120 protein-coding genes (1 of these 120 cut by a window edge) are annotated in these 114,021 nt (G+C 44.2%); 61 read left to right on the forward strand and 59 right to left on the reverse strand.

Going from position 1 to position 114,021, the window contains the following annotated elements; all coding sequences use genetic code 11:
• Both E0E36_RS08400 and E0E36_RS08405 read right to left on the reverse strand, forming a co-directional pair.
• Positions 1–1,378, reverse strand: partial view of a RagB/SusD family nutrient uptake outer membrane protein gene (locus tag E0E36_RS08400; protein WP_130855576.1) — the 5' portion only. The gene continues 164 nt to the left of window position 1, outside the view; 1,378 of the gene's 1,542 nt are visible here — the first part of the coding sequence; it begins with the start codon at positions 1,376–1,378; the stop codon falls past the left edge of the window.
• A 29-nt stretch (positions 1,379–1,407) separates the two neighbouring features.
• Positions 1,408–4,629, reverse strand: coding sequence for a SusC/RagA family TonB-linked outer membrane protein (locus E0E36_RS08405; RefSeq protein WP_165446945.1), 3,222 nt, complete (start codon positions 4,627–4,629; stop codon positions 1,408–1,410).
• Between the two features lie 798 nt (positions 4,630–5,427).
• Here E0E36_RS08405 and E0E36_RS08410 point away from each other — a divergent pair.
• From E0E36_RS08410 to E0E36_RS08460, 11 genes are all read left to right on the forward strand, one after another.
• Positions 5,428–5,976, forward strand: a complete 549-nt coding sequence (locus E0E36_RS08410; RefSeq protein WP_165446946.1) for an RNA polymerase sigma factor — start codon at positions 5,428–5,430, stop codon at positions 5,974–5,976.
• A gap of 35 nt (positions 5,977–6,011) precedes the next feature.
• The gene (locus tag E0E36_RS08415) at positions 6,012–7,187 is read left to right on the forward strand and encodes a FecR family protein (protein WP_130855579.1); all 1,176 of its coding nucleotides are present in this window, start codon (positions 6,012–6,014) and stop codon (positions 7,185–7,187) included.
• 365 nt (positions 7,188–7,552) lie between these two features.
• Positions 7,553–8,119: a DUF4974 domain-containing protein gene (locus E0E36_RS08420; protein WP_130855580.1), complete on the forward strand. Its 567-nt coding sequence runs from the start codon at positions 7,553–7,555 to the stop codon at positions 8,117–8,119.
• A 174-nt stretch (positions 8,120–8,293) separates the two neighbouring features.
• Entirely contained in the window at positions 8,294–8,839 is a 546-nt protein-coding gene (locus E0E36_RS08425) for an RNA polymerase sigma factor (protein WP_130855581.1), read from the forward strand.
• 29 nt (positions 8,840–8,868) lie between these two features.
• Positions 8,869–9,993 (forward strand): FecR family protein, encoded by a 1,125-nt coding sequence (locus E0E36_RS08430; RefSeq protein WP_130855582.1) that lies wholly within the window; start codon positions 8,869–8,871, stop codon positions 9,991–9,993.
• Positions 9,994–10,471: 478 nt separating this feature from the next.
• Entirely contained in the window at positions 10,472–10,849 is a 378-nt protein-coding gene (locus E0E36_RS08435) for a response regulator (RefSeq protein WP_130855583.1), read from the forward strand.
• Positions 10,850–10,860: 11 nt separating this feature from the next.
• On the forward strand, positions 10,861–11,205 hold the full coding sequence (locus E0E36_RS08440) for a helix-turn-helix domain-containing protein (protein ID WP_130855584.1): 345 nt from the start codon (positions 10,861–10,863) through the stop codon (positions 11,203–11,205).
• Between the two features lie 364 nt (positions 11,206–11,569).
• Positions 11,570–15,052: a SusC/RagA family TonB-linked outer membrane protein gene (locus E0E36_RS08445; protein ID WP_130855585.1), complete on the forward strand. Its 3,483-nt coding sequence runs from the start codon at positions 11,570–11,572 to the stop codon at positions 15,050–15,052.
• A gap of 190 nt (positions 15,053–15,242) precedes the next feature.
• Positions 15,243–15,509, forward strand: a complete 267-nt coding sequence (locus E0E36_RS08450) for a hypothetical protein (protein ID WP_130855586.1) — start codon at positions 15,243–15,245, stop codon at positions 15,507–15,509.
• Between the two features lie 245 nt (positions 15,510–15,754).
• Positions 15,755–16,921, forward strand: coding sequence for a DNA polymerase IV (dinB, locus tag E0E36_RS08455; protein ID WP_130855587.1), 1,167 nt, complete (start codon positions 15,755–15,757; stop codon positions 16,919–16,921).
• Between the two features lies 1 nt (position 16,922).
• Complete coding sequence (locus E0E36_RS08460; protein WP_130855588.1) at positions 16,923–19,859, forward strand: DNA polymerase III subunit alpha; 2,937 nt, start codon at positions 16,923–16,925, stop codon at positions 19,857–19,859.
• A gap of 172 nt (positions 19,860–20,031) precedes the next feature.
• Here E0E36_RS08460 and E0E36_RS08465 read toward each other — a convergent pair whose 3' ends face one another.
• The 3 genes from E0E36_RS08465 to E0E36_RS27700 form a co-directional block, all read right to left on the reverse strand.
• Entirely contained in the window at positions 20,032–20,859 is an 828-nt protein-coding gene (locus tag E0E36_RS08465) for an SOS response-associated peptidase (RefSeq protein WP_130855589.1), read from the reverse strand.
• 4 nt (positions 20,860–20,863) lie between these two features.
• Positions 20,864–21,109: a hypothetical protein gene (locus E0E36_RS08470; RefSeq protein WP_130855590.1), complete on the reverse strand. Its 246-nt coding sequence runs from the start codon at positions 21,107–21,109 to the stop codon at positions 20,864–20,866.
• A 334-nt stretch (positions 21,110–21,443) separates the two neighbouring features.
• Positions 21,444–21,614 carry a hypothetical protein gene (locus E0E36_RS27700; protein WP_165446947.1) on the reverse strand — a complete coding sequence of 57 codons (171 nt, stop codon included), beginning with the start codon at positions 21,612–21,614 and terminating at the stop codon, positions 21,444–21,446.
• A 796-nt stretch (positions 21,615–22,410) separates the two neighbouring features.
• Here E0E36_RS27700 and E0E36_RS08475 point away from each other — a divergent pair.
• From E0E36_RS08475 to E0E36_RS08490, 4 genes are all read left to right on the forward strand, one after another.
• Complete coding sequence (locus tag E0E36_RS08475; RefSeq protein ID WP_130855591.1) at positions 22,411–23,553, forward strand: DUF262 domain-containing protein; 1,143 nt, start codon at positions 22,411–22,413, stop codon at positions 23,551–23,553.
• A 1-nt stretch (position 23,554) separates the two neighbouring features.
• A complete protein-coding gene (locus tag E0E36_RS08480) occupies positions 23,555–24,697 on the forward strand; it encodes an AAA family ATPase (protein ID WP_130855592.1) in 1,143 nt (380 codons plus the stop codon).
• A 2-nt stretch (positions 24,698–24,699) separates the two neighbouring features.
• On the forward strand, positions 24,700–25,497 hold the full coding sequence (locus E0E36_RS08485; protein ID WP_130855593.1) for a hypothetical protein: 798 nt from the start codon (positions 24,700–24,702) through the stop codon (positions 25,495–25,497).
• Positions 25,498–25,591: 94 nt separating this feature from the next.
• Positions 25,592–27,322 carry a hypothetical protein gene (locus E0E36_RS08490; protein WP_130855594.1) on the forward strand — a complete coding sequence of 577 codons (1,731 nt, stop codon included), beginning with the start codon at positions 25,592–25,594 and terminating at the stop codon, positions 27,320–27,322.
• An 11-nt stretch (positions 27,323–27,333) separates the two neighbouring features.
• Here the strand turns inward: E0E36_RS08490 and E0E36_RS08495 are convergent, their stop codons facing one another.
• Complete coding sequence (locus E0E36_RS08495; protein WP_130855595.1) at positions 27,334–28,608, reverse strand: AlbA family DNA-binding domain-containing protein; 1,275 nt, start codon at positions 28,606–28,608, stop codon at positions 27,334–27,336.
• Positions 28,609–28,833: 225 nt separating this feature from the next.
• Here E0E36_RS08495 and E0E36_RS08500 point away from each other — a divergent pair, with 225 nt between their 5' ends.
• Positions 28,834–32,652, forward strand: coding sequence for a hypothetical protein (locus tag E0E36_RS08500; RefSeq protein WP_130855596.1), 3,819 nt, complete (start codon positions 28,834–28,836; stop codon positions 32,650–32,652).
• 137 nt (positions 32,653–32,789) lie between these two features.
• On the opposite strand, the gene E0E36_RS08505 is transcribed toward E0E36_RS08500, so the two are convergent.
• Genes E0E36_RS08505 through E0E36_RS08515 form a run of 3 tightly spaced genes read right to left on the reverse strand, consistent with a single transcriptional unit; the run spans position 32,790 to position 35,862 of the window.
• Positions 32,790–34,526 carry a hypothetical protein gene (locus E0E36_RS08505; RefSeq protein ID WP_130855597.1) on the reverse strand — a complete coding sequence of 579 codons (1,737 nt, stop codon included), beginning with the start codon at positions 34,524–34,526 and terminating at the stop codon, positions 32,790–32,792.
• The gene (locus E0E36_RS08510) at positions 34,523–35,206 is read right to left on the reverse strand and encodes a hypothetical protein (RefSeq protein WP_130855598.1); all 684 of its coding nucleotides are present in this window, start codon (positions 35,204–35,206) and stop codon (positions 34,523–34,525) included. The genes E0E36_RS08505 and E0E36_RS08510 overlap by 4 nt, the downstream gene beginning before the upstream one ends.
• The gene (locus tag E0E36_RS08515; RefSeq protein WP_130855599.1) at positions 35,203–35,862 is read right to left on the reverse strand and encodes a hypothetical protein; all 660 of its coding nucleotides are present in this window, start codon (positions 35,860–35,862) and stop codon (positions 35,203–35,205) included. The genes E0E36_RS08510 and E0E36_RS08515 overlap by 4 nt, the downstream gene beginning before the upstream one ends.
• A 385-nt stretch (positions 35,863–36,247) precedes the next feature.
• Here E0E36_RS08515 and E0E36_RS08520 point away from each other — a divergent pair, with 385 nt between their 5' ends.
• Complete coding sequence (locus E0E36_RS08520) at positions 36,248–36,508, forward strand: hypothetical protein (RefSeq protein WP_130855600.1); 261 nt, start codon at positions 36,248–36,250, stop codon at positions 36,506–36,508.
• Positions 36,509–36,596: 88 nt separating this feature from the next.
• Here E0E36_RS08520 and E0E36_RS08525 read toward each other — a convergent pair whose 3' ends face one another.
• The 12 genes from E0E36_RS08525 to E0E36_RS08580 form a co-directional block, all read right to left on the reverse strand.
• The gene (locus E0E36_RS08525) at positions 36,597–37,418 is read right to left on the reverse strand and encodes a hypothetical protein (protein ID WP_130855601.1); all 822 of its coding nucleotides are present in this window, start codon (positions 37,416–37,418) and stop codon (positions 36,597–36,599) included.
• A gap of 100 nt (positions 37,419–37,518) precedes the next feature.
• Complete coding sequence (locus E0E36_RS08530; RefSeq protein ID WP_130855602.1) at positions 37,519–38,007, reverse strand: hypothetical protein; 489 nt, start codon at positions 38,005–38,007, stop codon at positions 37,519–37,521.
• 68 nt (positions 38,008–38,075) lie between these two features.
• A complete protein-coding gene (gene mobC / locus E0E36_RS08535; RefSeq protein WP_130855603.1) occupies positions 38,076–40,058 on the reverse strand; it encodes a conjugal transfer protein MobC in 1,983 nt (660 codons plus the stop codon).
• Between the two features lie 18 nt (positions 40,059–40,076).
• The gene (locus E0E36_RS08540; protein ID WP_165446948.1) at positions 40,077–41,417 is read right to left on the reverse strand and encodes a relaxase/mobilization nuclease domain-containing protein; all 1,341 of its coding nucleotides are present in this window, start codon (positions 41,415–41,417) and stop codon (positions 40,077–40,079) included.
• Entirely contained in the window at positions 41,405–41,803 is a 399-nt protein-coding gene (locus E0E36_RS08545; RefSeq protein ID WP_341273584.1) for a plasmid mobilization protein, read from the reverse strand. The genes E0E36_RS08540 and E0E36_RS08545 overlap by 13 nt, the downstream gene beginning before the upstream one ends.
• 196 nt (positions 41,804–41,999) lie before the next feature.
• On the reverse strand, positions 42,000–42,899 hold the full coding sequence (locus tag E0E36_RS08550; RefSeq protein ID WP_130855606.1) for a CHC2 zinc finger domain-containing protein: 900 nt from the start codon (positions 42,897–42,899) through the stop codon (positions 42,000–42,002).
• Positions 42,900–42,997: 98 nt separating this feature from the next.
• Positions 42,998–43,612 carry a hypothetical protein gene (locus E0E36_RS08555; protein WP_130855607.1) on the reverse strand — a complete coding sequence of 205 codons (615 nt, stop codon included), beginning with the start codon at positions 43,610–43,612 and terminating at the stop codon, positions 42,998–43,000.
• A gap of 12 nt (positions 43,613–43,624) precedes the next feature.
• The gene (locus tag E0E36_RS08560) at positions 43,625–44,248 is read right to left on the reverse strand and encodes a hypothetical protein (RefSeq protein WP_130855608.1); all 624 of its coding nucleotides are present in this window, start codon (positions 44,246–44,248) and stop codon (positions 43,625–43,627) included.
• A 79-nt stretch (positions 44,249–44,327) separates the two neighbouring features.
• The gene (locus E0E36_RS08565) at positions 44,328–44,945 is read right to left on the reverse strand and encodes a hypothetical protein (protein WP_130855609.1); all 618 of its coding nucleotides are present in this window, start codon (positions 44,943–44,945) and stop codon (positions 44,328–44,330) included.
• Between the two features lie 61 nt (positions 44,946–45,006).
• Entirely contained in the window at positions 45,007–45,654 is a 648-nt protein-coding gene (locus tag E0E36_RS08570) for a hypothetical protein (RefSeq protein ID WP_130855610.1), read from the reverse strand.
• Between the two features lie 36 nt (positions 45,655–45,690).
• Positions 45,691–46,308 (reverse strand): hypothetical protein, encoded by a 618-nt coding sequence (locus E0E36_RS08575; protein ID WP_130855611.1) that lies wholly within the window; start codon positions 46,306–46,308, stop codon positions 45,691–45,693.
• A gap of 29 nt (positions 46,309–46,337) precedes the next feature.
• On the reverse strand, positions 46,338–46,979 hold the full coding sequence (locus tag E0E36_RS08580) for a hypothetical protein (protein ID WP_130855612.1): 642 nt from the start codon (positions 46,977–46,979) through the stop codon (positions 46,338–46,340).
• A 162-nt stretch (positions 46,980–47,141) separates the two neighbouring features.
• On the opposite strand from E0E36_RS08580, the gene E0E36_RS08585 reads away from it, so the two are divergent.
• Positions 47,142–47,423 carry a hypothetical protein gene (locus E0E36_RS08585; RefSeq protein WP_242627165.1) on the forward strand — a complete coding sequence of 94 codons (282 nt, stop codon included), beginning with the start codon at positions 47,142–47,144 and terminating at the stop codon, positions 47,421–47,423.
• A gap of 202 nt (positions 47,424–47,625) precedes the next feature.
• On the opposite strand, the gene E0E36_RS08590 is transcribed toward E0E36_RS08585, so the two are convergent.
• From E0E36_RS08590 to E0E36_RS08690, 22 genes are all read right to left on the reverse strand, one after another.
• The gene (locus E0E36_RS08590) at positions 47,626–48,069 is read right to left on the reverse strand and encodes a hypothetical protein (RefSeq protein ID WP_130855613.1); all 444 of its coding nucleotides are present in this window, start codon (positions 48,067–48,069) and stop codon (positions 47,626–47,628) included.
• A gap of 155 nt (positions 48,070–48,224) precedes the next feature.
• Positions 48,225–48,683, reverse strand: coding sequence for a hypothetical protein (locus tag E0E36_RS08595; protein ID WP_130855614.1), 459 nt, complete (start codon positions 48,681–48,683; stop codon positions 48,225–48,227).
• A 248-nt stretch (positions 48,684–48,931) separates the two neighbouring features.
• The gene (locus E0E36_RS08600; RefSeq protein ID WP_130855615.1) at positions 48,932–49,792 is read right to left on the reverse strand and encodes a PRTRC system ThiF family protein; all 861 of its coding nucleotides are present in this window, start codon (positions 49,790–49,792) and stop codon (positions 48,932–48,934) included.
• Positions 49,789–50,514, reverse strand: coding sequence for a PRTRC system protein B (locus E0E36_RS08605; RefSeq protein ID WP_130855616.1), 726 nt, complete (start codon positions 50,512–50,514; stop codon positions 49,789–49,791). The genes E0E36_RS08600 and E0E36_RS08605 overlap by 4 nt, the downstream gene beginning before the upstream one ends.
• A complete protein-coding gene (locus E0E36_RS08610; protein ID WP_130855617.1) occupies positions 50,511–51,659 on the reverse strand; it encodes a hypothetical protein in 1,149 nt (382 codons plus the stop codon). Before E0E36_RS08610 ends, E0E36_RS08605 begins: the two co-directional genes overlap by 4 nt.
• Before the next feature lie 8 nt (positions 51,660–51,667).
• On the reverse strand, positions 51,668–51,886 hold the full coding sequence (locus E0E36_RS08615; protein ID WP_130855618.1) for a PRTRC system protein C: 219 nt from the start codon (positions 51,884–51,886) through the stop codon (positions 51,668–51,670).
• Positions 51,887–51,906: 20 nt separating this feature from the next.
• On the reverse strand, positions 51,907–52,449 hold the full coding sequence (locus E0E36_RS08620; protein ID WP_130855619.1) for a prtrc system protein e: 543 nt from the start codon (positions 52,447–52,449) through the stop codon (positions 51,907–51,909).
• 20 nt (positions 52,450–52,469) lie between these two features.
• Entirely contained in the window at positions 52,470–52,805 is a 336-nt protein-coding gene (locus E0E36_RS08625) for a hypothetical protein (protein WP_130855620.1), read from the reverse strand.
• A 32-nt stretch (positions 52,806–52,837) separates the two neighbouring features.
• The gene (locus E0E36_RS08630; protein ID WP_130855621.1) at positions 52,838–53,164 is read right to left on the reverse strand and encodes a hypothetical protein; all 327 of its coding nucleotides are present in this window, start codon (positions 53,162–53,164) and stop codon (positions 52,838–52,840) included.
• Positions 53,165–53,591: 427 nt separating this feature from the next.
• On the reverse strand, positions 53,592–53,993 hold the full coding sequence (locus E0E36_RS08635; RefSeq protein ID WP_130855622.1) for a hypothetical protein: 402 nt from the start codon (positions 53,991–53,993) through the stop codon (positions 53,592–53,594).
• Between the two features lie 24 nt (positions 53,994–54,017).
• Positions 54,018–54,173 (reverse strand): hypothetical protein, encoded by a 156-nt coding sequence (locus E0E36_RS27705; RefSeq protein ID WP_165446949.1) that lies wholly within the window; start codon positions 54,171–54,173, stop codon positions 54,018–54,020.
• Between the two features lie 84 nt (positions 54,174–54,257).
• Complete coding sequence (locus tag E0E36_RS08640; RefSeq protein WP_130855623.1) at positions 54,258–54,524, reverse strand: hypothetical protein; 267 nt, start codon at positions 54,522–54,524, stop codon at positions 54,258–54,260.
• Between the two features lie 29 nt (positions 54,525–54,553).
• Positions 54,554–54,913, reverse strand: coding sequence for a hypothetical protein (locus E0E36_RS08645; protein ID WP_130855624.1), 360 nt, complete (start codon positions 54,911–54,913; stop codon positions 54,554–54,556).
• A 26-nt stretch (positions 54,914–54,939) separates the two neighbouring features.
• Positions 54,940–55,428 carry a hypothetical protein gene (locus tag E0E36_RS08650; protein WP_130855625.1) on the reverse strand — a complete coding sequence of 163 codons (489 nt, stop codon included), beginning with the start codon at positions 55,426–55,428 and terminating at the stop codon, positions 54,940–54,942.
• The gene (locus E0E36_RS08655; protein WP_130855626.1) at positions 55,425–55,751 is read right to left on the reverse strand and encodes a hypothetical protein; all 327 of its coding nucleotides are present in this window, start codon (positions 55,749–55,751) and stop codon (positions 55,425–55,427) included. The genes E0E36_RS08650 and E0E36_RS08655 overlap by 4 nt, the downstream gene beginning before the upstream one ends.
• 19 nt (positions 55,752–55,770) lie before the next feature.
• Positions 55,771–55,965, reverse strand: a complete 195-nt coding sequence (locus E0E36_RS08660) for a hypothetical protein (RefSeq protein ID WP_130855627.1) — start codon at positions 55,963–55,965, stop codon at positions 55,771–55,773.
• A 5-nt stretch (positions 55,966–55,970) separates the two neighbouring features.
• Positions 55,971–56,345: a hypothetical protein gene (locus E0E36_RS08665; RefSeq protein WP_130855628.1), complete on the reverse strand. Its 375-nt coding sequence runs from the start codon at positions 56,343–56,345 to the stop codon at positions 55,971–55,973.
• A 21-nt stretch (positions 56,346–56,366) separates the two neighbouring features.
• A complete protein-coding gene (locus E0E36_RS08670; RefSeq protein WP_130855629.1) occupies positions 56,367–56,633 on the reverse strand; it encodes a hypothetical protein in 267 nt (88 codons plus the stop codon).
• A 51-nt stretch (positions 56,634–56,684) separates the two neighbouring features.
• Positions 56,685–57,077: a single stranded DNA-binding domain-containing protein gene (locus E0E36_RS08675; RefSeq protein WP_130855630.1), complete on the reverse strand. Its 393-nt coding sequence runs from the start codon at positions 57,075–57,077 to the stop codon at positions 56,685–56,687.
• A gap of 36 nt (positions 57,078–57,113) precedes the next feature.
• Positions 57,114–57,917 (reverse strand): hypothetical protein, encoded by an 804-nt coding sequence (locus E0E36_RS08680; protein WP_130855631.1) that lies wholly within the window; start codon positions 57,915–57,917, stop codon positions 57,114–57,116.
• Between the two features lie 44 nt (positions 57,918–57,961).
• Positions 57,962–59,041 carry a DUF932 domain-containing protein gene (locus tag E0E36_RS08685; protein ID WP_130855632.1) on the reverse strand — a complete coding sequence of 360 codons (1,080 nt, stop codon included), beginning with the start codon at positions 59,039–59,041 and terminating at the stop codon, positions 57,962–57,964.
• Between the two features lie 42 nt (positions 59,042–59,083).
• Positions 59,084–59,386: a hypothetical protein gene (locus E0E36_RS08690; protein ID WP_130855633.1), complete on the reverse strand. Its 303-nt coding sequence runs from the start codon at positions 59,384–59,386 to the stop codon at positions 59,084–59,086.
• A gap of 582 nt (positions 59,387–59,968) precedes the next feature.
• Between E0E36_RS08690 and E0E36_RS27710 the strand changes: the two genes are divergently transcribed.
• Positions 59,969–60,133 (forward strand): hypothetical protein, encoded by a 165-nt coding sequence (locus E0E36_RS27710; RefSeq protein ID WP_165446951.1) that lies wholly within the window; start codon positions 59,969–59,971, stop codon positions 60,131–60,133.
• Between the two features lie 332 nt (positions 60,134–60,465).
• On the opposite strand, the gene E0E36_RS08700 is transcribed toward E0E36_RS27710, so the two are convergent.
• Positions 60,466–61,548: an adenine nucleotide alpha hydrolase family protein gene (locus E0E36_RS08700; protein ID WP_130855635.1), complete on the reverse strand. Its 1,083-nt coding sequence runs from the start codon at positions 61,546–61,548 to the stop codon at positions 60,466–60,468.
• A gap of 506 nt (positions 61,549–62,054) precedes the next feature.
• Between E0E36_RS08700 and E0E36_RS08705 the strand changes: the two genes are divergently transcribed.
• Both E0E36_RS08705 and E0E36_RS08710 read left to right on the forward strand, forming a co-directional pair.
• The gene (locus tag E0E36_RS08705) at positions 62,055–62,606 is read left to right on the forward strand and encodes a hypothetical protein (protein ID WP_130855636.1); all 552 of its coding nucleotides are present in this window, start codon (positions 62,055–62,057) and stop codon (positions 62,604–62,606) included.
• 297 nt (positions 62,607–62,903) lie between these two features.
• Entirely contained in the window at positions 62,904–63,962 is a 1,059-nt protein-coding gene (locus E0E36_RS08710) for a serine hydrolase domain-containing protein (protein WP_130855637.1), read from the forward strand.
• A gap of 135 nt (positions 63,963–64,097) precedes the next feature.
• On the opposite strand, the gene E0E36_RS08715 is transcribed toward E0E36_RS08710, so the two are convergent.
• The 6 genes from E0E36_RS08715 to E0E36_RS08740 all read right to left on the reverse strand — a co-directional run bounded on the left by E0E36_RS08715 (position 64,098) and on the right by E0E36_RS08740 (position 69,782).
• A complete protein-coding gene (locus tag E0E36_RS08715) occupies positions 64,098–65,024 on the reverse strand; it encodes an alpha/beta fold hydrolase (RefSeq protein ID WP_130855638.1) in 927 nt (308 codons plus the stop codon).
• Positions 65,025–65,071: 47 nt separating this feature from the next.
• On the reverse strand, positions 65,072–65,635 hold the full coding sequence (locus E0E36_RS08720) for a hypothetical protein (RefSeq protein WP_130855639.1): 564 nt from the start codon (positions 65,633–65,635) through the stop codon (positions 65,072–65,074).
• A 112-nt stretch (positions 65,636–65,747) separates the two neighbouring features.
• Positions 65,748–65,927: a hypothetical protein gene (locus tag E0E36_RS08725; RefSeq protein WP_130855640.1), complete on the reverse strand. Its 180-nt coding sequence runs from the start codon at positions 65,925–65,927 to the stop codon at positions 65,748–65,750.
• 287 nt (positions 65,928–66,214) lie between these two features.
• Complete coding sequence (locus E0E36_RS08730; RefSeq protein ID WP_130855641.1) at positions 66,215–67,450, reverse strand: hypothetical protein; 1,236 nt, start codon at positions 67,448–67,450, stop codon at positions 66,215–66,217.
• Positions 67,451–67,801: 351 nt separating this feature from the next.
• On the reverse strand, positions 67,802–68,341 hold the full coding sequence (locus E0E36_RS08735; RefSeq protein WP_130855642.1) for a hypothetical protein: 540 nt from the start codon (positions 68,339–68,341) through the stop codon (positions 67,802–67,804).
• 55 nt (positions 68,342–68,396) lie between these two features.
• On the reverse strand, positions 68,397–69,782 hold the full coding sequence (locus E0E36_RS08740; protein WP_130855643.1) for a hypothetical protein: 1,386 nt from the start codon (positions 69,780–69,782) through the stop codon (positions 68,397–68,399).
• Positions 69,783–70,599: 817 nt separating this feature from the next.
• Between E0E36_RS08740 and E0E36_RS08745 the strand changes: the two genes are divergently transcribed.
• The 35 genes from E0E36_RS08745 (at position 70,600) to E0E36_RS08915 (ending at position 104,696) form a co-directional block, all read left to right on the forward strand.
• Positions 70,600–71,796 (forward strand): hypothetical protein, encoded by a 1,197-nt coding sequence (locus tag E0E36_RS08745; RefSeq protein ID WP_130855644.1) that lies wholly within the window; start codon positions 70,600–70,602, stop codon positions 71,794–71,796.
• Positions 71,797–72,039: 243 nt separating this feature from the next.
• A complete protein-coding gene (locus E0E36_RS08750) occupies positions 72,040–73,233 on the forward strand; it encodes a hypothetical protein (RefSeq protein WP_130855645.1) in 1,194 nt (397 codons plus the stop codon).
• Positions 73,234–73,414: 181 nt separating this feature from the next.
• Complete coding sequence (locus tag E0E36_RS08755) at positions 73,415–73,921, forward strand: hypothetical protein (protein ID WP_130855646.1); 507 nt, start codon at positions 73,415–73,417, stop codon at positions 73,919–73,921.
• Positions 73,922–74,102: 181 nt separating this feature from the next.
• Positions 74,103–74,432 carry a DUF4134 domain-containing protein gene (locus tag E0E36_RS08760; RefSeq protein WP_130855647.1) on the forward strand — a complete coding sequence of 110 codons (330 nt, stop codon included), beginning with the start codon at positions 74,103–74,105 and terminating at the stop codon, positions 74,430–74,432.
• A 12-nt stretch (positions 74,433–74,444) separates the two neighbouring features.
• A complete protein-coding gene (locus E0E36_RS08765) occupies positions 74,445–74,897 on the forward strand; it encodes a hypothetical protein (protein ID WP_130855648.1) in 453 nt (150 codons plus the stop codon).
• Positions 74,898–74,997: 100 nt separating this feature from the next.
• The gene (locus E0E36_RS08770) at positions 74,998–80,523 is read left to right on the forward strand and encodes a helicase-related protein (RefSeq protein WP_130855649.1); all 5,526 of its coding nucleotides are present in this window, start codon (positions 74,998–75,000) and stop codon (positions 80,521–80,523) included.
• 10 nt (positions 80,524–80,533) lie between these two features.
• Positions 80,534–80,875: a DUF4133 domain-containing protein gene (locus E0E36_RS08775; protein WP_130855650.1), complete on the forward strand. Its 342-nt coding sequence runs from the start codon at positions 80,534–80,536 to the stop codon at positions 80,873–80,875.
• A 48-nt stretch (positions 80,876–80,923) separates the two neighbouring features.
• Positions 80,924–81,700: a hypothetical protein gene (locus E0E36_RS08780; protein ID WP_130855651.1), complete on the forward strand. Its 777-nt coding sequence runs from the start codon at positions 80,924–80,926 to the stop codon at positions 81,698–81,700.
• 86 nt (positions 81,701–81,786) lie between these two features.
• Complete coding sequence (locus tag E0E36_RS08785) at positions 81,787–82,245, forward strand: hypothetical protein (RefSeq protein ID WP_130855652.1); 459 nt, start codon at positions 81,787–81,789, stop codon at positions 82,243–82,245.
• A gap of 35 nt (positions 82,246–82,280) precedes the next feature.
• Positions 82,281–82,568, forward strand: a complete 288-nt coding sequence (locus tag E0E36_RS08790) for a hypothetical protein (protein WP_130855653.1) — start codon at positions 82,281–82,283, stop codon at positions 82,566–82,568.
• 18 nt (positions 82,569–82,586) lie between these two features.
• The gene (locus E0E36_RS08795; protein WP_130855654.1) at positions 82,587–83,072 is read left to right on the forward strand and encodes a hypothetical protein; all 486 of its coding nucleotides are present in this window, start codon (positions 82,587–82,589) and stop codon (positions 83,070–83,072) included.
• A gap of 49 nt (positions 83,073–83,121) precedes the next feature.
• Positions 83,122–83,922: a hypothetical protein gene (locus tag E0E36_RS08800; protein WP_130855655.1), complete on the forward strand. Its 801-nt coding sequence runs from the start codon at positions 83,122–83,124 to the stop codon at positions 83,920–83,922.
• A gap of 63 nt (positions 83,923–83,985) precedes the next feature.
• On the forward strand, positions 83,986–84,798 hold the full coding sequence (locus E0E36_RS08805) for a hypothetical protein (RefSeq protein ID WP_130855656.1): 813 nt from the start codon (positions 83,986–83,988) through the stop codon (positions 84,796–84,798).
• On the forward strand, positions 84,764–85,954 hold the full coding sequence (locus E0E36_RS08810; protein ID WP_130855657.1) for a hypothetical protein: 1,191 nt from the start codon (positions 84,764–84,766) through the stop codon (positions 85,952–85,954). Before E0E36_RS08805 ends, E0E36_RS08810 begins: the two co-directional genes overlap by 35 nt.
• Positions 85,955–85,970: 16 nt before the next feature.
• Positions 85,971–86,771: a hypothetical protein gene (locus E0E36_RS08815; RefSeq protein WP_130855658.1), complete on the forward strand. Its 801-nt coding sequence runs from the start codon at positions 85,971–85,973 to the stop codon at positions 86,769–86,771.
• Between the two features lie 26 nt (positions 86,772–86,797).
• Positions 86,798–89,239: a TraG family conjugative transposon ATPase gene (locus tag E0E36_RS08820; RefSeq protein ID WP_130855659.1), complete on the forward strand. Its 2,442-nt coding sequence runs from the start codon at positions 86,798–86,800 to the stop codon at positions 89,237–89,239.
• Positions 89,175–89,939 carry a conjugal transfer protein TraI gene (locus E0E36_RS08825; RefSeq protein WP_242627166.1) on the forward strand — a complete coding sequence of 255 codons (765 nt, stop codon included), beginning with the start codon at positions 89,175–89,177 and terminating at the stop codon, positions 89,937–89,939. Before E0E36_RS08820 ends, E0E36_RS08825 begins: the two co-directional genes overlap by 65 nt.
• A gap of 12 nt (positions 89,940–89,951) precedes the next feature.
• Positions 89,952–90,383, forward strand: coding sequence for a hypothetical protein (locus tag E0E36_RS08830; protein ID WP_130855660.1), 432 nt, complete (start codon positions 89,952–89,954; stop codon positions 90,381–90,383).
• 4 nt (positions 90,384–90,387) lie between these two features.
• The gene (locus E0E36_RS08835; protein ID WP_130855661.1) at positions 90,388–91,047 is read left to right on the forward strand and encodes a hypothetical protein; all 660 of its coding nucleotides are present in this window, start codon (positions 90,388–90,390) and stop codon (positions 91,045–91,047) included.
• Positions 91,048–91,098: 51 nt separating this feature from the next.
• The gene (locus E0E36_RS08840) at positions 91,099–91,737 is read left to right on the forward strand and encodes a TerB family tellurite resistance protein (RefSeq protein ID WP_130855662.1); all 639 of its coding nucleotides are present in this window, start codon (positions 91,099–91,101) and stop codon (positions 91,735–91,737) included.
• 26 nt (positions 91,738–91,763) lie between these two features.
• Entirely contained in the window at positions 91,764–93,005 is a 1,242-nt protein-coding gene (gene traJ, locus E0E36_RS08845) for a conjugative transposon protein TraJ (RefSeq protein WP_130855663.1), read from the forward strand.
• Positions 93,006–93,077: 72 nt separating this feature from the next.
• Positions 93,078–93,683, forward strand: coding sequence for a conjugative transposon protein TraK (traK, locus tag E0E36_RS08850; RefSeq protein ID WP_341273585.1), 606 nt, complete (start codon positions 93,078–93,080; stop codon positions 93,681–93,683).
• Between the two features lie 10 nt (positions 93,684–93,693).
• Positions 93,694–94,176 carry a hypothetical protein gene (locus E0E36_RS08855; RefSeq protein WP_130855665.1) on the forward strand — a complete coding sequence of 161 codons (483 nt, stop codon included), beginning with the start codon at positions 93,694–93,696 and terminating at the stop codon, positions 94,174–94,176.
• A 100-nt stretch (positions 94,177–94,276) separates the two neighbouring features.
• Entirely contained in the window at positions 94,277–95,251 is a 975-nt protein-coding gene (locus E0E36_RS08860; RefSeq protein ID WP_130855666.1) for a DNA cytosine methyltransferase, read from the forward strand.
• A gap of 49 nt (positions 95,252–95,300) precedes the next feature.
• The gene (gene traM / locus E0E36_RS08865; RefSeq protein ID WP_130855667.1) at positions 95,301–96,569 is read left to right on the forward strand and encodes a conjugative transposon protein TraM; all 1,269 of its coding nucleotides are present in this window, start codon (positions 95,301–95,303) and stop codon (positions 96,567–96,569) included.
• 22 nt (positions 96,570–96,591) lie between these two features.
• Positions 96,592–97,422, forward strand: a complete 831-nt coding sequence (gene traN / locus E0E36_RS08870; RefSeq protein ID WP_207303739.1) for a conjugative transposon protein TraN — start codon at positions 96,592–96,594, stop codon at positions 97,420–97,422.
• A gap of 3 nt (positions 97,423–97,425) precedes the next feature.
• Positions 97,426–97,767: a hypothetical protein gene (locus E0E36_RS08875; protein WP_130855668.1), complete on the forward strand. Its 342-nt coding sequence runs from the start codon at positions 97,426–97,428 to the stop codon at positions 97,765–97,767.
• Positions 97,764–98,501, forward strand: coding sequence for a hypothetical protein (locus E0E36_RS08880; RefSeq protein WP_130855669.1), 738 nt, complete (start codon positions 97,764–97,766; stop codon positions 98,499–98,501). Before E0E36_RS08875 ends, E0E36_RS08880 begins: the two co-directional genes overlap by 4 nt.
• Positions 98,502–98,580: 79 nt before the next feature.
• On the forward strand, positions 98,581–99,591 hold the full coding sequence (locus tag E0E36_RS08885) for a hypothetical protein (protein WP_130855670.1): 1,011 nt from the start codon (positions 98,581–98,583) through the stop codon (positions 99,589–99,591).
• A gap of 20 nt (positions 99,592–99,611) precedes the next feature.
• Positions 99,612–100,442, forward strand: coding sequence for a DNA-methyltransferase (locus tag E0E36_RS08890; protein ID WP_130855671.1), 831 nt, complete (start codon positions 99,612–99,614; stop codon positions 100,440–100,442).
• Positions 100,443–100,489: 47 nt separating this feature from the next.
• The gene (locus tag E0E36_RS08895) at positions 100,490–100,813 is read left to right on the forward strand and encodes a hypothetical protein (protein ID WP_130855672.1); all 324 of its coding nucleotides are present in this window, start codon (positions 100,490–100,492) and stop codon (positions 100,811–100,813) included.
• A gap of 14 nt (positions 100,814–100,827) precedes the next feature.
• The gene (locus tag E0E36_RS08900; protein WP_130855673.1) at positions 100,828–101,610 is read left to right on the forward strand and encodes a DNA-methyltransferase; all 783 of its coding nucleotides are present in this window, start codon (positions 100,828–100,830) and stop codon (positions 101,608–101,610) included.
• A gap of 76 nt (positions 101,611–101,686) precedes the next feature.
• Positions 101,687–103,303, forward strand: coding sequence for a hypothetical protein (locus E0E36_RS08905; protein WP_130855674.1), 1,617 nt, complete (start codon positions 101,687–101,689; stop codon positions 103,301–103,303).
• Between the two features lie 62 nt (positions 103,304–103,365).
• Entirely contained in the window at positions 103,366–103,701 is a 336-nt protein-coding gene (locus E0E36_RS08910) for a recombinase family protein (protein WP_130855675.1), read from the forward strand.
• A 308-nt stretch (positions 103,702–104,009) separates the two neighbouring features.
• The gene (locus E0E36_RS08915) at positions 104,010–104,696 is read left to right on the forward strand and encodes a hypothetical protein (RefSeq protein WP_130855676.1); all 687 of its coding nucleotides are present in this window, start codon (positions 104,010–104,012) and stop codon (positions 104,694–104,696) included.
• A gap of 64 nt (positions 104,697–104,760) precedes the next feature.
• On the opposite strand, the gene E0E36_RS08920 is transcribed toward E0E36_RS08915, so the two are convergent.
• Positions 104,761–105,171: a hypothetical protein gene (locus E0E36_RS08920; RefSeq protein ID WP_130855677.1), complete on the reverse strand. Its 411-nt coding sequence runs from the start codon at positions 105,169–105,171 to the stop codon at positions 104,761–104,763.
• Positions 105,172–105,289: 118 nt separating this feature from the next.
• Entirely contained in the window at positions 105,290–105,658 is a 369-nt protein-coding gene (locus E0E36_RS08925; protein WP_130855678.1) for a hypothetical protein, read from the reverse strand.
• 141 nt (positions 105,659–105,799) lie between these two features.
• Here E0E36_RS08925 and E0E36_RS08930 point away from each other — a divergent pair, with 141 nt between their 5' ends.
• Entirely contained in the window at positions 105,800–106,018 is a 219-nt protein-coding gene (locus tag E0E36_RS08930) for a DUF6965 family protein (protein ID WP_130855679.1), read from the forward strand.
• A 70-nt stretch (positions 106,019–106,088) separates the two neighbouring features.
• Here the strand turns inward: E0E36_RS08930 and E0E36_RS08935 are convergent, their stop codons facing one another.
• From E0E36_RS08935 to E0E36_RS08950, 4 genes are all read right to left on the reverse strand, one after another.
• Complete coding sequence (locus E0E36_RS08935; RefSeq protein WP_130855680.1) at positions 106,089–106,913, reverse strand: competence protein CoiA; 825 nt, start codon at positions 106,911–106,913, stop codon at positions 106,089–106,091.
• Between the two features lie 126 nt (positions 106,914–107,039).
• Positions 107,040–107,807 carry a metallophosphoesterase gene (locus E0E36_RS08940; RefSeq protein ID WP_130855681.1) on the reverse strand — a complete coding sequence of 256 codons (768 nt, stop codon included), beginning with the start codon at positions 107,805–107,807 and terminating at the stop codon, positions 107,040–107,042.
• Between the two features lie 180 nt (positions 107,808–107,987).
• Positions 107,988–108,230: a hypothetical protein gene (locus tag E0E36_RS08945; RefSeq protein ID WP_130855682.1), complete on the reverse strand. Its 243-nt coding sequence runs from the start codon at positions 108,228–108,230 to the stop codon at positions 107,988–107,990.
• Positions 108,231–108,516: 286 nt separating this feature from the next.
• Positions 108,517–108,759, reverse strand: a complete 243-nt coding sequence (locus E0E36_RS08950) for a hypothetical protein (RefSeq protein ID WP_130855683.1) — start codon at positions 108,757–108,759, stop codon at positions 108,517–108,519.
• Positions 108,760–109,024: 265 nt separating this feature from the next.
• On the opposite strand from E0E36_RS08950, the gene E0E36_RS08955 reads away from it, so the two are divergent.
• From E0E36_RS08955 to E0E36_RS08970, 4 genes are all read left to right on the forward strand, one after another.
• Positions 109,025–109,258, forward strand: a complete 234-nt coding sequence (locus E0E36_RS08955) for a hypothetical protein (protein WP_130855684.1) — start codon at positions 109,025–109,027, stop codon at positions 109,256–109,258.
• Positions 109,209–109,508, forward strand: a complete 300-nt coding sequence (locus E0E36_RS08960) for a helix-turn-helix domain-containing protein (RefSeq protein ID WP_130855685.1) — start codon at positions 109,209–109,211, stop codon at positions 109,506–109,508. The genes E0E36_RS08955 and E0E36_RS08960 overlap by 50 nt, the downstream gene beginning before the upstream one ends.
• Entirely contained in the window at positions 109,508–110,755 is a 1,248-nt protein-coding gene (locus E0E36_RS08965; protein WP_130855686.1) for a type II toxin-antitoxin system HipA family toxin, read from the forward strand. The genes E0E36_RS08960 and E0E36_RS08965 overlap by 1 nt, the downstream gene beginning before the upstream one ends.
• A 127-nt stretch (positions 110,756–110,882) precedes the next feature.
• Complete coding sequence (locus E0E36_RS08970) at positions 110,883–111,197, forward strand: hypothetical protein (protein ID WP_130855687.1); 315 nt, start codon at positions 110,883–110,885, stop codon at positions 111,195–111,197.
• Positions 111,198–111,938: 741 nt separating this feature from the next.
• On the opposite strand, the gene E0E36_RS08975 is transcribed toward E0E36_RS08970, so the two are convergent.
• The 3 genes from E0E36_RS08975 to E0E36_RS08985 all read right to left on the reverse strand — a co-directional run bounded on the left by E0E36_RS08975 (position 111,939) and on the right by E0E36_RS08985 (position 114,012).
• The gene (locus tag E0E36_RS08975) at positions 111,939–112,316 is read right to left on the reverse strand and encodes a hypothetical protein (protein WP_013667380.1); all 378 of its coding nucleotides are present in this window, start codon (positions 112,314–112,316) and stop codon (positions 111,939–111,941) included.
• Positions 112,317–112,463: 147 nt separating this feature from the next.
• On the reverse strand, positions 112,464–113,045 hold the full coding sequence (locus E0E36_RS08980; protein WP_130855688.1) for a MiaE family protein: 582 nt from the start codon (positions 113,043–113,045) through the stop codon (positions 112,464–112,466).
• 514 nt (positions 113,046–113,559) lie between these two features.
• The gene (locus E0E36_RS08985) at positions 113,560–114,012 is read right to left on the reverse strand and encodes a hypothetical protein (protein ID WP_130855689.1); all 453 of its coding nucleotides are present in this window, start codon (positions 114,010–114,012) and stop codon (positions 113,560–113,562) included.
• Between the last annotated feature and the right edge of the window lie 9 nt (positions 114,013–114,021).

Genomic DNA, 114,021 nt, shown 5'->3' on the forward strand with positions numbered 1-114,021 from the left:
CCCATTCAGTAAAGAGTTCAATCTGCCTTTCTTTTAAAATTTTGTCTATTAAATCTTGTTTATTTTCAACCTGAATTGGTTCTGGATTAGATCTTAAATGTATCCGGTTTAAATCAGATGCTGCATCATCCAGTTTATCGAGTTGCGCTCTTGCTTCTGCACGAATTAACAGCTGTTCACTCAACCGAAGTACCATAGTATATTCGATTGTCGGCTCTGCGGTAGCAACACTTTTATATTTAGTGGGATAGTAAATAGTCACATTGTCTATTATTAAGCTATCTATCCATTGGTTTCTTCGACCATCAGTACTAGTAAACTGCTTTAATAGGTGAATACTTAATGAAACTGGCCAATCCGGTCCAGGTCCTGTCTCTGGGATTTTGAAAAACCTTGCTTCTTCCGTCGAATTAATGTACACAGGCTGCAGTTGCCAAACAGCCTCCATACTATTGGCTAGAAAAACATTTTGCAATTCTACCAATTGGAATAAACCACTATTTTCTATTAATTCTGATGACTGTATTTCGGCATTTGTCCATTCTTTTGTATACAAGTATGCACGAGCTAATAGAGCAATTGCCGCCCATTTCGTGGGTCTAATTCTCTCATTTGATATGTTCAACAGAGATGCATCAAGATAATCTCTGCTCAAAAGGTCTTTAGCTTGTATGAGATCATCAATAATTTGTTTCCATATTTCTGTCTTAGGTGTCCGTGGTAAATTTGAATTTCTCGAAAAGTCAGTTGATAATACTAGGGGCAGATCTCCATAAAGGTTAACTAGGTAAAAGTAGCAAAATGCACGTACGAATTTCACTTCTCCTAGCAGTTGCTGCTTGACACTTCCGGATAGCGAATTGGAAGTCGAGAGGCCTTCAATTGCTGAATTTGTTAAGTAAATCATTTGATAACAATTACTCCAGAAGTCAGCTGTCACGGAACTGCTATTAAGTGAGTTCTGATAATAATCAATGTAGGTTTGGTTAGATGCATTCTCGTATAATTTTAGTTCGTCTGCAGATAATCCCAATAGTGCGGAGGTACTGCGTAGTTCTCCTGATCCAAATGTTCCGGCACTCAATTTCGTATAAATGCTGGTTACGACTGCGACGGCAGTCGCGTCGGTTTTAAATGCGTTTTCGACTGTGGTGTTTGTAAGTGGTGGATCAATATCTATAAGTTTCGTACATGAAGAAATTGATAAGAGGAGAATGGAAGAGAAAATTGGTGAAATTCTTAATTTCTTTTTAATTGGAAATAGGAAATATTTTATGTGTTCATCTCTTGAATTTCCATATTGAGTTGGCTTTCTATAATAATAGAAAATCCTTTCTAAACAAATTTGGAGCCTTGGATATATGTTGCTAGGTTTCATGTTTTTTTATTAATGATTGAATGAAGATTTTACAATGTCGCCTTTATGCCAATTGTTATCACCCTTAGTGGAGGTAATGAGCTAGAACTTTTGGATTCAGGATCTAATCCAACATAATTGGTTATCGTAAATAGATTCTGGCTTTGTAAGAAGATATTTAAACTTTGGAAATGGATAGCTTCTTTCCATCTATTCGGAAGTTCCCATGATAGCGAAATATTCTTTAATCGTATATATGAAGCATCAGAATATGCTATGTCAGAGGAAACTGCGTCGCTGTATGCATTTCTAACGTCAGAGGAATTAGGTCTAAATTGTTGATATTGCGCGATGTCACCAGGCTTTTGCCAACGGTCTAACACCTCTATTGGTTGATTCCCATTTCCATTTGAAAAATGGCCCTGACGGATTGGCCCAAATCTATAGTTTTGAGCTCGTTGTTTAACGAACTGGAATAAAATGTCTAAATAGATATTTTTAAAGGCAAATGTATTTTGGATTCCACCGAAAAAAGATGGATCTAATGAAATAATAGCCGTTCTGTCTAAAATTTCATCAGGTGTAGAAGTGAGTTTGTTGTCATGGGTTAGAAATTGATATAATCCCGTTGACGGATCAACGCCCATAAATTTAAATCGCCGTGAAATGTTTATTGGTTTTCCTATTTCATATGTGGTTGCATATGATGAAACATCTAACCCGGGAAATGAGGTTATTGCATTACTATACTTTGTAAAGTTTATATTTGATGTCCAAGTAAAGTTTTTACTGGTGATGTTATTTGAAGATATTAAAAATTCCCATCCTTTATTTTTTACGACTGCTGGGAAGTTTTGATCAATGTTGCTAAATCCAGTCGTCCATGGTAACTGGTACCCCATTAATTGATTTAGTGATTTATTATTGAAATAATTTGTCACAAAATGGACCTTATCATTTATAATGCCCAATTCTATACCTATTTGCAGTTTTTTCGTTTCTTCCCATCTTAAATATGGGTTCGCGAGACGAATAGGAGTAAGTACCTGAATTCCTTGATATGGAATTGCTACGTTAAAGTTCTCATATAGGCTCATAAATCGGTAATCACCTATTTGATCGCTTCCAGATGTTCCATAGCTTCCTCTCAACTTTCCGAAACTTAAGAAATGTAGATTATCTTTAACCAATTTCTCCTGAGAAAAAATCCACGCTGCTCCGATTGCACCAAAATTATGGAAACGATTGCTAGAACCGAATCGAGAGCTACCATCACGACGTGCGGTTAGGTTGATGATGTATTTTTCATCTAAATTGTAGTTTATTCTTCCAAATATCGCATTATATTTATACTCTGTGTTCAGTGAATTACTTACAAATAATTGTGTTGCAGCTTTAATGTCTTCGAGATTCAAGTCACTGTTTTGTCCAAATCCGGAAATAAGTGTTCCGTTAGTACTTGAATGTTGAAGAGTTGAACCAAGTAGTATTTCTAATGTTCCCATTTTTGATGATTTGTGAAAATTAACCATCGGTTCAATAATCCAAGAGCTTTGCTTATTATTTCCAAAACCAGCTGATCGCACATTAAATGCTCTGTTCTCTGGTGGATAATAAGTTAAGGGTGTTGTGGAAATTTCACTGGTAGAAAGTTTAGTATATCCGAAACTACTTTTGATTTCGAGATTATCAAGTATTTTGTACCCCACTATAGCATTTCCAATTAAATTGTCAGTTAAGTTTTTATATCTAGTTAAAGTATATCTTAGTGGGTTCGCAATGAATGAGCTAGTTCCCGCATCTGTTGGCATCCAATTAAATTCTCCATTTGTATTATAAACAGGAGGCGCTATTGGTGCTAACCTTATAGCATCTGAAGTAAGGTCAACGTTTGGTAACAGGTTTCTATCGTTTAGATAATTGCCTGTAAACTGTATTCGTAGTTTTTTATTTGATGAAATATTATTTATATTAAAATGAACGGAACCTTTTTGGTCACTGAAATTTCCTGGAAAAACCGTTGTTTCTCTATGGTAACCTGCTCCTATGATAAATTGCGTGTTTTCTGATCCTCCGGAAGCTGATACTTGGATATCGCTATAATTCGCCGTGCCACCTATTAACTCTTTTTGCCAATCAGTATATCTTGTGGTATCCCAGAACCCATTTAAATCGTAATCATTTGGTCTAGGAGACGTTAGTCCATCATTTTTATTTGCTTCTCTTCTCATTTCAAGGTATTCCTGTGAATTTAGAAGTTTTATCCTTCTGGCATTTTGCCCCCAACCATTTTGCATGTTTAGTGATATCTTTGTTTTTCCCTGTTGCCCTTTCTTTGTCGTTATAAGGATCGCGCCATTTGCTGCTCTTGAACCATAAATCGCTGTTGCGTCTGCATCCTTCAAGACTTCTATGCTTTCGATATTAGACGGGTTAATGAAATTAAATGGATTTCCTGCCAAATCATTTGTTCCAGAATTCCCCAATAAACTAGGATTAATGCTTGGTAATAACTGGGAGGAAAATGGAACGCCATCTATCACATATAGTGGATCGTTTCCATTTCCTATGCTATTTTGACCTTGGATTCTAACTTTTACGCCAGTTCCTGGTAAACCAGTAGTTTGCTCGACAAATAGACCTGGTACTCTTCCTTGAAGTGCTAGAAGTGGATTCGTTACTGGCTGTTTTTCAATTTCCTTTGCTTTAACAGAGCCAATGTTGCCCGTATTGAATCTTCTTGTACTTGTTCCATATCCAATTACAACTGTTTCGTCTAGGCTTTTCATATCTATAGGAAGAAGAATTAAAACAGTGTTTCCGGTTATTTTTAATTCCCTTGTTTGATATCCAATACTACTTGCTTGTAATATAAGACCTTGGGTGACACTTGGAATCGAAAAGGTACCGTTGCTGTCGGAAGTTGAACCTAGACGTGTACCTTTCACTAATATGGTAACACCCGGTATTGGATTTCCCGAGGCGTCAGTCACCTTTCCATTGATAGCAAAAGTATTAGCAGTTGTATCTTGACTGCTATTGAGAGATGTTGATTTTTTTTCATTCCCTTTTGGTTTAAGAATAAGAACTCCGTCAGCCACGAAACTGTAAGTCAAGTTTTTCTTCGATAAAATGAAATTCAAAACGTCTTCAATCGGAGTGTTTTTAAAATTTACATTCAATTTTTCGGCAAGATCTAGGCTGACTATATCATTACTGTACATTACTGTTAGTCCAGTCTGCTTTTTAATCTGCCTGAAAATTTCTTTCATTGAAATTTGGGAAGCCGTTAATGTCACGAGCTTGCCCTGTTGGCCTTTGGCCTGAATCTGCTTAAAGCCGCATAGGTATAATAAAATGATAAGAAGGAGAGGCTTACATAAGAGGACGCCCCTCACAGTAGGTTTTAGGTGAGACATACACTTTAATTTTGGTATAAGTAAACACATAGTTGGTTGAAGGCTAACAAACATTTAACATTCACATGATGGATGCATTTTTACAGATAAGACGAAAATTCTTTTGATCCGTACTATACCAATTTGACATTTTTTCGTTATGTTGTAAGGAATATTTTAGAGCCGGACTAGACAAGGAAAAGCAAGCTATTTACCCATTAACAAGCGATTCACATTTCAAATGCTCTTTTTGTGTTAAATTTATTCCAGCAACCATTTAAAACGATATCCCAAAATAAAAAGCGTTAAATCTGATGAAAGAAAAATGACCATTATCTAAGTTGGAAACCCGGAATTGATTGGAAATTATTCTGCGTTATTTGGCTTTCCCGTTCATTTCTGAACGGTTAGCGGGGCTTTCATATTAAAATTTATTTAATTCTTTCTTTTCTATTCTTTATTCTCTATGTTTGTCCTACGTTTAACCCTAAGTCATGAAATTAGTCATGGAACCGTTCTCTTCCCTCATAATAAGGTTTGAAAATCGAGTGTAGGGACATATGTTTTTTTCCTGTGTTTGGAAGTCAATGATCTATTATAATATATAATAGTGTATTAATATTTTATCGGGCATACAATCAACGTAACTAAATAATGTCCAGCAACAAACAAATGGATTTTGAATTATTAGACGCGCTCAAGGCCGGCGATGTAAACGCCATGGGGCGATTGTACCGTAACAGCTACAAGTGGCTAATGGTTGTTGCATTGAATGTATTGGGCAAGGATGCCGAAGAGGAAGCAAAAGATATTTTGTCCGATTTTTTTCTTGAGTTCTGGGACAGGAGATTATTTGGTAAGATCAATCATCCGAAAGCATTGAACAGTTATCTGTTTCGCAGTGTACATAACCGTTGCCTGGACCGGGTAAAGGCAAATAAGACCCGTCAGAAATTAGAGGAGCGATTTTTTAGACGGCCCCAGAATGAGAATATGCCATCAAACCGGTTAGAGAACGGCGAATTTAGCTTAGCACTTGATGCCGCTGTCAACCGTATTTCCCCGATGAGCGCAAAAGTTTTCAAATTGGCCTACCTGGAGGATAAAAGCAGGCAGGAAATAGCTGAGGAAATGAATATCAGTCCCAATACCGTCAAAAACCAACTGGTGAAAGCTGTAAAAATCCTACGGGTTGCTTTAAAAAACTTCTACCTGCTATAGTACGTTTACAGCTAAATATCGTCTTTTAGAGTATAATGAAGCCCGATTATCATATTATCGAACTGCTTACGCGAAAACTTGCCGGCCACCTAGACCCCGAAGATCTCCAGTATATAGACCGGTTAATCGAAGTAGATGAGGAGGTGAGGAATGAATTTGAAGAAATGAAGGCCAGGTTTCACCGTGAGGATGTGGAGACATTCTTCCAAAGGTTTGACGACGAACGTGACCAGGCCGATATTCCCGAACTGATCCTTCTTTCGGGTAAGAGAAGACGCGGCGGAACGATGCTTTATGCGGCGGTGTTAGCTGCTGCCGTAATTGGCATTGTACTCACGTTATTCCTTATGAACAAGCCGACTTCTGAGCCTGTTCTGACTGTATCCCGGGATTTGGAGGAAGTGCAGCTGCGCCTTGCCAGTGGGGGGATAGTAAATCTCGGCGATAGCAGTGACTCCATAAAAGCGGGAAGTACCATTTTGAACAATAGCAATAATACATTGTCCATTAACGACCCCGGGGATCATTTGCAAGATAATAACCCTTCCAACACCGTCAATCTATTGACTGTGCCCGCCGGCAAAACATATAAGGTTCTTTTATCAGATGGAACCGAGATCTGGTTGAATTCATCCACTTCCCTGCGTTTCCCGTTCAATTTCAATGGTTCTACACGGGAAGTAAGTGTACAGGGAGAAGCCTACTTCAAAGTAGCAAAGGATAACGAAAAGCCCTTTATAGTTCATCTGTTACTATCCGATAATGGTTCCGGGGGAGAGAATTCAAGGGGAGTCATCCAGGTATTGGGCACCGAGTTTAATGCCAATACGGAGAAGAAGCTGAAGGTAGCCCTGGTAAATGGCGCCGTAAAATTTAAAGCAGCAGATGACCAGGTGGTACTTCAACCGGGAAAACTGGCCAGTTACACGACAGAAGGAGGCATGGAAGTCGGAAGCTATGATAAAGATGAAGTGATCGGATGGAGGGAAGGGTTATATTATCTGCAGGATGAACCCTTGGAGGAAATCGCTGCAAAGCTTTATAGGGTAACCGGCCATCAGGTTGTGTTTGACAACGACAAAGTACGCAATAGGATATTCACGGGTATCTATAATCGGAATAACCCGGTAAATGTGTTTCTGGACAATATGACGCGAACCATGGAGATCGGTTATTACTTCTCCCCGGACAGTACGATTCATTTTAAATAAAGTCACCCTTTTTTAAGGTCGCTATACTTTGAATAAAAAAAAATCCGAAATTTATATAGTACATACCTTTTAAAATTTCGTCTTATTGCTATTATAGTCCACGATGGAAGCATTACCGGTAGGTTTTGGTTGCCTGTGATCCCCAAAATCCGCCATGTTCTTTCGGATTAATAGACGTTCATTGTATTAGGACAGATCTTTCCTGCATCTGCCCAGGTCAACTGGATTGCCGGCCTTTTATGGTACTTATTGTTGCCGGCCCCAAAGAAGTACTATTATGGTGAGATCATTCCTGATCATTCACCATTATGTCAGGAGTTAAAAGGTATACTTTAAGTCACCTTTAAAACTAATATCCCTTGAAAATGTTCTGGTCGCGCCGACGCGAATGGCGGTCTCCAGGTGCTGCTTTTGACTATGAAAGATTTGTCCAGCTATTGCTTTGGAGCATGGATGGACACCTAGATAGATCCGAAAGAGCCTATATCAAATTAGAGTTAAAGCGTAATCCCCAAGCCAGGGATGCATGGATACATGTGCAGGAAGCCAATCCCGGCAAACGCTTGTTCCCGAATAGAGACAAACGGACAGTAATTGCCAGGGCAGTTATTGTGCTTGCCCTATTTGGGGTAGGATTTGGACTTTACGCAAAATATAGGGATACTCAGATTAAATTTTTCTATGTCGTCCCTACTTACCGTTTCGAGAAGGAAAAGCTTTGGAAGTTGGAGAAGAAGATAGAGGCCTATTATAAGATTACGGTAGTGTTCGACGATCCGGCGGATTCGGAACTCCGGTTTACGGGCGTATTGGATAGTAAAATACCATTGAGGCCGTTTTTGGAGAACTTGCGGGTGACGAGCAAGATCGACTATTATTATGACCCGGAGGGTACACTTCACTTCTGCAAAAAAGGCAAAAAGCCAAAATAACCTATGCAACTTTAGGAAAATTTAATGCGTCCGAAGTATAGCGGACGCAGCTATGAGCAACATGCTTATTGTTAAATAATAACACAAACGTGTGATTTGAAGGCCAAGCTGTCCGGCAAATCCGAAAAGAGGGGTATATTGAGCAATCGATTTTTGTTAAAGTGACCCCCTCGGATGCAGTATTGGGACGATGAATTCATATTGCTGAACCTTAGGGACAGCAGATTCAGGAAGGATGCCTTTGACCGGCTGTTCGAAAAGTATTTCGAACCGTTGACAGGTATTGCTATGTTGTATCTGAAGGATCGACAGCGAAGTGAAGATGTTGTACAGGAAGTATTTATCGAGTTTTATGAAAAAAAATTATACAATTTTGTTGAGTCCTCTCTGGGTGGGTATTTGCAAAAGCTGTGTCGTAATCAATGTCTGGATAATATTAAGATGACTGCGCGAGAAGTATCTAGGATTAACGACTATATTCAGCTCTTTCCGGATAACGAGCGGCCTAATTACGGAGAAGATTCTGAAATTAGAAAGCGTTTCAATACAATGTATAGGGAAATGCACCCGCAACAACGTAAGGCTTTTGATCTGGCCTGGCTGCAGGGGAAACAGTATGACGAGGTGGCCAAAATAATGAGAATCAGTAAGAATTCTGTAAAAACCCATCTCCGACTGGCCCTACGGTTTGCAAGAAAGTTCCTTTCAGATCTAGTATAGCGTAATAAAACCGCATCTTTTATTAACAGGTGAAACAATTTCCAGCAGAAATATTGGAGCTTCTCAGAATGAAGCTTGCGGGTGTAATTGAGAAGGAAGACGATGAATATATCGAAAGCCTTTTGGACACGGACCCTGAGCTCAGAAAGGTATGGAATTCGTTGCAGCATGATCCTGATGTGGCCTACTTTCGAGGGGCAAAAGACGATGTAAAGAGACGCCTTCATCAGCGGCTGGCAAAAAATAGGCGCCGGCGAATACTCGCAAAAGGAGCTATGGTTCTGAGCATCATCCTGTTAGGCGGCCTCACTTTAATTCTGTACATTCCAACGAAAAAGGCTGAAAAACAGCTTTCTAGCTCGGCCCGGGATGAGCCGCTTGTATCTCTGCATTTAGGGGAAGGAAAGGAAATCAGTTTCAAAAAGGGCGATCGGAAAGAGGAGGTCTATCGTGGAGTAAGCCTTACCACTAAAGAAGATACATTATATTTCACCGGGAGCTCTGAAAATGAGGGGTCGGAATGGAACACACTGGAGGTTCCGAAAGGCAGGTACTTTACCCTTATATTGGAAGACCATTCCGTGATAGAGTTAGGACCCGAAAGCCGCCTTCAGTTTCCACGCACATTTGAGGGCAGCAAGAAAAGGAAAGTTTTGCTGGAAGGGATGGCAAATTTTGCGGTAGTAGCGAATCCGTCACATCCATTTTCGGTAATAACCGTTCATGCCGATATAACTGTCCTTGGGACTCAATTTGAGGTAAGATCATTCCCCGACACCTTCGAGACTAAATTGGCAAGCGGAAAGCTAAAGGTCAAAATTGGCCAGGAGGAATTGATTTTGTACCCTGGGCACAAGGTCAATCTGGACGTTCCGAACAGCAAATTAATGATCTCCAGGCCTTCTGTTTCGACAGGAGATACCATGTCCATTGAATTACAGCTCGTAAACGTCAACTTAGGGGATATTGCACAAGGTATCGGAAATATCTATCATGTAACAGTAGTTGTTGCACCGGAAAGTAAGATGCGTAAATATGATACTTCAATTGAAGTGTATAGGCAGAAACCGATACAGCGCTTTCTGAAAGAAATGAAGGCCGGGGATACATACTTTGATTACTCATGGCGAAATGATACCCTATTTTTGAAGTAAATGCCAGTTTGTCGATTTTCACATCCAGTTCTCGGAATTTTTATTTTTTTTCAAATCTCATTCACCCTTTTTTCTTTCGGTGTCGTTCTTATATAAAGCGCCATGTGAATGTTTCAAGATTCTCATACATTTTAACTTTAATGAGTAATCCAGCGTTCATGGATTAAGTGGCCTCTCTGGCTGGCTTTTGCCAGTTATAGGGGTTAACAATAAATTTAAAGTCGGGAGGTTTCCACCTCTGGCTCTTTTATTTAAAACTGAGGGATTGTGGCAGTTGATGGCGCCTAATCAGATTACAGAACAGCAATTGAAATATATGGTGGTTCAATGCATCCATGGGGGACGATACATTTTCGGACATAAAAATTTGGTATAAGTGCAGCCTTTTGCTGCACACATGGAAGGAAATGACCCAGAGTTTTAACTCCGGGTTTTATCAGTGGTTGAATTATTATATTTTAAAATAAAAGCAGGACATATGAAAAAAGCCCTTGTTGTGGAGAATGATGCCGTCCACAACCGCCTACTTTGTGAGTACCTAAAGCGTTTCGGCCTGTTGATCAGCTCTGCAGGAATTGGAGTGGAGGGCATTGAAAAAGCCAGGACCGAAGCACCGAATTTTATTTTTGTTCATTCAAGTTTGGGAGATATGGAAGGGGTGGAGCTGATCGCTATTTTAAAGAAAGAGGAGCAATTCAGCAAGATACCTATTGTGCTTGTAGCCACCACGGTAACCCAAAAACTGAAGGAGGTTGCATTTGACGTAGGCGCATTCGCCGTGTTTGATAAACCGTTGAACCTTGAGAAGATAGAACGCATCTATGATCAGCTGATGGCGCAACAAAGAGCCGCTTAATAATCCACAATATGAATGTTATAAGATTTAATGGGTATACCCTTTGCAGCGAAGGGATCTTGCAGTATCACGACGGTGAAACATCATGGTCATGTCAGCTCATGAACGATGAAGCCTTACTGTTACGGGTCCTTTACCGGAACCGGAATGTTTACCTGTCCACGAAAAATGTATTGCTCATTTTATGGGGTCAGGAAGATTCACTATGGGAGCATAACCTGGAAGTTTATATTAAGCGACTGCAAGCCAAGTTTGCGCGGCACGGGCAGGTAACATTGATCGCGGATGACAATTTTGGAATCAAGCTTAAAATAGGATCGATTCGGGGATATTACGCTGCATCGATACTGCAGTAAGTATCGGGCAAGCACCGGCTATCCCGATTCACATATTCTTAACCTGAAATATGCGATTTTTTGCTTATTTTAAAAAGAACTTACAATTTACCGCCCGGCACTGTGGCGGCTAACAATTTAAAGACTGTTTATGATATTCCCTTTTTGCCTGGGAGCTATATGGAACTTTTTGGGGGACTTTAACTTTGAGAAATTACCGGATTTGCCGGTAGCGCCGCTGCCCGGACTTCCGATCTGATCTTTGCCGTAGGATGCCCCTGCAGTCCGGAAAGTGACAATTTTGTCCTTGAAAATCCCACTAGACCGTTAGGACGTATATATCTATACGGCCACATAAAACTTTCCACTAAAGACCCCTGGTTTTATGGTTTATCGACGATTGGTTCCCCTCATCTGCCTGCTCGTCTGTACCACCGGCTTGGTACAGGCACAATCCATATATCAATACCGTCAAGTAACTTCTAAGAATGAAGCAATACGCCTGAAAGATTTTTTTGAATTGATCAGACAGCAAACGGGTGCCGTCCCCTTGTTTAACGACTCTCAGCTCAATGCCGATGAATTGATCAGTGTCGATTTTTACCAGGAACCCTTGGAAAATGTGCTGGCAGAACTATTTTCTAGGAGAGGGATGACATGGACCTTTCGTGACGAAACATATATTGTCAAAAAAATACCCAATTGGCCGGGCGGCAGACTCATTACTTGCATCCAAGAGAATATGCGGTTGGCAGACTTTTTCACCACTGTTTGGTATCAAACCAAAATGCAGGCTTTTTACAATGATGAGCAATTGAGTAGCGACGAGCGGGTATCGGTAAAATTTGAAAAGGTGCCACTGGAAAAAGTTTTGGGAACCATTCTCAAAGACAGAGAGCTCACATGGTATTACCGGGAAGAAACCTTCGTAATAGTACCAAGGAAAAAGCGAAAAGTAAATGAAAGTCTCTTGGAACTTGAGCGTAGAAAAATTGTCGGCACCGTAGTGGATGACGAGGGGACGCCAATCGAAGGGGCGGTGGTGATGGAAAAACAGGGACCACAAGGTACCTATACCGAAAAAGACGGCCGATTTGTTCTGGCCGGTATTCCATCGGGTTCACATCTGCTGGCACGAAAATCCGGCTATAAAACCCGCGAGCTCTCCAAGTATCCGGATACGCTTTTCGTACGCTTAGAAGAACAGATTGCGGCATTAAAAGAGGTCAAGGTTAAGGGATGGCTAAAGAGGTTACTAACAGGATCAGCCAGTACCGTTCAGGCGGATGAAATTGCCATGCAGCCGAGTTCCAATGTGCTCAGTGCCTTACAGGGGCGTGTGCCCGGACTGTTTTTAAGCCAGACTACCGGTTTGCCCGGCGGTGGCTTCCGCATCAGATTACGCGGAAGAAACAGCATAGATTCCGATAGCGATCCTTTAATTGTTATCGATGGCATCCCCTTTGCGCCGGCCTCTTTCAATGAGAACCTGCTTAACCTGGTCGGTAGCGGATCTGGCTTGGGTGCCAATGTGGCGGCAAGTCCATTGAACCTGCTACCCATTCAAGATATTGCGAGCGTTGATATTCTTAGAGATGCGGACGCAACCGCCCTTTATGGGGCTCGCGGGGCAAACGGTGTTATCCTGATTACCAGCAAGACACCGGAAAAGGGGACGAACCGTTTGAACCTGAATTATTATACCGGTGTGGGGAAGGTCAGTAAAACGATCCGCTACCTGAATACGACGGAATATCTTCAGATGCGTCGGGAAGCGCTGACCAATGATGACGCGACCGCAGGAGCTACTGACTTTGATCTAGTCCGTTGGGACACGACCAGGTATACGGACTGGCAGAAAGAGCTGATCGGTGGCGTTTCACATATCCGCAATGCGAGTCTGGAACTGACGGGCGGAAATGAACTGGCAGTATATCGGGTCAGCGGGATGTTTCGTGAGGAGGGTACGGTGTATACTACAGATGATTTCAATTACAGGAAAGGCGGGGGAAGGGTGCAACTCAATCTGACCACGCCTGATAAAAAATTAAAGTTCAACCTTTCCGGCAGTTATATGGCAGACCGTAACCGCTTGCCGCAGACCGATCTGACCATCCTTTCCAATACTTCGCCGAATTCGCCGGAACCCTATGTGAACGGCCGGCTAAACTTCGCTGACAGCACCTTTGATAATCCATTTGGATACCTGATGCGGGTGTATACGGGGAAATCCGAATTAAAGTCTGCCCAGGCGGTGCTTAATTTGCAACCCCTAAGCTCCCTGTTTTTAAAGGCCACATTTGGAATCAACGATATGAAAAATACGGACGTGCAGGTGAATCCGGTTTCTTCCTTCAATCCAAATAAAGGCTTTAAGTCAAGTTTTTCCAATTTCTCCAATAGTCAATTCCGCAATTGGATGGTAGATATGAGTTTTGACTGGAAACGGAGCAATGAGAAACATTATCTGCACTTGATTGGCGGTTTAAGGCTTCAGGAGGAAGGACAGGACTTATCCAATTTTTATGGGTCAGGCTTTCCTGATGATGCGAGTTTGAATAATATGGCAGCTGCAGATAGCCTGGCCACTACGAAGCGAGCCTATACCAACTTTCGGAATGAGGCTTTATATACGCGGTTGGAGTACAGGTACAAAGGGAAATACCTGTTGAGCTTAACCGGAAGTAGGGATCGTTCCACCCGACTAAGCCCCGGCAAGCAATATGCTAATTTCGGCGCCATAGGCGCGGGATGGGTGTTTACGAGGGAAGCATGGCTTAGACCGAACAAGGTTCTTAGCTTCGGAAAACTTCGGGCGAGTGTTGGATGGACAGGGAATGATCGATATCGTAGAGATGTGAAGCATGATACTTACATACCTTGGCCGGCCAATGGATGGGATGGTGAATTGAATAGCGAGGGGCGACCGACGATCACATGGGAAAAATTGAAAAAGCGGGAAATTGCTCTTGAACTGGGATTGGCGGAGGATCGGATCATGGTTACAGTGAACCATTATAAGAATGTCAGTAGCAACCAGCTGCTATCGGGTATGCAGGATTCCTTGTATTTTCCCATCAACTGGAATGCAAAAGTGGAGAATAAAGGATGGGAAGTTGATATCGAAGCATCCATATTTAAGAGGAACCGCTTTGGTTGGACGGCGACGCTCAATCTCAGTTTTCCACGAAATAGTTTGCTTTCCTTTGACCTACTGAAGGATTTTAACTATCAGAATTATTATCAGGAGGGCATGTCCTTGGACATGGTAAAAGGTTTTAAGGTAACCGGAGTTAATCCCCAAACCGGTGTTTATCAATTCGCCGACCCCGATAAAAACGGAGTGGGTCTGGAAGATTTTCACTATGGCAATGCGCTTGGGCCCGTGCTTTATGGAGGCATGCAGCACAACCTTATCTATGATCGTTTTGAGTTGAACGTGCTGTTTCGCTTTGTACGGCAGCGGAATTTCAATTATCAATTTTCCTGGCAAGCGGCGCCGGGAGGCATGGCAAACCAGCCTGCCACGGTTTTGCAACGGTGGCAAAAGGAAGGAGACATCACCGACTGGCAGAAATTTACGGCTTCTCTAAGCTCGGAGGCGCGCGCTGCTTATATGATGGCGCTTACCAGTGATCGCCAGGTTATGGATGCCAATTATCTTCGGTTACAGTCACTTATGTTCGCCTATCATCTTCCATCGAAAATATTGGAACGGATTAAAATAAAAAGCAGTAAATTGTATATGCAGGGATTGAACCTGTTTACGATAACAAAGTATCCGGGAAGGGACCCGGAAACCACCGCTGCTGCGGAAGTTTATCCTTCCCTGCGGATTATCACCGCTGGCATTCAGGTAACCTTCTGACCGGTATAAAAGAATCTATTGGTGCATGTAAGCTGAACGCTCATCCTTCGCACTTTCACAAGCTACTCCTACACGCTACTCCTTCACCAGGAAACAAGTTTTTCGGTGTTTACCGACAATTCTGCAATGCGTTGTTATTGCATAGATAATCCTATAGGATCTGTTTTATTCACTATTAAATTTAAAATGTATGAGAAAGTCAATGTTCAAATCTGCAGTCATCGTTGCTTCAGCGCTCCTGATGGTAGTCATTGGAAAAGCAAGGGAAAAAAGCCGGGGCGAAAACAATCGAAGAGTTTCTGCTTGGTACAAGACGACCGGCTCCTCAGCCTGCGGAGGACCGGAGCTCGCACCGGGTAATTGCGTTGGTTGGAACACAGGCATAGTTTGCACTGTTTCCGGCAGAACATGGTACAGCGATGCCAACTGTGTGGCTGTTATGTATCGACTTCCTTAATCCAATCACGGGAGGGCAGGGTGAATACCCGCCCTCCTGATTACAATGCCCTCCCAATTCAGTCGATTTTAGTCTACAGCCTACTCCTGACTACGACTAGCCATTCTGTATGTGCGTCCACCTTGGTAAACTATCTTGATAAATAACCTTTTGTTTACCAGTCCTTTAATTTTATAGCTAAAAATATTAGTATTTTTAAGCTAAAAATATTAGTAGCTTTGTTCCGGTACTTTGGTGAAAAATATATGGAACAGCGAACAATCGTCCATTGCGATCTGGATACATTTTTTGTATCCGTGGAACGGCTGCTGAACAGCAGTCTGGTGGGAAAGCCGGTTTTAATCGGCGGTAGCTCTGACCGGGGGGTAGTGGCTTCCTGCAGTTACGAAGCCCGGCGATTTGGCGTCCATTCTGCTATGCCGATGCGGCTGGCGCGCCAGCTCTGTCCCGAAGCGATTTTGGTCCGTGGAGACCATGACTTATACTCTAAATATTCCAACATTGTCACTGAAATAATCGAAGGGGAGGTGCCCCTGGTGGAAAAGGCGTCAATCGATGAGCATTATCTTGACATGACGGGCATGGATCGGTTTTTCGGAACATGGAAGCTTACCCGGCAGCTGCGTTCCCGTATCATCCGCGAAACAGGACTGCCAATTTCCTTCGGGCTGTCGATCAACAAAACTGTCAGCAAGATCGCTACCGGGGAAGCCAAGCCCTGCGGCGAGCGAAAGGTTGATGACGGAACGGAGAAACTTTTCCTGGCCCCACTTTCCATCCGTAAGATACCCGGTATAGGGGAGAAAACCTATCCGTTGTTGCGCAATATGGGCATTTCGAAAATCCACACGCTCCAGCAAATGGAAGTGCGCACGATGGAGCGGGTACTGGGAGAAAACGGCGTCAATATCTGGAAGAAGGCCAACGGCATTGACACCAGTCCGGTCGTGCCCTTCCACGAGCAAAAGAGCATGAGCAAAGAGACAACCTTTATGCAGGATACAATTGACATGGATATCCTGAAAAAGACGATGCTTTCCATGGTTGATGAACTGGCCTTTGATCTACGGAAGGATAATAAGCTTACTTCCTGCATTACGTTAAAGATACGGTACAGCAATTTTGACACGCATACGATGCAGACCAAGGTTCCCTTTACGGCGTCTGAAAGGGTTATATCGGAAAAAGTGATGGCGCTCTTCAAGAAGCTCTACAGCCGCCGGATGCTGATACGCCTCATCGGTGTGAAATTCAGCAACCTGATTACCGGCTGCTACCAGGCTGACCTGTTCGACGACAGCTTGGAGGACCTTAATCTGTCCCTTGCTATGGATAAGATCCGGCTCCGGTATGGTACGGCCGCGATTATGAGGGGATTTGCACTGCCGGAAATAGAGAAAGTGGAGGTGTAGGATGTTGCTCAATGTACATAGCTTTTTCAGCTTAAGGTATGGTACCCTGAGCCTGGAGCAGATCATTGAGGGTATGCTGTTATCCGGTTACGATACGGCTGTACTCACCGATATTAACAATTCCTCTGCCTGTCTTGACTTTATTAAAAAGTGTCGGGAGGCCGGATTGAACGGCCTTGCTGGCATGGAGTTTCGCAATGGCGATCAGTTGCTCTATATCGGAATCGCCAGGAACGAGCATGGATTCCGCGAACTCAATGAGCTGATAACGAAAGCAAACCGGGAGGAATGCAAGCTGCCCGTTGAAGCACCGGCTTTCAATCAGGTATTCGTTATCTACCCTTACGGAGCCATCGATGTGAAAGGGTTGCGCGAAAATGAATACATCGGTATCCGACCTCCGGAGCTGAATAAAATCGTCTTGGAGCCTCTCGCCAACCAGGAACGTTATGTGATCCTGCAGACGGTATCTTTCCGGAGGGACGACTATAAGCTCCACACACAGCTCAGGGCCATCAGCCATAACCTCCTCATCTCGCAGTTGGAACCCGGCCAGGTGGGGCGCCGGGACGAGGTGTTTCTTACGAAAGTCCAGCTGCTGAACGCCTACAAAAATTTTCCACTGCTGATCCGCAACACCAATAAGCTGCTGAGCCAGTGCTCCATCGATTTCGACTTTAAAAAGATCAAGAATAAGGAAACCTTTACCGGCAATAAATACGACGACAAGCAACTGTTGCATAAATATGCCATGGACGGCTTTTTGCGTCGCTATGGTACCGGGGATAAAATTGCTCGGGAACGCGTCATCAAAGAACTGGACATCATAGATAACCTGAACTTTTCCAGTTACTTTCTTATTACCGATGACATCTGCAGGTATGCCCGTAGCCGGGACTTTCATTACGTGGGACGGGGTAGCGGCGCCAACTCAGTCGTAGCTTACTGCCTGGGTATTACTGATGTCTGCCCGATAGAGCTCAATCTTTATTTTGAACGCTTCCTGAACCCCAAACGCCAAAGCCCGCCCGACTTCGATGTGGACTTTTCCTGGAACGAGCGTGATGAGATGTATGACTATATCTTCCATCGCTACCAGAGCGGTCACACGGCACTTATGGGTGCTATGAGTACGTTCAGGGACCGTTCAATAATCCGTGAGCTGGGTAAGGTCTATGGCCTTCCCAAAGGGGAGATTGATCGCATGGTAAACGAACCGGATAGTGTGCTGAACAAGAATGAGGTGACCAATATGATCCTGTCGGTCTATAACCAGCTCGTTGACTTCCCCAATCAGCGCACAATTCACGCATCCGGCGTGCTGATTTCGGAAAAACCATTGACCTGTTATTCCGCGCTGGACTATCCGCCCAAAGGCTTGCCAACGATGCAGTTTGATATGTATGTGGCGGAAGATATCGGCTTTGAAAAATTTGATATCCTCTCTCAGCGAGGTATCGGTCATATCAAGGACTGCCGCGAGATCATCCGTCTGAACCGAGGGGAGGTTGTCGATACATCCAATCCCAGGCGTTTTTTCAAAGACCCCAAAATTGCGGAGCTACTGCGCTCTGCCAATACCATCGGCTGCTTTTATATCGAATCACCTGCCATGCGGCAGCTCATCACGAAGCTGCAATGTGATAACTACCTGACGCTGGTGGCGGCCAGTTCGATCATACGCCCCGGCGTTGCCAGCAGCGGTATGATGCGTACCTATATTGAGCGTCACCGGAACCCCGAAAAAGTACAGTATCTCCATCCCGCCTTTAAGCAGGAGTTGGAAGACACCTATGGTGTTATGGTGTACCAGGAGGATGTCATGAAGATCGGTCATCGTTTCGGAGGGCTGGACCTGGCAGACGCCGACGTCCTGCGGCGCATGATGAGCGGAAAATACCGGAACAAAAATCACCTGGCAGAAATCGAAGATAAATTCTTTGCGCATTGCAAGGCAAAAGGTTATCCCCAAGAGATATCACGCGAGGTTTGGCGCCAGATGGAATCCTTTGCCGGTTATTCATTCAATAAGGCGCATTCCGCCTCGTTTGCTGTTGAAAGCTACCAGAGCCTCTTTTTGAAAACCTATTATCCCATCGAGTTCATGGTAGCCGTACTGAACAACTACGGCGGCTTTTATAGCCGGCTGGTTTATGTCAATGAGGCTAAAAAAGCGGGTGGCAACATCAACCTTCCCTGCATTAATAACAGCCAGTTCCGGACTTCGGTGCATGGGAAAGAGATCTACCTGGGCTTCGACTGTATTTTGAACCTGGAAGGCAAACTGGCGCAACGGATTCCCGAGGAGCGGCAGGCGCGCGGCGCGTACCTGGGATTGGAAAATTTTGTGATGCGCACGGGAGCCGCATTGGAGCAGCTCATTATCCTGATCCGCTCCGGAGCCCTCCGCTTTACAGGGATGGGCAAGAAGGAACTCCTATGGGAAGCGCACCTGTTGCTGTCGGACAAGCGGAAAGAAAACGGCCACGTACCGCTTTTCGACAATCTGACGGCAAAACCGGTGCTTCCGCAGCTGGAGAGCCACTACCTGGAAGACCTGTATGACGAAATCCAGCTTTTCGGGTTTTGCGTTTCCGGAAGGGTCTTTGATATCGCCAAATCCGATTACCGGGGCAACGTTACTGCGCGGGAACTGAATGATAGGGAAGGACAGATAGTAAGGATTGTAGGCGAGCTGGTGACCACCAAAAACGTGCCTACCAAAAACGGTACGCTGATGAAATTCGGAACGTTTCTGGATGTGAACGGTGATTTTTTCGACACGGTTCATTTTGCGCCCTCACTTCGCAAATATCCTTTATATAGCGCCGGACTTTACCTCATTGAGGGAAGAGTGGTCTTGGAGTTCGGCTGTCCGGGCATTGAGGTTTCAAAATGTGGACGTATGCCCATGAAGCCTGATCCAAGGAGCGAATAAAAACCGTGGAGTGGTGAGCAAAATATCTTTTTGGCGTTTTGAAAGTTTTTTGGGACGGCAGCATCTAGGTCCTTAGGCCATCGTGCGACGCAGACTTCGCCAAATTCGGTTAAGCACAAATAAAAGTGAAATTAAAAAGGCGGTCAACCGACCGCCCCATAACTATGTCGAGTTAAACTTCGTAAACCAGTTCCGGTACTTCGGCATAAACAAAGGCCTTTCCCGGTGTACCAGTGCTTTTGAATTCTTTCTCCACCGTATAGGCTTGCATCTCTGAGGCACTGATCTGATGGGTTGCAAGTTCGATGATACGCTCTTCGGAAAGATCCCCCATCATCCATTCCCAAGCAAGTTCGTCAGGCAATATAGTCGGCATCCGGTTTTTGCTGTTATGGATCTGTTTCATGATCGCATTGGCTTCGGTCGTAACCAGTGCCACGGTATGGACAGTTTCGCCTGTATCCTTATCTGTCCAATTCTGCCAAACGGCTGCGATAAAGAAGTATGCCTTGTCTTTCAGTCCAATGTGGTAAGGATATTTATTGGGTGTCTTGAGGGGCTCCCCTGTACGCTTATTGAGCGGGTAGATATGGCGCCACTCATAAAACTCAGATGACAAAATCAGGCAGCGGCGTTCAAGCGCCGCTTTTCGGAACATTTTTTCCCGCCCCGTCTTTTCATCGATCATCAGGAGCTCTTCTCCCTTTGCGTTCAATGTCGTGTAGGCTTGATGCCATTTGCCGGATGCGTCCTTATAACCGAAGCGCATTTTCTTTACCTCTTCCCGGTTTGGGATATACGAGGGGATGAAGCCCCATTCCATTTGGACGATATCAAAATTACATTTATCAGCTGTCGGTTTTATGACAGCGATATTTCCGTACGAAAAGCCGTCATGCAGCTCCTGATCCAGAAAGTCATAATCCATCACCGCTTTTTCCAGGTTCATCAACCTAATGTACTCCTCACGGCTCACTTTTTGTCCATTATAATAACACATAATATTATCCTCCCTTTAAATGTGCTTCAATTATTTTGCCAATCGCTTCAGCCTCTTTCAGCCGGCCCTGTGGAATACTCGTCCAGGAGCGTCCCTTAGCAGTTGAAGCCCTTGTAATGGTTAGCGCGTCCCGTCCGTCATCAAAGACGATGCGGTAGACCTGTTGATCCTGAATGGTCAGCTCCCGAACCATCAGGCGTACGCCCTGATACACAAGGCTGAATTTCTCATTGCCTAATAGATTTCCCATTTTTTGACGCAAGAGATAGTGATATTTCTATTGGATTAATTTAAATTTTTTTTATGAAAAATCAAAATTTACCGAGATTTTGCAGTTTTACATCATGCAGCTGGTGTTGAATTGACGATATTCCGTGGGAGTGATGATAATTGTTACCTTATTTTCCTAACGTGAAAACTCATGAATGAAGTTGGCTGCATCGATCGTATTAACCGTTACTCTTTGGATTCTGTACTAGATTTGCGTTATTAGGCTGGGAGGGTTGCATCACAATATAGTTGCATCACAATATAAATAATATGCCAACACTGAAAATGCCGAAACAACCAGAATCACTAGCATGTTAAATGGGGTTACCATTAAGCCAATGAGGGTGTTTCCAAACCAACGCGCCTAAAATCAAATTCAATGTCCCTTCATCTTCATTCACTTTTTCCAACAGATTCTTTTTTGAATAATCCTTGCCGTCATGCAATGCTAGGAGTACTTTGCCTTTTACCTGATTTGGATTCATTGTTCAATTATTATATATTTTTTTAGCTGTGCAGCTTTTGCTTAATATATAAGAAGCTCAAAGTGAGGTAATTTTACCTTCGCAAAAGCTAATCGCACGAAATAAAGTGACACACTATATAAACGTGTTATTGTAAGGAAAAGTACTATTTGCAAAAGGCTGAATAAAGAAATTTGCAGGTCGCACATACACGAGGTATAAGAATTGGGGAAATGCAGGACTACCATTAGGAGTAGACCATATGGAGCCTCCGCAAACAACACTCTTTTAATAACTCGGTTTTCCAGAATGGAAGACAGTAGAAGGCTAAATTTCTATTTGCCTTCTACTGGAAACTATTTTGCTCTGTATGAGATTTTCGGGCTACTTTGGATAGAGTTTTAAGAGAGAAATATAAAAGTGCTATAGGGTAAAAGTGAAGAATTCAGAATTTACTAGGTATTCCCCGCTCGTTAATTTAAAAATGGCCGCCCCCCAGCGCATGTGAATTTGTAAATGTGACTAGAAGCCGCTATAAGCTTACCCGTGAAGTGAATCGCGACAATTGCAGTATATAACTGAAATTTTATATTCTATAATGAGTTAAACTCAAAACTATCGCATTTTAAAGTAATGTTGAATAGAAAGCATTAACCGCGGGACGGAAAATCTTTCAGTCTTCCTTTTAAGCATACTCAAAGGTGGAACTATTTTTTTACATTTACATGGATTTACCTAGCGTGGACTTTTTCAGCAATACCAAGTAGGGTAAAATGGAAAGCAAATCATAAAAGTAGTAAGATTCAATAAGAGCGAAATGACAACTGACGACATCTTGAATGATGAAAATTTAATTGAAGTCACGGACGAAAGTACGGTGCCGATCCAGGTTCCTTTTGATCCAAACTTGATCCGCATCCGTCGCGATCCTTTCACACTGGGTGAGCTTATTGATAAAATTGCTCATAATGAAGTTAATTTTTTTACCTTATTTCAAAGGAAAAGTGATCTCTGGAGCGAGGGACAACAAAGTCGTTTAATTGAATCTGTCTTATTGAGGCTTCCACTTCCTGCATTTTATTTCGACGAAGTTACCTTTGAGTCTAACGACATGTTCAGTTCAAAGGTTGTGTGGCAAGTTATCGATGGTTTGCAACGCTGCAGTGCATTAAAGAACTTCGCTGTGGATAAAAAAATGAAGTTGTCAAATCTTGAATTTCTTCATCAGTTTAATGAATATGGATATGACGATCTACCAAGGGACTTGCAGCGAAGAATATCTCAAACGCCGATTACGGTTTATGTTGTGGAAAAAGGAACTCCGGATGTTGTAAAATTCAATATTTTTAAACGGATTAATACAGAAGGTCTTCTTTTAAAACCCCAGGAAATTAGGCATGCCCTGAACCAGGGAACACCGGCAAAATTTGTTGAGGAATTGGCTGAGTTGGATGAATTCAAAAGGGCAACCCAATATTCTATCAAATCTAATAGAATGGAGGACCGAGATTTTACTACCAGGTTCGTTTCCTTTTATTTAATTCCGTTTACTGATTACGAGCCCGATCTTGATAGTTTTATGACGAAAGGTATGAGCTCCATCAATGGAAAATCTATTAATGAATTAACGCAAATCAAGCAGGACTTTATTGCAGCAATGGAAACCGCTATATTCATTTTTGGGGATGATGCGTTCCGTAAACGGCAGCATATAGATGATCGGCGAAAACCTATAAATAAAGCTTTATTCGAAGTTCTCAGTGTTTCATTCGCTAAGCTTTCGGACGATAAGCGCAATAAGTTAAAGAATGTTGCAGATGTTTTTAAGAGAAAATTTATTGAACTTAATAACGATAACAGATTTTTTTATGCCCTTTCGTCGGGAACGGGACACAAAGACAATGTAAAGACAAGATTTACTGAGATCTCGCGAATTATAAAAGAAACAATAGACTACTAAAATGCTCTCGGAAATTTTCATAAAGAATTTTAAGGCGCATAGTAATACCCGTCTTGAACTGAGGAATCTTAATATTTTAACGGGTATTAATGGCGTTGGAAAATCATCAGTATTCCAATCCCTGTTGTTGTTAAGGCAATCATTTGAGAACAACGTACTTACGGCTGGTCTCCAGCTTAACAAACCACTATGTGATATCGGGTTTATCGGTGATGCTCTCTATCAATATGCGGATGATGATATAATTGGCTTTACCTTAACATCGGATAAGCTTGGTGAGCTTAAATGGGAATTTAAACCTGCTGATAATAAGCATAATAAAAATTTCATTCCTCATATTACACAGCCTCAGCAAGATTATAGTATAGAAAGTATTTTTAATGAGAACTTCCAATATTTAAGTGCTGCTAGATTGTCGCCTAGAGAAACTTATCCGCTGGACTCCTATGCAGTTGAAATTAAAAAACAGTTGTCCATCATAAAAGGGCAAGGTGAGCTCGCTGTGCATTTTCTATATCATTACGGTGTTGAGAATAAACAAGGGCTGAGATTCCCCAATCTCAAAAACCCGAATTCAGAATTTGATGATTTATTAAGCCAGACCACAGCTTGGGAAAGAGAAATAAGCCCCGGTGTTCAAGTTGTACCCGTACCTAACGGGAAATCATTTACCTTGCTTTATAAATTTGAGCGGAAGAATGATTTTTCGACTACAAATGAATTTACTGCAGAAAACGTTGGCTTTGGTTTAAGTTATGCATTGCCAATTATTGTAGCCGTTCTGAGTGCCGAACAAGGCTCGCTGCTCTTAATTGAGAATCCGGAAGCCCATTTGCATCCAAAAGGGCAGGCAAAAATGGCAGAGCTTTTGGCACTAGCAGCACATAATGGAATTCAGATAATTCTTGAAACACATAGCGACCATATCATCAATGGGATTTTGGTCGCTTGCAAGAAGTTTGAGTCAGGCAGTTCCGGTATTAATAGGGAGGATGTTAAAATTCATCATTTCTACCGTGACGAAGAAAAGCATAATGCGTTGACGCAAACAATTAATATTTTAGCAGGCGGAAGGCTTGATAACCAACCTAAAGATTTTTTTGACCAGTCGGACAAAGATTTAAAAATTCTATTGGGATTTTAAAAATGCCTATTAATGCTTATTTAGTTTTTCCGGATTCTGATGATGCCATTTTAGCGCTGGGAGAAGACCCTGATCAATATATGGACCTAGTAAGAGGAATCCAGCTCGCTAAAACATTGCTACGTGATACTGGCGATGTTGATTTTTATTATGATTCCACTAACGTGGCGCGTTTTCTTACTAATGTTGAAGTTATTATCGGTGAAACTAACAAAAATGAAATTTCAAGTAATCTCCGGGCTTTACTTAAGTATCGCAGTCAGGATATCACAGGTAATTTAAAAGCTGATTATCGTGCTCATTATATGCAGTTGTTAAATTTCGCGTTTAATGATCTTCCACCAATATTCGTACATGCAACGGAAAGCATCATTGAGGCTCCCCAAACTTCATTTGCTATTCTCAATATTGGAGGCGGGATAGAGCACGGACAGCGTAATACGCTCTTTATAGTAAAGGATTATGCGTTTTCGCGGACTTTCCCAACTATGCTAAAAATCCCAATTGTAGATAACGAAAAGGAACTCAAATACTGGTTGACATCTTCCTTCAGCCAGACAGGGTTTTCCCTTGATGACGCAAGTATGTTCGAACCAACAAATAAGAGATATCGCAATCAACGAATTTACGTAGAATTGCAAACCGGACATTATTGGTATTATGATTTTTTTCATAGGGAAAATAAACAGCATTATGAGGTGTTTGACAGTATCGGCAACCATTTAGGTGAACGTGATATGACTGGTCAGAATATCCCAAATTCCCAGGATAACCGGAAGAAGATTGGTGATATATTATAATTTGCTCAGCAGGTGTTTGCACTCTTTATAATTTTATTATGGAACTAATGGCATCACCGGAAGAGTTATTGTTTAGAGTAAATTATTCACTATTATGTATGGCTTAAAGAGGGTTAAATTGCCGAATGCTTCGATCCAGGAGATCAAATTGAACTACTTTGCAGAAATGTTTCAATTCAATCTTTATGGGTATAGCGTCCTTGCTGATAAAGAACTGGATAATCTTCCCTCCCTTTTGCACAAGATTCTCTTTCACTTGAGAACTAATCCCGTAAAGCAGGCGAATAAATATATCCGTATTTACGTTGAAAAATTTTTGCAATTGTCTGAGGGGTACCTGAATGATTTTGAGGGACATCAAGATATTATGGATCTGTTTAAACGGTATTTAAATACAGGGAAACCACTTAGTTTAGCGCTGTTGTTGGATGGGCGTAGTAAACTCGAATCTTTATTTGATGTTCTTGAAAAGCAGTTTCTATTAAGGAATCTGGAGTCGGTTATTAAAATGATACAGTGTGGATGCGACCTTTCAGTACACAAAACAGCTATAAACATATGTATTGATGCAATAACTTCGGAACTTTTATTGAAGCGTCGATCTCAACGTGAGGTAGCGGGATTGTTTTCGGAAATATTCACAGACGATTATTTAAGCTTTCCTTATCCTACTGAAGTTTCGGAAGAGGAAAAGAAATCGTATTTTCAGAACCGGGGACTGAATGAATGTTTAAAGGCAATCCATTCTTTTTATGATAAAGAAGAACGGGATATGGTATTAATTTTCAGAATAGGCGGGATTGCTTTTTCACCTGATACAATCTTCAAACACAACAACATCCAGTTTCTTTCTTCAAACCACGAGTCGATGTCATCTTTTCATGATTTTCTGGCAAGGAAGAAAGAGACCATTAGAGAGTGGTTTGAATTAAATGAAGGTGATACATTGTGTCTTGTTCCAGTACGAAGCGTAACAGTCACAAACGGTATCAATTTGGCATTGGATCGCTTGCGGCCAACCCTAAGTTATATTGAACGCATCATTGACTGTCGTTTGATATTAGAAAAAGACGCGGTTTTCGATACCGAGGATATGAAACTTTTCGGTTGGCGGCTTACAGCTAAAAGAGGAAGCCATCTCGTGTCTCATTATGATTTGGAAAGGCTCCAGGATAATGCCTACGAGTTTTTTGCTGGCTGTGATTCCCAGGCAAAAGTTGAGTTCCTGAACCAAGAGCCAAAATTTGTGGAAGCACGCCTGAACACAAATGTGGGATTATTGTGGAGTTACCTGGAGGGCCTCCTTACCGATGTAAACGATACGGGGATTATAGAGGTTATCAGCCAGGCCTTGATACTTCATGAGGAAGAATGGCACGGTAAGATGATAGCTTCTTATGTAAGAAATGTACTTCATCCAATCAACACTTCCGCCGAGGATATTGGCTTGACTTATGAAGAAGTTCTTAATTACGGTAGAAGGCCAGAATTATTTGATGAACTCGTAGAACGGGCTTCTGTACAATCTTTGAAGGATATCATCAAGCGGCGGCGAATCACGAAGAATATCCTGTTGCGGCACAAAAAGTATTACGAACACAATTTATTGGAAGCCTATGACCTGCGTAACCAAAGGCTCCACGGAAATAAAATCAACAATAGATCTCACCTAAAAATGAAGGAGACCTTTCCGCTATTGGTTGGTCGGTTTCGCACAATTATTTTTGAATATGCGGAAAAATATCCCAATTATAATCTTGGCTCTATCTTTAAAAAGATAGGGGAGGATTATGCCACCTTATTTAATCAATCCCCCACTAGCTAGCATCTTTTTAATTAGCGCATGTAACGTAACAAAAGTCGTTGCTGATCCTGCATGATCCTTTCTTTGGTTGGTGCATAACCGAATCGTTCCAAAAAGTAAAGAATTATCTTATTGGATATCCAATGTCCACCTTCCTGAATTTCTGCGACCGTAAGCTTTTCAGTATAGGTTATCGATTCTGCGCCGGTGATTTTCGGTGTAAGGAAAAATGAGGAATTCTCATCGTCAATATACAATGTCCGGTTTTTAGTATTTTTAAGGGAAATGCTGATCTGGACACCTTCATCATATATTTTCTCAACGCAGAGGCGAGATAAAAATTCAATTACCTGGGTAATGAAGTGGATGAGGGAGGTTTTGATGAACAGAATGTCTCCAGGTCTGAATTTTTCAGCCATCTGCTTACGATAAGGCGATTCCGCCAGCCAGTCTTCCACAAGAGCTCCGTAGTACACAAATTGGCCGGATTGATAGAAATTCCAGCTTTCCTTTCGATCTCCAATGGAATATTCACCGTGGTAGCTATGTTCGCTTGGGAAAACACGGCCGTTTATATTATATATTACGACCTGCGGGAATGTCCATTCCATTGAAACTTTATTCCTGTCTATTAAATGCAAGCATTCTGACAGCGGTTCAATACCAGCCTTTTTGAGAGGTTGAAAGCGAAGTAGCCAATGGCCCCGAGACCTAATTGTTTCTATATGTGATGTAGGAGATTGTGAATCAATTTCCCGGTTTAATTCGGATTCTACAGATTCGGCCATTGTATAGCCGAAACTTCTCCTCCTTTGCATTAATCGTACCGCAGCCATTTCAATAATGTCGCGCAGATCATGGGCATTTGAAATGGGAGCACTTTCAGTTCGTTTATCTGTATTTCGGTAATAGATTACATTATGCTGTATAGCGCCGGGAATACTTATTTTCGAAATTATGGGCATTTCCCGGAATGGAAATATTTCAATGGCAACAAACTGCTTTCCGTTATTATCAATCGGATAGGATACCTTAAAATCGATAGTAGGATCAGCAAACCGGCGGAGTTGATCCTTCATAATATCTGCATTATAAGTGGACAGGTTTTCTGGAGATACACCCACTGGATTGAAGCCTGTATGAGTTTCTTCCACACCGACGATAATAGACCCTCCATCCATTACATTTGCAAACGCTAAAAAGTCTTTTGCATATTTTTTATCATCCCAAGGGCAATCTGCTTTAAAGTCCAGGTTCTGGTGTTCTCTTTGGCCATCGATATGGGTTATCAATTCTTCAGTCGTCATTTTGAGAAGGTTAAGCTCAACAAATATAGTTGCGAATATAACATTTTGAAATCAGCGTATCAAAAGCAAATGTTGCCTGCGGAATCAATTTTACTCAATCTGCCAAAAGCGATTTTAAGTTGAATAAAGCCATAACAAACTATGGAAATGTTAGGAAAATAAGGTATTTTAGGAGCGCAGGAATACGTGAAAATTATTTTTCTGTTCAGGTTTTGATCAACTAAAATGAACCATATTAACGAAATTATGGCTGAACATATCACGAGGCTGAAAGATTACGAGTTGACTAAGCTATTGGATATGTTACTCACTGCGGACGCCAAAAAAAATGGTATTAACAGCCCGGGAATTAAGGTGCCTAGCAATATTAACGTCCCGGATGGCGGGGAAGACGGTAGAATAAAATGGGAAGCGGGACCGGAAAAAACAGCCTGGATTCCCTCAGCCTTTACGATGTTTCAATGTAAGGCGAAGGATCTGGCACCCAAAAGTTGCTACGAGGAAGTGTTACTACCTAAAGAGCCAGATAGTCCGCGTAAACTGAAACCTAATGTGGAAGAGGTCGTTGCTGCAGGAGGATATTATATTCTGTTTACAAGTCGCCAGCTGAATGAGCACATAATGAAGCCGAGGATCGAAAAATTTAAAGAGGCGATCACTGATGCCGGTTTTCCCAATTACGATCGCATATTGGTTTATGATGCCGAAAGTATTAAAAAGTGGGTCAATGAACACATCGCGGCTGTTACCTATATACAGAGTTGCTTAGGAATACATCGTATTTTAAATTTCCAGCTATGGCAAGACTGGGATAGTCGCTTTACAAGGCAAAATGGTATCCCTTATCAGACGAATAGCCAGTTGGATGAGAAACGCGCTCTTATCAGGTCGCAGGTCGAGGCGGGGCGGGTGATCCGGGTGCTGGGACAGTCAGGATTAGGAAAAACAAGGATGGTTTTGGAGACTTTCCGCGGTGATACAGATGAGATAAAGGCACTGCAACAACAGGTGGTTTACTACGATCTCAGTATGGGTGAGGTTAAGGAAATATTTACCTTTCTAATGTCTCATTCGAAGGTCATGACCGGTGTTATCGTGGTGGATAATTGCAGTGACGCTGATCATGCAAAAATTTGCGTGGCTGCGGAGGGCGGGAATATCGGCATTGTAACCATCGATTTTAGTTTAAACTCCGAAGAGCGCTCCCTGATTCGCTTGGATCGGAACGAACAACGGGATATTGTTGCTAAAATAATTGAACAGAATTTCGGAAATGCGCTTCCCCAGGGAGAAAAGGATTTCCTTGTTCTCCTTTCGGAGGGGTACCCCCAAATGGCTGCACTATTTATCAAGGGGTATGCTGAACATGGAGCAGCCGGTTTAACCGAAAAAATTCCCTCCCGATACATAAATAGATTGATTTTTGCTGGAAATGAAGAAGATCCTATTGAATATGAGGTGATCAAGGCAATTTCCGTTTTCTCGCGTGTAGGCTTTCTCCATAACGATCATGTCCACCTTTTATCGCCGGAAGAGCGGGCGATATTGGAAGAAGAATCTGAGTTCGTGCGTACAAAAATATGTGCCAAGGAAGTTGGAAGCCGGGAATTTTATAGAATTGTAAGAAAGTACTTAGACCATATCCTGGAAATGCGGGGGACCTCTATTATGGTACGCCCAACTCCGTTGGCAATGAAACTTGCCACAGAATTCTGGTTAAATACTCCTCGAACGATCACTGTCCAGTTATTGAATGAGCTGAAGGACAAGAATATGGGCATACAAATGGTCGAACGCCTATCGCAGTTGGATCAGTTGGATGCGGCAAAACAGGTTGTTAATGATGTATGGGGCCCAGGCAGCCCTTTTGTTAACGCGGAAGTGCTCAATACAAAGCTGGGTTCACTTCTCTTCCGCTATGTGGTAGAAGTGAATCCAGTGGCTACTCTGTCCGCGATTGAGCAGAGCTTAGGAAGCCTGGATAAAGAGGGATTTAGGCAGATTGCCGAGGGGCGCCGTAATCTAATCTGGGCGTTGGAAAAGCTTTGTTTCCGGAGGGAAACCTTTCTGGGAGCTGCTAAATTGCTCTTTGGGTTTGCCATGGGAGAGAATGAAACTTGGGCCAATAATGCAACAAACCAATTTATCCACCTTTTCCGAATCTTGTTGTCCGGGACTGAGGCTTCGTTAAAGGAGCGTTTGGAGTTGCTTCATTGGGCCTTGGGAAATGGCGATCCGGATGCTCAATCTTTAGTCCTTAAAGCGCTGGAAAATGGGCTGCGAAGCGACCGCTTTGTTAGGTTGAGCGGCGCCGATCAACAGGGAAGTGGGCCAAAGTTAAAGGATTACCATCCAAGTGGGGGCGAAATTATAGCGTATTGGGAAGCAATCATTGGTATATTGGCAGAAAAAGCCATGACACCAGGGCAGTTTCAAGGTGAAGCCCAGAAAATACTTGCAGAGAACATCAACGGCATTACCCGAAGTGGAAAATTTGATCTGATCAAGGATGTAATATTGGCAGTAAATAAAGTCAGGGAGGATGTCTGGCAGGAAGCGATTTCGTCTCTTAAATCTATCGTAAACAGAGATGAAAGGAAAAGCAACGGATTTCCGGAAAAAGCGATTTTGGACATTAATGAAGTGCTCAAGGAGTTGCTTCCTTTGGATATTAAATCCCAATTGGTACTTAAAGTAAGTAAGCCGGACTGGTTAGAGGCGGCAACCCGGATTGATGGTATGTATGCCGGTCAAAAAGCAGCAGAAGATTTTGCCGTAAAATTGATAACAGAAAGATTGGAATGGTTACCCTATCTGGGCGATCTGCTAAAAGGGGAGCAAAGGCAGTCTTTCTCCTTTGGCCGAAAAATCGCGGAAGTATTCCCTGATCGGAAGAGTTTGGTTGAATTGACACTGCAGCTTCTGAATGAAATACCCGCAGCTGATATCAATCCCGAGTTCCTGAACGGCTTATTGTTAGGAATCAACGATCCGGATTATTTCACTTATGTGCTACACCGGGTAATAGAAATGCCCCATATTCGACATTTGGCATTTAACCTAACAAGATCATTTCCAAGGGCGGGAATAAAAGATTTTATGTCCCTGTTCCATTTGGTTGATGACTTTAATTTTCCGATCTACCACTTTCGGGTATTTGAGTTCGGCTTTCAATCAAGTACTTTGAAGAATGAAGACGTTGTGTTGTTTATTGATAAGCTCGCAAGTTATTCCCCGGAAGCACGATGGTTATCGTTTGCCATTTTATTTTCGCATTGTTTCCAAAATGCTGAACGATTCAACTTGTTTAAGGAGAAGTTTAGGGAATTTATACTACGTGACAATTTTCTGCTTGTTAAAGATAACCAACATACGCTTCGGGCTACGGCCTGGTCAGATTGCCTGACAAAACTTTTGGGCGGCGAACCGGATGTAGCCTTAGCTAATTCAGTTGCAGGTCAAATAATTCAGCATTTTAATTTAAGGGAATCAACCGCTTCCTTAGATAACACGGTTAAAGCGGTCAGCAAGTTTTTGTTGGATACCTATTTCTTCGATGTTTGGGATACTTTCGGCGCCATTTTCAGTTCGCATCCACTAGCCTTCATTAAGTTTCAGTTCGCTTTAGGTGGGGAAAAGAACTTTTTCGGCGAGGGAGGCCCGGTACTAAATATTTGGGAAGGGGAAAGAAAAGATTTTATCATTGAATGGAGTAGACAAAAACCCCCTTTAGTAAGACATCGGATAGCCAACGTAATGCCCTTTAAAACAAGGGAAGGAGACACATTGAAGTGGCATCCATTTGCAATGGACTTTTTGGCGAACTTTGGCAATGATGAGAATGTGCTGGATCAATTAAATGCGAATATGCATTCATTTAGTAGTATGGGTTCAATTATTCCTTATTTTAGGCAATTGCAAGACTTATTTGTACAATTGATTAATAGCGAACTTAACGAAGTTAAACCATGGGCGAAAGCTATGGTTGAAAGAACGGTAATAGCAATAAAAAAAGAACAGATCAAGGAAGGGAATGAGAACTGAAAGAAGGAGAGATTTTGATCTTTTTCAATTAAAGTAACCATAAGGTCGCCCTGTGTCAGCATAGATAAACTAAAAAATGAGCCACATGATTGTAGATGATGTGGCTCATTTTTTTACGATAACCTAAATCCAGATTACTATTTCTTTTCTTCTTCTTTTTCTGTTGTTTCTTCCTCAGTCGAGGCACTTGCTTCCTGCTTTTTACTACCCAGGCCCAAGTTATAGCTGATGCCGGCAAACCAACCCGTTTTAAAGTCGGAGCGATATTTCACTTCGGTTTCTGAAGTTGGAAGTGGTTTGAAATTTCCCTCATTGGTATAGTTTGCTGCAGAAAGTACTTTTCGGTTGGTAAAGTTCCAACCCCCTGAAAGAACCAATCGCTGGGCCTTTCCAATAATAATGCTTCCACCAAGTAACAGCGAATAATTTACATCGAGCGATTTTCCGACACCGAAGGTAAGGGATGGCGATACATAGGGAATCAAATTACGTGGATATATATGTGCCAGTGCGGAAATGCCTACTGTACCTCCGCTTCCGCCATCCGGGACAAGTTCTTTCATCGAGGTTGTGTCGTTGACCTGAAAGTCACGCAATGCATATTTCTCATTCTTTATATTACTATAATAAAAGCCGGTACTGAAGTCTACCTTTATGCCACCATGTATAGGTACGGCGAAGGATTGAGCAGGGACTTGGAATGCGTTGAGCACTTTATCCTTTCCTTTGATATCAAGATTAAAAACAACTTCATCGGCATTTTCCAATTGAATGATTTTACTGGCAAACCGGAACTTGGCTGCCATAAATGTTTCATATAATTTAACGGTTTCGTCAACCAGGGAGTCCGGTGTTAGGGGAATATGTAAGGTCTGCTGAAATTCCCTGTTAAAATTATCGGAAGTGTAAGGGTCCTTCGATTTGGATTTTTGCTCTTCTATGACCGCCTCCTTGGCTGCGCGGTAGCCCGAAGTGATATCGATGATGCCGTTCTGCGCGCCGAAATTTAAATTGACGTTTCGTAAGACCTGCTTTCTGGCCTTTTCAAAGTCAATTTCATCTTCGTCCAGTAAGCGTTTCAGGTCAGAGTTCAGTTGGGCAATTTTATAAATCTCCGATTCGATGTTCTTAGTTGCTTTGGAGGCCGTTGTTGGACTTCCGGAAATAAGTGATGTTACGGTCCCGAAAAGGGCGGGCACTTCGGTAAAGCGGTTATTGAAACTGTGTTCTGCCTTAATAGAGTATTTCAGAATGTTGAAGTTGTCGATCAGAAGAACTACTCCGCGCTTGGGATCATTTTTTTCCGCGAATGCGGGAAAGCGTAACCCGTTCACGGTATTACCATCCGAAAACACCCGATATTGATTTAATCCGGGACGATAAACTACCACTTGTCCCTGTGGGAGTTGTTTAGGATTGAACGATTCCAATTTAACGGTTTTTGGATCATAATATACAGGTTCGGGCATCTCACCTATTTCATCATGGGAAACCTTGCCGGCAGGATCTATGGTGAAACGGTTCAATAACTTTTTTGAAATACCGACTGTTTGCGATAATGTTACGGTTAATTTACCTGTTTTGGGAACAATGGCAACAAATTGATCAATCTCAATGGGCTGATGTTTCCAGTTAAAGGCATACGGGGGGATTGTTCTACCGGGATATTCAATGTCCAGCTGTAGAGCAGTGCCCTGTTTGAGGCTGTCAGCTTCTTTCAGCACTAGCATGATCGGTAGTTCGGGATTAAGTGAACTTGAGGCCTCCAATTTTTCCGATTTCAGGGAAAAATGGATTTCATTGTCCGGAATTTCCTGACCCAAAAGGATGGCAGGGAAAATCCAAGTGAGGATAACGAGTAAAATTAGTTTCATGGGTGTTTTATTTTTAGGGGTATGGTGAATGATGTAAGAATTTCTTCAATGGGGATTGCGTAGCTTACCCGGTTTGCTCTGTCCACGATGACAATGATACCGACCACATCGTTCGTTTCGCTGAGGACAAAGGCGCCGGAATCTCCTTCGACTGCAAAATCACCTTCCGTACTGGCGATTGCTATCAATTGATCGAAAAAGTGCTTTGCCGTACCGGTCCCATAGGGAGCTCCAATAGAGTCGGATATTCCAAGAAATGTACCTTCGGTGTATTTACTGATCTGGCCGTATTTGCGAAGCACGTACCTACCTTTATCGGCATTGGTGAGTATACGTTTATCGTTCACTTTCCCGACCTTCGGTATGGTGTTTGCAACGGGATAGTTAGCCTGTATGAGGGCCACGTCTACCCGGTTATCCCTTTTCGCTTCAATGACCTGACCAAAGTGTGTTAGTTCCATGTATTGTTCGTCTATGATATTAACCAGGTTGTTAGTATTATCGATGCGGAAATGGGCATAGTCCAAGGCCGGATTTTTGATGCAATGGAAACAGGTGAGCAGGTATTCCTGACCGTTTTCTCCATAGACTTTGCCACCGATTGTCCCTTTCACAATTTCATTTTCATGATCGCGTGGAGGATTGATCGCGTTATAAACCGGTCTGCCAAGCGGGATCATTTGCTCGTGCCTGTTTGGTGATCGGTTGAAATGATGTTGTATCGGTCCTTACCCAATGCCTGTTCCAACAAAGACTGTTGATCTCCCGTAGCTTTAAAGCCTTTATCGAATTTTAGGTTTACCTTGTTCGTGGTGCCGACAAAATCATAGCCTGCATAAGCATCGATCTGTTTTAGCCTGGGTTCTACAACCTTTACTTTTGCTGCCAAGGCTTCGAGCTCACTGCTTTCCGCTTGGGAAGCGGCCTGTTGTACACGGAACTTTTTGAGGTTTGCAAACTCCAGTACAATATCGAGCATATCGTGCCAGAACTTGGAGCCCAAGCTGATAAAGAATCCGGAAAGGAGCATTCCTACAGCGGAGCGTCCGGAGATCTTCTCTATTTCCCAGATATTGATCAATCCCTGTCCTTTTATTAGACCAAAGAAATCCGCTCCTGCAATGAAAGAGACGAGCAGGCCACTGGCGATCGTGATTAGCTGAACCTGGAGTTCGCGTTTCTTCTCTCTCAGCGGGGAATAGTTCCGATTGCGTGTGTCAGGGATGGCAAGTTTAATTAAGTTGGAAACCCGTTCTGAAATTAAACTTAATGCAAATAAGATGGTGACGATGGTGTACAGCATATTTGCCGACAATTGTTCGACATTTGGGGCCATAATATGAAATTAGTTTTTAACTGATTGTATTCATCGTTTGGGGCTGAATACATAAGGAAAGACATTCACTGCAATGGCTACTTATCTGTTTAGGCTTAGGGAAACTTCCGTTTTTATGATGTCAGCATAACCATTATAAATTTAAGTATTATTTTGGTATTGGCAACCGGAAGTAAAGATTTTTTTTTCGCGCAATTACAATTCTGGAATTTACCAGGGGAAGCCTTTCAACTTCACTTTCGTGAAACGTTTCCAAATTGCCGGTGAGATTTGAGCATCAGAACAAATCCTGATCTGATTGGACAATTAGCTATTCGATTTTTTTGCAATGCAAACGACAAATTAATAGCTTTATGCTCTGAAAGTGATGTACATATGATCTATCATGAAAAGCGGTAATCCTCCTCCCCAAATTCCCGGCATTATTCCGAGCTTGGAACATGCTTATAGCACGTTAAGCCCGATCATTTTCGAATACCATGAGATGTATTGCTGTTATTATGGCAAAGCCGATGCCGTTATGGGCTTTGGGGCGGACATCGAGCAGGCAATCGAAGACTGGCACAGACTACTTTGCAAAAGAGTATTCAATGCCAACATAGATGATATGTTGGCAATGGAAATTGTTTCCAAACTGAACGGTTAATCCCTTTATCCCCACTCGTCATGTCATCGTATATTGAGGTAGCGATAATACCATTATTCGCTGTTGAGATATATGCTACCACCTTTAATCACAGCTTCATTCCTCTATGCCATTGTTTGGCCTGTCTGATCAGCGGGCTATCTTCAGGCACATAAGCCTTGATCGTCCGACGTCCGGAGAATACGGCGCTGGCTACGCGGTGAAAGCCGTCCACAAGGGGTAGATCCTCATCTTCCCCGTAACTTTTCCGTCCAAGCAATATGGGCGTGTACCCGGGGTAAAGTGGTTCCATGGTTACGGGTTCATTCAGCCAGCCGTCCAGTAGTTTATCCTTTTTCCTTAAAAAGTCGATTGGCATCTCAATCAGGCGATAACGGCGGTTATGTACTTCAGCATATGCCAGGTCATCCCGGATGCCATCATTATTTTCCTGTTTGCGTGATAGTATTTCGCTGATAATTTCTTCACCTGATAAAAAGTTCCCGGTTTTTATTCCTTTCCAGCGGATTTTTGTAAGCGGGCTTTCCCAGGGTACATAAGCACTGATCAAATTATATCCGTGATTCAATGCAGCGGCTATGCGCTGAAAGCCATCAATAACCCCATCTACAATCTCTTTTCGGCCCGCTGCCATTTTATTGCCGATCAGAATGGGCATATAACCCGGACGAAGTGTTGCATCAACCGGAGGTAGGTTATCCCAATCATGTTTCAATGGTTCCCGGAACCGGTAGTCCAGTTCGCTGTCCTGTTTACGCAGCATTTCTATGGGCAATTGGCGTAACACGTAAGTGCGTTTTTTTACATCCGCATATTCCAGCTTTTCTTGGATATATTCGTTATGCTCATGGGGCAATTTCAGGATAGCCTTTACGATAGCTATTCCCGGTATTTTAACTTCGGTTTTCATCTGTAGTTATTAAATTTTAAGACAATCCATTCCGGAGGAACAGCCGGCCATCGTACATGACCGTCATGTTTGTTGCTGTCCACTATATCCTTACCTTGCTTTATGGATGGTAGCCCTTAAATCGCTTATCAGCTACCTGCTGCCTACCGGCTGATAAGCGTTCGGTCTCCAGTTGGCGAATTGCCTTATCGATCAGGGGACTATCTTCGGGTACAAATGCCCGGACACGGTCCTGGCCTGCCCGTTGTGCCATCAGTACCCGGTAATAGCCATCCACTACCTGGTCTTTCAGGCTAAGACCGGCGAGGAAGCGGTTCCCGATCAGGATGGGAGAATAAACCGGACTCTTTGCAGTACGGTGCACACTGTCAATTTCAGGCGGATTGCTTAACCATTTGTCGAGGTTGGGGTCCTGTTTGCGCAGTAGATCCAATGGAAGGTAAATATCCACATAGTTTTTGTTCCGCACGTCAGCGTAGTCGAGCAGCTCTTTCCGATTTTCATAATAGGTATAGTTCCACTTTTTGATTTTATCCAATACCAATTCTCCCGAAACTTTTCTCAATTCATTTTCCATAACATTCTCCATAAAATTTTATATCCGATGCCGGGCGAAGGCCCGGCAGATTCTTTGGTTTTGTCAGTCGTATCCCGTGGTTATTTTCGTATGATCAGGTGCGCCTGGGCCGGATCGCGCAGCATGCGTTCAATTTCCGACTGGACGATGTACTGCACATCCCTCTTTATCTGATCAAAATTGTCCTGTACCATCTTGTGGTCCACCTGCCGGATTACGGGAATTTCCTTATAAGCCTTTTCCTCGGCATTGATGGCATCCCAATCATTAATAATCTGGCAGTGGAAGGCTTTCAGCTCAATGGGCTGGTCGGGCGTATCGGCCACCATGCCGACAAAGTGGCCGGAGGAAAGCTGCGCGATGCGGGCGGCAGGCACGGCGTATTCAAGCTGCTTGTTTTTGCTGATGGAGGTGTCACCCGAATTGATGCTCAGTGATTGGCGGTCCTGCATGATTTTCCCGATGCGTTCGGAGAGCTGGCGCGCGCTGTCGCCGGTCACCTGACCGCTGATGATGTTGCCCACGGTGTTCATGATAACGTCGGCCTGCTCCTTGCCGTAATCGCGCCTTAACTGCGATTCATCCTGGATTCCCAAAACCACTGAAATCAAATTGGACCTCCCGGTACTGATCGTTGGAATTATGTCTATCGATAGCGTAGGAAATTCATCGAAAATCAATGCTGTAGGGAGCTTCCGCTTCTGGTTCACGATCTTAAGCAGGCGGTTCACATAGAGCGATAAGACGGCGCCGTAGGTCTGTATTTTCTGCGGATTGTTACCGAAGCAGATGATTTTGGGAGCTTCGGGATTATTGATATCCAAACTAAAGTCGTTTCCGCTGAGCACATAGTAAAGTGCCGGGGAAGCCAGGCGGGCCAGTGCTATTTTTGCACTGCTTATCTGGCCTTCTAGCTGTTCCATTACATCATTCAGGTAGGCATTCAGGAATGGCGATACGAGAATGGATATCTGTCGTTCGGTGCGAAGCAGGGTAAACAGTGAATTGTACTCCAGGGAGATCAGCTCTATCACATGGGGGAGCGTGCAGAAACGGCCATTTTTGTAGCGGCGCAGATACCAGATGATGGCGGTAACAAAGTTGATGGCTGACTCGGTGAAGAACTCGCCCTGCTTCTTTTTCCACTCGGGGTTAAGACCCAGCAGGATGGTACGCGCGGATTCCGTGGCATCGGTGATATCGGTCATTGCCAGCGGATCAAACACATTGCCGCGATGACTTCTGGAAAGATCATCGAAGTTGATGAAGTAGCAGGCCGGTTTACCTTTATAGCGGTGTTTGTTTTTCAGCCAATGGTTATAGGCAATTTTCGAGAGGTCCGGGAATTTGAAGTCATACACCAGCATGGTGAAGGGTTGAGGCTTGGCCAGGAACTGGCTTATCATGTGGCGGATGCAGAAGGCTGTTTTACCGGAGCCCTGGCTGCCGGAGACGACAATCGCGCGGAAGACTGCAGTAAAATTGATCCAGGACCGGTGCATTTTGCCCTTCAGGTTGTATTGGGCCGGCAGGTTGATCGAATAGTCATTGGTGATCAGGCGCTCCTCCTGCGGGAAGGTTTCGTTGTCCCGGTTGAAAATATCGCCCTCCAGCTTATCCTTGATAATGCGGGAAAGGAGGGTGCCACCACTGAGCACCAGCAAAAAACCGGTAGAGGTCAATCCCATGTATAGCCACGCCAGGTGTGTGAAGGGCAGGCGAAGGTAAAGCACGGGAAAGGTGACGAAGTAAATAAGCAGGCCCGTTAATAGATAAGCGAAAGCCGTCCGTTTGTTCAGCTTTTCCTCCTTGCGTCCCTTGGCGCCGAGCAGGGAAATAAATAAAAAGCCGAGCGCCCAAACTTTGGACAGGTGGAAGCTTTTCACCAGGCCGGTGGAAGCGACATTTCCCAATATCCGGTCCGTGAACTCGGTTGTCAAACCCCAGGTCAGAAAAGCCCGGTAGCAGAAATAATAAAAATGGATAATTAAAATAGTAATGGCGATCAGTCGGGTCATGTCCAAAATCTTCCGCAGCGCCTGTTCATTTTCACCTGTTTGCATGCCCATGTTTTTAGTTTTTTATGGTCTGTCCGTGTAACCTTTTCTTCTTCTTTTTTTTCGTTTTTTACGTCCGATCCGCAGCTCATAGGGGAGCGGTTCGTAGAGATATTCAGGACCGAAGAGCGATTCCAGTATCGCTGAGATATCCGGTGGGATGATGGAATAATCCGGGGAGTTTGTCCGGCTGCCGGGAAAGTCAGTGTCGGGCAGCTCTTTATGCTGCTTAACAGCAGAAGGAAGATGCCGCTCGGAGGGTACTTTTGCGGAATTGGCAGCCAAGCGGTTCAGGATAACGGTAATGCCGTAAGCTTTGCCCAGTTCACTGCCGTTAAACACACATTTGCTATTGTGGTCCACATAGGTAATTCCGTAAAGACGGCCTTCCGCATTGCGGCGCAGCACGGTATCCACGCCCTGTCTTTTCAGGGCATCGATAAAGTACTGCAGGGAGTTGCCGATCGTCCTGCCCGACAGGGTAAGGTCTATCATGTTTTTGAGCGCCGTTTTATGTTTCTTTTTGTAAATGCTGCCGGTCACGAATTTTTCGGAGAGGTAGTCCAGGGATGGATGGTTTTTGAAGCGGCTGTCACGCTTGGGCATGTCGATAAAAATCCTGCTGGATTTGATCGGTCTGCCGATGGCTTTCCCGGTCTCCGGATTGTATACCTGATAGAAAAGCCCTCGGTGTTTATGGACACGGCTTCCCTCTTCTCCGCGAGTGGCCCGTACGTTATATAAGCCCAGGAGCGCGTTCAGCTCGTGGAGGCTACCAAGCCGGTAATTTTTCAACGTATGGCTGAGGATATTTTGGATCGTGTTTCGGATGGGGAATTTGCCATATTCAACTTTTTCCATATCGATCGGTTTCAGCGTATAAAGCGATTCTCCCTTTATGGCCTTTACCAGTCCATACTTTTCTTCCAGCCTTCTGCTCAGGGGCCGGGATACATCACGGCCGATATGCTGGGTGTCAATGGCCAGGCCGTCCGCCTTGATTTTGGTGGTAACGATATGAATATGGGGGTGGGCGGCATCTTTGTGGCGGTACACCAGATAAGGCTGGTCGCCAAAGCCGATGCCCTGCATGTAATCGCCCGCTATGATCATCATCTCTTCATTGGTCAGCCCTTTTTCCGAAGGATCAAAGTTGAGGGAGATATGGATGGCTTTCCGCTCCGCCCGGTGATTGCCTGCCGCCTGCCTGACCAGGACGTTCAGCTTATTGTCAAAGGAGAGGTCGGCCACATCCTTTGGATACCCCGATGCACCGATACAACTTGCCACGCCCTCCTTTACTTTGTTCTCATTATAGTTCAAGGGCCGGCGGAAGGATGTTCCGCTATTGATCACTGCAACCATATGTCGGCGATTGAGTTGATTTTTTCCTTGATTTTTTCCGTATGGCGGAGCATCGTTTGGCGATCTTTCCGGAATACCGCATGCCATATTTTGAGCTCCTCGTCGGTATCGCTCATGTGCAGTTTATGGATGGCCTGGTTGAAGTTATTTCCGATGCTGTTGAGCTCCTTGCGGAGGAGCACCATTTCACGCATGAAGTCATCCAGCGAACGGTTACGATAGGTGGTGACGATGGCCTTGTCGAGCAGCTTGGCGCGCACATATTCACTCAACTTGCGGAAGGTGGTCCGGCGCCATTTAAGCTGCAGCTGGCGGTATTCCTTTTCCGCCATTCGGACGTGTATACGATGTGTCTTATTAGGGTTATCTGTCATATTCCCACTCATTTTTTATGGCCTTTAGGGGCCTTTAATCCCTTCCCGCGCCGACTTTGGAGGCATGCGGGGAAAAATAGTTGTCCCACAAACTGACACCTTGCCGAACGCACGAAGTAAGGCGTTCGATAGCCCGGAGCGTCTGCGGTACCGGGTGCTTTAGCTTATCAGGAGGCTTTTTTAACCGGTGCAAGCTGCTCCCGGCGGTTCATTGCTTTAAGCCTTTGCTCTTGGCAGGCGGCCTACCGAAGTGTTGCAGCCAGTCGTTCAGGTCGCCGTGGTTTTTGTACAGCGCGCGCAGATCGGTATAGCCGAGCTCCAGTTCGAGTGCAAAACGGGTGTAGTTATCGCCTCCCTTTCCGTTATCGAGGAAGAGGTTTTTATGGGTATGGCTTTCCATAAAAGGGCGGGCGCGCTCGAACATTCCGAGTGTATTGAGGATGACGTAATCGTGCTTCAATTCCGGCCGGGCTTTCATGATGGTCTCATAGCTGAGAAAGTTGAAAAAGCCTTCAAAAACATTGACGGAATCCTGGCCGTTGCGGATGGTGGTTATGTCCTTGGGATAGCTGGCCACCTTCATGTAAGGGTTGCGTATTTCCCAGGCGCCGGAATCATTCTGCATGCCGATGCCGTAGTATTCCTTTTCACCGATGCGGAAGGTTACTTCCCGGCAATAATGTGATGCAATTTCGCGGTCAATGCGGCGCTCGTTCAGATATTTTAATAGGGGGTAGCGGGTGATAAACCTGTCGGTAATAATTTCGACTTTATTTTCGGGAGTCTCTACGATCTTTTTTTCGCGGGCGGTATCCTGATGAAAAAGAAAATAGTTTTCGTTTGCCATTTTCATAAATTCACCGACCGTGCACTTGTGAAATCTGATGGCGAAGTCAATGAGGTTGCCGCCGATATGCATCCCGTGATCGAACCAGCAGTTATTCTTCCGGTCTACTTTAAAAGAGGCGGAATTTTCATCGCGGAGAGGCGAGAGATACCAATAGTCATTGCCACGGATTCTGGTGGGCTTATAGCCAATGCTTTCCAGATAATCCACCAAATCCCTTTCTTTCAGTTTCCTTATTTTTTCTTTAAACTCGTAGTCCATGCGCACAATTCCTTTTCACATTACCAATATGGATCGATCTAACCATTCAGTGGGAAATGTATCCCGGTTCAACGCCCCGTTTTCCCGCAGGGGTGATCCTATGGCGATAGCCCTTTACCGATTGGTTTACCGTTTTTTTCAACAGGAGCATATTGAGGTGCTTTTAGACCGGCCAGCTGCCATACCGATTGCGGAATATTGGTGTTGAGCAGCTGCTCACCCGGTCTGAGTTCCGCGACGATCCGCTCACGGATGATACGCGCCAGTTCATTGAAGAGCAGGGGATTTTCCAGAAGCCGGAAAAGCGGGGGAGAAGGCAACAGCAGGGAAAAAACACTGCTACCGGGTTTACCATAGACCAGGTGGGTCCGTTGGTACCGTTCCGTACCGAGGTTGGTTACTTTGACCGCCGGCCGGGTAATATGCTCCTGTACAAGCCGTTCGATCGTTCCTTCGATGGTGGGCATGTTGAGCTGCTTGCCCTTACGCCGGGCAGGAAGATCCCGGTAAGGCTCCTGTAATGCGGTAGCTGTCCAATGGAGGAGTTTGCGTCCATACTCATCTACAGGATCGATGCTTAGCTTACCGGTAATCCCGTCTTTTTCGCAATTGGCCGCATGTTTGCCCTCAATGAACACCCTACCTTCATAAGGGCTTGTGATTGCATCGCGGGGAATGGATTTAAAGACGATATTTTTTACTTCTATTTTCATGATGGCTGTTCTTTATCGCAGTTTTTTTCCCTGTCTGTGTTCTTTTTTTTCTTCCTTTAGGTGACGGTAACCGGCAACGGTCAAGCCTGCTTTATCCAGAATATGATCGGGAATGTTCGTGTTGAGTACGCGATCCTCTTTTCCCATCCGGGGCATTACCTCCTTTTGGAGGATTTCAATGACTTTGAACCAGGCCAAGGGATCGTTCAGCAGCATGGATAGGGGAGGTGTCGTTGCTACCTTTGTCACCTGTCCGATCAATCGGCCGAAAAGAATGCTATTATCCTGAATGGCTTTGACCCGTGCTGCCTGGGAATTGATGGCTTCCTGCAACACTTTCCGGTGTTTTTCGGCGACACGGTCTTCAATTGCTGACAGGAGGGAAGGCCATGCCGGCGAACTTTTGCCCAAAGCATCTCCCGTCAAATTTTTGGCCGCCGGGCCACCGTAGAATTTCTCCGCCTCCAGTATCAGGAAATGTCCCTGCTGACTGGTCGGATAGTAATGCAGGCCGCTCCAGTTCTTGATAATCATTCCGGCGCCCGTACCTTTAATAAGGAGATCGCCTATATAGTTGGAAGTCCGGTAATCTTCTGTGAGTTTCTTAAAATCCAAATTTTTTACTTCAATTTTCATAGCCTATACGTTAATTCACAGCCCATCGAGCAAATAGTTCCTATCTAATGATGCCGTAGTAATGCATGAGATAACAGGTTTATTTTCTTTGCCCACGGTTTACTTTTCTTTCCTGCTTTCCTTCTTCTTCTATCGACAATTCATATAACAGGCGAGAGTGATCGACACCGGCCTGCTTCAGCACCGTAAACGGAATGTTGGGATTCAGGATCACCTCGCCATCTGCCATCTTGGGCAGTACCTGTTGCTGTATGAAGTGGGCGAGTTCCTGATGATGTTGCCGGTTGACCAACACATCTACCAAGGGGATATCGGTCGGAACAGCGGCATATTTTTTAAAGGGGATTCCGTAAAGAATGGCGCGGTTGGCAGCATAGTAAAGTTTGATGGACATTTCACTGAGCTGCGTCCGCAATTTCCGGTCATAGATAGCTTCCACCTGACGGTCGATTTCGGCGGTTAAATGAGGATAGGGCAAGGGGTCCGCTGCCTTTTGAGCCAGCTCACCCGTATCAGGTGAAATACGTTTTAAGTGATTTTCGGCAGCCTGCAGGAGCTGACCGGAGCTATCTTTTTTAGATATAATCATGGTTTGGCTATTTTCACCCCCATTCAGGAAGGCTCCGGCCAATAGATGATCAACATAGAACTTGCCGGCAAAGGTCGGCATCGGACCGCCCCATGTCGGGGTAATCATTACATCTTTCACATTAATCTCCATCACTTCTATCCATTAATAATTCCTGATTTATTTTAGTTTACAGCCAGTGACCGCGCCTGCGCGAACGTTTCAGATCTTTTTTAACTTCTTCAGCTTCACTTACGCGGTATTGTTCCGGGCGGAGTCCGGCCTTTTGCAGAATTTCGGCGGGAATGTTCGTGTTTAAGATCATGTCCCACTCTCCGAGTTTAGGTAATATATCCCGGCGGATGGCCGTAGCAACGGGTTCATGTAATAAGGGGTTGGCACGGATTGCATCAAAGGAAGGTGAAATGCGGTCCATGTTTACGAAATACATGCCCGGTACACCATAAATGATATGCCGGTTTTGGTATCTATTCAGCCATTCTTCCGATGCCGGTATCCGGGTTTCCTTCATCTGTCCCCGTTTATATTCGAGTACCTGCAGCAGGATGGCATCGGCCAATGAATTCGGTGACAGGCTACCGATCTTTCCCCGGTCGGTTGCTTCCTCTTTTGGCAAGGCTTTAAAATATCGCTCTGCCTGCCGGATCAGTTCTGCGCCTGCCTTATCCACGGGGGAATAGTGCAGGGGATATCCGTACCATTCTTCGCTGCACTTGCCGGCAAGGGCGCCGTTGATAAACAGATCGGCATTAAATTCCAACGGGCGAACGGCGCCGGTCGGCCCTGCAATCTGGATATTTTTAACTTCAATTTTCATATCAGGATACGCAATAAGTTCATTGTATTTTGCGGCTCATCTGCCGAGCCCTTTGGATTTCTTTTTCAATTCCTTTTCAAGGGCCACCTGGTCCCATGCATACTGTGTTTCTTTCAGGTTGGCCAAGCGGAGGACGAAAGGGGGGAGGGTATTGAAGATCATGTCGTCCTTTCTCATAATGGGAAGCAGTTTGTAGCGAATACTATGCGCCAGGCTGGGATAGTGCCGGGGGTTCGTGCTCATTTCCAGGAACGGTTTAGGCAATTCAAAGCGGGCATAGCGGTTATAGGGAAAGCCATAGACAATATGCCGGTCCATCGACGGGCCGAGATTTTTCATGATCTTTTGCAGCTGGTTGTGTTTCTTTTGCCGGTAGGCTGTCCGAACCAGGTCAAGAATTTCCGATTTAAGCCCGGGTTTGATGCCGCCCAGCTTCTTCCATAATTTGGCTTCTGCAACATTTTTCTCACGCCATTCGATTAGCTCGTAATGGGAGGAGACATTGCCCAGTAGGAGCAGATTTTTTGCATCGCGTCCTTCACTGAAAAACATACCTGCAAAATTGCCATCAAGCCACAATTTCCCGTCAAACTCCGGTAAGTGGCTACCACTCCAATCCGGACGGATTTTTAATTCAGATACTTTCACTTTCATCCATCAGCTCCTTTCTATACGATTGCAGATTAAAGGTTCTGCCCCTTCTTTTTGTTCCTGTTCCGGCACCATTTAGGGTAATCGGTGAATGGGTCTTGTGGCAACGGTTTCAAACCGGCATTTGTCAGTATGGATTCCGGAATATTGGAATTGAATACTTCATGAAGTGGCGGTAATTTCCGGTGAAAATAAAATCGCAGGAAGTCGGTAAACCATGCTACATCTTTCGGCGTGCCCATTAACTGCTCTACCGATCTATCCAGCAGAAATACACTGCATTCTTTTCCGGGTATTCCATGAATAAGCGCCTTTTCCTCCAGCTTATCCATCAGGTCTGCATATTCATTGGTTTGGCTTCCGCCACCCATTAGGTGGTATTGGAATAGGGTTAAGGCTTCAATTTGTGAGGTGAAGGCCTGCATTGGGGACGGTACTGCCAAGGTCTTTTTGGAATCTTCGTTCATATCATGATGCAGGGCAAGCAGGTGCGCAGCTCCGGCGATCCGGATTTTTCCACCTTCATCGATAGGAAAGATCATGGTCGCATTGCGCGCCCCCATATTCTCGAAATGGCCTGCATCTTTTCCGTTAATCGAAAGTTCTCCTGTAAAAGGCGGCACCTCTTCATCGGGGCCGGTAGGGAAGTACAATTTATTGATGCTTATTTCCATTGCATTTAATCTTAAACACTATTCTCCAAACCACATTGCAATAGCATGATACAAAAGTACAAGCTTTGCCGGGCACAATCCCATCCTGCGCATATTATACGGGGGATGAAGTGCGCGAATGTCCTTATTTTTGCGAGGTGTGAACGAAAAAGAAAGGAAGCAATGACGATGAATGAAGTTGGAAAGTTGATGGATACGATTTTGAGTATTCCGGGTATGAACGATCCCGTGCGGATTGACGTGAAGATGAGCCGGAAGCAGGTACTGCTGATGAGCAATCTGTTGGAAAAGGGGATCAGTGGAAAGGAGGGAAACGTGACCGCTTTAATGGAAGCGCTTCCCAAAGAGGTTACCGATGAACTGGAGCAGCTCCTGGCTGAGCTGCTCGGTAAGGCGGGATTGACAGAACTCTATGGGAAACTGAAATTGCTGGGAAGCAAATAGGCCCAATATCGGCGTCCATACCGGCGCCCTATAATTTAGTTAAACGCCAAAAACAGCTTCCCTAAGAAAGTGATGAAAATCCAAGGTTGTTTTTAACTGCGGTGAACAATTAATGGCGGGGGTAAAATGAAAAGGTGCGGCGATACATTCCCGCACCTTTTTTATCCCCTAAAGGATTATGAAGGACAAAATAGGAACCGGCTCAGCCAAGGCCGAGGGCTTTAATTTTGCATATGACCGTGAGGAAGCGCAATCTCCAGTCATTCCAGTTCATTTCCGGCTGCAAAGGTTCCAAGAGGCCGGGATTCGATTTTACCCTTTTCTCGAATAGGGTAATTTGCTTTTCCAATTCTTCCAATGCCCTACCGAGGGATAACATTTTCAGTTCGAAGAAAGCGGTTGTTAATTTCCTTGGCCGAGCATCGGAACTTAGCTGAAGGTCCTGATGCCCGGTGAGGGAAGGCAATGATCTCAGGTCCTGCAGGGGTGGTAAAAAATGCAGAAGATATTTCCTTCTTTCCCGGATGATCCGGGTGGCAAGTACGCCTGTCAAATGGTGATGGATAATTTCTCCCTCCCGTTTCAGCGCAAGGAGTTTAGTGTCCAACTGATCGAGTGTGGTGAGTTTTTCCGTGGCAATTTCCATTTACATAAATTTTGGGTGTCAAGAAAGGCAACCCCTCGGAGGGGGATGGTTAGCGTGCCGGACGGCATGCAAAAAAAAGAAAGGTGCGGGTCAATGCATGCCGCATCTTTTTTAATTATCGTAAAGATCGAAGAGGCGCAATCAAGGGGAGGAAACTATTCGTCCGATTCAAGACTCAAATCGCCGATTTTTTCCGTGATGGAACCAAATCTGTAATTCCAATCCTCCCAATTCACATCCTTCTGCAAAGTTTGCAACAGACCCGGATCTGCCGTTGCCAAGCTTTGGAAGGGAGCCAGCTGGGCCTCCAGTTCCCGAAGCCCTTTATAGAGCAATAACATTTTCCTTTCAAAAAATCGATCCGTTAACTTTTTAGGCCCCGGCACTGATTTTGGACGGAAGTCCCTCGGGCCGGTCAGGAAGGGCAGCACTTCCAGTTCCTGGAGGGGCGTTAGGAAGTTGTCAAGATAATCCCTTCGGACATTGCTTAGCCGTGTGTCAAGTACGCTCGTCAATAAGATATGTATGATTTCACTTTCCATTTTGAGCTTAAGGAAGTCCGTATCCAACTGATCAAGCGTGGTTGTTTTTTCCGTGGTAATTTGCATCTCCATAAAATTTTTGGGTGTTGAGCAAGGATTCCCTTTTCGGGAACGGTTGGTTTTATAGAAAAGCAAATTAGGGTAAAAAATTATTCGCACCAAATCAGGGACGCTCAGACCGGCGCCGGTGTTTTAAGTGCTTTGCAGGATAAAAGCAGAAACCGATGGCCTTATAGATTTATAAGACTATAGATGGCGTACCAGGAGCTTTACGCACCCCGAAATTCCGCAGGGATTCCTGCGGAATTTTGGATGGCATATCAAGCCGCATTTTTTCCTGGTGTCGTTATAATTTCCCTGATGGTGTCCGGTGCCTGCACTTTGAGGGGCATGGTGCGGAAATTTTTCAGGTTTGTGAAGAAGCCCCGGTAGATTAAATACTTATCCCGAAAGAGCTGCTCCAGCAGGGAACCGGCGAGCTGGGCAAGGGATGAATTGATAAACAGGGATTGCCTGTGCAGTGCTTCGGCCATGGAGCAGCTGGGCGTATTGTTTTCCTTTTGTGCAAGCAACAGCGTTTTAAACTCATCGGTTACCATCGGCAGGGAGGCCACGGTTTTATATTTTCGGGATGGGGGTTGTTTGATATGGTTGAGTGTAGCAAGGACAACCTGACCGGAATATCTGTCATTACCGCAATCCAGCCAGTACAGGGGCCGTAGCCTTGTTGTTCTAAGGTGTTTGTTTGCCACCTGTTGCTTTAGTATGTCGGCAATCTCAAAACGTGCCGGAACGGTATCCACACAGGAAACGGTCATATTGGCGATAGACTGCCGGGGCATATTTACAGCTGTATGCAAATTGTATGGTTGGGTTATTGCCTTCCAGTCCGTACCGAAAAAGCGGTTCACGCGGTTGATGAGTGCTACGGATTTATGGAGGCCCAGTTCGGACTCGGCAAAAAGCTGCCTGCCGAGGTTGGGTTTTTGCACCACGTCATCGTCCCATAGCCGTAGGTGCAGGCCCGGGTGATTAAGAAAATGGAGCGTTTGGTTCAGGCGGGCCAGTACGGTGAGCATAGCGCTACCGGTTCCTCCGGCACCGATCAGGTTTACGGTCAGCGGGTTTGTGGGCGTGATCAGTTCGGTTGGGGTGAAGTGAATACAGGTCTTTTTTTTCATGACAATAAATCTTTAACGGTTATTGTTGATTGTTTCAGTTGCTCATAGGGAAAGGGCGTGACCTTCCCGCTGCAAAGGTTTTTCCATAGCCTGACGGTGTTCTTCAAGGTCGGCTGATGACCTTCGATCAGGTGACTGAAATAGGAATTAAAGAAATATTCCTGCCATTTTTCGATGAATACGGAAAGTTCGCAATCCTCGGGTATGTCGGTGGATATCGTACCCATGCAAACCCTCCCATTGAGGTTAATGTTAAAGAATGGCGCGTGGAACAGGGCAGTGTCCAAATTCGGACGCCCTATCGGCTCATTTAGGGCGAACAACCGCAGTTCGGATCGATGTGCTTTCCACAATAAACAGGGAATGGTCGCTTCCCCGTTAGGGATTCCCAAGTCGGGTGAAAAATAAAGAAATTTCCGCATGGGGCGCGTGTACCAAATGACATAGCTATCGTGGCCGCTTTGCACCCGCAGAACGGATTCGGGAAGAAGCCCCTTATAATGCAGGAAATTTTTCTTTTTGAGTTGCTCGGAACTTGCAAGGGACTGCGCCAGTTGAATGGTTTCTTCCTCGGTGAGCGGATGCGCGTTTATGGGCCTTCCTTTACGGTCAAAGTCGTAGGCTTCCACGTAGCGATCATAATGGCTGGCAATAGATTGGCGCAAAACCCATGCTTTGACGGGAAGATGTATCTTCTGAAAATTTTCTGTTATTTTATTCATGGTATACTATAAATGATGTTGGCTAATTTTTCCAACAGGTTAAAAAATCTTTTTTCAAATCGAAGATCATCCGCTGCGACGGGTCGATGGCGATCAAATACCCGGACATAGGTCGGGTTAACCTGAGCAGTAGACTCGTTATGGTAACATGAAATATATTCTTCCATTTCCTCAAAAAGCCATCCGTCCCCGTCCCAAATAAAAGAAACGCACTCATCGAGCTGTATGCAATAATTCTTTTGATCGTAAATCAAATCAGGATGGAGGTTATCCATGATGCTGCGCCCGGGGTATCTGTTATATAGGCGATAGGCCATTTGCGCCACTTTTGACACCGCTTTGCCAAAATCGTCCACAGGCCTAAAGGAATCCAATCGAACTTTCCAATAATGCAGATGATCAGGTCGGGAAATATAGGCCAAGAGCGATTTACCTATGGTGTTTATTTCGTTGATCTTTTGCATTTCCGGGGAGTCCGGCTCCATCCCGTTTTCAAAATAGGATTCTTCCATGTAAGCGTAAGTACCTCCGATATAATCATTATCATAGTCAGCCATATGGACGATCTGTTTCAGGTAAGCCATTATGGAAAAAAGCAGGGCTGTTTCGCCGGGCCGTTTCCGTTTTTTTGCCAAGGAATACAGCGGATGCAGCGGAATCCAGTTAAAATGGTATTTGGGGAGATATTGGTAGTACATAGCAATATGGCATATTCCCGGCTGTTCCTCCTGTTCGATGATATCCAGCGAATACTTGGGATGTTTTTCCAGTAGAAAGCTCTTGGCATGGCAAAAGGCATCGTACACATTGAGCGGATAGACATTGTTTCCCCGGCCCATAGGCGTAAATCCAAATTCTTCGGCCAGATAAGCAAGGCTTTGGAAAAAGGAATTTTCCCTTGACTGCCAGTGCTGCAGTTGCTCCTTATTTTCCACCATGGGCAGGAACCGATGCTTTAGAAAAGCATCGGCAGGTTGCCCGGTGGTACACATTTGCTTTTTTTCCCGAGGGCCTCGCGGGCGGTCGGCAAGTTTTCCATTTTTGACACGAGTGCGGCGAGCTTGTATGCCAGGTCCCATACGTTTTGATTTTTCGCGGGTATTACCCGCGCGATACGTTTTTGTTTCATGTTTGTCGCTTTCCATTCCGGTGATCATCCTTTTACGCCCATCACGGAAGTGAAGGTGAATTGCTCCTTATCGTCTTTGATAACGGGGCCTTCACATTTGGCGGATACCAACTCCGGATATATTCCCGTATAGTGATCCATAACAGCTTCGGCGCTCCATAAAGGGTTCGGATCGGAAAGGGCAACTTTTTTGCCATCTATTTCATGTAAGAAAATGCGGGCCAGTTCAATTGTTTCAGCCATGATCGGTAAGTATTTAATGATTAAGCAATGTTATTAAATAGGGAGGGTTCAAAAACTGCGGACAGCGCCTCCCTGCGTTTGCGGATTTCTTCAACCTTTTCGGGGAAGTCCTTCGGATCGGGGCATTTCGTCCATGCCTCGCGGTGTTTACCGGCCTTTTCCAGTTCGTCCACCTGCGCCATGATCGTATCGTAGCGGCGTTCCTGTGCGGTTTTTGTTTTCTCCTTTTCGGACTTCTCCTTTTGCTCTTCCTGTTTGCGCCGGTTCTCCATTTCGGAGTTTTTCCTGGCCTCCTCCAAACCTTTGGCAAAATTTTCCATTTCGCATTCAAGGTTCCATTGCATGGATATACCACGGGTAAGCCCTTCGAAAAAGAGGGAGCCGACTTCCCCGGGTGTTCCCCGGTGTGTTAAGGGCGGGATGAGCCGGGCGGCCTTGTCCCCCCGGGGATGGGCCTTATACTGGACGGTCAGCACCATGGTGTCTTCGGTATTGTCGATATGCAGCGTCCATTTTCCTTTGATGCCGATATCGTTGAGTTTTTTAAAGAATAAAGTATCCATATCTGAAAAACTTTGAGTTATTAATAATGGCGGGTGAAATAGCGCGGGATATGTACCAATACCCTTAGCAGCGACATTAATTCCGCGTGGCTGATGACCTGTTCCTGCAGCAGTTCCATCAAATCCTTTTCTTCAGGTTTGTCGAGCACACATTCCACGATGGGACGATGGCCTTCCTCCAAGCGGAGCCGGAGCAACTGTGTTGCCAAATCCGGATGAAAAGGGGAATCATGCCACTCGGTCATGATCAAGGTTTTATCCAAGCGCCTAAGCTGGTAAATAATGCTTTCCAATAGGTTATTCTCTAAAACCTTCAGATCAAGCTGTAGTTCAGTGATTGTTTTAACATATTCCATAAGTTAATTTTTAGCATTTAGCATATAGTGTGTTATCCATTGATCCCTTGGAGCAGACGCGCCAGCGATATGAGCTGGTGGGCACCGATGCCATTGTTTTCAAACACGTCGAGCAGGGGATAGTCATCGGTCGGCCCCTTGTCGGGCAGGCCACCAAAATCCATGGACACCATGACCTGCCCATCTTTACCGAGATAGAAGCCTGTTATTTCAAATAAACGGAAGGGATCATCGGCAAGCTCCCCGATCTTTACCCGTCGGCCAATGCGTACCAACTCATAGCTAATGGTATGAATTGCTTTTTGCTGAAAACTTTTCAGTTGTAACTCCAGTTCGTACATAGCAGTTGATGAGTTCATATAGAAAGTTTTAATACTAATTGATTAATGTACTTGTGCACTTCACGCTCCTCTGTGGAATTTTAAATTACCAATCTACCTGTCTATAAAATGCCTAATATAATATGGGGTCATTCCTGATCTATTCCCTGCTATACAGCTTAGTTTGTTATGTGAAATGGCATTTTCAACATATGACTTCAAAGAAAACGTTTTATACGGTCCTTTGATGAGATTAATAATATAGATAAATGCATTCGAATTTTTATCTCTTACATAGATTATGCAATCGGTCTTAAAATCTGATGCATTTAGTGTTCTAAATTCATTATTAGTAACCTCAAACAAATTTTCAGAAATAGTCAACATATAGATGCAGATTGTATGTAATTGCGTGAAATGATTTTGTAGCTATTTTTTTTATTATTCAGTGTAGTATCACTGTACACTAAATTCCTCCTTTATCTTTTTTCCGCCTTTTCGCCGCTTTTCGTTTATTCCCGCCTTTCTTCAGTTGCCGGGCTTTGTACCAATCACTGTTGAAGTAGTCGGTGAAAACATTTTCGTAGATCAGCCATTCAAACAGGTTCCTTTCCACTACCTCCAGTTCATTGTTTGCAAGGGGCCGGTACTTCGGTGCATAGAAACGGACGGGGAAACGCTCACTTTTCATTTCGAAAATCATGGTTTCCGCATCGTAGAGAAGCACATATTTGATCTGTTCCTCCATGGCTTCCATATCGTCCGTTAGGTCGGTGTAGCGCCGGAGGCTGGCGGGTTTTATCCTTTTGCGGGTTGCCTGCCATCTTTTAAAGTCTTTTTCCGTGTTCAGATAGCCTTTATTTTTCATGACCTTATTTTTGATTTAGCAAATTTATTTCCCATAAACCCTTAGCAGCAGATCGGCTATTACCAATGCGGTCAAGGCGTTTGCGATCAACTTTCCGATTACCTCCCCGACACGTTCTGCCTGTAGTTGCGGAGATTCCCAAGGCTGTTGGGTCAGATACCAGCGCCGCAAGCGGCTCATGTCCACCAAAATGTGCAGGATCAGCACGAAAGCGAGAAAGGTCTGTGTCATATCCTCTTTGAAAATTCCGTCCATAACAAATAATCAGTTTCCGTTAAGAATTAAAGTACCCTGTAACCATTCGGTAAGCAGCAGGAATAGTCCCCATAGGATAGCAATCCATGCTGCCAGTGAAAACAGCCATTCCACAAATGTGACAAGCAGGCCAACGAAATAGTTGTTAAAATGCTGTAAGCCTGCCACACCGCGCCTATTGAACCGTCTATAACCGATTATGAGTCGAACCAGTAAGCCAATGGCCAGCGGGATGATGCCCTGATATTGGATCGGTATCAAATCATGTAGTTCCATCTCATCACATTTTTATATCAACAATCACTTTATAAATCAGCCGGTATAATTGGGTCAGGCAATCGTTTATATGCTGAAACAGGTACACTCGGATATCCGTCTTTCAGAAAATAAGCGAAGCAGATGCGCACCGTTTTCACTGCATTGATTGCCTTGAACCTGTAACCCTTTTTCTTACAGGTTTGCAGCATGGAATCTTTGGCCCATAGATAGTTATGTGCGATTACATACACTGAGACTTTACGTGCTACCATCTTTCCGTTTTTCCTGCGCTCAATGGTGAGGAAAAAGAGCCATTCGTAATAAACCGACACTTCTGCGGTGCCGTACATTTTTTCGTTTATCACGTTGGTATCCTTTACTTCCTCCTTTTTCGTTTCCCGGTCCATGATTATATGATTTTGTTGTTATTGATTTATTTCATTATTCCCGGCGCTTTGGCGCGGAAGGCTTCCACCATACTTTCAACCTCGCTGTTACTGCGGCAGTTCCGAAGGGACTGCGACAGCCGTTCAATCTGCACAATGGGCGTAAGGGGCGAGAACAGAAATTCCATCGATCCATCCTTGGTCCTTGTCAGCAGGCGGTACGGTTTGGTCATATTCTTTTGCAGTACCTGGGCCTTTATGCCATCCTCGATATTTCCTTCCAGTTTAAAGCGTTTTGCCAGTTCCTGCATCCGCAGGTAGCGCCCGAAACGGGAGAGGTATGCTTTGGCGTGGCGGCGTTTTTTCGGTGAGCGGCGGCGCAGGTCACATAAAAAGGCCATATGGCTATATCCCGGATATTCAGCAGCCATCAGGCTGAAGGCGAAAAGCGGAACCTGTTTCCAGAGCCTGCGCGCTTTGCGCATCCGCCGGATTTTGGCAAGGCGCTCGGGTGAAAAGGTGCGCGGTGTTTTCATCCCTTTGCCTTTTCGATCAAGTCCTTTCCGGATCGTATGTCCGATTCCGTCAGCAGCGTACAGTGGATATCGTCACCGGGTATAACCACCAGTTCCGTTCCTTTGATGCGGAAGAAGTCGCAGCCTTTGTTTTCCGGCTTGGCGTACAGAACCCCGTAATCTTCCTCCATCGGCTGTTCACAGGGGTGAAAGTCCCTGTAGTTCGGCAACAGCGTTAGCTGGTCTATTTCCATGTACAGCGGGCAGGGGATGCCGATCAGGTCATCAAGGTCAAATTCGACATCCGGGTGTTCCCCTTTTGATTTCAGCAAATATTTTTTCATGGTGCCAATTTTTAATTTTCTATAATTCATTTTTGAGCGCAAGCAATTTGTCCAGCATATCCTGCCAATAAAGATGTTGCTGCCGGTCGAATAGCTCGAACGATTTATCCGGATGACGGTAGCCGGTAAATTCCCGCGCCTGTTCAATGGCTTTATTAAGGTCGGTAACCTCAATAGGTCGGCCATATAAATCGGTGATCTTTTGATGGTTCATAACGACTATTTAAAGAGAAGATTTACTGCCTGTACAAATTTGGGGTCGGGATGTTTCCGAACGGTAATGTAGTCCAGCAGGATATTGGAAGTTACCTGTGCAAGTGCGTTATGGAATAGCATCATCGAAAAGGTATAACCATAACGGGCAAGCGGTCCCTTAGCTTCGGCAATGATGGAGCGGATTCTGCGGATACCGATCATATACTCGTCAAAAGTCATATCCTGACCTTTCCATTGGGCGCGGTGAACGGATTCGTTTTCTTCGATGGCCAAGGTCATTTCATACAGAAAGGTTAAAAAATGGCCAATGGCATCCGGGAAAAGTTTATGTAATAAATCTGCTTTATTTTCAGCTGTCATTACGTTCAATGCTTTCATGTCTTTCGCTTTTAGCATGATTTAAATACTGTCTTCCTTTTTCAGGTATTCACACAGGTCTTTTACCAGCCGCTCCTGTTCATCCGAAACGGGACGCCATTTTTCCGCCATATGGCGAAGGCTTGCACAAAGGATAATCTTGGGCAGGCGGTAGGAGCCGGTAAGCGCATGCTTATCGGTTAAGACCGGTGCGGCAAGTGCCAGATGGAGGAGCCGTTCAATTTCCGCAATAGGAGGATTGGCCCTTAATAATGATCTATAGCTTTGTAAAATCTGTGCCTGTGTCATAAACTGAAAATTAGGGGAGCCGCCACCTTTTGCGGCTCCCGGGTTAAACCATCAAAATGGCAGATCGTCCTCACCGTTTGCCGGTTCAGCTACCGGATCGGTCTGTAGCTCAGGCTTTTTTTCTTCCCTGTCCTCCATGTTGACCTGTGCGAACATTATTTCGTCAACGTGAAAGTCGAAGCTAACCGTAGGTTTGTTTTCACTGTTGAGAAAAGCACCGATCTTTTCCTCCCCGAACAGTTGTAAAACCGTACCCTTGAGCAGGTAGGGAGCAATGTTTGCAGTTTTCCAGTAAGAACAGCGGTAAGTCCTGTAGCGCTTTGTTTTTTTCCCTTTACGGGTAACGTAGGATACAGTTGTCAGCATAAATTTGACAAAATCCTTTCCTTTGACGTTTGCTACTACGGCGTCTTCTCTGATTGTTCCATAAATGATGTCCATCATGTTTTAATGTTTATTGTGAATTAATAAAGTTTCGATTTAGAGAATGCGGTCACCATGGCGTTTGATGTTCTCCTGTCGGGTGCGCTCAATGTTGGGCAGCACATGATTTTTAACATAATCGGCCGGTGGGGTGCCTTTCAGGCGTTCTGCACGGATCAGTTCCATATCCACTTTTATCTCATACCAGCGTAACCTATAGCAGGCAGGGTGGTCAAACACCTTGTCGATGTAGTGGCTGTCGGCCACCTCTTCACCGGCAACCCGAAGGGAAGCCGCGCGGAAGTAATTCCGTATCCATTCTTTGGCGATCCTGATATCTTCGGATGTATGGTGCGGGAGGGGAAAGAGCAGGTAGTCGGCGCCTTCCGATATGGTTTTGTCCTCGGTATATTCAATGCCGTTGGGTGTCCAACTGGTCAGTTTGCCCTGCCTGTGCTGCAGTCCTATTTGAAGCTGAAATAGGGCAAAGCCATATTTACTGTAGTTTCTCTTTTTTTCGGCCTCAACTTTCGGCAGGATATAACTTTTTTTATATTCCTCAATCGAAGTTCCTTTGATGCGCTCCCTTCTGATGATTTTGCGGTCGATATGGATTTCATACCATTGCAGGTCGCTGCATAATCTGAAAACCTTTTCGATATACAGGTTGTCCCAATCATCAGGGCGGGCCATGCGGATGTTTTTGGTCACCAACATCTCCTGCAGTTGCTTCCTGGCTGACTGTATATCATCCTTGGTATGGAATTTATGAGGGAAAAGGATAAATTTTATCCTGTTTCCGCCGCCATCATCGGCCCGGTATTCAATGCCATTGTAGATCGTTCCTGTTACTGTCTGCATAAGTTGTTCATTGTGGGAGCCCCCGCGAAAGGGCTCCCGGATGATCAATTGAGTTGTAATACTTGCGTACCGTGTTTGGCATAATTCAGGCATAGGTCAAATGCCTGTTGCGCGCGGTTGAAGGCGGTGCCACCTAAGAGGATGTTTTTAACCTTATCTTCCGGGGTGCCGTATTTGCGCACATGCTGGAAATACCCGGTTACCCCGTTATAAACGCCGAACACTGTTCCTTTGGTGGTTTCCATTTGCTGCGTTTCGTTTGCCATGGCGTAGCTGTACACTTCGTTGCAGGTGTTTTTGAAGCGGGTGGAAAGGGCCTCGCTGTTACCTTCGATCACATGCTTCAGCACTTCGGGATTATTAGCCATAGCCATTTCAATGAGACGGCGTACTTCCCTATCCGTAATACGCACCTTGGACCAATGGGTAAACAGTTCCTGCAGGACGGGTGTCGTTTTATGGTGCATTTCCATAACCTTAAAGGCATCCTGTAACTGCTGGTCAGCGCTGGCGGTATGGCGCACCCGTACCGCGTGGGTGCAGTTGCGTAAGGCATGGTTGAGCGTATTGGCGCATACAATGCGGACGGGCGTAAGAGCGATGGTTACGCTGCCCGTTCCATCGTGGGAGGTGGTAAAGAACAGGTATTGTTCGATTACATCGTCCGAATCGCCGATACGGATATAATCCGGGAGTTTGGCCGTGATAAAGATGCGTTCACCGTTTCCGAGGCATCCCGCTGTTTCGTAACGTATATCCCTGCTGTTATCTACGATGGAATCGAAAAAGGCGAAGGCATTCCGGTTCTGCACGACGTGGTAATCCTTTCCCACTATGCCCAAAGGGATGTTTTTGTCCGTGCGCACGGTAGCGTAGAAGTTGGGTACTTCCATGTAGGGCAGGGCTATACCCTGACCGGCGACCAATTCGGTAAGCATGGTATCCTGATTGCGGATAAACAGTTCCCGTTTTTCCACGGTAAAATCCAGTCCGGCGTATTGGATCGCTTCGGCGCTGGTGGGGTGATCCTGCAGGATGGTTCCGAGTCTGTGCCATGCCTTTTCTTTAACGGAGAAAAAGCTGTGCCTTTGGGTGTCGTTGTCAAAAAAGAGTTCGTGAGCCATAATTAAAAGGTGTTTGAAGGGCAATCTGCCTATGGTGAACAATCATTGATTATTTAAATCCTGTGTGTCGAGCAGCTCGATCAGTTTTTCTTTTACCGCTTGGGCAATCCGGCCTTTCCACGCTTTGGAGTAGGCAAGAAAATCCGTAACAAGCTGTCGGCCTGTATAACCGTCGGGGAAGCGTTCATCGATGGAGGTGAGCGTTTCCATCATATCAATCAGCGGGAGGATTTCGTTCAACCTATCATCCCAATTCTTGCGAATCGTGTCCGCGATCATTTTAAAGTCTGCGGGAATCAGAATCTTCGCCTTTTGTCCCGGTTTCATCGGTTTCAATTTTTTCATATCCATTTTTTTATTCCGTTTTCCGTTCCGTTTTTCTTTTTTCATCAGTCCCATTGTGCGGGTGCTTTTTTATTTGCTGCCGGAAAGAAAAATCAACAATGTGCACCATGCCCGGGACAGCCGGAATAGGCAAAACGTCGTGGAATACCGGACCAAAGGGAGGATATGCCGCGAAAGCGTTTTGCCCTTTCCGGCGCGGGCATGACATTCGTTGACGTTTTCTCCGGCACATAAAAAAGCACCCAGGATGGGATTGGGCGAAAGAATTACCAAAAGCTTTTTGCGTTAGGTAGAGCAGCGGCATCCCGCAAAGCGGATAGAGCGGAACACGCCGGCCCGCCTTTAAGGGCGGGTAACGCCCCCTGTTTTAAAAATGGAAAAGTTTTTACCCTTCTTTACAGCAAAATGCCGGCGTTCATTTTCTCCGATCCGGACCAAGGAAAACAAAGAGTAATCGGATAGGCCAAGCTTAACGCAGATCCCGGATCGCTGCAATAATTACAGGTGCAATAAAAATTACGCTTGTCCGGAAGAGCCATCGGTGATCCTTTATTTTTAAATGGTAAGCGCGAAGGAGGGGGAATGAAAACAATAGTAAAAGAAGATCAGCTAGGAGCTGCGGGGGGATACTCCGAAATTCTTTTCCGGCGAAATATATCAATGAAAAACACGTCGGTGATTGACGGTGCAAAAGTCGGGACCGGGATACAGAATGGAAAGCGCATAACCCCGAAAGTGCCGGGTTGATCCGCAACACCGATGGCTATTTCACAAAATCGCGCGTTAACGTTGAAGACCGTTTTGCCAATGACAGTTTCAGCGATCACGGAGGTTCACTTGGGTATGCGCTTGAAAAGTAGGTAGACGCCTCTATCAAAGAAACCGAGCAGCGCAATTTCATCCTTGACAGCCGACCTCCATGATCATCGATAATAGCGGTAAAGGCTTAATGGCCTTCCTGCTGTCGATACCTATGGAAGAATTCATCGCCCGACCGGAAAAGAGGGGTGCCCGTAGCTTGTTACGTTATAGGCGACGTTGTTTGCTTGGGGTAGGTAGCTGAAGGCCTGATTGTGTACTTAGTCAATAAGTTCGTCCGGTGGGCAGAGCATATCAAGGAAATGGCGCCAGTCGGATATTGCTTTGCCTGCCCTGTATTCATGCAGCCTTTGTTCGATAAGAAGGGGAGCCCATTGCTGCAGGTCTTCAATTTCAGCAATGGGCAGTAATTCATGATCGCGGATATAATCGGTCATCATAGCGGGACGTTGACGGGTTGCCCGGCGCCATAGGCCCGCACAACCTGACCCCGGCTTTTTTAGGCGGGGTTTTTTCGCCAGGAGCTTTTGACGCTCCTGACCACGGGCACATTCGAGGCGTTGGTTCCATAGCTGCATCCGGTGCTCAAAGTCAGCCTGCAGCTGTTCGGCCGACATGCAACCCTGTAAGCGTGGCTTTGCACAGGCTTCCATGATAACGATATACCGTAAATAGGCAGGTTTGTGGCTCCGCAATTCTTCCGGCCGGGTAGCGGGGCAGAAAATACAGGCCGACTTGGGCGGAACCGGTAAACCTTCGGACCGGATGCTTTGCCGGCAGGCTTCACGGTCCATACCCCATTCGATTAAAGGGTACCAGTAATCATATTTGGGATCTTCCATATGCCGGGCATGGGCATAGCGCTTTAAATCCTTAGGACAGGCATCATAGCCAATGATCTTACGGACCTTGCCGCCACTGCGCCAGCAATCACGGGCAGGTTGCCACCTATCGGTCCACTTATTCTGAGGGAGCACCTTCCATTTCAGGGAACAGCTTTTGAATCCGAAAGCCAGCGATGGCAGGGTTCCATTGCTCAAGCAGTTTTCACCTAAACCGGTATAGGGAAGAGCGTCACCGAATTTTTTAGGTACATACCGGACAACGGTTACTTCCGGGAATTTAACCTTCTCCAGCCAGCTGTTGATGAGGGATAAATACGCATAGGTTTCCATTTTCTCATTTCCGGTATCAGCAAAAAGGATGGCATCTGGACGGATACCACGCCTGTTGAGTTCCACCAGCACTGCGGTGCTATCTACGCCCATTCCATAAGCTACGACCAGGGGCTGACGGCGAAGCTCATCGATTCCACGGAAAAGATCTGTCTGAAGTGTTTTCATAAATTAAGTTTTTAGTGAGGAAATCCATTAACGGAACCGGCTCCGGCAGCGGGCAATCAAGGGCAAAAGGAAACGGAATAAATGGAGGGTCCCCATTTGGGAGGAAACCGTTTATGCCGTAGTCTTTTGTCCGCTACAGCAGCCCGCTGCCGAACTTTGTGATGTGCATGGTTTCCATTCACTCACTACATCGGGCAATGCTATACATGCAATGAAATGATGGTTGAGCTATGGGACTTGCAGGTCCGCCGGCATGGGATCGGTGTGTATAACGGGCAATAATTAGCCGGAGTTGTTAGGGTGATCTGTCAGGCATTGCCTGCGCCGGGCCGGTGTTTAAGCTCCATGATTTTTACTTGGGATAGCTTCATATTCTTTAGCGAGATTTGTCAAGGGGTTAAAGGTGGGTTTTTAGCGCAGGAAGCCTTCGGGTCCGGCAGGCTTTAAGAATCCGATCCGAAGAATAATGAAGCGGAAGGGCGGGTACCCGGAAAGGAATGGTGTGTATGGATATGGATCTGATTTTATCGGCAGAAAAATTTATTGCTGAATATCGTAAAGTTGAATCGGCTACGCCGAGGGTAGGGGAAGAGCTCATTAAGGCGGTAGTCAAAGATAAGGGCACGGCGGCCCATCTTTGCCGTTCCTGGAGGGGACGAAAGCGGGATTGGGGTGATTTTTACCTGAACCTGAGCCGCGATGTACAGTATGGATTTTTAAAGGCCTGGGGCCTGGGAAGACCGGAGGGTGAGGCCTATATCAAAGAAATGAAGGCAAACCCGATAGCGATGCTCTGGGCGGATGCACCCACCTGCATCGAATGGCCGCATACCTTATTGAAATTTTTCTATAACCACGGAATCTCGGTGAAGCCTGCAGTGGGTATCGTGCTACCGAAACTTCCGTCTGAGAAGAAATGTTTCGGTAACTCTACCAATTGGGGCAATTATATACTGTCTCTGTCCGATGAGGAAAGGAAAAACGTGTTGAGACAAATTGCTAACTCGACCCTGGTACCCAAACCGGAAAAAAGCAAGCAACGGGGAATGAACCGTTAAATGAAGGAATCAGCCCGGTTAAGTATAGCGGAAGGTGATCACGGATACCTACATGAAGAACACCCGCTGTTTTAACAGCCCCCGGGAGACAGTTTAAGTTTACAAACGAACACCGACTGTACGGAAACGTGCAGTCTGCTGGTTGTGAAATTGCTAATCAACTGATAATTAAAAGAATAAAAATGTGGCATTTTATTGGATCGGAGTGAAAGGATCGGTATAAAAGAGGAGCCATGCATTGATCCCGTAAACTAGGGGAAGTCAATCGGTACCGGTAGCTATTGGGGTTTTAACGACATGAAGAATTTATTAATAACATGCATTTTCCTGGCAGTCGCCACGACCACATTTGGACAATTTGCCACAGCGGAAAAGTTCATTGAAAAGTATGCAAAAGAAAAGAGCTTCAATGGAACGATTCTGGTGAAGCAGGGCGATAAAAAGTATACCGGGAGTTTCGGCATGGCTAATTTTCAATTTGCCGTCCCGAATACAATGGATACCAAATTTAAGATTGCTTCCATTACGAAATTATTTACCGCCGTCCTGATCATGCAGCTGCAGGAGGCCGGGAAATTGGATATCCATAAGTCGATCCGCACCTATCTCCCCGATTACAGCGGCGAAGCCGGTGATAAAGTCAGCATTTTTAACCTGTTGACCGCAACGTCAGGAATCCGGAACAGCGAATCCGAAGAGGATGCAGGCAAAGTACCCCGCATGTTTTTAAAGGAATATACATCGAGTGAAATTTTACAGCACTATTGTAGCGGAAAATTGGAAAATGAGCCCGGTAAAAAGTGGAGCTACAACAATGCGGATTATATTATTCTGGGAAAAATTATTGAGGCGATCTACCAAAAGCCGTACGAAGCCGTTTTGGAGGAAAAACTGTTGCAGCCCTTGCATATGACCGGATCGGGAATGTGTTCAACCTCGAAGGTTGTTGAGAAACTTGCATCCGTATATATGATCGATGATAGCACCAAGCTGATAAAAAACGATCCATTCTATTACATTGAGAATTTCTATGCTGCCGGGGCCATGTATTCCACGGCAGAAGATCTCCTCCGGTTTTCCGAGGCCCTGTATGGCGGCCATTTAATTTCGGCCAGATCGCTGAAAATGATGCTAGAGCCATATATGGAATCCTATGGTTTCGGTTTATGGATCAGGGACCGGGTAATCAATAACCGTAAAATTTCGGTGGCTGAAAGACAGGGTTCAATCTGGGGAACAACAACAAGACTGCTTTATATACCGGAGGAAAAAATTACCATCATCTTACTTACCAATATGTATACCACGAGCCTGAACGATTTTCAAAACGAAATTATGAACATATTGATCCGTTAAAAAATAGCTTCCAACCTTTACTGCAAAGGTTTTGGCCTATTGTGGGGGGAGTTCTGATCCCCGAATCAAATCCGGCAATATCGTCAAAAAAGCAGGAAGGATATTTCCTGCTTTTAAAGAATGGCCTGAAAGGCATCAGTTCCGAAGGAACTCTCCGACCAATTTATAAAACTCTCCGGGCTGTTCAAGCCAGGGGAGGTGGCCACATCGCTCGATGATATGCAGGGAGCTGTGAGGAATGGCCCGGGAGGTCGCCAGGGCGGTTTCGAGACCCATTGGGTCCTGCCGTCCCTGAATAAGAATCGTCGGGACATCCAGGGCCTTCAACCTTTTCCGGATATTCCAGCGCGTATCCAGTAACCATTTTTCCATCAGGTCCTTTACCGCGAGGTTCAGGTCCTGCTCACCGATATGAAAGGATTGTGCAAGACTTTGATCGAAGAAATAGCCTTTCATTGCCAGGTTGTAGAGGCGGAGGTGCAGACGGAAAATTTCATCAGGTACGGGCTGCTCATCGAGTGCAGCCAGGAGCTGCATGAGTTCGGCGCCTGCCGTGGCATAAAAATGACGATCATCAGGTGGCAGGGATTCAAACAGGTTCTGCATAAAAAGGGGTATATAATCCGTATTCGATCCTGCAGCGCCTATCAATAGGAGTTTATCTATGCGGTTGGGATAGCGAACGGCCAGCTCCATTGCCAGCAGCCCTCCCCAGGAATGACCAAGGATCGAAAAGGAGCTATGTTTCAATTCGGCGGCCACTTTGAGGATATCATCGAGAAATAATGACAGGTTGATGGTTTCAGCAGAAATGGGCACGGTGGACAGCCCGGAGCCGCGCTGATGAATTAATATACATTGGTGGGCCTTAGCCAGATCGGCCATAACCGGCAACATGTATTCAGGAGAAAGGCCGGGACCGCCCCCCAATAAAAAGAGCGGCGCCCCTTCGCCCAGCACCTGAAAATGGATGGTTTGACCGCCGGAACGGACAGATCCGGCTTGAAGTATGTGCGGCGAGGTACGGTCAGCCGCCATTTGGGGATCAATAGTTGTTTGCATGGGAATAACATCAATTAACAATGGAGCGGGATAACGCTATGGATAAATTATTTTTCCAATTCAAGAAACCTGGCATCGGGATTGACTTCCCTGATCCAGCTCCCGTCATCCTGCCTTGCGAGATAAATTACTTCGGGTTTAGCTTCCGGTGAAAAATCCCGGTTCTTACTTAATGCGGCAAAGGGCGTAACATCAGTATAAGATACTTTATAAGTAGCGGTGGCGACTTTTCCATCTTGCCCTGTCTGCACCTTTACATTTTCCGGGCTTACTACGTCAGCTTCTGCAAGCCGTACGGCGATCTTCTCCTCAGGAAGATCGGGATCAGCCACTTGATAGCTTTTACCTTTTTCCGTTAGTTCAATCATGTACCTTCCTTCGGGAATTACTTCACCGACGGGAATAACGGAAAGGTAGCCATCCCGGATGAGTGAAGTTGAACGGGCGTTATCCGCATGATCGCCATCTACGCGATTGATCGTATAGGTAATGGTACGTGGATATTTCATTTCCTTTCGGATGATCGCGTATGCCTCTTCAGACTTGAGTTCGGTTGTGCTGTTACACGCATACAATGACAGCGCCAGGCTACAAATAACAGGTAATCTCATAATCTAATCACATTGGTACTATACAAAGTTACCGAAGCCGGCATCGACTTCCAAAGACTTAATTCTGTAAAATGCTCCTTATGAGCTGTTTATATTAAAATACGGCGTATGTTTAGAAAAATGGTACCTGCACGATTTGATTGCAGGTACCTGCCGTCGTTCCAGATTTCTTTACGGGGAATGCAATCACATTCCCCCTACGCTCCACGAAGCCGGAAAGACCGATATGCCCACTTTTACGTAATGAACCGCGGGCACTTATGAAAGAAAAATCAATGTTCGCTTTTTTCACAGAAACTGTTTATTTGTGAGATGTAAAGGTCGTGCGGATAGGGTAATATTGTCAAGGGACAGAATTGTCACCCTTTCTGTCACCGTGTTCCGCCATGGAGGAAAAACTGGCTATATGTCTCCGAATCCGCAAAAGTGGTGACATATAAAAAATGAAATAGAACAAATATCTATGGTTTCGTTACGTAACAGGTTTCTCCCGTGCTATTATAAAAGGCAATGATCCCGGAAAATTCCGGAATGTTAGCCGAATCGGTCGAAAAAAAATTATTCCGGGCTAAAATCTGCTCAGAAAGTAGTAAAAGGAGAGGTAAACAGGAGAGCCAGGAGCATATGGCCATAGGATTTTTCCAGTTCGGCAAGCTGCTCGGTGAGGTAACGGTGCAGTCCCTGAACGGTTGGGGGATCAAAGTCGGTCGTTTTTTTCCGCGCACTTTCATAACTGATAGGACCCGTGCGGGTGGTACGTAGAAAGGAGCGTAGCACCCGGATGACATGCAATGGTGAATGGTAGGGAATGCGATTGATCGCAACATTGATCGTTGTCCAAAGGTTAATCTGCTTAACCGTCAAATCAATGATGAAAAAAGCTTCTTTATCACGGGAGAGGATCTTGACCTGTTCATCTTCCTGCTCCTGAAGGTAGTTCAATTCTTCTTCGATCTGTAAGATGAGGTGATCTTTAACCGACGTACGATCGGGGTCATAGCTCCAGGCCGGGTTCTGTTCGGCCTGCCGGGTTTCTTTAAGCCGGAACAGGAGGCGCTCCTTTGCTTCGCTTATGGAATCGGCTTTTTCACTTATCTCCTTTACACGGCTACCTGCATACCGTAATACCGGTTCTTTATTAAAGTTGAAATAAAGGATCAATTGCCAAAGTCGATCGCTCCATTGGTTGACGGGCCACTTTTTCTGCATGCGTTCCAGCCCCCGGAAAAGCTTGCCGTGGTAGTCTACATGCCTGTAGCTTAGGTTGCGTTCCTGCCGGGGAAAATTCAGTAGGTAGCTGATCAGCGTTTCCGTCAGCTCGGGTTCGATGTGGTTTCTTCGCAGGCGTTTGGACAGGCGAGTAAGGATAGGCCGTATCTCATCGTGCATCAGGCGTAAGCGGTAATCGGCATATTTTGCTTCCATTTCCAGGTAGGCGCTGCAGGTATTTTCAAGAAATAACAGAAAAGCGCTGATCATTTCCTGGGTTAGCAGGGAAAGGCGTAGGATTCCCATATTGCGATTTTCGGGGAGGGATTCAGCTGTAAGGTCGGGAAGATCTGCCTGCTGGGGATAAAGCTGGTCAGAAAGATACACAATTCGGTTATGGGCAGCGCGGATCAGGCGGGTTATCACCTGGTCATCTTCACTGCTGACCAGCAAGTCCATGACACGTTCTTTAAGAATGACATCACATTGCCGGATGTAATTTAACCGATCGTCGTAAATTTCCTCGGATACTTCCTGATGGTGCACCAAGGCCGGGAAAAGTTCGTTCAGTACAAAACCTTCCAGCAGATTAAGCTCATTTTTCATTGCTTCAATAAAGTTTGTGTAATACTGCGGATCACGTAAAGCGAATCCCGGGGAAATTTAGCCTGTCAATGACTGATCATTTCCCTAAGCGATTGGTTATACATCAAATATATGTGAAACAAATGAAATTTACAAATCGCTGATAACCAAAATTATAAACATGAATTAACCAACTGAAAAGCAGGGTGCAAGCGGTTATGAGGTGCAAGCAGCGAACCGGATCATGATATTGGCCGGAATGTTAAAGCCATGTTGTATTAGGTACAACATGGCTTTTAAATTTTATCCTAATTGGATCTTAGAATGAAGTCGCCTATGTATAGATTTATGACTCAAAAAACTGGCCAACTATCAATATAATTGGGCTACCATCAGGCATTCAAAATAAGTAGAAAGATCGTTATAACGGCCGGATGCCATAATGCCCGGAACCCTGGTATGGTAAAAGTTCATATCAAAAGGCACGTAATCTGGATAGATGCGATTAATGTGTTTAATTATGCCATTGATCAGATCAAGCTCGCCCTTGGATCGGATTCCTTCCAAGGTCGTTACCTTTGTTAGGTCAGAACGCAAATAGACAGAAAACACCTTTTCCATTCCGCTTATAATAACGTTACAGGAATCCAATTTAGCGTAACCGATTCTTTCGGGCAAGTAGAATTGAGCAATATAGCTGAAATCGATCCGCTCGGTAACATTTACATTTCGTTCTGCTGCAATAACCTTACATAAGTTGTCAAATAAGCCGGTGTTTGAAGCGCAACGTTCTTTCAGTTTGAGAAAAGCAATGTATTCGGCACTTTCCAGATATTCCTGATCCCCCGGATTAAGATCCTTGGGATAATATTTATAAATAGTATCCAGGTACTTCTCGTTATGTCTTATCATTGGACAAATATTACTTTTTCCTGCTTACGCAGGTATCTATAAATGTTCATTTCAATTAACAACCCTTGCCTGAGGTTGCATTCGTGTAAACCGCTACTTTTGCTTTGGCAGGATCAATTGTATTACCCGTAGTGGCAGATAAGGAGGGAACCACACCCTCATGCATATTCTCATAAACCCTGAACATTCCTTCCAATGCAATAAAGTTAAAATAAAACTGCATGTTTTGGGCAAAAATCGCACGGTACTTGGTCTGCGCAATTACAGGATCAAAAAAATCCTGTCCATGTCCCAAGTTGGTCATTTCACTTGCATAATGATAGGCTTCATAAATAAACTCTTTAAGTTGCTGATCCGTAAAGGTGTAATTTTTTGTTCTATCGTCCGGATTGGCGATGACGAATGGAATATTGATATATATATTAAAGGTGATGACATTGGTTTTCGGCGGTCCTATCAAAGGCACATCCGTAATACCGAATTTAACATCTTTAAGATGTACTTCTTTAGTCGTACTATTTTTGGGAACCAGGCTGATGCTGCTCATACAAAGCGGCCTGAATCCTTCAGGCGGCGTTGGAGTAATTATGGGTGGCGTCCCGGTACCTCCATTGTCATCTGTAGGAGGATCTGCAAAATAGATGTTCTCGCAGACTGTGTGATATGATGGGGTTGACTGGTACCATTCGGCAGTATAATCACAGGAAGTACCAACGGTGGGGTAAGAGCATTCGCCGGTAAAATTGGAATAGACATGAGGGACTCCCTGACAGACCGTATACCAGTTGCAGGTCCTTACCGTATAACAAACCTGTTCCCACCCCATTGTCGTGTTTTTGCCTGACTTCTTAGAGGCGGTTTTGTTTGATAACCCGTGCTTATCGTTAAGTTTGACCTGTTTGATAAAATTTTGGGAGGTTTTACCAAGGTTATAATCTATGAGGTGTAATTGGTCAGTAAGTAGATCATCGAGCGCCAATCGACCGTTATAAAGGAATAGGGTAGAGTCATTGGTTATCTGTCCTACCGGCTTCGGGTAAAATCGGCTCCGATAGAATTCTTTACCGTTCTTTACCAATAAAAAGGCTTTGTGGCCTATTAAATTAACGGGGGATTGTCCGGATGGAGATTTTGCAATGGGATGAAGTGGAATAAAACGGTAATCCAGTGAATCTCCCATCTTATTGGTAGTGATTTTGTTCCAATTGGGGATGTAAATTATCTGCAGGGTATCATTAAGCGTGTCTATGAGTCTGGAGGCAAGATCGGCATTGGAGAAATCTTTTTTGATCATGGCAGTGGTAATGGACTCTTTGATTTCCAAGTTGGCATCCGGGTTGTGGAGGTTCTCTTTTTGACACCGTGTAAATAGGCACATAGCCAACAATAGCAGCAGCACACTTCGTAGCGACTGTCCGGCAGGAAGATAAAATTTTCTCATAAAGTGGTTTTTAATTTTTTTGAGAAAATTAATCATGGATTGTATCGATAACATTAAAAGAATATTAAATAATTACATCGTGAAATTAGCGGCGAGATGAGGTTTGGGTGCGTTTATTTTGTTGTACTGAAATCTGAATTTAAATAAAGGCCATGACAAAACATATGACGGCGGAAGGCTAAACGAAATCAGAGAAAAAATATGTAATTGGCATAGTACAAATATTTCCTTTTTGCGTCTTATCCATAAATGGATTAATGACCAGGTGGAAAAGGGTACCCGGATCACCTACGGATAATATGCATGGACCGGCAGGCAGAAGGTCCCTTTCCTTATCAATGACTGTGTTTGGCCGCATGCTCCATTTGGTTCTTACCGTCTTTGTAATTTGCGAAGCGGTAGGAGCATAGCGGTAATAAAAATAAAGGGTGCCTGTTTTATATTTTTAGGTTTAAGTCTGTTCTTATCGGCATCCCCGGAGTTTTGGAAAAAGGGCCATCATTTATAATTGTTACACTTGTTTTCTAAACTCTCGACCGGAAGTGCCCATCACTTCCGGTTTTTATATACTATGGTTTCGGGAAATTCAGCAGATAAAATGGCGCGGCAGCCCGAAAAAACAGAATTTGGCGGTATCTTTATTATTAAGTAATTTGATTTACTTTAGAATGCCCGTCCTATATTGCCCTGGCCGCTAAATTTCTGCGAACGGAATATGAACCTCAGGACCATTAAATCTACGGATCAGTACGGCAAGTTAACTCAGCGATTTACACGTTCATTACCAATCCCTTTATTTTTCTTAAACCGGTGTAGGATGAAAAGAAACTACGTCTTTGAATGGTTTGATACCTTTGTGTACCATGAGCTGAACCCCCGGCATATCGATTTGCAGCTTTTAGAACAGGGCAGAGCCGGCCAGCTGTCGGAAGAGGCCACCAAGCAAAAGTGGTTGGTCGTTCAATCGATCCGTGAACAGGTAATCCAGGTAAAAAAAGAAAAGCACGGCCAGGTGCTGTTGAAAGCCTATTATCATTCCCTTGTCAATCTCATGGATATCGTTTTTAATTATAAGGCAACGGTCAACCAAAGAACGAGTACAAAATATAACGAACTGTTATTGCATGTCGAAGGACAACTGAATGACCTTTTCGGTGTCTTTGATAAAGAGTATTCATTCTATATCCGGGAGCGGGAACGCCTGCCATTCGTTCGCTTACTTCCGGTCCGCAATATGGTCCGCGAGAAAGTGGAAACCATTGTAAGGCAGTTAAGCAATGATGGCCATCCGCCGGGTCCCATCCGGATCATTTATGACTTTTTAATGGATTTTGTTGCAAGGATCGATAACAAGGAGCAGGTATCGTCGCGGCACGTTAACTTTGTGCTCGGCATGCTGGACGATCTTGAAAAAGTAACCGGGGTTATGAGTGTCAATGACTGTCCACACCTTCACGAACTGTTAATCTATTGGAACCTGAACATTAAACCGGTCGTTGATTATTTCATAGGTGGTAAGGATCAGTTTATGGCCGGACTGGGTACCATGGAAGAGAAGCTGGCCTGGTTCAGGAAAGAACTGATGAAGGTTCAGCAGATCCCGGAGAAGCCGGGGGTAGCCTTTGATCCCGGCTATCCCAGTCTAAGGCACTATTTTATAGCTTATCTGTCCAGCCAGATCAGCTATCTGGAAAAATGGGAAACGAACGGAATAATGGACAATGAGGGAAAACAAGAAAGCCTGATTGTACCCCAATCCGTTAAAAAGATAAAAATACCCTTTTCAGTTGATCAGATCGCCTTGCTGTTAAGGGCCTTCTTTGAAATTGGCTTTTTTGAGATTAAATCTTTCCGTGCCCTGTGTAAACTGGTGGTGCCGGCTATATCTACGCTTAAAGTTCTGAATCCTTCATGGGACAGCTTTCGCGTAAAATCCCGTACACCTGAAAGGAGTGACCTCGATGTTGTCAATAATCTGCTCGACCGTGCGAAGGAACAGCTCAATACTTATTGAAGCCGATTGGCGCATATCCATTCATTAATTTGCAATTTGTATTTGCTATTCTGTGTTCATAATTTTTATATTTGTTCAAGCCGTCGTTCCGGACCCAATGCCGAGAACATGTTACATTATTGAATGTCGCGTGTGTGGACAGGTACGGAAAAGGACGGCATACCTATATACCCACTCATACTTTCCTTCCTTTCATGTAAACTTTGCCTGTTTCATACATGCGTGACCTTTAGGGAAACGATTATGAAAAAAACGAATTATGTCTACAAGATGTTGGACGAGCTTATTACCAATGAACTAAACCCCCAGATGCTTGCCCCTATGTTCATGAACACGGAGTATGTTGAAACCGTAAAACATAGGGTTATGAATGAAAAAAAGAAAATATGCTATGAAATCAAGGACCAGGTTTTCGCACTGAAGACTGAGGATGAAAGTAAACTCTACATTTCCAAATACCACAATGCTCTGGTGGTGCTGATCGGAAAAAATTATGACTATGAATACCAACGGGGCTTCAGTCCAGTTGTCAAGTTAAAAGAGTTTCTGCTCGGTCAGTTACATGAGATCCTTCATTTCTTCGAAGAGGAGTTTTCATCCTTTTTGACCAATGAAAAGTGGGTGCCCATTACACGTTTATTGGCCGTCCGTCTGGAAATAACGGAAAAGATGGAATATCTCCTGAACCGCCTGAAAGGTGGTATCCACGGCGAGGCGCCCGTGTACATAGTTAAAGAGTACCTCGATGATTTTGTAGCCCGTATTGATACACGCGTACCGATCACCGCCCACGAGCTCAATTTCACCCTGGAAATGGTCAAGGACATTGAGACGGTGGATATGGAGAAGGGAGTAGGGATGACCAATTGCCCGGTGTTGAATGAACTGCTAATTTATTGGGACCTGAACAGTAAGCGGACCATCGAGTATTTTATTACCACACTGAATATGCTGGTAAGCCAATATAAAACGGAGGTTGAACAACTTGAATTTTTAAAGTTTGAGCAAAAGCGTCTCCAGCAGATTCCGGCGAAACCCAAAAGTACCTGGAACCCATCTTACCCCTCCATCCGGCAATACTGCAACGATTATGTAACCAATGAAATCACCTATCGTGAAAAGCGCATGATTGAATTTGCGCCGCTGCCGGACGTGAGGAACACGGAGGTATACGATAATGACAAGTTCAAGGTTATGGTGGCCCTTTCAACCGACCAGATCGGCTTGCTGCTACGGGCTGCCGACGAAATCAGGGTGCTGGTAGGCCGGTCAATCCGTGCCGTTTTCAAGGCAATTGTACCCCATATTGCAACGCCGAAAAAAAATAATCCATCGCCCGATGGCATGCGCGCAAAAGCCTACAGCGCTGAGGACAGCGATAAGGAAGTTGTAATCGGTGTGCTCCAAAAAATGATAGAAAAAATCAAAGGTTACTAAATAACTATTAGCGGCTTTCAGCCCCGGCAGGGCTTTTAAGCGGTATTTTAAAAGGTTCTCATTTGGGTTACCAAAAAATGAGAACCTTTTTTGTGCTTTTTGCGGCCTCCAATTTCCGCCAATTTTGTGTCATGGATTTCGGAAATGTGTTTCGGGATCATGAAACAAAAAACATGTGTTTATGGAATTCTTAGCTAAATACTCATGGACGGAATACTTTATGGCGGTTGCTGCCATCACGATCATTTATTATGTCCTGGTCGGATTAAAATATTATGGTAAGGAGCTGTTAGCCGGCGCCGGTACAAAGCGTGTGCCTATAAAAAGCACTGCCGCCATAGGAGAGGATGAACCGATTGAAGAACCCTTCGGACCCGCTGTTACCACGCCGGAAGTCTATCAGCCAGTGGAGGAAGTCCCATTTGAGGATACGCCCGATGAGTCCTTCCGCGAAGTGGAAAGACTGACGGGGGAACTGAAAGTCCTCATTGAAGAAGCGGCTAAGAAAATGTTCGATAAGCGGAAGTTGTTGGGTGCCTTGAAACCGTTGCTTGCAAAGTATCCGGTGGTAAACCATCCGGCCTTCCGCGAAGCAGTTGATGAATATATCGTAACGGAATGTAGGTCGAAGGGCGCCGTGGTGTTGACGGAAGATGAAGTGGAAGTGTTGTGGGGGAATGAGCGGTGAGGGCGCCCGGGTTCCCATCCCCGTCCAATATGGGGCGGGGAGCGGGAACCCCATTAAAGTTCTTTGTTTATGGATACCAATATTGTCCCCTTCCCGATGAGTGCTGTAGAGCAAGGATAATGGACGATTAAAGCATACGGTTTTCGGAAAGCCCTCGGAATTGATTTTTAATAGTGGAGATATGATGAAGTGGAGTGGGATTAAAAAGAATCGGTACCGGAAACTGGTATCAACAATTGTGTTGTTAGGTGTAAAATTAGTTGCCATGGGACAGGATGGACGGTTGGGGATTCGGGAGGCCAATAATCAGGTCCGTGGCTACTTTGCAGATGGTACGAACCTCATGTACGCCGTAGGGGCAATTCTCGGGTTGATTGGGGCCGTGAAAGTATACCAAAAATGGAATTCAGGAGACCAGGACACCAGTAAGGTGGCGGCGGCGTGGTTCGGAAGTTGTGTTTTTCTGGTCATTGTCGCAACGGTCATCAAGAGCTTCTTCGGCATTCAATAAAGGAAAGAAAAGATGGAAAAAATCTTAATCGAAAAACTCTGGGATTATATCGTAACGAATAATCCGGAACTGATGTATAATCTCCAGGAAGACTATAAAGTGCAGAAATATCTGCAGGAAAGGGTACAGGGAATCCTGCCCTTGGCGGATGCACTGGAAAAAGCGGGTGAGCAGGCTTATACCATAGAAGAAATTTGCCTCGATGCTTTGACCGAGGAGTTGCGCCCTTCCAGATATCATTATATCATCGGTATCCTGAAAGAGGATTTTGAAGATTTTTTCGAAGATATGACTGCAAGCGGTATCCTGACCTTCGAAGTGCTGAATATGATGGAGGCCTGTGAGCCGGTTTTTGAGTTGTTGAATTTTAGTGTGGAAAGGGAACAGGACCGGATGATCCGTTATGCGATCATCGGGCAGTTGCACGAGTACCTTCAGGGAAGGGTAGCCGCTGCAGTCAATTAAGGAATCATCCCGGCCATGGGTGTGAATGGGGTTTGGTGTTTTGGGCAGCCCATGCGCCGGGATTTTTAGGCATTGAAAAGAGGTGTAGGAGAACGTAGAGATGGGATTTAGTGCCTTTTTTACACTGAAGAATAATGTGGACGCCATTCGGATTGCATTGCGCCAGCAGGAAGGCCAAGCTTTTTCAGATGAAGAGCTGGAGTCTCTTCGCCAATATCGTGGATTTGGCGGAATACCTGCCATTCATTATGGTATCGGCGACCGGCAATCCTGGATTGATCAGGGTGCTACTTCCGGAGATCTACGCCTTCATGAAAATGTACAGGAATTATACCAATTAATACAGGACAATTTCAGTCCGGAAGAAAATAAGCTTATTGTAGATTCCTTACGTAACAGTGTACTCACCTCATTTTACACACCCGATTTTTTTCCGGAGGCTGTCTTTCGGGCCATCCGGGAACAAGGGATCGAACCGAAATCATTTTATGACCCAAGTGCAGGTTCGGGTGTTTTTGTCGAGAAGGCGCTTGCGGAGTTTCCCGAATTGCAACGGGTAACGGCAGTGGAGAAGGATTACCTGACCGGTATGATCCTTACTTGCCTTAGTTCGTCCAACCGTGTCGATACCAAGGTACACATTGGACCATTTGAAGAAACCGACAGGTCGGAGAACGGAACTTATGATCTTATATCCAGTAATATTCCTTTTGGCAGCTTTTTAGTGGACGATCCGGATTATCCCGATAAAAAAATTTCTGGCAGGATTCATTCTTATTTTTTCGCCAAGGGACTCGATAAACTGGCGGATGGCGGATTACTTGTTTACCTAACCACGGATACATTTCTGAACAGGCCGGGCAATGAATTTGCGCGTCGATATGTGTTTGAACGAGCGGATTTTGTCAGCCTGGCAGTACTGCCGGAAAACCTGATGCAAGATACAGGAGGCACCGAAGCACCTTCCCAATTGTTGATATTGCAAAAGCATGTTGGAAAAAAGGGCCTGTCACCGGAGGAAGAACTGTTGGTAAAATCCATAACCCAAATGAACGAATTCGGGGAATTCACCGTCAATGCCTATGTAGCGGAAAACCCGCGTTTATTGCTGGGAAATATTATTGAGGCGGGCAAGAACCAATATGGTAGACCGCAGACCGTGGTGAGGCAAAGCGGCGAAATTAGCGGTATCGCTTTAGGACTCGCCGAAATATTAAAGGGGGATATTGATCAGCGCTTTGATTTCGAAAAATTTCAAGGGGTTAAGTTGGTCAAGAGTGCGCGCGAATCACGCTCGGGAGATTCCTTTGAGTACCTGGAAATGCCTGTAAAGCAGGATGCCCCCTCGGGAGCCCAGCTTGGCCTATTTGATACCATCGCACCTGAATTGACCAATCGGGCCATTGACTATATTAAAGAAGCAGACGAGCGCATGATCCTGCGGAAGTCCGCCAAACTGCTGGGGATCATCCGGACCGCTGAAAGGCCCGATCATGAGTCCATTGTATTGCTTACGGCCAGGCATCGCCGGTGGAACCGGTATATGTACCAAATGGTTTCCAATGTAAACGGCCCATCCTATTCCATTGGATGGATGAGTGCCAAGTCCTTCAATGTGGCACTTAAAGATCTTGGAGCGGAATTAAAACGTTTCCCTTATACTTTTCTGTTTGAGGGCGATAAAAGTCTGGAGCACTATGTAGAACTTGCAAAAGACAGAAACAATTTTGTAAGTCCCATTGAACCCTATTACCGGAATGGAACGCTGGTAATCCATCAGGGGAAGGCCGGCCTGCTGGAAGAAGTAGACCATGAGGCCGGCCATGCGAGCTTTAAAAAGCTGCAGTTAAAAAATGAAACACCGGGACTATATGCCGGCTATACCGCTCTTCGGCATGCTTTTCTGGAACTTTCCGAAGTCGAAGGAAAGGATTTATCCGCGGTAGAGTCCTTACGGGAAAGCCTTCGGCACCGGTATGAGACCTTTACGGCGGCTTTCGGATTGTTGAATTCAAAGAAGAACAGCTCACTTTTATTGCAAGATGAGGCATATGGACTGATGGTTCTTTCTTCATTGGAGCGAAGACAGGGTGAAGAGTACGTGCCGGCTGATATTCTTTATACGGCAGTAAAAGGCGTTGAAGAGCGGATTCTGGTCGATGAGCCCCAGGAGGCACTGGGTATCTGTCTGAACCGGCATGGCAAGGTTCGACTGGATGTGATTACGGAATTATGTCAGCAGCCGCAGGAGGAGGTGATCGAAGCCCTGGAGCATAAAATTTTTATTAATCCGATTAACGGGCACTGGGAGACCAGGGATCAGTTTCTTTCCGGTAATGTGGTAGATAAACTGGACCTTGTGGAGCGCATCGCAGCTGAGCATCCGGATAACCTCTACTATGAAAAAAGTTTGAAGGCGCTGAAAGGGGTACAACCGATGAAAATTCCCTTTGAGTTATTGGAGTTCAATTTTGGTCAGCGCTGGATGCCTGTAAAATATTTCGAGCGGTACGGAAAGGAACTTTTTGAAACGGAGGTAAAGGTGGATTACCTGGAGTCCATGGATGCTTATGGTGTGCAGATACCCCGGCGAAATGAAGTCACTGATAGGGATTTTATGATTGTGCCCAAGAGCGGATCAAATATGTTGGCACATGCCCTTTTTAAACACGCACTGGAAAATACCGCTCCTTATTTCACCTATACGGTTAAGAATGGCGATGTATCCGTCCGCTTACCGGACACGGAAGCGACGCAACTGGCCCATGAAAAAGTGGAACGGATCAGGTCCGGTTTCGGTGAATGGTTAAGGCGCCTCCCCGATGAAGAGAAAAGATACCTGGAAAACTACTATAACCGACTTTTCAATTGCTATACCCTTCGGGAATACGATGGTAGCCATCAAACCTTTCCGGGACTCGATTGGGAGGGACTTAAACGTATCGGAATTCATAAAATCCACCAATCACAGTCGGACGGTGTTTGGCGTATTGTTCAGAATAACGGGGCGTTGATCGATCATGCCGTGGGATTGGGAAAGACCTTGATTATGATCCTTGCCGCGCAGGAGCTGAAGCGGTTGGGCATTTGTAAAAAGCCCATGATCGCAGCCCTGAATGCCAATGCATCGGAGATTGCAAAAATCTATAAAACGGCTTATCCTTCCGCACGGATCATGGTGCCCGGCGAAAAGGATTTTGAAAAAAAGAATCGCCAGCGACTGTTTTTTGAGATAAAGAACAATAACGTGGATTGTATCATTGTCACCCACGATCAGTTTATAAAGATCCAGCAGTCCCCTAAAATCCAAATGCAGATATTTCAGGCTGAACTGGATGCGATTGAAAAGGATTTAAATGATTTAAAAGGTCGCGGTGATGAGATCACCAAATCGATGAGGAAGGGAATGGAAATCCGTAAGAGCAACCTTTTGGTTCGCTTAACATCGGCAAAGCGATCCATGGACAGCCGGCGCGATAAAGATGTTTTCTTTGAGGACATGGGCATTGACCACCTATTTGTTGATGAATCGCATGGCTTTAAGAACCTCTTGTTCACTACGCGGCATAATCGGGTTTCCGGTTTGGGCAACCAGGAAGGCTCCCAAAAAGCTTTGAATATGTTATTTGCCCTACGGACCCTGCAGGAGCGTCGTAATTCAGATATGTGTGCCACTTTTTTATCCGGTACACCCATATCAAACAGCCTGACGGAAATGTTCCTGATCTTCAAGTACCTCACGCCTCGGGAATTGGAGCGCCAACATATCCAGAATTTTGACGCATGGGCGGCCATTTTTGCAAAAAAGAGTGTTGACTATGAATTTTCAGTTACCAACCAGATTATTGCCAAAGAACGGTTCAGGCATTTCGTGAACGTACCGGAGCTCGCCGTATCCTATAACCGGATTACCGACTATAAAACAGCCGACCATATCAAGCTGGATAAACCGGCATTGGAGGAGTACCTGATCAATATCAAACCCAATGCCGATCAGGAGGTCTTTACCCAGCGATTGGTGCAGTTTGCCAAAACAGGCAATGCGCAACTGATCGGGAAGGAGCGATTGACTCCCAATGAGGAAAAGAGCAGGATGCTGCTGGCGACGAACCTAGCGAAGAAGATGGCTGTGGATATGCGTTTGATCAATCCCTATAAATATGGAGACGATCCGAACAATAAAATCAATACCTGCGCCCGTAAGGCCTATCAGCACTATATAGAGTTCATGGAACATAAAGGCACCCAGATCATTTTCTGCGATGTTGGTACACCGGGGACCAAGGGGTTCAATATGTATGAAGCGATGCGTGATGCGCTGATCAAACAGGGTGTACCGTCAGAGGAAATAACCTTTATACATGACTGGCCGAGAGATGAACGGGAGAAGCTTTTTGAAAAGATGAATGAGGGTAAGATCCGTTTTCTATTGGGGAGCACGGGTAAGGCGGGTACGGCACTTAATGTACAAAAGCGGGTGATAGCCATGCATCATTTGGACATTCCCTGGAAACCGTCGGAATTGGATCAACGCAATGGTCGCGGGTCGAGACCGAAAAATGAAATTGCGAAATTATATAAAGGAAATAAAGTATATAACTACATCTACGCTACGGAAAAATCACTGGACAACTATAAGTTCAATTTACTGAAAGTGAAACAGTTATTTATCAGTCAATTGAAGAGCAATAAATTGTATACGCGAACACTGGACGAAGGTGCCTTTGATGAGGAAAGCGGAATGAACTATGCGGAATATATCGCTGTCTTATCCGGAGACACTTCGCTGTTGGAGAAAAGTAAGCTGGAGAAAAAGGTCGCCCTGTTGGAAAGCCTGAAAATGGCCCACTATAACGAACAGCGGAGGAATACCTGGGAATTTGGGGATCTGGAAAGAAAGTACGCCGGAAATAAGCGGGTACTCGATCTGATCCGCGTGGATGAGCAGGAATATTCATCCAGGCTTCAATGGAAAGACACAGGGCAAAAGCTGAATCCCATCCAACTGGATGGCTTTACAGGAAAGGATTCAGAGGCCATCGGAAATTTTTTAATTCAATTGCATAAAACCTACCGGCCTAAGGAGGCTGATGAAAAAAAGAAGATCGGGACACTGTATGGGTTTGATCTGTTTTTGTCTCAAAAAAAGGTAGATATTTTTGAAGAGAATCGGATGGAGACGAAGCCTGTTAACTTCTTTTATGCGCAACGGGACGGGGGTGAAATCAAATATACCTATAATGGGGGGCAGCCTATGGCCAATCCGAAGCTTACCGCGCGCTTATTTCTTCATGCGATCGATCGCTGTATTGACCTGAAAGAAAACTATGAACGCGATGACAGGAGCCTTGCGGATAAAATTGAGAACATGAAGCGCTTCGTCCATAAGCCTTTTGATCGGGAGGAGGAACTGGCCCGTTTGAAGGTGGACCTGGATAACCTTTCACGTCAAATATTGATCAATATACAGGATAAGGAGCGGAAAGAAGCTGAAGAAATAACGAATCCCGACAAAGTGGACATGAAACCGGTCATTGCCGACGTGATGCTCGATGACGGGAAAGTGATTGCGCTCAATAGTAGGAATATTTCCGGAGATAGCGGAAAAAAAGGGATGCGGGTATAAGAAAAAGTATATGGCAAGTATATATAGGATAAACAAAGGAGTCAATAAGCCGGTAGAGTTTCGCGGCCTAAAGGCGCAATATATATGGTATCTGGGCGGCGGTATTATTGCCCTGATGATCATTTATGCCGTGATGTACATCATTGGTCTGAATCAATATATATGTCTTGCGGTTATTCTTTGCCTGGGTGCAGGTGTTGTCATGAAAGTATATCAGCTCAGTGATAAATATGGGGAGCACGGGATGATGAAGTCCATGGCAAGAAAATCAGTTCCCAAAACCATTAAATGCAACAGCCGCCGGGTTTTTATGGATCAGGAAAGGAAAATCCGGATACAACGAAGCAAATAGGAAGCGATTGGTTTATTTGAACCGGATCGGACAATAGAGGTAAGAGCAATGGGTGAATATGTAAAATACGGAAGTAAAGTGGTGAAGATCGGCACCTGTGAAAGCCTTTATTACACGAGCTATGAAAAGTACCTGGGGGCTTTGTTTGCCGGTCAGTTAGGTTTCGTAGATGGTAATATTGACCCTCGGTATTATGCCAGACCAAATGCGGGCTTCCGGTTTCGCTTCCCTTTTCCCGATGAAGATAAGATGCCGATGGGGCATTCATTTGATCACTTTGATCGGGGGGTAAGTGTAAAGGTCGGGGCAGATGTTTGGCATAATAAACAGCTCGATGCCAGCCAGTTGCACCTAGCTTTCACAAAGGATCATGTAGGACAGGTGATCGGAACGTTCCGATCAGGGGTCCTGGCGCCCGGCCCTGTCCCGGTACTTCCGGTCAAAAAACTACCGGAGACCATGATGTTGGATATCGTTTTCCAAAAACCTGTTTATAGGCAATCCGATGGTAAATTCATTCTGGCACTGGTACTCCGTGAACCGATCACAGGTGACATGCGGCGGCTGGAGGAAGACAAAGATATCCGGAAGTTTTTAAAGGACCTGATCAAATACCAGGTAGCACCGGACGGGGATCAACATACAAGGCAATTTTACAGGATGATCGGTGCCCGGGTGATGAAAGGCTATTCGCTGGAGTTAAACGGGCAACGGCAGCTCCGGAGCGCTGACGTGGAACAAAAAATGCTATCTGCGCCAAACGACACTTTAAGAAGGACTCGACATTTTGTCGGTAATACGAAAATCAGGAACCGCCATTTGTAAATAGGCCGGGGCAATGCGATTGGGCGCCGGGAGTGCCGTTTTATAGTCAACTTAATTTTCAGGAATTGGATAGAAGGGAAAAAGGTATGGAAAAAAAGAATGTGACAGGGAATGATCGTGAATTACCTAAAAAAGTAATCGGCGGAATCACCTTCCTGGTAGATGTGGCTTATGGTGAGATACGTGAACAGCATGTTCCTCAAAATACAATCCTGTTCAATCAAATGCGGGATACCGGTAAGAATTATGAATTCGACTATTCACCTTATTGGCGGAATGTTGCTTATACCTGGACACGTCCGTATTTTAAAATAGAACTGGATTACATGGTGAAACTTGATCCGGAGCGGATGGCTAAAAAGTATGGATTGGCTATTGACCAATTACCACAAAGGGATAGTCAACTGGTTTGTGACCCGGGATTAATAAAAGACCGCTTGGCGGGAAATCTGCCGAGGATTAAAATTCATGGCGAACGCTATATCGTTGATCTGGAGCAAAAAGAGCTCCGGCCGGAAAAGGCAAAAGGCAAACCTTTGATTTAACACAGTGTGAACAACCTTTCTGTAGCGATGCCCAAATGATGTTTTTGCTTGATAAACGGAAGAGGGAAATGATCATGGTTGACCCCTACATAACCGATATTTCACCCGATGCGGTCATGGTGATATTACCCCATGTCGGTCTTATGGACCCCTTTGTTTATGCAAAAAAGATGGGTTTAAGTTTGGATGAAACCCTGCGGATATTTCCCCTTCAACATGATCTGGAAGCCAGGATGTTCGATATGAAGTATTTTGGCGTCTCTTATGTTATGGAAAGGAATAGGAGGGACCGGAAGCAAGAGCAGAAAGGGTTAAAGTTATAAATTCAGGAAGAGAAGAAAATGGAAAAGAAAACAGGCCGAAGAACCTTACCGGAATTCACTATCAAGGGAGTAACCTATTTAGTAGATGCAGAATTGGATTTGCTTATTCGCAAAGGTAATCATAGAGACATAATCGACGTAAAATTCCTGGAATTTGGAGGGGGCTTCTATCTGGCGGATTTTGATTATGAAGAGAGAAGGTTGACTATGGATAAAAGCGAGGAAAACTATCCCGAAGTAGTGCAGGTTGAAATACCCCACATGCGTAAACTAGATCCCATTGGTTTTGCTTTAAAACATAAGTTGTCTTATGAGGAAATGAAAGTACATAATGATTACACGATGAATGTCATTTTCCAGCAGAATATCATCAAGAACCTGACAGGTGCTAATCGAACTTCAGCGATAAAAAAAACCCAATGGGCATTTGAAGATGAGAAGGTCAGGAAGGCGGTAAAGGACTATCATACCGTTAGGAAAGCCAGGCGACGGATGCATATGTAAATTGAAGGATTGGATCGGTTAAAAGTAGACCGGTATTAAAAAGGATGTTATGGTTGCGCGGATGATTATAGATGGCGATCTGTTCTTAATGGACACCCGGAAGGAAAGGTTCACACAGATGGTAGGTAGTCATTATAATGAAATACCCTTTAAGGTACTGACGGATATAGGGGATTTTTATTATCTGGATTACGATCGCAGGACAAAAAATATGGTCAATATGGCCGATGGCAGGTTTCCCGGTGATTTTATGCCGGTTCATTTTCCGGCCGACCTGATTAAAAATGGCTACCTGGAAGCATCCCCCGACGCTGCCCGTTATAACGCGGCCAGTTTCCGGGAAGAGTGGGGAACCTTAGCGATCGACAAATCGATATTCGATCGGCTCGCCGGTATATTGCCTGTTATTGATATAGCCGGTGATTCTTATACCGTTGATTTAAACAGAAGGCAGTTACTCGGGAATGAGGGAGATTCAGTTATATCACTGGCCGGAGGGAATCCACATGATATGATAAACCGTTTTTTTTATGATACAGAGCAAAAAAGGCAGGTAAACCTGGACTTACGATCCATCTCCGCGATGCCGGAGAACGTTGTGCTGGTAGAGGTTCCCCATATGGTAAGGCTTGATCCGATAGGTGCCGCGAGAGTGTACGGCTTACCGGATACCAAACTGCTTCTTAAAAGCCCGATAGAGCAAAATCTGAAAGCGGGCATTATCCGGCTAAGTGAAACAACGCTGCCGGAATTGATCAGGAGAAACCAACTTTCCATGGAGGGTCGAAGCGGTCCTGCAGAAACGAAGCGGTTGGAATTGGGATCACGGCGAATCATCAGTCATGGGTAAATCCGAACATGCCGTTATACCGTAATTGGGTGTTGGAACTGAGGGGATGGCAAAATATATAGTATGAGTGTACTTCCGGAAAAAATAATAGATGGGACTTGTTTTACTGTGGACGTAAATCTATCTGAAATGAGGGAAAAGGGAAAGCCGGACAATATCATCCCCTTCAGCGAGATGGATTGCCATCAGCAGGGAGGATACTTCTTTTACTATGATCGAAAGCTAAAGCAGCTGGCGGATTTATATACCGATCCGGCTGATATCCTGCAGGTTCGGACGGATGAAATGGTAAAGGTGGACCCGTCGGGGATGGCACGGAAGTATGGAATTGCAGTACAGGCTGTGCCCCAACGGGATTGTGATTGCCGTGCCGATGCGGAAGTCCTGAAACGAAAGCTCAATGGGGAAGCGCTGATGGTTTCCATTCTGGACCGGTCATTTAAAATCGATGAACGGGGCTTGGTCCCGGTTAAAGACACCGGCACCGGTATATTACTGCCCAATTGGCAAAATGGGTTCTATATGTCCAAATTTTCATTTTTTTATGATACGGTTACCGGAAAGCAGGTGAGTCTGCCGGCAGACATGATAACCCCACCCAAAGATGTACTGCTGGTTACCATTTCAAATCCACTTTCAACGCTGATCGGATTGCGTAGGTTAAAAATGAATTATCGTGGCGACGTGGAGGTTTTAAAGAACTGCCGCTTGCAGATAAATTTTGAAACCCGGGTTTTTCCTTTATCGGAATCAATTGTTCCTGAAATCATTAAAGAAAACAGGGCGGAAATGGTCAAGGGTTCTGCAAGACCCGTCAGTCAAAAATATCCATCATTGAAAGGTGGAAAAAGAAGGATTCATTCGAAAGGGTATTAATTCAGAAAATGTGTCAGTGGTTATGAGAGAGGAAGAGAAACTGTTTTTAGGTAATACCCTGTTCCGGGTAGACCGGGTTTACGATCAGCTAATAGCTGATCACGATCCTGACAACCGGATCGCTATTTATAAGTTGAAAATCGATGAGAATTTCATTGAAGGGTACATAAATAAGGACACTGAAAGTATCAGCCCTGCACCAGGTCGTGAAAAAGGAAGGGAGATGAAATTCCGGATACCTGTTTACCTGTATGAAAGCGGGTATACGCAGGGTTCGTCCTTTGCCGAACTTTTCAATAAGGAGCACCTCGATGCCTATAATATCCGCTTATTGGACAGGGACGCCCTGATGGAAATAGCGGATAGGCCTTTACGGTATAAGCAACCGGCCTTGCCTGAGATAAATGCACACGGCTATACCTTTGTTGTAGATGTAGCCTATGGTGAAATCCGCAGGAAGGATAACCCTATGAATTACCTGTTATTTCACGATATGAATTTCCATGAAGGAAAAGGGGGCGGATATGACATTTATATTGATAAAGAATCCGGGAATCCGGCAAGTGAGCGGATGGCGCGTTCTTACGTCCCTTTTCACCTGGATGAAATGGTAAAAATTGATCCTATCGGTGTTGCAGCAAAGTATGGTATATCCGTAACATTGCTCCCAAACAGTGATTTAAAGTTAGAGAACAATCCACAGGCATTTGATCACCGAGTGAATGGAGAACAATTGCCGATAATTCGCATTATTGACCGGGACTTTGTTGTCGATCTGTGGAAGAATGAGCTCCGATCCACGGAGGGTCCAAAACGTGAGATCGACTTATCTCAGGTACCCTATACAATGGAAGAGGATAAGTATACTTTATTCTGGGACTATAAGAAAAGAGAACCCGTCAACATAAACGAAGACACCATCACGAGTTTACCTAAAAATGTAGTTATGGTTACTTTCCCTACCGATGAGCGGTTGGACCCGATAGGCTGGGCCAGAAAGGAGGGGTATGAACAGCTAATTGCCGAATTTGGATATCCTCAACAGATGAAAATGGAAGCCAGAGTCTATCCGGTTACGCAAAGCTGGCTCCCTTATTTAATCGAAGAGAACCTAAGGGAAAGACTGGTGCAACAAAATAGGGGATTGCGTCTTTAACAAATAGATTATAGCGATGAAGATGAATGAAGAGGAAAGAGTGATCTTAGGAGGGAATTTATTTACGGTGGATCGAGCTAAAGGAGTATTCATGCCTGAAAGGAGACCGGCGTATGCGTTTTCCTTTGCCCTATGGAAGGTTGATCGGGATGTAGCCCATGCCCGTTTAGAACCGGTAACCTGCCGTTTGTTTCCTGAATGTCCGGCAACTGCAGCGGATATGCGGTACCAAAAAGTGACTATTCCCGGCGAGTTTCTGTCCCCGCATTTTCATGGTGATGAAGTTTATGCCAGTGAAGTAAATCGGCGAAGCCGGGAGGAAAAGTGGGATTCGCTATTAATTGATCAACCGATCAGAGAACGGTTGTCCGGAAAACTTCCTACCATTGAGATTGGAAGTAAGGATTATTTTGTTGACCTCCGTAATGAAATGCTGATTGGAAATGCTGCCGATACGCCGATTCTTGACCTGAAATTCTTTTGGAGAGCCGGAGAGGGAAAGTTTATCGAAGGTTTTTTACATACACCTTCCTTGCGAATGGTGAAACTGAGCGCCGAGGAATGTCTTACATTCCCGGAGGATGTCGTGCTGGTAAGGATACCAAACTATGTACGGTTGGACCCTGTGGAATATGCCCGGAAGATAGGAATGCGCCCGGCTTCACTCTTACATGATTACCTGTTGACAGGTAAAATGACGGGAGAGCTCTTGCCCATAAAAGAAAGTGAAATGGTTCAGCGCGCCGCTGAATTTCAGATATTGGATGTCATATTCGAAACGAGTCTAAAAAACAGATCAGTAAAAAAAATTAATTAACAGGAAAGTGAAAAGGGAATTGTGTGATGGAAAGATGGCTGGATGACTTGTTGCCGATATTCGGTGTTGAGCATGATTGTATATTAAGTAAACAGGGGGATATAACGATTGCCTATCAGGTTGATTTACCGGAGATATTTACCCTCAGCTCGGAGGATTATGATAATCTGCATCATGCCTGGGTGAAGGGTATAAAGACATTGCCCAAACATTCCGTATTGCATAAGCAGGATTGGTTCCTAAGCAATACGTATAAGGTGCCTGATGGTAAGCACACACCAACATTCCTGAACAGGGCAAGCAGCGCATATTTCGCCGGTCGTCCCTACCTTGATCATTGCTGCTACCTGTTTATTACTAAAAAGCCGGATGGCAGGAAGTCTGTTAATAGTTTATTCTCCAATTTGATAAGGAAAAGCATTGTACCGGAATTGACCCTTCATGCGGGCGCCCTTTCGGATTTTGAGGATCTATGCGGCCAGTTCAAGCAGGTACTGGAAAGCTGTGGTCTGATAAAGCTCCAACGACTTAAAAAGGATTCCCTATTGAGTGAGAGGCGTGCGATGGGGGTGATCGAGAAGTACTGTTCGCTCGCGCAACGTTCGGATCAATTTCTGATGCAGGATATTTCTACGGAAAATGGCCTGAAAGTCGGCGATCGCCAATGTTTGCTGTACACACTGGGAGATGCGGTAGATCTGCCTCACCTGACAGGAAGTAGGTTGACTTATGAGAAGTTCAGTACAGATCGTACAAAATTTTCCACCGGTTTTTCCAGCGCGCTTGGTTTACTATTGCCCTGTAGCCATATCTATAACCAGTACATTTTTATAGGGGACGGGCAGCAGACCATCAATGAAATGGAAAGGAAGCGATTACGTCTGCAATCACTTTCCGCTTATTCCCGCGAGAATCTCATTGCCAGGGATGCCACCAATGACTTTTTGAATGAAGCCATTGCCGAACAACGGTTACCCGTAAAAGCCCATTTTAATGTCCTGTTATGGTCTTCTGATCCAAAAGAGATAAAGGAAATGAAGAATCAGGTAAGCGCTGCACTGTCCCAGATGGACGCTGCCGCTAAAGAGGAAACAGTGGGTTCACCGCAAATTTTTTGGGCAGGAATTCCGGGAAACGCGGCTGACTTTCCCATGAATGACAGCTTTGACACCTTTGCAGAACAGGCCAGTTGCTTTCTGAATATGGAAAGCAACTATCGGAGCGATCCACCGGAGGAAGGGATTCGTTTTTGTGACCGTATCAGCCGTAAGCCTGTATTTTTAGACCTGTTCACGGCGCCACGCTTGCGGGGAACAACCAGTAACATGGGCACACTGGTTGTGGGTGCCAGCGGCGCCGGAAAGAGCATGGTGGTGAATCATATTTTAAGGAGCCTGTATGATCAGGGTGCCCATTGTTTCGTGGTAGACATTGGAGGGTCTTATAAAGGGTTATGCTCACTGGTGAAGGGTTACTATTTTACCTATGAGGAAAATAATCCGATCAGCTTTAACCCGTTTTATCTGCCCGATGGGATATCCCTGGATACGGAGAAGAAGGAAAGCCTGAAAGCTTTATTGGTCGCTCTCTGGAAGCAGGACAATGAAGGCTTTGTCCGCAGTGAATATGTGGCCTTATCCAACGCCTTACAGGGTTATTACAATAAGCTATCGACAGATAGATCGCTATTTCCGTGCTTTAATACTTTTTATGATTATTTGGAAAGCGAATATTCCGAGGTGTTGCAGTCACAAAGGGTAAAAGATAAAGATTTTGATCTGAATAATTTCCTGTACGTGTTGCGGCCATTCTATTCCGGTAATGAATTTGACTTTTTATTGAATGCCAGGGAGAACCTTGATATGCTCAACCAACCTTTTGTAGTGGTAGAATTGGATTCGATCAAAGATCATCCGATAATTTTTCCGGTTGTTGCGTTGATCCTCGTTGAGCAGTTCATTTCTAAGATGCGGAAACTTAAAGGAGTGAGAAAGGTACTGATGATTGACGAGGCCTGGAAGGCGATCACAAAATCAGGGATGGCGGAATTTTTAAAGTATGCCTTTAAAACCATCCGGAAATTTGATGGAATCCCGGGAGTGATCACGCAGGAGCTGGATGATTTGATAAGCTCGCCGATTATAAAGGATGCGATTATTAACAATGCCGACGTAAAGATCCTGCTTGGTATGAGGAAGTTCATGCACAAGTTCGACAAAATTCAGGAAACACTTGGCCTATCGGAAAAAGGGAAAACAATTTCGCTGTCCGTCAATCCGGATGAACGTGAACTTTTCATTGACCTGGGGGGACAGGAAATGAAAGTCGTTAAGAATGAGCTCTGCCCGCATGAATATTACGCATTCACCACGGAGGGTAAAGAGCGGGTGAAAGTGCTGGAATATGCCGAGAAGTTCGGTAGCATGGAAGCGGGTATCGATGCAATGGTGCGGGAGAACAGGAAATGAGATCGAAAAGGAAAAGGTTATGAAAATGTCAAGTAGGAGGCTGGTCGTGTTTACCGTGAGCATATTATTAGTGATGCCCGTAAAAGATGCACATGCTTTGGGAATTATCGAAATCATTAAACAGGGTATCACCAAGGTTATCCAGGCCGTGGACCTGAAAATACAGCGGGAGCAGAATAAAGTAATATGGTTACAGAGTGCACAAAAGACCTTGGAAAATGCCATGTCAAAACTGAAACTCCGCGAAATCGGTGAATGGACGGAAAGACAGAAGGAGCAGTACGGGAAATACTTTGAAGAGCTTCAAAAGGTGAAATTGCTCATTACCTACTATCAGCGGATTAAGGATATTACCGTTAAGCAAGCCCGTTTGGTGCAGGAGTACCGGACGGCCTGGGGATTATTAAAAAGTGACAAACACTTTTCTGCATGGGAAATTGACTATATGGGAAAGGTCTATAACGGTATTTTGAATGAAACGATCAAAAATATTGATCAGTTAACCATTGTCATCAATTCCTTTAAGACGCAAATGAGCGATGCCAAAAGGTTAGAGCTGATCAATTCAGTCGGTGACCGGGTGGACGAAAATATTATGGACCTACGTCAGTTCAATAACGAGAATGCGCTTCTATCGCTGCAGCGGGCGAAAGATGAGCAGGAAATAAATCTGGTTAAGAAGATGTACGGTCTTGAGTGAAAGGGTTTAAGAATGAACCAAATGGAGGAAATGATTGAAGACGTTAACAGGTTCAGTAAGATCATTGGCGATAAAGGCTATGATGGGCACTTCCTGACAAACGGTGGCTATCCCGATCGCTTAAAAGATAGTGTGCTGCGATACCTATATTCGTCAATAATAGGCGATGAAAAGGGAATAGGAGGCGGTTTGCATCTGTTCACCTACCTGGAGTGGAAGGGGGATGATAAACCGTTCATTGATTGCAGCCTAACGGTCCGGCATTCGCCGGTTTTTGGTCTGCAGGTCAGTGATATGGAAATATCGTATAAAAACGAATATGGTTTTGTGCTGAAGAGCAAGCGCTTTGAGGGGATTATTTTCAATGATATCCCGGAGCGACATGATGCTGTAAATATGGTAAAGGAAAGAAGGGAGCGACTTGGTAGAGGAATTAAATTATAGGGAGATGAAGGGAAAGTGGATAGGGATCAGTGTTCTATGTATGATGCTTGCTTTTACGGCGGAGGCGCAGACATTTTCTGAATGGTTCAAGCAAAAGAAAACCAGAAAAAAGTATATGGCGCAGCAAATTGCTGCACTGAAAGTCTACAAGGAATATATTGAAGAGGGCTGGGAAATTGCGCAGAATGGATTAGGTATCGTTGAGAAATTCAAGGGCGGAGAATTCGGTTTACACCAGCTATTCTTTGGCTCACTTAAAGCGATCAATCCCATTATTAAAAGATATCCGAAGATTGCTGATATCATTGCCATGCAGGTTGCCATTATTAAAGTAAGGGGGCAGTATCTGAAAGAATTTCGGGAGGGAGGTTTTTTCAGGGAAGGGGAACTGGAATTTATGCAATCGGCATATGCCCGATTATTGGAAGATGGCTCCACCGTGATTCTTGAACTTACCGACCTGACCACCAATGGCAAATTGGAAATGAAAGACGATGAAAGGATCAACCGTATTAATGCGCTTTATGATGAGTCGGTGGAACAATACCGATTTGCCCGGCGATTTGGTGAGGAGGCGCAGTTTCTTTCACTTTCCCGCAAGAACGAAAACAGGGAAGCAGATGTATTAAAAAGCTGGTTGGGATTGGAGGACCCGGATTTTTAGCAGAAAGGTGAAGATTGAATTGGTAAAGATTATGGAAGGAAAGGGTGTGGTATGATGAAGGTATTGTGTTTATTTTTCCTATTGATGGTGGGTTGGACAAATTCCCGTGGACAGGCACATGAGATTGCTGTCCTATTATTGAACGTGGAGAAGCTTTCGCAGTATAAGGCGATTTTGAGTGACCTTAAAACCAGTTATAAAGTTCTGAGCAGCGGATATTCGGCAATTAAAGATATATCAGAAGGGAACTTTACGTTACATAAGCATTTTCTGGACGGGTTGATGCAGGTAAGTCCGACGGTCAGGAATTACCGCAAAGTGGCATGGGTCATCGACTATCAAATCCAACTGGTTAAAGAGTATAGGGATGCTTATGGTGATTTTAAGCGAAGTGGTGAATTTAAACCTGATGAACTGGTTTACCTGGGGCAGGTATATGATAATTTATTCCGGCTCTCTTTGCAGAACCTGGATGAGTTGCTGCTTGTAATCACTGCCGGCAATTTACGGATGAGCGATGATGAGCGCTTGAAGGCCATTGATCGCATATATCTGGACATGGAAGACAAAGTAATGTTTCTTAGGAGTTTTAATAACAGTACCGCGCTCTTGGGTGCTCAGCGGGAAAAGGAACGGTTTCAGGTGGAAAGTATGAAAAAAATCCATGGTTTTGATGGGGAGTCGAATTAACGTTATTTATTATAATATCAAGTGTGATGAAGTGGTATTTGGTTGTGTGTGGCTTGATTTTTTGCTGTATCCTGTCTCCTTTGTTGGTATTTGCCCAGCCCGCAATGGAAAAGATAAACAGTTTGCACGGGGTTTTGGATTCACTATACGAAGAAATGATTCCCATGTGTTCAGACCTTATCAATATAGGTCGGGCCATCGGAGCCTTTGGAGCGCTGTTTTATATCGGTTCCCGGGTTTGGAGGCATATCGCCAATTCGGAGCCAATTGACTTCTACCCTTTATTTCGGCCGTTCGTTCTGGGGTTTTGCATCAGTTTTTATCCATTGACATTGGGATTGCTGCGGGGAATTTTGGAGCCTACAGTAGAAGCTACGGCCGGGATGGTGAAAGATTCGGATAAAGCTGTGAAAGTTCTGCTGAAACAAAAGGAAGAAGCGATTCTAAAAAGTGATGCCTGGCAGATGTATGTCGGGCAGAACAATATGGGGGACCGGGATAAGTGGTTAAGGTACACGCTGGATATTGGGGACGATGAGCCTTTGCCTTCCGAAGGCATGCTCGATCGGCTGGGGAACAATATAAAATTTGCATTCGCCAAGGCCTCCTACAATGTGCGCAACTCGATAAAGGAGGTGCTCAGCGAAATACTGCAGATCATTTTTCAAGCGGCAGCCCTTTGTTTGAATACGTTACGGACTTTTCATATGATTATTCTCGGTATTCTGGGGCCTCTGGTTTTTGGACTGGCAATTTTTGATGGCATGCAGCAATCCCTAACGGCCTGGCTTGCCAAGTATATCAATGTGTACCTATGGTTACCGGTCTGTAATATTTTCGGTGCAATCATTGGAAAAATACAGGAAAAGATGCTTGCCTTGGATCTGCAACAGATCGGCTCATCGGGCGATACATTTTTCAGCGCGCAGGATACGGCATACTTAATTTTCATGCTTATAGGCATTTTGGGGTATACGACTGTGCCTTCGGTTGCCGGCTTTATTGTTAATGCGGGTGGAGGTGGTGCGCTGATGCAGAAAGTAACCGGATTTATGGTTGGTGCTGCAGGCGCCGTGGCAACCCAGGGTGGATCGCTTATTGCCAAAGGCATCGCCCAGGCTACTAACCTTGATAATTTCACGGGAAGCGGTGGGTTTCCCGGAAAGGTCGGCAATTCAGGTCAGGGAAACGGCTCAGGACAAAGTAGCAGTGGGGCATCGCCGGCCTCTATGGCCGGTAAATTGGATGATAAGCCAAATAAAAGCTGATATAGAATTTGATGCCGGATGGCATTTTCTGAAATGTGGGATAGATAATAGGCGTTGGATATGTTCAGGAAAATGAAAAATATAGATACAGCCTTTAAGCAGGTTAGGCTGGTGGCCGTTGTCGTTATATTAGCTTCGGTTCAAATGAGTTGCTACGTGATTTATAAATGTTTTTCAGTAGCCATGACCGCTCAGGATAAGGTTTATGTGTTAGCCAACGGGAAAATTCTGGAGGCATTTGCCTCTGACAGAAAGGATAATGTGCCGGTGGAAGCAAGAGACCATATCAAGACCTTCCATCAATATTTCTTTAACCTGGCGCCAGATGAGAAGGTTATTCAATCCAATATAGCCAAAGCCCTGTATCTGGCGGACGAAAGCGCCAAAAGGCAATATGATAACCTAAAGGAAAGCAATTATTATGCGAATATCATCAGTGGCAATGTCAGCCAGGAGATCAATATAGACAGTGTGCAGGTCAATATGGATACCTATCCGATTTTCTTCCGCTGTAGGGCAACACAGGTCATAACCAGGACGACAACAATCGTGCACAGGAGTTTGGTTACCGAAGGTTATTTAAGAAGTGTTCCCCGTAGCGATAATAACCCCCACGGATTTTTGATCGAACGTTGGCAAATCCTGGAGAATAGAGATTTAAGTGTAAAGAATAGGTAAAAGGTGGAATATGTTTAAGGATAAGGCAGACAGGAAAAGCAGCCAAGGGAAAAGCGATTTAGCTTCGGAATTGATCGCTGTAAAAATATTACGCTTTCAAAGGCGCTGGGCAAATTGGATGAACGGCAAAACAATGAAGATGAGCAGGCGCGGGCAAATAGGTGCATTAGCAGGGCTCTCGGTTGTTTGTTTGTCTTTCTGTTTCTATATGGTTGCAGGGAACAATGGGAACGCGAAAGCTTTATTACTGAACCCGGATTACGCTATCACGGTTAGGTCCCCATACCTTCTGGGGACTAGCGGTGAATTGATGATGGATAGTTTGCGCTTACGTGAAGCCTACGGGAGGATCATATCCTTTAGGGCCTATATGGACAGCTTGGGAAAAACACCTGAGGGGCGGAAAACCTTGGAGCATATGCTGTCGTCCCGCCCGGGTATGGTAGATAGTCTGTTGGAAGCGGAGAAACTATTGAAACAATGGTTCAAATAAGTATGAAGAAGGGATATAGGCATGAATTTTATGATGATGGATAGCAATTGACTGTTTGCAATTGATGTGGTACTCTATTTTTCAGCGAAAATTGTGAAGAGTGGTTATAAGGCATGCAAGCCTGTTCAGTGGAATCGGGGGATTTGAACTTGCAGCAGAATGGATGGGATGGAAGAATGTATTTCACTGCGAAATAAATCCATTTGCAAGAAGGGTGTTAAGATATTATTGGCCCAATTCATTTAGTTATGGCGATATCAGGGAAACGGAATTTAGCGAGTGGAAAGGAGAAATTGACATACTATCGGGAAGCCTACCTTGCCAACCGTTCAGTGTTGCCGGACGAAGGGCAGGCAAGAAGGATGACCGCTACCTCTGGCCGGTTATGCTGCGGGCAGTTGAGGAGATCAGACCTCGTTGGTTGTGTAGCGAGAACGTTACTGGAATCCTTTCAATGGTACAATCCACGGTTACTGCAACTAAAGTGGGAAAGCAAGCCACTTTTCTCGGTAAGGCGTGTGATGAAATCATTGAAGAAAAGCAGGAATACATCACGGAAACGATCGGAAAAGATCTTGAATGCATCGGATATTCAGTCCAGGTTATGGTTATTCCGGCTTGTGCCGTCGGGGCGCCGCACCGCCGGGATCGTGTCTGGTTCATCGGCAGGCAAAATAAAGAGGACTTCCTTAGCAGGAAAGACCGTAGGAAGGCAAAAGAAGGGAAATGCGCGGGTCGGTATGGAATCGGTAAACAAACTTTTGAGGGACCGGATGCTGCCGACTCCCCGGGCGAGAGCCGCCGGAGGGAACTGTTCGAAAGACCGGGGCAGGGGCAATCTGGAGGATGTCATAGCCAGTTTGGAATTGACAGAGCCTGGAGGGAGTTCCCGACTCAACACCCGATTTGTAGCGGAATTGATGGGCTTCCCTTTGAATTGGCTGGAATTACCTTTTCAAGATGGAGAAGTGAAACCATTGCAGCCTACGGAAATACGATAGTACCACAGGTGGCAAGGGAAATTTTCAGGAGCATTCAGCTTGTTGAAAACGAAAAACCGGCCTGTAAAATTTGAGTGACGGGTGATAGTAGAATTGTGTTTTTACAGGAAAATTTAGGTGAAGATGGAAAATGTGGGGTATAGTGAAAAATTTTTAAGGGAACGGAAATTTATGATGGTAGTTCCGTTTTTGGTGTTGCCATTTATTACCATGTTGTTTTGGGTGTTCGGAGGAGGTAAAGGAGATGTTGAACAAACGGCGGAAGTTACACAAACCGGTTTAAATATGCAGTTACCCTCTGCTGCAAACCCGGAGGATTCCACTTTGGATAAAATGGCTTTTTACTCCAAGGCAGATAAAGACTCCCTGGAGCACCTTCGTCAGGTTGCCAGCGATCCTTATTATAAAAACATGGCATTAGGTGATTCAGGTCTTTCGACAGCGGATGCAAATTCAGCACCCGGTCCGGAAGAGAAATTATATGGAGCGTCACGTCCGGATGCCAACGAAGCGAAAATATATGAAAGGTTAAACCTGCTCAACAAGGCATTGAATGAACCGGAAGCAGGAAGTAATGAGGTTCCCGCGAAGCGGACCAATAGGCCTGATCCGGCTGTTGAAGCTAAAGATATCGATCGTTTGGAAAACATGATGAATGCCATGCAGGAAAGTGGCGGAGAGGACCCGGAAATGAAGCAGCTCAGTGGCATGTTGGAACGTATCCTTGATATTCAGCATCCGGATAGGGTTCGTGATAAATTACGTAAAAATTCCGCAGCGATGAGGGGACAGGTGTTTGCGGTTTCTGCCAATCCTCCGGAAGAAGCGGTGAGCGTGCTTGACAGCGCAGGTGCGGTATCATTCCCGCATGGCAATAATGGTTTTTACTCGCTCGAAGCCCCCTTGGCTGATTCAGTTGAAAGCAATGCCATTCGGGCAGTTATACATGAAACACAGACCCTAGTGACCGGGGCGACCGTTAAGCTGCGATTATTGAATGATATCTATATTAATGGTCAATTGATACCAAAAGATCATTTCGTTTATGGAATTGCCGGTGTCAGTGGCGAACGCTTAACTATTTCCATTCAAAGTATACTCTATGGAAATTCCATATATCCGGTTAACCTGATCGTGTATGACCTGGATGGGGTGGGCGGTCTTTATATCCCCGGCGCCATTACACGGGATGTTGCCAAGGAATCAGCAGAGCGATCGATGCAAAGTCTTGGGCTTTCCGCGCTAGATCCTTCCCTCGGAGCGCAGGCGATGACTGCCGGTATCGAAGCTACCAAAAGTTTGCTGAGCAAAAAAGTCAAACTGATCAAAGTAACCGTAAAGGCAGGATACGCCGTTGTTCTCAAAGATGAGAACCGGAAAGGTGAAGGCTAATATCGTATAAATAAATTAAGAGATGATGAGAACAGGATTGTGGGTTTGGATCAGTTTAGTGATCATTTTGGTAAGTTGGGTTCCGTGCGTGGCTCAAAATTCGCTTACACCGATCGGGTTAAGTATTTCGAGTGAAAAGACGACCAATCTAATTTTTCCCTTTTCGATAAAAAGTGTCGATAGGGGCAGTAAGGACCTATTGGTCCAGAAGGCAAAAAACGTCGAGAATGTCCTGCAGGTAAAAGCAGCCAGCTGCGATTTTGGTGAAAGTAATCTTACGGTTATTACCGCTGACGGAAACTTATTTTCCTTTTTGTTGGTTTATGATGAACGGCCGTCGATCCTCAATTTACGGCTGACATCGGATGATGGCAGCGCTCCGCTTGTACAATTTTCGGATTTTGGTGATAACGAAAGCAAAATTGCCAAAGTTTCCGAATGGATTGCGGCGAGGAAACCATCCATCAGAGGGAAGAAAGAAAGGAAATTCGATATCCTCATGGCGCTGGAGGGCGTATATATTGATAACGACCTCCTGTTCTTTAAAATTCGATTGGAGAACAATTCACAGTTGAATTATGATGTTGATCAATTGCGCTTTTATATCCGCGATAAGAAGCAGTCAAAACGAACGGCATTTCAGGAAGTAGAGCTTAAGCCGGTAAAGATTCATGGTGATGCCCAACGGATTCGTGGGGAGTCTTCCCACTCAGTTGTATTGTCCTTTCCAAAATTTACAATTCCGGATAAGAAAATCATGGTAGTGCAGCTATTGGAAAAGAACGGCGGACGCAACCTGGAAATTCAGGTAAAATATAAAACGATTGCTGAAGCAAGATCGGTTAAATATTAAGTAATGCGAATATATCATAGCTTACTCAAGGATTTAATAGTGTATCTGGACTTGTGGGCGAAGGATAATGGGGACAATTATTTTGGGTATGAGAAAGGCGGAGACTACAGAGGGGACAGGATAATAGATTCCTTCCCTACCAAAAAAGAGGCGGAAAAGTATTGTGTCGGCAGGGAACAGTTTTATGCGTATGAATCAATCGATCTCGCGCTTAAAGCGCTTCGGGCAGCAGCGCAAAATACCGGACTGAAAAGCCTGCAGGGATTGGAGCTGGATGTAGAAAAGACCATTGAGAATTATAAGAATGGGTTAAAATTTAAGAATAGAAAAACCAAATTGAGATGAACATGAAAAATTGGAATTTTCTGGAGCGCCAGATGAAGGACATTGGGTTTCAGCCGGAAACAATTGCGCAGGTAAAAATTAACATCAGTGAAGGTATTCCCAATTTTACGGCGAGGGAACAGGTCGAGCTGAAGGATGGTGATGTGCGGGTTACCAAACCGAACCTTACGAAAGCTAAGGAGGGAGATATGTACTGGCTGAACAACTATTCGCAGACCTTGATTTCCGAACAGGGCAGAAAAGTGAATGAAACGCTGGTGTATGTTGATAAATCCCACAACCTAACGTTGGATGAGGTGACCAAAATTCAACGCGGGGCGGGCATTGAAAGGGAAATGTTGGACAAGCAACAGAATCCTTATATAGGCTGGTCAGCCATTGATGAAAGGAAGATTAATCCCAAGCATGGAATTGCGGAAGTGAAACCATTCCACCCGAATTTTGGATTTTCGGCAGAGGCGGCCGTAAAGCAATATGCCATCGCGCTGCCTGAAGATGGCCTGGAAAGGTTGCGTCAAGGCGAGCGGGTGAAGGGCATAGGAGAGCATGATGGGAAGGAGTATCTCGTTGCTGTCAATCCGCCTGTTAAGTCCTTATTCATCTGGCATGCTGACTCCAATGTAGCATTGACCAAGAACGAACGTCAGGAACTGCGGGCGGATGGCATGACTGAAGGTGAAAAGGCTTCCAATGCGCAAAGCCAGCGATCAAGGCAAAGTGTAGGTATGCCCTGATCAGGCATCGGCGTATGGATAAAGAATCGCCGCTACTTTATGCGGCGATTCCATTTTTACTAAACAGAAAGGAGTATGTATGAATACCAATAGGATTTTGGATGAAGTCAACCGTTGGGAGACCAATGAGGAAAAACTTAGTAAAATCCTGCCCAATTCGGTTTCCAACGGAAAGTTTCTCAAACTGAAATTGAATTTCTTTGAGAAAATCGAAGCCAAATATGGCGGTACGAAAGACCTTGGCGAGCAGATGCTGTTGGCGAAGGTCCGGGACCGGGCTAAGGAAATAGAAAGGTTGATTTATCCCAAGAAGGCTAATAGATGGTGGCAGCGCTTGTTCAGGCCAATATTCCGGCAATTTGATCTTCGTAAGGAAAGGGTTGCGATTGGAAAGCACAATGAAGGTCTAAAGCAGGATTTAGTTGATCAGGGATTCAAAGGGGCGATCCCTGAACTGGAGCGGAAGATAAGCGAAGGAGCCAAATCCATCATCGTGCAAATGTCCTACTTTACTACTTCCAGGGAAAAAGTGGATTTCCGCATTTCCTTCGAAAGAAATGACGAAGGGAAATATGAACGGAAGGGTGTAGAGGCGGCATTAACCCCGCAGGGGAGTGAAAAAACGGTCCGGCACAATTTCGTTGATGGTGAAAGTGTTATGCATGCATTGAAGATGCAGAGCCTGCTGGCCGGACGAGCCGTGAAAGAAGGGCCTGAATGGACGCAACTGGATTTTAATGACAGGGATGCTACAGGAAGCGCTAAAATGAGAAGTGTTCCGGTCTCGGATGGCTTCGATCTTTATGATCAGTTGGAAAGGGCGAAGCACCTGGTCAATCTTGTCGACGCCTACAGCGCCCTTGCGCGCGGTATTCCCTATAGATTTAAAGGAGATGTGGATGGTCAACAAAGAGATTTTACGTTGCATGCCGATCCTTTGAATGACCGTCTTTATGTGCTGGACCCGGAAGGCAAACCCGTTTCCTTAACCAATCTAAAGCGGGAAAATACATTCGAGGAATTTTCTTTATCCATGAAGGGTCAGGAGCATAAAAATGTGGTAAAGCATGGAATGTCTGTTGTTCGATGATGGGCATAAAATAGGAAGTAATGGAGTATTTGAATAAAGTCCTGCAAGGGGACTGCTTGAAAGTATTGGGTGATTTTCCGGATAACAGTATAGATATGGTCCTGTGTGATTTACCTTACGGCATGACCAACAATCCATGGGATCAGGTTATCGAATTGAATCGTTTGTGGAACCATTACGAGCGGATTGTGAAAGAAAGGGGAGTAGTGGTTTTATTCGGTGCAGGAAGGTTTACCGGGCAACTCATAGAAAGTAATCCGCGGTGGTTTAAGTATAAAATTGTGTGGTTGAAATCCAAATCAACGAATTTTCTGAATGCAAACAGGCAACCGCTGCGTAAGCATGAGGACATTTGTGTCTTTTACCGAAAACAGCCCATTTATAATCCACAAAAAAAATTCGGTCTGCCCTATGATAAAGGGTATAGAAATGATAAGCAAACCGGGTCTTATGGAAAGTTCGGACGATACAGGAGTATCAGCGTTGATGGGCTCCGGTTTCCGAGTGACGTACTGTTTGTAGAACAGGATGAACCCGTAGACTGGGCATACTTTGCGACAGCAGAACGGGATGGTATTTACCATCCGACCCAAAAGCCTGTCGAGCTGGGAAGATGGCTGATACGCACCTACACGAATCCGGGATGTGTAGTGCTGGATAACGCATGTGGCGCGGGCAGCTTTTTGGTGGCGGCAGTAATGGAGAACCGGGACTTCATTGGCATAGAGCTGAATAGGGAAGCCTATCATTTTGGAACGCGCATGGATTTCATCACTATATGTAATGAGCGTATACGGAAAGCTAAGGAAAGCGGCGGAACGATGTCGCTTTTTGTGATGATTATTCATTAGTACCCTGATGAAAAGAAGAAAATTTTGGACTCAGCAAATTTTTGATCATGAATACAGAGAAAGTTTTGAAGGATTTTTTTCAAAGTATTGAGAAAGATGGACGGATAGGCGTATCACATATCGGAATTTTTACGGCACTTGTCCAATTTTGGCAAACCCATAATTACGATCTCCCCATTCAGGCCTTTAGCCACCAGATCATGCCGTTGGCGAAGATCGCTTCCACCAATACTTATCACCGTTGTATACGGGACCTGAACGCCTACGGATATATACATTATGAGCCATCTTATAAGCGGAACCAGGGAAGCAAAGTGAATTGGATCGGAATGGAAAGCGTTAAAAAGGAAGTGGGGGAATATGTCGGGTAGCTTAGGGTTTAGTAATGGCAATTATTGAAAATCGGAAAATCCAACTTTACCGGGACGACGCAATTTCATTCTTAAAAAAACTACCTGATGGAAGTATTGATATCATCATATCCGATCCGGCCTATTCCGGGATGAACCAACGATTGAAGATAGGTAGCGGCAAAATAGTCGGTAAATATACAAAGGGGGAAAATAATGGAAGATGGTTTATGGAATTCGGAGATAGTGAAGAAAACTATGAACAATTCCTTGCTGAATGTTACAGGGTATTAAGAAGCAATAGACACATATATCTCATGTTCGATTCCTATTCCCTGATTACGTTAGCTCCTGTAGTTAGACGTGTTTTTGAAATAAAGAATCTGATCTGCTGGGATAAAGTTCGAATTGGTTTGGGTTATTATTTTAGGAGACGGCATGAGTTTGTCATAATGGCCAGTAAAGGGAAAAGAGCGATTAGTTTAAGGGGCATACCGGATGTTTGGCGCATAAATCGGGTAAATTCATATCGATACCCCACGCAGAAGCCGACAGAGGTCTTCCAATTAATGTTAAAAGCAAGTGCTGAGCGTGGGTTTATGGTGTGTGATCCTTTTTTTGGAAGTGGTTCATCTGCAATTGCGGCAATAAAGGAAAATTGCAGGTTTGTCGGTAGTGATATTTCTGAAACCGCCATAAAATTTGCAACTGAACGGGTGAACCAATTTTTAAAGTACGGAGTGGATGTATTTCAGAAAGATTCTCTTCTTGGGGATGATGAAATGCTGAGAAAGATTTTTCGTGAAGGGTTGGTATAGATCAATAATACTTCCCCAATAGCATATTAGGCGCAGTTGTGAACAATTATACTCTTAAAGAAGGAGGAATCAGAAAATGAGTGCGAAGGAGGTGGATGTTTCTCAGATTATAGTGAAAGGTGGGTTGTTATTGGATATAGATTTTAAAAATGAGTGTTTGATCGATTTCCATAATAGGAACCATGTAGTTCGGTTTTCTGAGTTGACTGAGAATGGAACCTGTTTCCAATTCGTTTGGGATGATTACCAAAAAAAAGTTTTCCCGAAGTTTAAACAGGAAAATTATGACGGTAATGTAAGTATAGGAAAGGATATTATGGCCTTGCCATTTTTTGGAGTATTGGTAACGATCCCTAAAGAAATCCTTCAGAAGCCCTTCCTCAATGTGGAGGAGATTGATAAAATTAACAAAAGCAGCAAACAACAGGGGTGGAACTTTCAAATGATGGATGATGCTACCTTTAACAGGTTTCACCGCAGACAGATACCGACGATCGACGTTGCCGGGCTTAAATTTTTCGTGGACAGCCGATTGGGTGAACTCCGTGAACATGATAGTATCATATCATCCATTCCATTAAGCAATGAATTTCTCAGTGTCTCCGGCAAAACCTATCAGTGCTTTTTTCACCTTCCTTCTAAGAAAGTTATGGAAGTAGATCCATTCACGGATAAGGCGCCTGCAGATGTGGTTATGCTAACGATCCCGCACCCGTTAAGGATGGACCCTGTCGGATGGAACTTTCGTGCCGGAAGAAACGGACTGGAATTGCTTTATGATTATCCGGTTCAACGGAATTTAAAGGCCGGAGTTATCGCTCTTACCGATGAGAATATAAAATCGGTAAACCGCTTTTTTCGCCGGCAGGATATTTTCAACGAGCTGGAATTAAAAACCATTGAAGCAAAGGAGAGCCGGTTTGCCGCAAAGCCCGGAGATATCATTCTCTACAATGTGCTTTATGAAATTGATACTGAGAATAAGCTATTGATTGAAGTAAAGAACCCCAATAAGGTATATTACTACGATAAAGCAGATGAAAATGGTTTTTATCATTTTCATCAGTCTTGGAGTGAAGATTTAAAAATAGGAAAGGCGGAGAGGGGGAGTGGGACCATCAGTGTTCCAGCTGAGATTTTTTCGAAGAAGCAGATTGGTGAGGAGCGAATCCGTGCTCTCAACTGGAAAAGTTTTGATAATGAGTGGAGATTTCGGATACTGGACCGGGAATTAGCTGATCGAATAAACGGACAGCTCCCCCGGGTCATGGTTGGTGGGGAGCAGTTTGTGCTTGATCCGGATTTTAATAAACTGATTGAAGCGTGGAATTTCAGGAAGCAGATTGATCTGAATAAAGCATGCTATTATGATGATAGTTTTATTTTGTTTCATAATCCCAAGACCTGCCAGCAAATCAAATTTGATTACAATATGATTAACGTACCTGAGGGATTCCGGCTCTTGCGTTTTGATGGATATAATTCACTCGACCCAATGGGTAATTGGTATGGGGATGAAGTAAACCTTCACTTGGAACAAATTCTGAGAGTTCCGCCGGACTTTAAACCTGGAGTTGATTTGGTTCCCGTGGAAGGAAGTAAGGTAGGTGAGCTTATGGCAAAGAATAGGCAATATCTTTCAGGTTTGTCCGAAAGGAGAGATAGAAGAAAATCCAAAGGAAATGGTTTATAGGCATTTACTGCATTCCTTAATAGGGTTTTAAAATTGGGATTTAGCGGGAAGAAAGGGAGAGTATGGAAAGGTGTGGGGCAGTGGGGTACATTTTTACTCCTATCTATGATCGGAACGAAAGGGCCATAAATATTCAGGAAGATAGGATTCGGCACTATGCCGATCGTTTTAATCTGGATTTGTTGAAACTGTTCATTGATAACGGTTGCAGTCTTTCGAATCGTACAGGGTGGTCAGTTATGCTGATGTATCTGTCTTCCAATTTTGGGAAGGTGAAATATATTATTGTGAAATGTCGGGAGCAGGTCGCGCCGGATGCTATACAACTTGCATTTGTTGAGCAGCACCTGCACCGGCTGGGGGTTCGATTGTTGTGTGTGGAAGGATGGAGCGATTAAATTTAGATGAAGCGGGTTATTATAGAGGGCCATGGAAACCATATAGCTGAAATAGTATTTGTTCTTCAAGGTTAAGGATTAGGTGAACTCTACCATCAATATCCAAATACAATGCTGCATCTTGGTCTTTTTTATCATTGTTTAAATTGATTCTTCAAATGATTGTTCAACGCTCGTTGAAGAATTTTGAAGAACTAGAATTTATTTTCGACAGAAGTAGTACACTCAGCTAATTTTTTAGTCTTTCAATTATACAGTGAACCTATCCTTCTACTGATGAAAGAACTTATATCTCTAAATACAATTTTATGAAACACATAGCAAATTTACCTGACCTGGAAAAGGATTTTATGGAAATGAAAGCGCAACTTGAAAAAGACTGTGGCAGAGTCATTAGTGATCATGAGGTGCGGCAATCCATGGCTTTTATGAAATTACTTGCTGATATAGTTGTTGATCTCGCCATGGAGGAATATAAACTGCAAGGTAAGTTAAGTAAAAATCCCGAGGGTTTTCATTATGATGGAGACCGACCTGTATGTGTAATTTGCAAGGGGCATGCATCCGGAGAAAGGTCATGGTATGATTCCAACGGTTTAAAGTGTATACATTGTCAATCCGCAATAAACCAAGGTGTTATTCCGGAAAGTGTTGCTAAAACGGAAGATGGTCATTATACCTTAGCAGAATTGCAACACCTATTCAATGCCAAACCTTCTACCATACGGAAAATGGTGAAGCTCAATATAATAAAGGAACGTATCATATTAAATTTGGAAGAGAAGAAAGTTCATTTCCGTCTCTTTTTACTGGATGACACGCCGGGGTTTTTTCCTCCCAAAGATTTGCTGAAGGTAGGAGGTCCTGTTAAAGAGGTCGATGAAAATGGGAATGAAGAGTATGCGTTTTATCCCTGGTATTATTTTGTTGATCCAATCGAGCATTTAAAGGAATATGACATCGTTCATTATTTAAAAATTACCAGCCAACAATAGTTTCGTTTAGCGTGTAGGTAAGGTCTTTAAAATTGGTGTCAATTTGCAATTCTTAATGGAAGATTCAAGGTTGCTGTATGGATATAGACTGTTGTTTATTTTCAATTGGCTGAGGATAAATAATCTTGTCCTCCTGATCATTGGAGAAAATAGCAAAGAAGCAAGGAACGGGATACTGTTTCAATGGACGTTCAAAGACTAAGCCTGCATCAATGTCCACTTTAAGGCTTTGGACCGGATTAAATAGCGGAGACAATTTATCATAGTGATTTTCCTCTAGCCAGTCGAACATATGTCCCAGCAATACACCAATTTGGTAAATGTTCTCTTTAACAAAGGGTTCCAGGCATACGAACCGTTTACTATTCTCGAATTCATAACGTTCAAATGTACACTGAATAAAATACACCTGATCGATACAGGATAGTTCATTATTATTCTTTGAAGTAACCAACTTAAATCTTTCAGTTTGCATAGTGAAGTATTTTTGTGATTAAAAAAGGGAAGTATACTCGAATTTAAACTAAATTTGTTATATCTATGTTGGGATTTGACAAAAATGGGGATTTATTAATGATTGTTATCTGAATTGTTTAGCCTTGCAAAAGATCTTTCCTTGGCAGTGTATCTTGAAAATTGGAATGTTGCTCGCCGACCACACGCAATTGGCTGAGGTTTGTATAGTTTCGCATATGAATTCGAAGCGGTATATTGTTACCCTGTCCGAGTTGGTTGGATAACCACCCAATGCAGAAATATGGTTCTTTAATTGATGACTTATGACATGCCATCGCTCGAATGAGGTTCGGATTAAATTCGTTTTCCTCCTTAGCTATGGTGCAGGATAGATTTTTATGCAGCATTTCATCATAGCCATCCGGAATATCAAAGGGATTCGTTGATTTCTTCCAGGGACATTTTGCGCATTGTACTACATGCTTCAATTTTCTTTCTCCCTTCATTTTTGGAAAGTATTAATACCGGCAATTTAAATCAATTTAAACAAATAGTGTTCATTGTCTGCAAGCCTAAACGGTAAATATTTATATTCAAGAAAACTTTTGTTTTAAGAGTATTTTATTGTTTATACATTTGCGACAGCTATGACACTTGCAGAGTTAAAGGATTATTTCGATAAAAACCCACCTCCCCTGGAGGTTAATTGGAAACCCTGGGCAAAGATTATTAATAGTAGAGTATTCCTGGAGAATGCCTATATGTGCATTGAAAATTTTAATGGAAATTATGAAAGGTGTCCGGAATATTGGCATTTAAAAGAACTATATGAGGATATAATAGCGGATAAAATCCAGCCTCTTTAGAGTTAATGCAAAGATCTTGATAATAGAAAGACATTTTAAATGGCACTCGGGGAGCCGCATTTTCTGCATTTCAGAATCTTCTCCGTTTAACCTCCGATCGGCGCTGGAATTTAAGGTTAGACTGGATGCTTCCCGGATGACTATTTTGCCGTCGACGGTGAAATATCACAGTTCGGTTTACCGATTCTTTGTTGAATTGATTTATACTATTATTGGTATTCTGGGCCCAACGTAGCCAACTCCCGTTTTGGGCGCCCTTTATGAAAAATTCGCGTGGTATTATTGCAAGTACGGCGTAGTTTCCAATGCGTTTAGGGAACACGCAATAAAGATGGTTTCGCATATCCTTGGGGTCATTTATTGATTCAGTGCCCCGGAAGTCAAAAATTATCGGTACAGTACTATATGACCAAGCAGTAGGAAAGTGTTCGTCCGGAAAGGCTACACAAAATACTGCCTCTTTTATTTCTTGAAAATCATCTTTCCGACTGAAAAATCTCGTATAATCATTTTTTAGTCGTGTGCCATCAACAACCCAGACCATTTTTTTGTAAAAGGCCTCACGCAAATTTCGCTCTTGGGGAACAATATGCGAATGTTGGAATTCAATTACCAGTTTATGCAGGGTGTAAATGTCGGCAATATGCTTTTCTCCCGTTTGTTCATCGCATAAAGAGGTTTCCTGCCACTCTTCAGGGAAGTTGTTTTTCCATGAGCGATGCCATTCTGTTTCGTTTTCCCACCACGGATCACAATTGCGGATTTTTTTATGTGCCCAGTGGCTTATTTTGATCTCACCGCATTTAGCAATTAACTCTGCACTGCAAATTGGACAGACACCCACAGCACCTTTGGTCGCTTCGGTCTTTTTACTATCAACCAATGCAAATTTCATTTATGGGTAGTTTTGTACTCTTTTTGATTGTGACTAGGTAAATATAATGAATTCATTATGTTATTGGTGGTATTTGCAGGTAAATTTACAGGAAAAATAATACGCAGGATGTCATTAACTATGCGCTTAATCCCGAAAATTTTCTGGGTATAGCGTATCCATGGAATCGGATTGCCAAAATTCTTTACTTTCAACATCCATAATGGTCAATCTGCCCGAATGACCGGCTCCCGTATCAAGGTTTGTAATGTTCAGGATTGTAGATGGCTTGTCGCAACCCCAATGAGTCAACGGGGTATGTCCAATGAAGATATCGCTGAAGTTTGTCCTTATTTTGAAGTCGTTCTCACCTCCATTACTTTCTTTCCATGCCACAGCATCCAACCATAAGTTTCTGTCCCAGCAATAGACATTGGCTTCCTGCTTACGGAATGGTAGGCTTCGATCAAATCCACCGTGAACGAAGCATCTTTTATTTCTGTCGATGAAAAAAGGCCTCTGCTTTCTGAAGAATTTCTTGTGCGAAGCTGGGATATCAGAAGAAGTTAAAGAGGTCTTGAAACCGGTATTGGTTGGAAAATAAACTCCATTTTTCTGCGTGTGCTTAAGGTATGATATAATTGTTCCTTTACCACCATAATTCCAAAATCCGGGATGAAAATCTGTTTGAAGAAACTCATTGAACCATTCATCATGGTTGCCTTTTATGGCTATAAGATTCTTAATTTTCAATAGCTCTTCCACACATTCAAAAACCTCACCGTAACCATCTACAACATCACCAAGTTGAATAACTGTGTCATTTTTATAGTCTATATCGGCTCTTTGCAGACATTGATTAAGAGCTTTGAAACCTCCATGAATATCCCCAATGACATAAGTACGTGAACTCATTTTTCCTTTCTTAAATTATGTACAGTGAATACCGATCTTTAGCCGATGTTAGAATGCCTCATATTTAGGACTTCACGTATTTTATTGTTGTTAGGTTCCATGAAGCGTTTGAATTTAATGTATCAATTAATCTTCAGTGCGAGGCCTGTTAATGCCTATTTGATTTATCCGTATAGAGAATCAAAGATCAAAGGTGTCCTCGGAATCGCCTTCAGGATCGCGGTATACAAGTCTCCCGTGTTTTTCAAAGTCTTCAAGTGCTTTGGATATTGTAAATGGCATTTCCCATCCATTCATCTGAACATAAACAGTAGTTTCAACGTCAGTTATCAGCTCTCCGCTCAAAGCTTCGATTTCCGCTTTCAAAAGGTTATTTATTTCCTTCGATTGTGCCGCTAAGGTTAACAGTTTGGAAAGTTCCATTAGGTTCAATGATAAATTGCTAATTTACAAAATGCAACACGAATATTCGAAGGTTAAATGAATTTTTCCGATATTTTAAAGTTTCACTTTCCCGTTTCCGGAATGGACCGGAAAGCAAAAATGGGGAGGAGAAACTGAGGTGAAATTATCGGTTTTTAAATTTGTTTCCTATGCAAAAAATTCATGCCATTCTGCTCAAAATATTCCCTTACTTTTCGGCTTCAGCTATTTATTTCCACTATCCACTTTTTCTGCCCTGGAATTACATCAATTCTAACGTATTCGTTTATATCAGAATACGGCCTAATCCAATCAATATATTCTGTAAAGAGGGGGGAAGATTAAGCTGTTGTACAGTCATGTATAGAAAAGTCGAAGCATAATTCGAAAGGAAATCCGATAACCCGCTACCGGGAAGGACAGTTGAGATCACATCTGTGATAAGACCTCCCCCATTGATCGCCTGGAATTCGGTAGGACTCAATTCAATAAAATCTAATTCTTTAAGATTTAATTCGCTCTTTTTCATTATACTTTATATTGTACTTATTTTCACAAAAATAATTTACTTGTTATCACAAAATAAAGCAAAGCCTCCTGTTCACTTTGTTCATTATCATGCATCTGTTATCGGTTCATATTATTCCCAAAAAACTTTTCACTTGCTGTGGAGGAAGCCTTTTCTATCCGTTATGTAAGCTGAAATAATTCAACATGGGTAGAATAGGTTGATTTTCGATTGAAAGATTAAGCAGTTTAGAAGAGTGGACATTTGTTGCTCCGCAAGTTCTTGAATGACGGTCTGTGGAGAAGATAAAGAGCTTCCAATAATGGTGGATATTTTCTCCAAAAATTCTAATATTGGTGATAATATTCCTCAAATTCGTTTATTTATCACTTCTTGTACCTTTATTTATTTTGTGGAAATGCTGTATATTTTCCCCAAAAATTGTATTTTTGGTGAAAATATACAGCAAGATGAAACGAAAAAAGCATATAGTTTTCCCGAAGCAACAGGTTTTGCTTGAGGGATTGGGGGAAAGGATCAGCCTTGCTAGGAAAAGAAGGAAATTTACCGCAACTCAGGTTGCGGAACGGGCAGGGATTGATAGAGGTACTCTACGTGCGGTAGAGCAAGGAAGTGCTTCTGTTTCTATAGGTGCTTACCTGAATGTGCTCCGTGTAATCGGCCTTCAGGACGAGATCAAAAAAGTGCTGGAAGAAGATCCGTATGGTAGAAAATTACAGGATTTACGATTACAGACAAGAGAAAAATAATGGCGAAGACAGATATTTGGATATATGCACATTGGAAGGGTATGGATGAACCTAAATGCATCGGTATACTTTCTGCCCATCAGGCAAAAGGAAATAAGATTTTCAGTTTTGAGTATAACAGGGCATGGCTTGAATCGAAGGAACAATTTCTTTTGGACCCGGATATCGCTTGGTATACCGGACCTCAATATCCAAATCAAAAGGATAATTTCGGTGTGTTCATGGATTCCATGCCGGATACCTGGGGGAAACGTCTGATGCAGAGAAAAGCAGCTCTACAAGCCATGGAGGAGGGGGTAAAACCCCGTTCACTTACAGAACTCGATTATTTGTTGCAGGTTCACGATTTCACACGGATGGGCGCGCTACGGTTCAAGCTTGATCCCGAAGGGCCGTTTTTGGATGATGACGGGGAAAGGCCGACGCCCCCTTGGGCCCACATTAGAGAGCTCCAGCAGAGTGCCGAAGCTTTTGAATCGGATGATGGCCATGATAAGGAATGGTTGGACCTATTGATTGCTCCGGGTTCTTCATTGGGTGGGGCAAGGCCCAAGGCAAATATTCTGGATGAGAAAGGACATTTATGGATCGCAAAGTTCCCTGCTAAAAATGATATGGTTGATAAAGCGGCTTGGGAATATGTCACCCACCTGTTGGCCGTAAAAGCCGGTATTACCATGTCCGACTGTAAATTGGAGTACATCCACGGTGATTTTGGTACTTTCTTCACGAAACGCTTTGACAGGGATGGTCAGGCACGGATACATTTCAGCTCAGCCATGACCATGTGCGGGCATAGTGAGGAATTGATTCGGGATAAAACCCCAAGTTACCTGGAAATAGCCGAATTCATCCAATATAATGGATGTGCCATAGAAGAGGATCTTCATCAGTTATGGCGAAGGATCGTTTTCAACATGTCCGTATCCAACACGGATGACCATCTCCGCAATCATGGATTTCTGCTTAGTGATGAAGGATGGCGGCTCTCGCCTGCCTATGATCTGAATCCTTCAACAGACAAAGGTGGACTTGGGTTGAATGTCGATTTATACAACAATGCACTGGATTATAGGCTGGCATATAGTGTTGGGGATTTTTTTCAACTCAGTAAGAGCGAGATGGACGAAATAGTCTCCGAAGTAACCGCTTCGGTTGAAACGTGGGAAAAGCTTGCTGAAGAGCATGGTATATCCAGGAGAGAAAGAGAGCTGATGGCTCCGGCATTTCTTCGGATGGGATATTAAATAAAATTATGCATCGAGAATGATATGCTTAGCTCGTTTCCAACACATACATAATCTATCAGATTTTTCGCAATTTCATTAAATTGCTGAATAAACGCTAAAATTTGTAAGTATATAATTGAATAAAATGAATCCAGATTCTATAGTGGAAAGGTTTTTTGATGGTACGGAGTATTTAGTTAGAGGAAAGCAATATCATTCTCCAATACCAGAAGAGCTAAGGCCGTGGTATTGTTATACAACGGATGGCGGCCATTCAATCCTAGCCTTGATTGAAAGTCATTTTGACCCGGAAAACGAAGAACTTTTGGATGAAATGTGTCCTTGTCCGGTAAAGTCGGTTCTAAGGAAGTACCGTATTTTTAAAGGGTATCCAGTGGTACCTTTAGAATACAATGATGATATAGGATTAGTAACAGATACTGAAGACGATGAGTTTTGATCAAAAGGCAATTGATTCATGGTTATAGGCATTCTCAACATGCGGATTTTTTTGAGTACTGTTGAGGTGCAAATGGCTTGAATCGAAGGAACAATTTCTTTTGGACCCGGATATCGCTTGGTATACCGGACCTCAATATCCAAATCAATAGGATATTTTCGGTGTGTTCATGGATTCCATGCCGGATACTTAGGGAATTGCAACCGCTCATAAGCATGCAGGAAATGTATCATTGAGTTGAAAGGTCGTGATCGCCAGATAGGAATTTTTCAAAGTATGGGTTGAATTATTTTTATTGGACGTATGGCCTATGCCTACATCACGATACAGAACATAGCCATACTGCTTATTTAAAAGGAATAGTTTTTTGAAAACGGTTGGGGATATAATAGGGGAGGTAATATTTTATTATAACATAACTGTACCATTTAAATGTAGCATCGTAGCGCAACTTCCGATGTTACAAGAAAGGTCGTAGCTTTGTAAAAAAAATGTCATAAAACGCTCTTGGGGCAGTAAAATGACCCGAAGTTTCATGTTTACGAGTGTTTACGGTTTCTACTGGATTTTCTGTTACTTACTTGTTACTCATAAAAATGAACGTTAACATAAACTATTGAATAATAGATAGATACAGTCTTTTGTTAAGTTTTGCATTGGCAAGTAAGTGCCGTAAATAGAAACACAAAAACCACCTATCGCGCTGATAGATGGTTTTTATCTAGAAAGTATAGCACGTAACTAACGTGTACAATCGGCTGTCCACGTACCATTATCGTTTGATACCAGCATTTTCAAGGTATTCGCGGTTATGGTAATGCCGGTAAGTCCATCACCTATACTAACGTAAGTGTTGTCCCCCTGTTGCTGGAACTTAACGCCATTAATGTTGGGGATGCTACTACCAAAATCGAAGGTATACGAATCATCGACTTTGACAACAGTTACACGGCCATCGTCATCCGCAATGGTCTCGCTTCCGTTGCTGAAGGTGATGGTTCCGTTGTATGTCCCTACAAAGAAATCGTTGTCTGCCGGATCGTCGTCTTTACTACACCCCACAGTAAACAAGAGCATGGCAATGGCCAACATGCCTAAAAATTTAATTTTGCTTTTCATAGTAATATAGATATTTAGCACTAGATAAGGCAAGCACCATGCCAAATGCAGTTGATGCAAATTTAAATGGCAAGAAGCTGTATTCGATTATCAAAGCCTCGGTTTTTCTAGGGAATCGTTTGGTGACTGATCCGGGATAATGAACCGTCATCCATGTATATGTTCTCTTTTTCCGTAAGATTGAATGAGCTTACCTTCAAATTCCAACCATTCTTTCCAGCGTTTATCCACATCTACATCGAGGGTGTATTTACGTGCAAAATTTAAAAAAGTAGTATAATGATTGGCTTCTGAGACCATGAGGTCATAATAAAATTTGGCCAATTCTTCGTCCGCTATATTTTGGGATAGCACGCGAAAACGCTCGCAACTGCGAGCCTCAATCATGGCTGCAAAGAGTAATCGATCAATAAAAGCGGTGTTTCGGCTGCCGTCTTTTTTAGAGAATCGCATCAGCTGGTTTACATAGTCGTCCTTCCGCTCTCTGCCGAGTGTATAACCTCGTTTTTTGATGATATCAATTACCATTTGGAAATGTTGCATTTCTTCAATAGCAATCGCCGTTAATTCGTGCACTAAATCTTCGTGTTCGGAATTGTTGGTAATTAACGAAATGGCGTTAGAGGCTGCTTTCTGCTCGCACCAAGCATGGTCTGTTAAGATCTCTTCCAAATTTGTTTGCGCAATATTCGCCCAACGGGGGTCTGTCAGTAGTTTTAATCCAAGCATAGCAAAGTCTTTTCCATGCAAACTTAGGGAAAAGCTTTTAATTTAGAAGGGACGATTGAATCGTTAAGTGGTTGAGTAGTTAAGTGGTTGAGTAGTTGAGTGGTTGAGTAGTTGAGTGGTTGAGTAGTTGAGTGGTTGAGTAGTTAAGTGGTTGAGTAGTTAAGTGGTTGAGTAGTTAAGTGGTTAAGTGGTTGAGTGGTTGAGTAGTTAAGTAGTTAAATGGTTAAGTGGTTAAGTAGTTAAGTAGTTGAGTGGTTAAGTAGGAAATAGCCGATTATTCGTAAGTGTTTGCTTTTTTTGGTACTCATGAGCTCCCTACGGTCGGTTAGCCAATGTGATATAGGTGGTCTGGGCAAGCCTAATGCTTACTGCTTATAGCTTATTGCTTATTGCCTATCGCCTAAAGCCTTTAATAAAATATGTCCGGATTATTGTAACATCCCTGCCTATCGTGAAGATTCTCGATAGGCAGGGGGGGAATATTAAACAATACGTTTAACTGATGGTATCCCGCTTAATACTTGTATTGTTGATTATACTGTGTACCGGAACCTGCAATTGTTTGCGAGTCTTCTTTGACTACTTTTCCATCAACTTCTGCTTTATAGCTGAATTTAATTGGAACCTCGTCGAAGTTTTGGCAGGAAATGACGACTGCGGCTTGAGCCAGTGGAATGTTTGACTCAATTACGTAAGTACGTTTGCTTGGAAAATCTTCTATTCTTACGGATGGTTCGTTGGTTCTAACCTGACCATCCACTTTCCAAAGAGTTGATTCTTGATAGTTTGTAGGTACACCGCCAAAAGAAAAACTTGCAGTTTCATCTTCGCCCAACCCTTCCGCCGTAACCGTGAATTTGTATTTATGGGTGTCAAAATCCTGCGGTTGTGGATCATCGTCGTCCGAGCAGGCGTTCATGGCCAATACACTGGCCGCTAAAAAACAGGATAGAAAAAATCGTTTCATAAGTGTAAT

Source organism: Olivibacter jilunii, from assembly GCF_900607235.1.
GTDB classification, from domain to species: Bacteria; Bacteroidota; Bacteroidia; order Sphingobacteriales; family Sphingobacteriaceae; genus Olivibacter; species Olivibacter oleidegradans.

Excerpts from the sequence above, each read along its gene's own strand:
- E0E36_RS08405 (WP_165446945.1), bottom strand. The coding sequence starts at position 4,629 with ATGAAAGAAATTTTCAGGCAGATTAAAAAGCAGACTGGACTAACAGTA.
- E0E36_RS08410 (WP_165446946.1), top strand. The coding sequence starts at position 5,428 with ATGGATTTTGAATTATTAGACGCGCTCAAGGCCGGCGATGTAAACGCC.
- E0E36_RS08415 (WP_130855579.1), top strand. The coding sequence starts at position 6,012 with ATGAAGCCCGATTATCATATTATCGAACTGCTTACGCGAAAACTTGCC.
- E0E36_RS08420 (WP_130855580.1), top strand. The coding sequence starts at position 7,553 with ATGTTCTGGTCGCGCCGACGCGAATGGCGGTCTCCAGGTGCTGCTTTT.
- E0E36_RS08425 (WP_130855581.1), top strand. The coding sequence starts at position 8,294 with ATGCAGTATTGGGACGATGAATTCATATTGCTGAACCTTAGGGACAGC.
- E0E36_RS08435 (WP_130855583.1), top strand. The coding sequence starts at position 10,472 with ATGAAAAAAGCCCTTGTTGTGGAGAATGATGCCGTCCACAACCGCCTA.
- E0E36_RS08440 (WP_130855584.1), top strand. The coding sequence starts at position 10,861 with ATGAATGTTATAAGATTTAATGGGTATACCCTTTGCAGCGAAGGGATC.
- E0E36_RS08445 (WP_130855585.1), top strand. The coding sequence starts at position 11,570 with ATGGTTTATCGACGATTGGTTCCCCTCATCTGCCTGCTCGTCTGTACC.
- E0E36_RS08450 (WP_130855586.1), top strand. The coding sequence starts at position 15,243 with ATGAGAAAGTCAATGTTCAAATCTGCAGTCATCGTTGCTTCAGCGCTC.
- dinB (WP_130855587.1), top strand. The coding sequence starts at position 15,755 with ATGGAACAGCGAACAATCGTCCATTGCGATCTGGATACATTTTTTGTA.
- E0E36_RS08460 (WP_130855588.1), top strand. The coding sequence starts at position 16,923 with ATGTTGCTCAATGTACATAGCTTTTTCAGCTTAAGGTATGGTACCCTG.
- E0E36_RS08465 (WP_130855589.1), bottom strand. The coding sequence starts at position 20,859 with ATGTGTTATTATAATGGACAAAAAGTGAGCCGTGAGGAGTACATTAGG.
- E0E36_RS08470 (WP_130855590.1), bottom strand. The coding sequence starts at position 21,109 with ATGGGAAATCTATTAGGCAATGAGAAATTCAGCCTTGTGTATCAGGGC.
- E0E36_RS27700 (WP_165446947.1), bottom strand. The coding sequence starts at position 21,614 with ATGAATCCAAATCAGGTAAAAGGCAAAGTACTCCTAGCATTGCATGAC.
- E0E36_RS08475 (WP_130855591.1), top strand. The coding sequence starts at position 22,411 with ATGACAACTGACGACATCTTGAATGATGAAAATTTAATTGAAGTCACG.
- E0E36_RS08480 (WP_130855592.1), top strand. The coding sequence starts at position 23,555 with ATGCTCTCGGAAATTTTCATAAAGAATTTTAAGGCGCATAGTAATACC.
- E0E36_RS08485 (WP_130855593.1), top strand. The coding sequence starts at position 24,700 with ATGCCTATTAATGCTTATTTAGTTTTTCCGGATTCTGATGATGCCATT.
- E0E36_RS08490 (WP_130855594.1), top strand. The coding sequence starts at position 25,592 with ATGTATGGCTTAAAGAGGGTTAAATTGCCGAATGCTTCGATCCAGGAG.
- E0E36_RS08495 (WP_130855595.1), bottom strand. The coding sequence starts at position 28,608 with ATGACGACTGAAGAATTGATAACCCATATCGATGGCCAAAGAGAACAC.
- E0E36_RS08500 (WP_130855596.1), top strand. The coding sequence starts at position 28,834 with ATGAACCATATTAACGAAATTATGGCTGAACATATCACGAGGCTGAAA.
- E0E36_RS08505 (WP_130855597.1), bottom strand. The coding sequence starts at position 34,526 with ATGAAACTAATTTTACTCGTTATCCTCACTTGGATTTTCCCTGCCATC.
- E0E36_RS08510 (WP_130855598.1), bottom strand. The coding sequence starts at position 35,206 with ATGATCCCGCTTGGCAGACCGGTTTATAACGCGATCAATCCTCCACGC.
- E0E36_RS08515 (WP_130855599.1), bottom strand. The coding sequence starts at position 35,862 with ATGGCCCCAAATGTCGAACAATTGTCGGCAAATATGCTGTACACCATC.
- E0E36_RS08520 (WP_130855600.1), top strand. The coding sequence starts at position 36,248 with ATGAAAAGCGGTAATCCTCCTCCCCAAATTCCCGGCATTATTCCGAGC.
- E0E36_RS08525 (WP_130855601.1), bottom strand. The coding sequence starts at position 37,418 with ATGAAAACCGAAGTTAAAATACCGGGAATAGCTATCGTAAAGGCTATC.
- E0E36_RS08530 (WP_130855602.1), bottom strand. The coding sequence starts at position 38,007 with ATGGAGAATGTTATGGAAAATGAATTGAGAAAAGTTTCGGGAGAATTG.
- mobC (WP_130855603.1), bottom strand. The coding sequence starts at position 40,058 with ATGCAAACAGGTGAAAATGAACAGGCGCTGCGGAAGATTTTGGACATG.
- E0E36_RS08540 (WP_165446948.1), bottom strand. The coding sequence starts at position 41,417 with ATGGTTGCAGTGATCAATAGCGGAACATCCTTCCGCCGGCCCTTGAAC.
- E0E36_RS08545 (WP_341273584.1), bottom strand. The coding sequence starts at position 41,803 with ATGAGTGGGAATATGACAGATAACCCTAATAAGACACATCGTATACAC.
- E0E36_RS08550 (WP_130855606.1), bottom strand. The coding sequence starts at position 42,899 with ATGGACTACGAGTTTAAAGAAAAAATAAGGAAACTGAAAGAAAGGGAT.
- E0E36_RS08555 (WP_130855607.1), bottom strand. The coding sequence starts at position 43,612 with ATGAAAATAGAAGTAAAAAATATCGTCTTTAAATCCATTCCCCGCGAT.
- E0E36_RS08560 (WP_130855608.1), bottom strand. The coding sequence starts at position 44,248 with ATGAAAATTGAAGTAAAAAATTTGGATTTTAAGAAACTCACAGAAGAT.
- E0E36_RS08565 (WP_130855609.1), bottom strand. The coding sequence starts at position 44,945 with ATGATTACCCCGACATGGGGCGGTCCGATGCCGACCTTTGCCGGCAAG.
- E0E36_RS08570 (WP_130855610.1), bottom strand. The coding sequence starts at position 45,654 with ATGAAAATTGAAGTTAAAAATATCCAGATTGCAGGGCCGACCGGCGCC.
- E0E36_RS08575 (WP_130855611.1), bottom strand. The coding sequence starts at position 46,308 with ATGAAAGTGAAAGTATCTGAATTAAAAATCCGTCCGGATTGGAGTGGT.
- E0E36_RS08580 (WP_130855612.1), bottom strand. The coding sequence starts at position 46,979 with ATGGAAATAAGCATCAATAAATTGTACTTCCCTACCGGCCCCGATGAA.
- E0E36_RS08585 (WP_242627165.1), top strand. The coding sequence starts at position 47,142 with ATGACGATGAATGAAGTTGGAAAGTTGATGGATACGATTTTGAGTATT.
- E0E36_RS08590 (WP_130855613.1), bottom strand. The coding sequence starts at position 48,069 with ATGGAAATTGCCACGGAAAAACTCACCACACTCGATCAGTTGGACACT.
- E0E36_RS08595 (WP_130855614.1), bottom strand. The coding sequence starts at position 48,683 with ATGGAGATGCAAATTACCACGGAAAAAACAACCACGCTTGATCAGTTG.
- E0E36_RS08600 (WP_130855615.1), bottom strand. The coding sequence starts at position 49,792 with ATGAAAAAAAAGACCTGTATTCACTTCACCCCAACCGAACTGATCACG.
- E0E36_RS08605 (WP_130855616.1), bottom strand. The coding sequence starts at position 50,514 with ATGAATAAAATAACAGAAAATTTTCAGAAGATACATCTTCCCGTCAAA.
- E0E36_RS08610 (WP_130855617.1), bottom strand. The coding sequence starts at position 51,659 with ATGGAAAGCGACAAACATGAAACAAAAACGTATCGCGCGGGTAATACC.
- E0E36_RS08615 (WP_130855618.1), bottom strand. The coding sequence starts at position 51,886 with ATGGCTGAAACAATTGAACTGGCCCGCATTTTCTTACATGAAATAGAT.
- E0E36_RS08620 (WP_130855619.1), bottom strand. The coding sequence starts at position 52,449 with ATGGATACTTTATTCTTTAAAAAACTCAACGATATCGGCATCAAAGGA.
- E0E36_RS08625 (WP_130855620.1), bottom strand. The coding sequence starts at position 52,805 with ATGGAATATGTTAAAACAATCACTGAACTACAGCTTGATCTGAAGGTT.
- E0E36_RS08630 (WP_130855621.1), bottom strand. The coding sequence starts at position 53,164 with ATGAACTCATCAACTGCTATGTACGAACTGGAGTTACAACTGAAAAGT.
- E0E36_RS08635 (WP_130855622.1), bottom strand. The coding sequence starts at position 53,993 with ATGAAAAATAAAGGCTATCTGAACACGGAAAAAGACTTTAAAAGATGG.
- E0E36_RS27705 (WP_165446949.1), bottom strand. The coding sequence starts at position 54,173 with ATGAGCCGCTTGCGGCGCTGGTATCTGACCCAACAGCCTTGGGAATCT.
- E0E36_RS08640 (WP_130855623.1), bottom strand. The coding sequence starts at position 54,524 with ATGGAACTACATGATTTGATACCGATCCAATATCAGGGCATCATCCCG.
- E0E36_RS08645 (WP_130855624.1), bottom strand. The coding sequence starts at position 54,913 with ATGGACCGGGAAACGAAAAAGGAGGAAGTAAAGGATACCAACGTGATA.
- E0E36_RS08650 (WP_130855625.1), bottom strand. The coding sequence starts at position 55,428 with ATGAAAACACCGCGCACCTTTTCACCCGAGCGCCTTGCCAAAATCCGG.
- E0E36_RS08655 (WP_130855626.1), bottom strand. The coding sequence starts at position 55,751 with ATGAAAAAATATTTGCTGAAATCAAAAGGGGAACACCCGGATGTCGAA.
- E0E36_RS08660 (WP_130855627.1), bottom strand. The coding sequence starts at position 55,965 with ATGAACCATCAAAAGATCACCGATTTATATGGCCGACCTATTGAGGTT.
- E0E36_RS08665 (WP_130855628.1), bottom strand. The coding sequence starts at position 56,345 with ATGAAAGCATTGAACGTAATGACAGCTGAAAATAAAGCAGATTTATTA.
- E0E36_RS08670 (WP_130855629.1), bottom strand. The coding sequence starts at position 56,633 with ATGACACAGGCACAGATTTTACAAAGCTATAGATCATTATTAAGGGCC.
- E0E36_RS08675 (WP_130855630.1), bottom strand. The coding sequence starts at position 57,077 with ATGATGGACATCATTTATGGAACAATCAGAGAAGACGCCGTAGTAGCA.
- E0E36_RS08680 (WP_130855631.1), bottom strand. The coding sequence starts at position 57,917 with ATGCAGACAGTAACAGGAACGATCTACAATGGCATTGAATACCGGGCC.
- E0E36_RS08685 (WP_130855632.1), bottom strand. The coding sequence starts at position 59,041 with ATGGCTCACGAACTCTTTTTTGACAACGACACCCAAAGGCACAGCTTT.
- E0E36_RS08690 (WP_130855633.1), bottom strand. The coding sequence starts at position 59,386 with ATGAAAAAATTGAAACCGATGAAACCGGGACAAAAGGCGAAGATTCTG.
- E0E36_RS27710 (WP_165446951.1), top strand. The coding sequence starts at position 59,969 with ATGAAAACAATAGTAAAAGAAGATCAGCTAGGAGCTGCGGGGGGATAC.
- E0E36_RS08700 (WP_130855635.1), bottom strand. The coding sequence starts at position 61,548 with ATGAAAACACTTCAGACAGATCTTTTCCGTGGAATCGATGAGCTTCGC.
- E0E36_RS08705 (WP_130855636.1), top strand. The coding sequence starts at position 62,055 with ATGGATATGGATCTGATTTTATCGGCAGAAAAATTTATTGCTGAATAT.
- E0E36_RS08710 (WP_130855637.1), top strand. The coding sequence starts at position 62,904 with ATGAAGAATTTATTAATAACATGCATTTTCCTGGCAGTCGCCACGACC.
- E0E36_RS08715 (WP_130855638.1), bottom strand. The coding sequence starts at position 65,024 with ATGCAAACAACTATTGATCCCCAAATGGCGGCTGACCGTACCTCGCCG.
- E0E36_RS08720 (WP_130855639.1), bottom strand. The coding sequence starts at position 65,635 with ATGAGATTACCTGTTATTTGTAGCCTGGCGCTGTCATTGTATGCGTGT.
- E0E36_RS08730 (WP_130855641.1), bottom strand. The coding sequence starts at position 67,450 with ATGAAAAATGAGCTTAATCTGCTGGAAGGTTTTGTACTGAACGAACTT.
- E0E36_RS08735 (WP_130855642.1), bottom strand. The coding sequence starts at position 68,341 with ATGATAAGACATAACGAGAAGTACCTGGATACTATTTATAAATATTAT.
- E0E36_RS08740 (WP_130855643.1), bottom strand. The coding sequence starts at position 69,782 with ATGAGAAAATTTTATCTTCCTGCCGGACAGTCGCTACGAAGTGTGCTG.
- E0E36_RS08745 (WP_130855644.1), top strand. The coding sequence starts at position 70,600 with ATGAAAAGAAACTACGTCTTTGAATGGTTTGATACCTTTGTGTACCAT.
- E0E36_RS08750 (WP_130855645.1), top strand. The coding sequence starts at position 72,040 with ATGAAAAAAACGAATTATGTCTACAAGATGTTGGACGAGCTTATTACC.
- E0E36_RS08755 (WP_130855646.1), top strand. The coding sequence starts at position 73,415 with ATGGAATTCTTAGCTAAATACTCATGGACGGAATACTTTATGGCGGTT.
- E0E36_RS08760 (WP_130855647.1), top strand. The coding sequence starts at position 74,103 with ATGATGAAGTGGAGTGGGATTAAAAAGAATCGGTACCGGAAACTGGTA.
- E0E36_RS08765 (WP_130855648.1), top strand. The coding sequence starts at position 74,445 with ATGGAAAAAATCTTAATCGAAAAACTCTGGGATTATATCGTAACGAAT.
- E0E36_RS08770 (WP_130855649.1), top strand. The coding sequence starts at position 74,998 with ATGGGATTTAGTGCCTTTTTTACACTGAAGAATAATGTGGACGCCATT.
- E0E36_RS08775 (WP_130855650.1), top strand. The coding sequence starts at position 80,534 with ATGGCAAGTATATATAGGATAAACAAAGGAGTCAATAAGCCGGTAGAG.
- E0E36_RS08780 (WP_130855651.1), top strand. The coding sequence starts at position 80,924 with ATGGGTGAATATGTAAAATACGGAAGTAAAGTGGTGAAGATCGGCACC.
- E0E36_RS08785 (WP_130855652.1), top strand. The coding sequence starts at position 81,787 with ATGGAAAAAAAGAATGTGACAGGGAATGATCGTGAATTACCTAAAAAA.
- E0E36_RS08790 (WP_130855653.1), top strand. The coding sequence starts at position 82,281 with ATGATGTTTTTGCTTGATAAACGGAAGAGGGAAATGATCATGGTTGAC.
- E0E36_RS08795 (WP_130855654.1), top strand. The coding sequence starts at position 82,587 with ATGGAAAAGAAAACAGGCCGAAGAACCTTACCGGAATTCACTATCAAG.
- E0E36_RS08800 (WP_130855655.1), top strand. The coding sequence starts at position 83,122 with ATGGTTGCGCGGATGATTATAGATGGCGATCTGTTCTTAATGGACACC.
- E0E36_RS08805 (WP_130855656.1), top strand. The coding sequence starts at position 83,986 with ATGAGTGTACTTCCGGAAAAAATAATAGATGGGACTTGTTTTACTGTG.
- E0E36_RS08815 (WP_130855658.1), top strand. The coding sequence starts at position 85,971 with ATGAAGATGAATGAAGAGGAAAGAGTGATCTTAGGAGGGAATTTATTT.
- E0E36_RS08820 (WP_130855659.1), top strand. The coding sequence starts at position 86,798 with ATGGAAAGATGGCTGGATGACTTGTTGCCGATATTCGGTGTTGAGCAT.
- E0E36_RS08825 (WP_242627166.1), top strand. The coding sequence starts at position 89,175 with ATGCCGAGAAGTTCGGTAGCATGGAAGCGGGTATCGATGCAATGGTGC.
- E0E36_RS08830 (WP_130855660.1), top strand. The coding sequence starts at position 89,952 with ATGAACCAAATGGAGGAAATGATTGAAGACGTTAACAGGTTCAGTAAG.
- E0E36_RS08835 (WP_130855661.1), top strand. The coding sequence starts at position 90,388 with ATGAAGGGAAAGTGGATAGGGATCAGTGTTCTATGTATGATGCTTGCT.
- E0E36_RS08840 (WP_130855662.1), top strand. The coding sequence starts at position 91,099 with ATGATGAAGGTATTGTGTTTATTTTTCCTATTGATGGTGGGTTGGACA.
- traJ (WP_130855663.1), top strand. The coding sequence starts at position 91,764 with ATGAAGTGGTATTTGGTTGTGTGTGGCTTGATTTTTTGCTGTATCCTG.
- traK (WP_341273585.1), top strand. The coding sequence starts at position 93,078 with ATGAAAAATATAGATACAGCCTTTAAGCAGGTTAGGCTGGTGGCCGTT.
- E0E36_RS08855 (WP_130855665.1), top strand. The coding sequence starts at position 93,694 with ATGTTTAAGGATAAGGCAGACAGGAAAAGCAGCCAAGGGAAAAGCGAT.
- traM (WP_130855667.1), top strand. The coding sequence starts at position 95,301 with ATGGAAAATGTGGGGTATAGTGAAAAATTTTTAAGGGAACGGAAATTT.
- traN (WP_207303739.1), top strand. The coding sequence starts at position 96,592 with ATGATGAGAACAGGATTGTGGGTTTGGATCAGTTTAGTGATCATTTTG.
- E0E36_RS08875 (WP_130855668.1), top strand. The coding sequence starts at position 97,426 with ATGCGAATATATCATAGCTTACTCAAGGATTTAATAGTGTATCTGGAC.
- E0E36_RS08880 (WP_130855669.1), top strand. The coding sequence starts at position 97,764 with ATGAACATGAAAAATTGGAATTTTCTGGAGCGCCAGATGAAGGACATT.
- E0E36_RS08885 (WP_130855670.1), top strand. The coding sequence starts at position 98,581 with ATGAATACCAATAGGATTTTGGATGAAGTCAACCGTTGGGAGACCAAT.
- E0E36_RS08890 (WP_130855671.1), top strand. The coding sequence starts at position 99,612 with ATGGAGTATTTGAATAAAGTCCTGCAAGGGGACTGCTTGAAAGTATTG.
- E0E36_RS08895 (WP_130855672.1), top strand. The coding sequence starts at position 100,490 with ATGAATACAGAGAAAGTTTTGAAGGATTTTTTTCAAAGTATTGAGAAA.
- E0E36_RS08900 (WP_130855673.1), top strand. The coding sequence starts at position 100,828 with ATGGCAATTATTGAAAATCGGAAAATCCAACTTTACCGGGACGACGCA.
- E0E36_RS08905 (WP_130855674.1), top strand. The coding sequence starts at position 101,687 with ATGAGTGCGAAGGAGGTGGATGTTTCTCAGATTATAGTGAAAGGTGGG.
- E0E36_RS08910 (WP_130855675.1), top strand. The coding sequence starts at position 103,366 with ATGGAAAGGTGTGGGGCAGTGGGGTACATTTTTACTCCTATCTATGAT.
- E0E36_RS08915 (WP_130855676.1), top strand. The coding sequence starts at position 104,010 with ATGAAACACATAGCAAATTTACCTGACCTGGAAAAGGATTTTATGGAA.
- E0E36_RS08920 (WP_130855677.1), bottom strand. The coding sequence starts at position 105,171 with ATGCAAACTGAAAGATTTAAGTTGGTTACTTCAAAGAATAATAATGAA.
- E0E36_RS08925 (WP_130855678.1), bottom strand. The coding sequence starts at position 105,658 with ATGAAGGGAGAAAGAAAATTGAAGCATGTAGTACAATGCGCAAAATGT.
- E0E36_RS08930 (WP_130855679.1), top strand. The coding sequence starts at position 105,800 with ATGACACTTGCAGAGTTAAAGGATTATTTCGATAAAAACCCACCTCCC.
- E0E36_RS08935 (WP_130855680.1), bottom strand. The coding sequence starts at position 106,913 with ATGAAATTTGCATTGGTTGATAGTAAAAAGACCGAAGCGACCAAAGGT.
- E0E36_RS08940 (WP_130855681.1), bottom strand. The coding sequence starts at position 107,807 with ATGAGTTCACGTACTTATGTCATTGGGGATATTCATGGAGGTTTCAAA.
- E0E36_RS08945 (WP_130855682.1), bottom strand. The coding sequence starts at position 108,230 with ATGGAACTTTCCAAACTGTTAACCTTAGCGGCACAATCGAAGGAAATA.
- E0E36_RS08950 (WP_130855683.1), bottom strand. The coding sequence starts at position 108,759 with ATGAAAAAGAGCGAATTAAATCTTAAAGAATTAGATTTTATTGAATTG.
- E0E36_RS08955 (WP_130855684.1), top strand. The coding sequence starts at position 109,025 with ATGACGGTCTGTGGAGAAGATAAAGAGCTTCCAATAATGGTGGATATT.
- E0E36_RS08960 (WP_130855685.1), top strand. The coding sequence starts at position 109,209 with ATGAAACGAAAAAAGCATATAGTTTTCCCGAAGCAACAGGTTTTGCTT.
- E0E36_RS08965 (WP_130855686.1), top strand. The coding sequence starts at position 109,508 with ATGGCGAAGACAGATATTTGGATATATGCACATTGGAAGGGTATGGAT.
- E0E36_RS08970 (WP_130855687.1), top strand. The coding sequence starts at position 110,883 with ATGAATCCAGATTCTATAGTGGAAAGGTTTTTTGATGGTACGGAGTAT.
- E0E36_RS08975 (WP_013667380.1), bottom strand. The coding sequence starts at position 112,316 with ATGAAAAGCAAAATTAAATTTTTAGGCATGTTGGCCATTGCCATGCTC.
- E0E36_RS08980 (WP_130855688.1), bottom strand. The coding sequence starts at position 113,045 with ATGCTTGGATTAAAACTACTGACAGACCCCCGTTGGGCGAATATTGCG.
- E0E36_RS08985 (WP_130855689.1), bottom strand. The coding sequence starts at position 114,012 with ATGAAACGATTTTTTCTATCCTGTTTTTTAGCGGCCAGTGTATTGGCC.